We start from the raw sequence: 101,861 nt of genomic DNA on the forward strand, positions 1-101,861 counted from the left end.
GACGATCTTCGCGGAGGTGGTGGCGCGGGTGGGGGCGGCCGCGTTAGAGCTTGCGAAGTCCACTGAGGACCCTTTCGAGCAGCGTGACGTCGGGCGTTCCGCCCGACTCGCCCGCGGCGGCGGGCTGGTGGATGGCGACGAGGCCGGCTTCGGCGAGGTCGGCGACGAGGATGCGGGCGACACCGAGCGGGACGCCGGCGAGTGCGGAGATCTCCGCGATGGACTTGACCTCACGGCAGAGGTTCACGATCCGGGCGTGCTCGGGCAGCAGGCCACCGGTCCGCTCGGCGGAGCTCGTGGTCGAGATCAGCGCCTCGATGGCGAGCTGGTACCGGGGCCGGGTACGGCCTCCGGTCATCGCGTACGGGCGGACCAGCGGCTGCTGCTCGTAGCCGTCGGACTGCTGCCCGCCGTAGCCGCTGCCGTACCCGCTGCCGTACGAGCCGGCGGGTGTCGAAGGCGGGGTCATGGGTCCTCCTTGTGCTGCAGCCTTGGGCAGCCGGTTCCAGCTGGGGCGATGCCAGCTGAGGCGAAATCAGCTGCCTGAGGGTAGCTGAGGGTGAGGCGCCGGGCCTGGTCGGGTCAGGCCCGGCGGCGAGGTGGGACGGGTGAGGTCGCCGCTCAGGGCACTCAGTGCAGGAGACTGCCCTGGAGTTCTGCGCGGAGTGCGGGGGTGAGGACGGCGCCGGCGCGGTCGACGAGCAGTGCCATCTCGTAGCCGACGAGACCGATGTCGGAGTCGGGGGAGGCGAGGACGGCGAGGGAGGAGCCGTCGCTGACGGCCATCAGGAACAGGAAGCCGCGCTCCATTTCGACGACGGTCTGGTTGACCTCGCCGCCCTCGAAGATCCGGCTGGCGCCGGAGGTGAGGGAGGTGAGGCCGGAGGCGACGGCGGCGAGCTGGTCGGCGCGGTCGCGGGGGAAACCTTCGGACATGCACAGCAGGAGGCCGTCCGCGGAGACCACCACCGTGTGCGACACCCCGGGGGTGTTGTCCACGAAATTGGTGATCAGCCAGTTCAGGTTCTGTGCGGCCTGGCTCATCTGATTCAACTCAACGCTCCTGATGATCTGCGCCGTTGCCGTCGGTCCGGCCCCCGAAACTATCGAATCCGGGCGGCTGGGCACCATGCTGCACGCCCGGCTGGTTGCCCTGGCCCGCCGCCTGCTCGGCGCCGACCCGGCGGCCCTGCTGGATGCCGCGGCGCAGGTTGGTGAGCCGGCCGCGCACCTCCTCGGGGGCACGGGACACCTGAGGACCGGTCAGCGGGGACGCCTCGGCGGTGCCGGAGACCAGGTTGGCCTGCGGGGTCCGCCGGGGGAGCCCGGACATGGTGACGCCACTGGTCGAGGGCTCCCGGACCTGCTCGGCCCGGCGCCAGCGCTCGTCGTTCGCGGACGGGCGCCACGGGGCGTCACCCGGCCCGCCGGGGCCGCCGCCCGGGCCACCCTGCGGGGCCTGCTGCGGCTGGCCCTGCTGGGGCTGGCCCTGCTGAGGAGCCTGCTGCTGGGGAGCCTGCTGGGGCCGGCCCTCCTGCTGCTGGAGGCCGGGGGCGCTGGTCCCGGGCCGGCGGGGCTGGTACCCCCGGGCCCGGGCCGCCTCGGCCTGCCGGCCGTCCTCCTGGGGCCAGGTCTGGTCGACCGGCTCGAAGACCGGCGCACCGCCCTGCGGGCCACCGTCGGACGGACCGGTCGGCAGCGCCATCGGCTCCTGGCGGACCGGCTCCGGTCGGAGCTGTTCCTGGCGGACCGGCTCCGGACGCGGCGGGGTCGGCACGTTCGGCAGCACCGGCTCGACCAGACCGAGGCCGAGCGGGTCACGCGGGTCGATCTCGCTCGCCTCGAAGCGTGGCCGGGCGAACTGCGCGGTGCTCTCCATCGACGAGGGCTCGGCCGACGGCAGCGGCTGGGCCTGCTGCGGCGGGAGCTGCGGCTGGCGCTCGCGCTGCGGTGCGTCCGGGCCGGGACGCTGCGGACGGCGCGGACCCTGCGGACCCTGGCCGCCGGGGCCGCCCTGGCCCTGCGGACCCTGGCCACCAGGGCCGCCGGGGCCCTGCGGAGCCTGCTGGCCCGGCTGGCGGCGCTGCGGCAGCCCCTCCTGCGGGCGGTTGCCCGGGCGGGCGCCCTGCGGCGCGCCCGGTCGGCCCGACTGGTCGGCCCAGCCGTGCTGCGGCTGCTCGCCGGTCCGGGCGCCCGGACCGCCGTCCGCGCCGGGGCGCGGCCGCTCCTGGGCGGGGCGCCGGCCGTCGCCGGGCCGGCCCTGGCCGGGCTGACCCGGACCGGGCTGGCCCTGGCCGGGCTGACCCGGACCGGGCTGGCCCTGGCCGGGCTGCGGGGCGCCGCCGGGCTGCTGGCCGCGGCGCGGGAGCGCACCGGGGCCGCCCTGCGGCGGGGCCTGCCGGCCCGGACCGCGCTGCGGAAGGCCGCCCTGCGGGTTCTGGCGGGGCTGCTGGCCCTGGGGGGCCTGCGGGGCCGGGGCGCCCTGCGGGGCCTGCTGGCCCGGCAGCGGGGTCTCGCGCATGGACTGGCCGACCTGGCGGGTCGGCAGAGCGCCTCCGGGTCCGGGGCGTCCGCCCGGCGCGCCGGGACCGCCCTGGCCGAGCTGCGGACGACCCTGCGGGGCACCGCCCGCCGGACCCTGGCCGAGCGCGGCCGGGCCGCCGTTCGGGCCGCTGTTCGGGCCGCCGTTCGGACCGCCGGGCACCTGGCGCTGCTGACGCGGCGTCGGGGCGACCCCGCGCTGCTGCTTGGCCTGCGCCGAACCGGGGCGGGCCGGGCCGCGGCGGTCGGCGGAGTTGGTGACGTCCACCGGGAGCATGACCAGCGCGGTGGTGCCACCGGAGTCGCTGGGGCGCAGCTGGATGCGGATGCCGTGGCGCAGGGACAGGCGGCCGACCACGAAGAGGCCCATGCGGCGGGAGACGGAGACGTCCACCGTCGGCGGGTTCGCCAGACGCTCGTTGATGTCGGCGAGGTCGTCGGGGCTGAGGCCGATGCCGGTGTCGTGGATCTCGACCAGCACCCGGCCGTCCGGCAGGGCGTGGCCGGTGACCCGGACGCGGGTCTGCGGGCTGGAGAACGAGGTGGCGTTCTCCAGCAGCTCGGCGAGCAGGTGGACGAGGTCGTTGACGACGCGGCCGGCGACCTCGGCCGACGGCACGGTGGCGAGCTCGATGCGCTCGTACTGCTCCACCTCGGAGGCGGCGGCGCGGAGCACGTCGACCAGCGGGACGGGGCGGGTCCAGCGGCGGCCCGGGTCCTCACCGGCGAGGACCAGCAGGTTTTCGCCGTTGCGGCGCATGCGGGTCGCGAGGTGGTCCAGCTTGAAGAGGTTGGCCAGCTGGTCCGGGTCCGCCTCGCGGCTCTCCAGCTCGGAGATGAGCGACAGCTGGCGCTGGATGAGGCCCTGGCTGCGGCGCGAGAGGTTGGTGAACATCGCGTTGATGTTGCCGCGCAGGAGGGCCTGCTCGGCGGCGAGGCGGACGGCCTCGCTGTGCACCATGTCGAACGCGTGCGCCACGTGGCCGATCTCGTCCGCGGAGTCGACGCCGACGGGTTCGACGGTGACGTCGACGTCGTGCGGGTCGCTCTCGGAGAGCGTCTTGACCAGCTCGGGCAGTCGCCGCTCGGCGACGTCCTCGGCCGCGGCCTGCAGACGGGTCAGCGAGCGCACCATCGAGCGGGCGATCAGACCGGCGCCACCGAGGGCGACGAGCAGCACCAGCGCGACGGCGGCACCGATGATCAGGGCCTCGGTGTCGGCGGCGGACTGCAGCTCCTGGGCCTTGCCGTCGAGGTCCTCGATCAGCTTCGCCTCGATCCGCCGCTCGGCGGTGATCTTGGCGGTGGCCTGCTCGTACCAGTCCTTGAAGCTGACCGGCTCGGTCTGGTGGATACCGCTCTGCTGGAGCACCGAGCGCGCGTACCGGTCGGCGGCGGCGACCACCGAGTTGTAGCTGAGCTGGCCGCGCAGGTTGTCCAGGTCGTGCGAGGTGTAGATGTTGTTGAAGCTGGTGAGCGCGTTGTCGTAGGAGGCGCGCAGCCGGATGCCGAAGGACTCGTCGCTCAGGCTGAGGTCGGGGGCCTTGGGGTTGGCGAGCGCGGCGCTGATCAGGGCGCGCTGCTGCGAGGTGGCGTTCTTGGCCAGCGAGAACTGCTGGAGGGCGCGGGTGGCGCGGACCAGGTCGCGGTTGTTGGACGCGAGCGCGATGTCCTGGGTGATCGACAGCAGGTCTCGGATGATCACGTCGTAGGCCGTGATCGTCGACTGGATGTTCTGGTTGTTCTGGTACGGGGTGTTGCGCGCGTCCGAGATCGAGTTCAGGTCCTTGCGGATCTGGAACAGCAGCGCCTTGCCGCCGGAGAGCTCCAGGTTCTCGAACTTGTCCGAGGACGCGGTGAAGGTCCGGCTCAGGTCGTCGGTGATCTTGCGGGCGTTGACGATGTCGTCGTCGAGCGGGGCGTTCGGTTTGTCGGTGATCGGGCCGGCGCTGATGTCCCGCTCGGTCTGCAGGGCGTCGGCGAGGTTGGTCGCCTTCTTGGCCAGGTCCGAGAGGTTGGCCATCTGGGCGAGCTGCTGCGAGGCCTCGAGCGAGGTCTGGATGCGCAGGCCACCGAGGACGAGGGCGACGAGCACCGGGAGCGCGAGGAGCGCGATCAGGCGGGTACGGATCCGCCAGTTGCGCATCGCGAGCCGACTCATGCCCTTGGCCCGCCGGCGGGTCAGTGTCTTGCGGAGTTTGTCCCGGGCCGACTTCCGGTCCTGGTCGGTGTCGTCGTCCGGGCGGCCGACCGTGTCCGGTGCCGGCTCGGCCGGGCCGCCGGGCACCGCCGCCTGCTGGGGTGGTGCCACGGGCTCACGCGACTCCGGGTCACCCGCGGCGCCGCTACCCCTTTTGAAACGTCCCTGCACTGGCGTCGCAACCTCTGGACCGGGCGTCCCGCCGCGTTGCCGCGGCCTGGACGGTGTGGAGTTTCCATCCGCACCCCGGCCGGTCCGGGAGAGCGGGCACCGGGGTGGACTGCTCCCTACCCACGGTCCGTGGCATTCCAGCACAGCCGGGGAATCCCAACAAGGGCCGCCAGGGCGAGTGCGGCGCCACTACCGACCGCGCGCGTGATTTCACTGACTGTGCGGTAACCGGACCGGAATACCGCCTTTTTCGGACACTCGCCGGATACATGCCAAGCAGACCGGAGATCAACTAGAAGCGCAGAGCTCCCCGAATGCCCGGTATACCCGATATGTCGGCCAAACTTGATGCAGCGATATGTCGGATATCGGAGAATTGCTCCTCAATTTGTGAGCAAAATCACAGCACAATGTGTAGCTTTGGTCACGGTGCCTATGGAAAGAGATCCGTAACCTTGCGGTATCCGGCGCACGGCCACGATCAGCCTGCCCAGAATCTCCCCGAACCACTCAGGCCGGCGCCGCTCCCTGTCGACGCGCCGGTCGCGACCCCGAGGTGCTGACGCGATGTCCCAGGCGAACAAGGCCGCCACCAGTCCCACGTCCTCCGGCTCCACGGCGAACCCCCGCCGGACGACGCTGGCCTCGGTCGAGGACTTCAGCACGATCCCGGGCGCCCGCAGGTCCGAGGACGTGGTGACCTACGCCACCGAGCTGCCCGCCAACACGGCCAACCCGCGCCGCACCAAGCTGATGGTGGCCCCGACTGTCGCGGTCCCGCGGGACTGACCCGCCCGCGCTCCGCGAAGGGCGTCGTGGCCGCACCCCTCGGGGGCGGCCACGACGCCCTTCGCCGTTCTCCGCCCGCCCTGCGGCGGGGGCCCCGGGGCGGGGGTCCGCCGGCCCGCCCGCGCGGGCGGCGGTGGGCCGTTCGGCCGAGTCGGGCGCAACCGCGCTGAACAGGGGCAAAGCGGTCGGCTCGGGCCCCACGCGATAGCCTGGTCGACGATTGAGCGGGGCCGGGCCCATCGGGCGCGGCGCCCACCAGCGCCCGGGCGCGCCCCGGGCGGCCGACGAAGCGAGGGGTAGCCCAGCCGTGCGCATTGCCAGGTTTTCCGTCCGGGAAGGGAACCCTGCCGCCGGCAGCGTCTCCTTCGGCGTGGTCGAGGGCGACCCGGCCCAGCCCGAGTCTCTGGTCGTCCACGCCCTGGCCGGCCACCCGTTCGGGCAGCCCCAACCCACCGGCGAGAGCTACCGCTTCCAGGACGTGCGGCTGCTCAGCCCGATGCTGCCGAACAAGATCGTCGCGGTCGGCCGCAACTACGCCGCCCACGCGGCCGAGCTCGGCAACGACGTCCCGGACGTCCCGCTGACCTTCTTCAAGCCGTCGACCTCGGTGATCGGCCCGACCGAGTCCATCGCGTACCCGCCGTTCTCCTCCGACGTCCACCACGAGGCCGAACTGGCCGTGGTCATCGGCCGGATGTGCCGCGAGGTGCCGCTGGACCGGGTGCCCGAGGTGATCCTCGGCTACACCTGCGCCAACGACCTCACGGCGCGCGACGTCCAGCAGCGCGAGGGCCAGTGGGCCCGCGCCAAGGGCTTCGACACCGCCTGCCCGCTCGGCCCGTGGATCGAGACCGACCTCGACCCGGCCGACCTGGCGATCACCTGCACGGTCAACGGCGAGCTGCGGCAGACCGGCCGCACCTCCCTGATGGTCCGCTCGGTCGCCGAGCTGATCGTCCACATCTCCGAGGCCATGACGCTGCTGCCCGGCGACGTCATCCTCACCGGCACACCCGCTGGGGTGGGCCCGCTCAACGTCGGCGACGAGGTCGCCGTCTCCATCGAAGGCATCGGCACTCTCACCAACAAGGTGATCAAGCGTGGCTAACACTGACCCGAGCGTTCGGGTTCGCTTCTGTCCGTCCCCGACCGGCAACCCGCACGTGGGCCTGGTCCGTACGGCGCTCTTCAACTGGGCCTTCGCCCGCCACAACGGCGGCACGATGGTCTTCCGGATCGAGGACACCGACTCCGCCCGCGACTCCGAGGAGTCGTACCGGCAGCTGCTCGACGCCATGCGCTGGCTCGGCTTCGACTGGGACGAGGGCCCGGAGGTCGGCGGCCCGCACGAGCCGTACCGCCAGTCGCAGCGGATGGACATCTACGCCGACGTCGCCCGCCGGCTGCGGGAGGCGGGCCACGCCTACCACTGCTACTGCTCCACCGAGGAGCTCGACGCCCGGCGCGAGGCGGCCCGCGCGGCCGGCCGGCCCTCCGGCTACGACGGCCACTGCCGTGAGCTGACGGACGACCAGGTCGCCGTCTACAAGCTGGAGAAGCGCGAGCCGATCCTGCGGTTCCGGATGCCGGACCGCACCATCACCTTCGACGACCTGGTGCGCGGCACGCTCACCTTCGAGCCGGAGAACGTGCCCGACTACGGCATCGTGCGGGCCAACGGCGCGCCGCTCTACACCCTGGTCAACCCGGTGGACGACGCCCTCATGGGCATCACCCACGTGCTGCGCGGCGAGGACCTGCTGTCCTCGACCCCGCGCCAGGTCGCGCTGTACGCCGCGCTCGCCGAGATCGGTGTCGGCGACGGCGGCACCCCGCGCTTCGGTCACCTGCCGTACGTGATGGGCGAGGGCAACAAGAAGCTCTCGAAGCGCGACCCGCAGGCCTCGCTCAACCTGTACCGCGAGCGCGGCTTCATCCCCGAGGGTCTGCTCAACTACCTGTCGCTGCTGGGCTGGTCGCTCTCCGCGGACGACGACATCTTCTCGGTGGAGCAACTGGTCGCGGCCTTCGACATCGCCGATGTCAACGCCAACCCGGCCCGCTTCGACCTGAAGAAGTGCGAGCACATCAACGCCGAGCACCTGCGCCGGCTGACCCCGGAGGACTTCGTCCGCCGTCTGGTGCCGTACCTGCAGGCGCCCGGACTGCTGCCGGCCGAGCCGTCCGCCGAGCAGCTGGAGCTGCTGGCCAAGGTGGCACCGCTCACCCAGGAGCGGATGGTCGTGCTGAGCGAGATCGTCACCATGGCGGGCTTCCTCTTCGTCGACCCGGCCGACTTCACGCTGGACCCGGACGACGCCGCCAAGGTGCTCACCGCCGATTCCCGTCCGGTGCTGGAGGCCAGCGTCAAGGCGCTGGAGGAGCTGGCGGACTTCTCGCCCGAGCCGATCCAGGCGGCGCTGCGCGAGGCGCTGGTGGACGGACTGGGCATCAAGCCCAAGTTCGCCTTCACGCCGCTGCGGGTGGCCGTCACCGGCCGCCGGGTCTCGCCGCCGCTCTTCGAGTCGATGGAGCTGCTCGGGCGCCCCGAGACGCTGCGCCGGCTGAACGCCGCGCTGGCCGCCGCCCCGGCTGCCTGAGCGCCGGCACGGGGGCTGCGGGCCGGGTGCTGACCTGGCCCGCAGCCGTCCCGGCCGCTGCCTGGGGTTATCGATTTTGGACCGGGGCCGGACGTCGGGTAATGTTCTTTCTGCGCCGCCCGGGAGGGAACGGACGAGGGAGCGAAACCCCGTTCGGACCGAGCGAGGGGCGCAACGCCTGAGAAGGGCCCGCAGGGGTTCAACTCTGGTGGGGTATGGTGTAATTGGCAGCACGAGTGATTCTGGTTCATTTAGTCTAGGTTCGAGTCCTGGTACCCCAGCGCAGTACAAGCAGTGCACGCAGTACCGTAGTACAAACAAAGATCAAGCCCCCGTTGTGTAGCGGCCTAGCACGCTGCCCTCTCACGGCAGTAGCGCCGGTTCGAATCCGGTCGGGGGTACTGATCCCGCAAGGGATCACCTGGAAAGCCCCCGTTGTGTAGCGGCCTAGCACGCTGCCCTCTCACGGCAGTAGCGCCGGTTCGAATCCGGTCGGGGGTACTGATTCCGCAAGGGATCGTCAGGAAGCCCCCGTTGTGTAGCGGCCTAGCACGCTGCCCTCTCACGGCAGTAGCGCCGGTTCGAATCCGGTCGGGGGTACCAGAGTATGAGGCCGGTGGGCTTGACCCATCGGCTGATTGCTTTGTTGGGGTATGGTGTAATTGGCAGCACGAGTGATTCTGGTTCATTTAGTCTAGGTTCGAGTCCTGGTACCCCAGCCAGAAATTAGCAGGGCCCTGGTTCGCCAGGGCCTTTTGTGTTTTCCGGCCGCATTTCCGGCCGTGTCTTTCCGGGTGATTCCTCGGGAAAAGGCCCGCTCACCTCGGTGAGCGGGCCTTTTCCGACGGGGCCGGACGGTCAGCCGCGGCGCAGGGCCTCGGTGAGCCGGTTGGCGGCCTCGATGATGGCCTGGGCGTGCAGTCGGCCCGGGTGGCGGGTCAGGCGCTCGATCGGGCCGGAGACGGAGACCGCGGCCACGACCCGGTTGGAGGGGCCGCGCACGGGTGCGGAGACGGACGCCACGCCCGGCTCGCGCTCGCCGATCGACTGGGCCCAGCCGCGGCGTCGGACGCCGCTCAGCGCGGTCGCGGTGAACCGGGCGCCCTGGAGGCCGCGGTGGAGCCGCTCGGGCTCCTCCCAGGCCAGCAGGACCTGGGCGGCCGAGCCGGCCTTCATCGGCAGGGTGCTGCCGACCGGGACGGTGTCCCGCAGGCCGGAGAGCCGCTCGGCGGCGGCGACGCAGATCCGCATCTCGCCCTGCCGGCGGTAGAGCTGTGCGCTCTCGCCGGTGACGTCGCGCAGGTGGGTCAGGACCGGGCCCGCGGTGGCGAGCAGCCGGTCCTCGCCCGCCGCGGCGGAGAGTTCGGAGAGACGGGGGCCGAGGATGAACCGGCCCTGCATGTCCCTGGTGACCAGTCGGTGATGTTCGAGTGCGACGGCGAGCCGGTGGGCCGTGGGCCGCGCCAGACCGGTGGCGGCGACCAGCCCCGCCAACGTGGCGGGGCCCGACTCCAGTGCGCTCAGCACCAGAGCGGCCTTGTCGAGAACGCCGACGCCGCTAGAGTTGTCCATGCCCTAAGACTGCAGTCTCATTCCGCGAGACGCAAGTTCAATCTTCCGCGAAAAGCGCCACTCTGGATGCAGCAGCCCGGGAGACATCCAGAATGCGGCCTCAACAGAGTGTCCGCATGGTGGACACCGATCCGGCGTGCAGGTCACGCGGCGCGCCTCACAGGGCGGCGAAAGCACTGACCCCGATGAACACGAGAAGGCCGGCAACGCGGCCGGCTGGAGGGAATCCGATGGGACGGACACTCGCAGAGAAGGTCTGGGACGACCACGTCGTCCGGCGCGCGGAGGGCGAGCCCGACCTGCTCTTCATCGACCTGCACCTGCTCCACGAGGTGACCAGCCCGCAGGCCTTCGACGGCCTCCGGCTGGCCGGGCGTACGGTCCGCCGGACCGATCTGACGATCGCCACCGAGGACCACAACACCCCCACCCTGGACATCGACAAGCCGATCGCCGACCCGGTCTCCCGGGTCCAGCTGGAGACGCTGCGCCGCAACGCCGCCGAGTTCGGGGTCCGGATCCACTCCCTGGGCGACATCGAGCAGGGCGTCGTGCACGTCGTCGGCCCGCAGCTCGGTCTGACCCAGCCGGGCACCACCGTGGTCTGCGGTGACTCCCACACCTCCACCCACGGCGCCTTCGGTGCCCTCGCGTTCGGCATCGGCACCAGCCAGGTCGAGCACGTCCTGGCCACCCAGACCCTGCCGCTGGCGCCGTTCAGGACGATGGCGATCACCGTCGAGGGCGAGCTGCCCGAGGGTGTCACCGCCAAGGACCTGATCCTGGCGATCATCACCAAGATCGGTACCGGCGGCGGCCAGGGCTATGTCCTGGAGTACCGCGGCTCGGCCATCCGCAGCCTCTCCATGGAGGCCCGGATGACCGTCTGCAACATGTCCATCGAGGCGGGCGCCCGGGCCGGCATGATCGCCCCGGACCAGACCACCTTCGACTACCTGCAGGGCCGCCCGCACGCGCCCCAGGGCGAGGACTGGGACGCCGCGGTCGAGTACTGGAAGACCCTGGGCACCGACGAGGACGCGGTCTTCGACCACGAGATCCTCATCGACGCGACCCAGCTGACGCCGTTCGTCACCTGGGGCACCAACCCGGGCCAGGGCGCCCCGCTCAGCGCCAACGTGCCGGACCCGGCGTCCTTCGCCGACCCGCAGGAGCGGACCGCCGCCGAGAACGCCCTGACGTACATGGGCCTGGAGGCCGGCACCCCGCTGCGCGAGGTCAAGGTCGACGCCGTCTTCGTCGGCTCCTGCACCAACGGCCGGATCGAGGACCTCCGGGCCGCCGCGGCCATCGTGGAGGGCCGGAGGATCGCCGACGGCGTGCGGATGCTCGTCGTCCCCGGCTCGGTGCGGGTCGCCCTGCAGGCCGTCGAGGAGGGCCTGGACAAGGTGTTCACCGCGGCCGGGGCCGAATGGCGCCACGCGGGCTGCTCGATGTGCCTGGGCATGAACCCCGACCAGCTGGCCCCCGGCGAGCGCTGCGCCTCCACCTCGAACCGCAACTTCGAGGGCCGCCAGGGCAAGGGCGGCCGCACCCACCTGGTGTCGCCGCAGGTCGCCGCCGCGACCGCGCTGCTCGGCCGACTGGCCGCACCCGCCGATCTCTCGTCCAACGTCGCTGTGGAGGCCTGAGCAGCATGGAGAAGTTCACCACCCACACCGGCCGGGCCGTCCCGCTGCGCCGCAGCAACGTCGACACCGACCAGATCATCCCGGCCCACTGGCTCAAGAAGGTCACTCGTTCCGGTTTCGAGGACGGCCTGTTCGAGGCCTGGCGCAAGGACGAGTCGTTCATCCTGAACCGGCCCGAGCGGCAGGGCGCGAGCGTCCTGCTGGCGGGCCCCGAGTTCGGCACCGGCTCCTCCCGTGAGCACGCCGTCTGGGCGCTGCAGAACTACGGGTTCCACGCGGTCGTCTCGTCCCGCTTCGCCGACATCTTCCGCGGCAACTCGCTGAAGAACGGCCTGCTCACGGTCGTGCTGCCGCAGGAGACGGTGGAGCGGCTCTGGGCGCTCGTGGAGGCCGACCCGACCGCCGAGATCACCGTCGACCTGGAGGCCCGCGAGGTGCGCGCCGAGGGCGTCACGGCCGCGTTCGAGCTGGACGACAATGTCCGTTGGCGGCTGCTCAACGGCCTGGACGACATCAGCATCACCCTGCAGAACGAGGCCGACATCTCGGCCTTCGAACAGACCCGGCCCGCCTTCAAGCCGCGTACTCTGCCGGTTGCCTGAGCCCGTCGAGAGAACAAGCATTCTGACGTTCCACCGGATGGTCCGCCTCCCCTCGGGGGGGCGGACCATCCGCCGTTCCGGGCCCCGAGTTACCGCCCGGAGCCGGCCCCCGATTGCCGATTTGGCATTGCCGCAGAGGCCCCGCGCAAGCACAACTGCGGGTAGATGGCACAATCAGTACATGCACCGGCACCATGAACCTCCGTACGCGGGCGGCGAACCCGCGTCACCGGAGTCCACGGGCCGGGGATCCGAACGCCGAATTGACGATCGGCCGGACGCTGCCACCTCACCTGCTGAGGGGCCGGACGACCCGGAAGTCGCAGCGCTCTACGCGCTTGTGGCCGAGCGGTTGAAGCAAGCTCACGCCCGCGTGCATGCGCTGAACGTGTCTGCCGATGCAAAGACCGCTCTCACCCGTCAACTCCTCATCGTCACCGAGGCCGCCAAGCGCGATCTTCCGGAGGCGGCAAGGCGGTTGAGTCGCTTTGTGCATGACCTCGACGAGGGGCGCCCGCCCGTCGCCTGAGGTCGCCGACGCGCAAATCCATTGCGACACTAGGGTGATTCGCGCGTTTGGTAATTGAAAGTCCGCAGATACATACCTAACGTGCGAAATGAACGGATGGAATCATCCGGCGCCCGTTTCCGAAGGGGAAGACGTGAACAAGGCTCAGCTTGTCGAAGCGGTGGCCGAGCAGCTGGGCGGTCGCAAGGCTGCCGCAGAGGCCGTCGACGCAGTGCTCGACACCATGGTCCGCGCCGTTGTGGCCGGTGACCGGGTGTCGGTCACCGGTTTTGGCACCTTTGAGAAGGTGGAGCGCTCCGCGCGCTTCGCCCGCAACCCGCAGACCGGCGAGAAGGTCAAGGTCAAGAAGACCTCGGTGCCCCGCTTCCGTCCCGGCCAGGGTTTCAAGGACCTGGTCAGCGGCAGCAAGAAGCTGCCGAAGGAAGGCCCCTCGGTGAAGAAGGCCCCCAAGGGCTCCCTCACCCCGGGCAAGAGCGGTGTCGCCGCGACCCCGGCCGCCAAGCGCGCCGCCACCAAGCGTGCCGCCGCGGCCGCCGCCGCGGCCCCGGCCGCGACCAAGAAGGCCGCCGCCAAGAAGACGGCCACCACGGCCGCCGCGAAGAAGACCACGGCCACGGCCGCCAAGAAGACGGCCACCACGGCCGCCACCAAGAAGACCACGGCCGCCGCCGCCAAGAAGACCACGGCGACCGCGACCAAGAAGACGGCCGCCGCCGCGAAGAAGACGGCCACCACGGCCGCCGCGAAGAAGACCACGGCCACGGCCGCCAAGAAGGCGACCGCCACCGCCAAGAAGACGGCTCCGGCGAAGAAGACCGCCACCCGCAAGACCACCGCGCGCAAGACCAGCGCGAAGTAGTCGTCGGACGGCTTTCCAGGGCCGTGGCGCACCCCTCCCGGAATTCCGGGTGGCGGGGCCGCCACGGCTCTTCCGTTTTCCGGATCCGGCCGTTCTTCCCGCGTCGTACTCCGGGACCGGCCGGTGCGGACGGGAGGACCTGCGGGACGGCCGCGGGGGCGCCCGGACCGGGCTCGGTCAGGCCTCGGCCGGGTCGGGGAAGGTCTGCAGCGTCAGGAAGACCACCCGGCGCGCGTCGCCGGCGCCCTCGGTGCGGATCCGCACCCGCTGGCCGGGGCGCAGCAGCCGCAGGCCGCCGGCGTCGAAGGCGGCCGCGTCGAACGGCACCGGGCTCCCGTCGTCGAGCAGCACGGAGCCGGCCCGGGTGGCGGGGTCGAAGGTGAACGCGGTGGCCTGCATGGAAGCAGCATAGCGAGCACCACCGACAGGCCCGGGAGGCAGTTCAGCGCTGCCCGCGCGGGCCTCCGGGGCGGTGGGCGGCGGGGAGTCCGAGGGCGTCCGCGAGCCGGGCGGACAGGGCTCCGGTGTGCGGTCCCACACCGAGCGCGAGCGCCTCGCCGAGGTCGGCGCCGGTGTCCACGTCCCGGCGTACCGACTCCACGCCGTCCAGGCGCAGTTCGCGGGCGCCGCCGGCCGTGTGCCGGGCCCGGGAGCCGTCGCCGAAGGCGGGGGCGAGCGGACCGCCGGGGGCGGGGGCGAGCAGCGTGGTGCCCACGCCCGGGGCGTCGGCCAGGAAGGACCGGCCGGCCTGCTCCGCCGCGGCCAGGACGCGGGCCAGTTCGGCCGGGCGCAGGGCCGGCAGGTCGGCGGAGAGCGCGGCCAGCGGGGCGCGCGGGGCGAGGACCAGCGCGGCCGCCGCGCCGTGCGCCAGTGCGCTGTTGAGGCCGCCGTCCGGTTCGTCACCGACCACGACCGCGCCCAGTGCGGACAGTCGTTCGGCCGCCGCGGTGTCCCGGGTGACCACCAGGACCCGGGACACGCCCGGGGTGGCCAGTGCGGCGGTCACGGTGTCCAGCGCGAAGGAGAGCGCCAGGTCGGCGCGGTGCGGTCCGGCGAACGGCGCCAGGCGGGTCTTCGCCAGGGCGAGCCGTTTGAGCGGCAGCACCAGCGACCAGCCGGCGGCGGGTGCGGGGGGCGCGACGGGCCCGGTGGGGCGTACGGTGTCCTGGGTCATCGGCGTCATTGTGACGCCGGTCCCGGAACCCTCGCCAGGCCGTCCCAACTGTGCGGACGTGCGTTTGGTCACGCCCGCCCGACGTGCTGGCGGGGTTGCTCGACAGGCGGTTCGCGGTCGGGTGAGACTGTTCCGCGCCCGGACCCCGTCCGACGGGGGTCGTGGGAGGCGAGAGACTGCGGCACCCCACGTGCCGCACCGGATGAGGAGGACCTGGGGTGGCCCGCCGCTCGTACGCCAGCTTCGGCAACGCCGATTACGGCATCTGGTACCGCTTCGCGGCCGTGCTGGTGAAGCCGGTGACGACCGCGCTGGTCAAGCCCGACTGGCGGGGCTGGGAGCACCTGCCGAAGGACCGCGGCTTCATCGCCGCGGTCAACCACAACTCGATCATCGACCCGGTGGTCTACGCGCACTGGCAGTACAACAGCGGGCGGCCGCCGCGCATCCTCGGCAAGTCCTCGCTGTTCTCGGTCCCGTTCATCGGCTTCATGCTGCGCAAGACCGGGCAGATCCCGGTGTTCCGCGAGTCGACCGACGCCGCGCAGGCGTTCCGGGCGGCCATCGACGCGGTGAACAGCGGCCAGTGCGTCCAGTTCTACCCGGAGGGCACGCTCACCCGGGACCCGGACCTGTGGCCGATGACCGGCAAGAGCGGCGTGGCCCGGGTCGCGCTGATGACCGGCGCGCCGGTGATCCCGGTGGCGCACTGGGGCGCGCACGAGATCATCCCGCCGTACGGCCGGGGCGCTTCCGGCAAGGGCCGGTTCAACCTCTTCCCGCGCCACCGGGTGACGGTGGCGGCCGGGCCGGCGGTGGACCTGAGCAAGTACCAGGGCCAGGAGCTGACCGCCCAGGTGCTCCGGGACGCCACCGAGGACATCATGCAGGCGATCACCGCCGTGCTGGCCGGGATCCGCGGCGAGGAGCCGCCGGCCGAGCGTTACGACATGCGCGCGGCGGCCCGGGACCGGGCGGCGGCGGCCGCGGCCGAGCGGCAGCGGGCCGCCGGCACGCGCCGGAACGGTACCGAGGAGGCCGGCAAGTGACCCGATGCGCTGTGTTCGGAACGGGGTCGTGGGGGACCGCGTTCGCGATGGTGCTGGCCGACGCCGGCTGCGAGGTGACGCTCTGGGGGCGCCGTCGGGAGCTGGTGGACGCGATCCACACCACCCACGTCAACCCGGACTACCTGCCCGGCGTCCCGCTGCCCGAGTCGATCCGGGCGACCGTGGACCCGGCACTGGCGCTGGCCGGCGCGGACTTCGCGGTGCTCGCGGTGCCCTCCCAGACGCTGCGCGAGAACCTGGCGGCCTGGGCCCCGCTGATCGAGCCGCAGACCGTGCTGGTCAGCCTGATGAAGGGCATCGAACTCGGCACCGCCAAGCGGATGAGCGAGGTCATCGCCGAGGTCGCCGGGGTCGTGGCGGACCGGGTGGCGGTCGTCAGCGGCCCCAACCTGGCCCGGGAGATCGCCAACCGGCAGCCCGCCGCGAGTGTGGTGGCCTGCACCGACGAGGCGGTCGCCAAGCGGTTCCAGGCGGCCTGCCACACCCCGTACTTCCGCCCGTACACCAACACCGACGTGATCGGCTGCGAGCTGGGCGGCGCGGTCAAGAACGTGATCGGCCTGGCGGTCGGCATGGCCAACGGCATGGGGCTCGGCGACAACACCAAGGCGACGCTGATCACCCGCGGGCTGGCCGAGACCACCCGGCTGGGGCTGGCGCTCGGCGCGGACGCCCACACCTTCGCCGGACTCGCCGGGATGGGCGACCTGGTGGCGACCTGCTCCTCGCCGCTCTCCCGCAACAACACCTTCGGCACCAACCTGGGCCGCGGGATGTCGCTCGCCGAGACCATCGCGGCCACCCGGCAGACCGCGGAGGGCGTCAAGTCCTGCGAGTCGGTGCTCGACCTGGCCCGGCGCAGCGGTGTCGACATGCCGATCGTCGAGGCCGTGGTGGACGTGGTGCACAACGGGCGTCCCACCCAGGAGGCGCTGCAGACGCTGATGTCGCGCTCGGCCAAGGCCGAGCGGCACTGACGCCCGGGGCGCGCGGGCCGGGTGGCTGACTTTCCGGAAACACCTCGCACGGTAGTCTCAAACCCGATATGAGCATCGAACAGACCTCCCCGAATCCGTCCGCGAAGCCGCGCGTAGCGCTCGTCTTCGGTGGTCGCAGCTCCGAGCACGCCATCTCGGTGACCACCGCGGGCAGCGTGCTCAGGGCGATCGACCGCGAGAAGTACGACGTGCTGCCGATCGGCATCACCCACGAGGGCCGCTGGGCGCTGGTCAGCGACGATCCGGCCCGGATGGCCATCGTCGACGGCCGGCTGCCGGACGTCGCCCAGGTCGCCGAGGCCGTCGACGGCCAGGTCGCGCTGCCGGTCAGCCCGGACAGCCGCGAGGTCGTCCTGAGCGAGCCGGGGGCGGCACCCAAGGTGCTCGGCGAGGTGGACGTGGTCTTCCCGCTGCTGCACGGTCCCTGGGGCGAGGACGGCACCCTGCAGGGCCTGCTGGAGCTGTCCGGGGTGCCGTACGTCGGCAACGGCGTGCTCGCCAGCGCGGTGGGCATGGACAAGGAGTTCACCAAGCGGGTGCTGGCCTCGCACGGTCTGGGCGTCGGCTCGTACACCATCGTCCGGCCGCGGGAGTGGGAGAGCGAGGCCGGACGCGCGGCCGTCCGCGAGCGGGTCGGGCAGCTCGGCCTGCCGCTGTTCGTCAAGCCCTGCCGGGCCGGCTCCAGCATCGGCATCACCAAGGTCAAGGACCTCGCCGACCTGGACGCCGCGATCGAGGAGGCCCGCCGGCACGATCCCAAGCTGATCATCGAGGCCGGGGTCTCCGGTCGCGAGATCGAGTGCGGGGTGCTGGAGTTCGAGGACGGCCCGCGGGCCAGCGTGCCGGCCGAGGTCCTGGTCGGCGGCGACTACGAGTTCTACGACTTCGAGGCCAAGTACATCGACTCCTCCGAGGTGCGCATCCCGGCCGAGCTCGGTGGGGCCGAGACGGCCGAGATCCGCCGTCAGGCGGTCGCCGCCTTCGAGGCGCTCGGCTGCGAGGGCCTGGCCCGGGTGGACTTCTTCCTGCTGGACGACGGCAGCTGGGTGATCAACGAGGTCAACACCATGCCCGGCTTCACCCCGATCTCGGCCTACCCGAAGATGTGGGAGGCCAGCGGCCTGTCGTACCCGGAGCTGATCGACCGGCTGCTGGGGGCGGCACTGCGCCGCTCGACCGGTCTGCGCTAGACGCGCCCCGGGCGCACGCACGGCGGCAGGGCGGTCCGGGAGCTCCCGGACCGCCCTGCCGCCGTCGCGGCCGCTACGGGATGTTGGCCTTCACCAAGCCGTTGAGGGCGGCGACCGGGTCGAGCGGATTGGCGAAGGACCCGCCGGGGACGGTCACCTCGACGTTCGCCCGGCGCAGCGTGGTGGTGAGGCGGTAGCCGCCGTCGTCGAGCTTCTCGGACCACCAGGTGACGCCGTCGATGGTGGGGGAGATGTCCTCGGCGTGCTCGCCGTTCAGCTCCTCCGGCCGCTCCACGCCGCAGCGCAGCACGACGCGCGGCGAGCTGGCCCAGGCGGCCACGTACGGGGACGCGGGCGACGGGTCCTCGCGGGCGTGGCCGAGCAGGTCCTGGGGCAGGGCCGCGGCCAGCGCCTGGCAGTAGGTGGCGGCCCTGCCGGTGGGCGTCGGCACCTCGATCTTCGCGGGCGCGCCCCAGCTGCCGAGCAGCACCACGACGGTGCAGCTCAGCGCCAGGGGCAGGGCGAGCCACCGGACGGGGGCCGGCAGAGCTGCCAGGAAACGGGGGACGCGGGGTTCTCGGGCCACCCGGCGATGGTAGCCGGGGCTTACAGGTGGACCACCGGACAGGTGAGGGTGCGGGTGATGCCCTCGACCTGCTGGACCTTGGCCACCACCAGGCGACCGAGGTCGTCCACGGTCTCGGCCTCGGCCCGCACGATCACGTCGTACGGGCCGGTGACGTCCTCGGCCTGGAGGACACCGGGGATCCCGGCGATGGACCGGGCCACGGAGGTGGCCTTGCCGACCTCGGTCTGGATCAGGATGTATGCCTGTACCACGGGGGGACCTCCCGGCGGCTGGGTACGGGGGACGGCGCCGTGATCGCCCGATCGGGCGTCGGGGGTGGGGAACGGGCTCACCGGCATTCCGATCACCACGCTACCGCGCAGCGGGCCGGGGAGGGGAGACTTCCGCACCTCCGGAGGGCGTACGCTGCGCGCGGGGGAGCGGGGGCGCACGAGTTCTGATTCCGATGGAAACGCGAGAGGACGGCAGATGCAGGGGACCGTGGGCGAGCTCGGCGAGTTCGGACTCATCAGGGAGCTGACGGCCCGGGTACCGCTCACCGACGCGGTCGACCTCGGTCCGGGTGACGACGCCGCGGTGGTGAAGGCGCCGGACGGCCGGGTGGTCGCCACCACGGACGTCCTGATCGAGAACCGGCACTTCCGCCGGGACTGGTCGACCGCCTACGACGTGGGCCGCAAGGCCGCCGCCCAGAACCTCGCCGACGTGGCCGCGATGGGCGCGGTGCCCACCGCGATCCTGCTCGGCCTGGTCGCCCCCGCCGATCTGCCCACCACCTGGGCCACCGAGCTGATGGACGGGCTGCGCGACGAGTGCCAGGTGGCCGGCGCGACGGTGGTCGGCGGCGACGTGGTGCGCGGTGATGTCATCACCCTCGCCGTCACGGCGCTCGGCGACCTCCAGGGGCGCGCGCCCGTGACGCGCGCCGGGGCCCAGGTGGGCGACGTGGTCGCGGTCACCGGCTGGCTCGGCTGGTCCGCCGCCGGGCTGACCGTGCTGCAGCGCGGCTTCCGCTCGCCGCGGGCCTTCGTCGAGGCGCACCGCCGGCCCGAGCCGCCGTACCACGCGGGCCCGGCCGGGGCCGAGTTGGGCGCCACCGCGATGGTCGACGTCAGCGACGGGCTGGTGGCCGACCTCGGCCACGTCGCCCGGGCCAGCGCGGTGGACATCGACCTGCGGGCCGCGGACTTCGACGTCCCGGCGCAGATGGCCGACATCGGGCAGGCGGTCGGGGTGGACCCGCTGGTCTGGGTGCTCTCCGGCGGAGAGGACCACGCGATCGTGGCGACCTTCCCGCGCGGTGTCCAACTCCCCGCCCGCTGGCGCGTGGTGGGTGAGGTGACCGGCCGGGCCCGGCCGTCGCGCGGCGGCCGGGTGACGGTGGACGGCGAGCCCTGGGACCGGGTCGGCGGCTGGGACCACTTCGCCGAGTGACCGGCGCTCCGGTCGCCGCGACGAGTGGGTGACGGGAGGCGGCGGTCACTCGGGGGCGCGGGTGACGCTCCGCGCGAGCGGCGCACCGGTCCGGGCGGGCGGACCGCGTAGGCTTGCGCTCGATCGGGCCCACCCGCCCTCAGGCGCGGGTGGTCTGAACCACTGCGGAGCGGGAGAGCACAGCCACCATGCGCATCGGTGTCCTGACCAGCGGCGGCGACTGCCCCGGACTCAACGCGGTGATCCGCTCCGTGGTGCACCGGGGGACCGATGTGCACGGCGACGAGATCGTCGGCATCGAGGACGGCTTCCTCGGCCTGATCGAGGGCCGTACCCGGCCGATCTCGCACGACGACGTCACCGGTCTGCTGACCCTCGGCGGCACCATCCTGGGCTCGGCCCGGGTGCAGCGCGACCGGATCGCCTGGGCGGTGGAGAACGCGCAGACCCTCGCCCGGGACATCGGCATCGAGGCGCTGATCGCGATCGGCGGCGAGGGCACGCTGACCGCCGCCAAGATGTTCAGCGACGCCGGGCTGCCGGTGGTCGGTGTGCCGAAGACCATCGACAACGACATCGACGCGACCGACGTCACCTTCGGGTTCGACACCGCGGTGCATGTCGCGACCGACGCGATCGACCGGCTGAAGACCACCGCCGAATCGCACCAGCGGGTGATGGTGGTGGAGCTGATGGGCCGGCACACCGGCTGGATCACCCTCACCGCCGGGATGGCGGGCGGCGCCCACGGCATCCTGATCCCGGAGAAGCCCTTCGACATCGAGGCGGTGGCCCGGATGGTCGAGGACCGCTTCTCCCGGGGCAAGAAGTTCGCCATCATCGCCGTCGCCGAGGGCGCGGCTCCGCTGCCCGGCACGATGCGCTTCGACCACGGCGACGTCGACCAGTTCGGCCACCGGACCTTCGGCGGGATCGGCAACCGGCTCGCCAACGAGTTGGAGAACCTGCTCGGCAAGGAGGCCCGGCCGGTCATCCTCGGTCACACCCAGCGCGGCGGCACCCCCACCGCCCGGGACCGGGTGCTCGCCACCCGCTTCGGCTGGCACGCGGTGGAGGCCGTCCACAAGGGTGCCTTCGGTCACTTCACCGCGCTGCGCGGCAACGACATCGAGCTGGTGCCGGTCGCGGAGGCGGTCACCCACCTCAAGACCGTGCCGCAGGACCGCTGGGCGGAATCCGAAGCCGTGCTCTGAGGCGGCGCGGGTAGGTTGGGTCCCATGCCCCTCCCGTCCTCCGCCCCCGCTCCCGGCGGCCGCCCCCCGGCCGGCCCCTCCTCCGCACCCCCGCGGGTGCTCACCGTCGCCGGATCCGACTCCGGCGGCGGCGCCGGCATCCAGGCCGACCTCAAGGCGATGCTGGCCCTCGGCGTGCACGGCATGAGCGTGATCACCGCCGTCACCGCGCAGAACTCGCTCGGCGTCCAGGGCTACTGGGAGCTGCCGGCCGAGGCCGTCCGGGCCCAGTTCCGCAGTGTGGTGGACGACATCGGGGTCCAGGCCGTGAAGACCGGCATGCTCGCCTCGATCGAGCTGGTCGAGACCGTCTCCGAGCTGCTGGCCGGGGTCGACGCCCCGGTGGTGGTCGACCCCGTCGGCGTCTCCAAGCACGGCGACGCGCTGCTGGCCGCCGAGGCCGTCGCCACCGTCCGGGAGAAGCTGCTGCCGGTCGCCACCCTCGCCACGCCCAACCTGCACGAGGTGACGCAGCTCACCGGGCGCACCGTCGAGGACGAGGCCCAGATGCTCGACGCGGCGAAGGCCCTGCTCGACCTCGGGCCGCGCTGGGTCCTGGTGAAGGGCGGGCACCTGGAGGGCGAGGCCGCCGACCTGCTGTACGGCGGGCCGGGGGAGGAGCACTGGTACCGCGCGCCCCGCTACGACAACCGGCACACCCACGGCACCGGCTGCACGCTGGCCAGCGCCATCGCCGCCGGACTGGCCAAGGGCGAGCCGCTGCCCGCGGCGGTGGCCTCGGCGAAGGCCTACATCACCGGCGCGATCGCCGGCGGGTTCGCGCTCGGGGCCGGCATCGGTCCGGTCGACCACGCCTGGCGCTGGCGCTGAGCGGACCGGCCGGAAACGACCACGGGCGGGCCCGAGGGCCCGCCCGTGGAGGCTCCGAGCATGCTCGGAGGAACCGGCCGGTACTGAGAAACAGGAAGCCGGTCCACCCGAGGATGGACCGGCTTCCTGGAGGACCGGCTTACCGGTCTGCGCGTCAGCGCGAGACCTTACCGGCCTTGATGCACGAGGTGCAGACGTTGAGCCGCTTCGGCGTCCGCCCAATCACAGCGCGCACCGTCTGAATGTTGGGGTTCCAACGACGGGGGGTACGGCGGTGAGAGTGGGAGATGCTGTTGCCGAAGCCCGGCCCCTTGCCGCAGACGTCGCAGTTGGCAGCCACAGGAGTCACTCCAAGACTTCAGATCATTTACGTTCGAAACCCCGCCAACCCACCGGAGCACTCACGTGAACCAGATCAGATCAATGGGGTGAGCCTGGACTGTTCCAGGCAACCGGAAGAGCATACAACGCTTGCTTCCGTTCAACGAAACTACCACGTCTGCGCAGGTGATCGCTGCCCTCGCCGCTTCCGGCGGCCGCCCCCGGCCCCCGATAACCTGCCGGTACCACCCCTCGCCGCTGCCCTGACCGTGTCGCCGCCCGTCAGGCCATCACGGCGTCCCACCCGGAGGAGACCTGGTGCTGACCACGCTCGACGCCCCGGCCGTGCGCAGCTGGTGCCAGCTGGCCCTGCGCGCGCTCGGCCAGGCCCGCGAGGAGATCGACGCACTCAACGTCTACCCCGTCCCGGACGGCGACACCGGCACCAACCTCTATCTGACCGTGGAGTCGGCCGCCGCCGCCGTGGAGAGCCGCTTCACGGACCCGGCGGGCGGCCCGGCCCCCGGGCTGGCCGAGGCCGCCCGGGCGATGGCCAGGGGCGCGCTGGTCGGCGCCCGGGGCAACTCCGGCGTGATCCTCGCCCAGTGGCTGCGCGGCACCGCCGAGCAGCTGGCCCGGGGCGGCGGCGCCGACCAGCTGCGCGCCGCCCTCCAGCAGGCCGCCGACTCCGCCTACCAGGCGGTCGCCGAACCCGTCGAGGGCACCCTGCTGACCGTCGCCCGGGTGGCCGCCCGGGAGGCGACCCGGGCCGGTGACGGGCTCGCCCAGGTCGCCGACACCGCCTACCGGGCGGCCCGGGACGCGCTGCGGCACACCCCCGAACAGCTCGCCGTCCTGGCCGAGGCCGGTGTGGTGGACGCCGGCGGACGCGGCCTGGTCGCCGTCCTCGGGGCGCTCGCCGACGCCGTGGCCGGCCACCAGCCGATGGGCCCGGTCGCGCTGCGCGGCGACGTCCGGCCGGCCGAGAGCTTCGAGGGCCCGCCCGTCGGCCGCCGCCGCCCTCCCTCCGGCGCGCGGTGCGAGACCCCCCATCTGCGGCCGGCCGGTCCGGGACACCCCGCCTTCGAGGTGATCTACCTGCTGGACGCCCCCGACGAGGCGCTGCCCGCCCTGCGCGAGCGGCTCGCCGCGCTGGGCGACTCGCTGGTGGTCGGGGGCGGCGACGGCCTCTGGAACGTCCATGTGCACGTGGACGACGCGGGGGCCGCGGTGGAGGCCGGGCTCGGCGCCGGGCGACCGCACCAGATCCGGATCACGCACTTCGCCGAGGCCGCCGCCCGGTCCGGCACCGCCGACGACCGGGGCGAGCGCGAGGAGCGCACCCGGGTGGTGCTCTCGGTGGTCTCCGGCCCGGGCCTGGCCGAGCTCTGCGAGCAGGCCGGCGCCGTCGTCCTGCACGCCGACCCGGACCGCCCGCCGGCCAGCGCCGAACTCGCCGCCGCCGTCCGCCGGTCGGCCGCCCGTGAGGTCGTCCTGCTGCTCAACGACCCCGAGCTGCGGGCCGCGGCGGGGGCCGCCGCCGATCAGCTGCGCGAGGAGGGGGTGCGGATCGCCGTCCTGCCCACCCGCTCGCCGGTCCAGGGCCTGGCCGCGCTCGCCGTGCACGAGGCCGGCCGGCGCTTCGACGAGGACGTGGTCGCCATGACCTCCGCGGCCGGCGCCACCCGGTACGCCGAACTCGCCGTCGCCGAGGGGGAGTCCTGGACGATGGCCGGGGTCTGCCAGGCCGGGGACGTGCTCGGCCTGATCGACGGGGACGTGGTGGTGATCGGCACGGGCCCGGCCGAGGTCGGGGCGGGCGTGCTCGACCGGATGCTCGGCGGCGGCGGCGAACTCGTCACCCTGATCCTCGGCGAGGGCGTGGACGAGGAGCTGGCCGAGCGGCTGGTCGCGCACGCCCGGCACCGGCGGCCGGAGGTCGACGCGGTGGTCTTCCACGGTGGCCAGGAGTCCGCGCCGCTGCTCATCGGCGTGGAGTAGCGGGCGGGCGGCGTTCCGCCGCGGGCCGGGCGCGGCGGGCGGCGCCGGGCAGCGGGTGGCGCCCGGAATGTCGGTCCGGTGGTGTAAACAAGGGCCTGATGGGCGCTCTCGATGAACCACTGACCAAGCTCGTCGGCGACCGTACCGCCAAGGTGCTCGCCGACAGCCTCAAGCTGCGCACGGTCGGGGACCTGCTGCACCACTATCCGCGCCGCTACGTCGAGCGCGGCCAGCTCACCAGCCTGGACGAGCTGGAGATCGACGAGCACGTCACCGTGCTGGCCCGGATCGAGAAGGTCACCCTGATCCCGTTCCGCGGCCGCAAGGGGGACCGCCTGGAGGTGGTCGTCACCGACGGCCGCAGCCGGCTGTCGCTGGTCTTCTTCAACCAGGGCTGGCGGCAGAAGGAGCTCCGGACGGGCGCCCAGGGCCTGTTCGCCGGCAAGGTCGGTGTCTTCAACCGCAGCCGTCAGCTGGTCTCGCCGGACTACCAACTGCTCGACGAGGACGCCGGATCGGACGCCGCCCGGCAGTTCGCCGGCCGGCTGATCCCGGTCTACGGCGCCAGCGCCCAGATGCCCAGCTGGAAGCTGTCCATCTGCGTCGAGACGGCGCTCACCAAGCACCTGGGCGACGTCGGCGAACCGCTGCCCGCGGAGCTGCGCGACCGGCACGCGCTGATCCCGCTGCCCGAGGCGCTGGAGCTGATCCACCGCCCGCGCGGCCAGGCCGACCGCGAGCGCGCCCAGAGCCGGCTCCGCTGGGACGAGGCCTTCGTCCTCCAGGTCGCGCTCGCGCAGCGCCGGGCCGCCGACTCGGCGCTGCCGGCCAAGCCGCGCCGGGCCCGCGAGGGCGGACTGCTGGACGCCTTCGACGCCCGGCTCCCGTTCACCCTCACCGACGGCCAGCTCAAGGTCGCCGCCGAGATCTTCGCCGACCTGGCCACCGAGCACCCGATGCACCGGCTGCTCCAGGGCGAGGTCGGCTCCGGCAAGACGCTCGTCGCGCTGCGCGCGATGCTCGCCGTGGTCGACGCGGGCGGCCAGGCGGCCCTGCTGGCGCCCACCGAGGTCCTGGCGCAGCAGCACCACCGGTCGATCGTCGAGATGATGGGGGACCTGGCCGAGGGCGGCCTGCTGGGCGGCTCGGACCTCGGTACCCGGGTGGTGCTGCTGACCGGCTCGATGGGCGTCCCGGCCCGCCGTCAGGCGATGCTGGACATGGCCTGCGGGGACGCGGGCATCGCGATCGGCACCCACGCGCTGATCGAGGACAAGGTGCAGTTCCAGGACCTCGGCCTGGTCGTGGTGGACGAGCAGCACCGCTTCGGCGTCGAGCAGCGGGACGCGCTGCGGGCCAAGGGCGAGCAGCCGCCGCACCTGCTGGTGATGACGGCCACCCCGATCCCGCGCACCGTCGCGATGACCGTCTTCGGGGATCTGGAGACCTCGGTGCTGGACCAGCTGCCGGCCGGTCGCTCGCCGATCTCCACCCATGTCGTCCCGGCCCTGGAGAAGCCCAACTTCCTGGCGCGGGCCTGGGAGCGGGTCCGCGAGGAGGTGGCCAAGGGCCACCAGGCCTACGTGGTCTGCCCCCGGATCGGGGACGAGGACCCCGCCGACGCCAAGAAGAAGCGCAGGTCCGCGCCGGCCGGGGACCTGGAGGACCTCACCGGCGCGGAGCCGGACGCGGGCGCCGGGAGCGACGAGCGGCGCCCCCCGCTGTCGGTCGTCGAGACCGCCGAGAAGCTGGCGAAGGGCCCGCTGGCCGGGCTGCGGGTGGAGATCCTGCACGGCCGGCTCGCGCCCGACGCCAAGGACGAGGTGATGCGCCGGTTCGCGGCCGGCGGGGTGGACGTCCTGGTGGCGACCACGGTGATCGAGGTGGGTGTCAACGTCCCCAACTCCACCGCGATGGTGATCATGGACGCCGACCGCTTCGGCGTCTCCCAGCTGCACCAGCTGCGCGGCCGGGTCGGGCGCGGCAGCGCGGCCGGCCTCTGCCTGCTGGTCAGCGACATGCCGGCGGGCAGCGCCGCCCGGGCCCGGCTGGAGGCGGTGGCCGGCACCCTGGACGGCTTCGAGCTGTCCCGGATCGACCTCGAACAGCGGCGCGAGGGCGATGTGCTGGGCCAGGCGCAGTCCGGGGTGAAGTCCTCGCTGAAGGTGCTCTCCGTCCTGGAGGACGAGGAGGTCATCGTGACGGCCCGCGCCGAGGCCACCCGGCTGGTCGCCGAGGACCCGGGGCTGACCGCCCACCCGGACCTGCGCACCGCGTTGGAGAGCCTGCTCGACGCCGACCGCGCGGAGTACCTGGAGAAGGGCTGAGCCCTTCGGGAGCCCGGGCGGCCGGGTCGTCGGCCGGTCGATTGTCAGACCCCCGCGAGAGAATGTAGTTGTTCAGGGCGCACCCCCAAGGTGCGTACCTGGCACGACACTTGGGGGTCCTGCCATGGCATTCCGTCATCTCAACGAGCTCCCGCTGGGCGACAAGGTCTTCCGGATCGAACTCGCCAGCGACGACGACCGCGAGGTCACCCTCACCCTCACCGGCTGGCGTGAGGGGGCGGCCGCCGCGCCGCTCGCCTCGGGCAAGCTCCGCCTGCCGGTCGAGGACGTCGCCTCGCTGCGGATCGCGCTCAACCGCGCGCTCCGGGCGCTGGCGATCGTCGCCGATGTCTCCGAGCCCATCCCCGACCGCGACGTGCTGCGTGAGCTCTACCCCGGGCACGGCGCCCCCTGGGTGCCGCAGCACGAGGAGGAGCTGGTCCGGCGGTTCCACGACAGCGAGACCGTCGCCCGGATCGCCGCCCGCTTCGGCCGCACCCCCGACTCCGTCCGCACCAAGCTGCGCGAGCTCGGGCACGACCCGCGCCGCCCCGAGTACTGCCCGCCCGACGGCTGCCTCTCGTGGTCCCGCTACGCCTCGCCGGCGCTGCTCGGCGCGGCCGTCCCGGCCCGGCCGGCGGCGGACGCGGGCTGATCCGGTGCCCGCGGCCCCCGTGGTGGGGCCGCGGGTCCGGGGCGCGTCCGCGCACCGGTCGGACGGTCGGCGCTCCGGGGTGTTCGCGGCCTCGGGGCGCCCCCGTCCGCCGGGGCCGTATAGCGTGGTCGGGCAGCGACGAAAGGACCTCCCACCACCATGACCCGCGTCATCGCCGGGGCGGCCGGCGGCCGCCGGCTGGCCGTACCGCCCGGCCGGAGCACCCGCCCGACCTCCGACAAGGCCCGCGAGGCGATGTTCTCCACCCTGGAGGCGCTGCGCGGCACCCTGCACGGGGCCCGGATGCTGGACCTGTTCGGCGGATCGGGCGCGGTCGGCCTGGAGGCGCTCTCCCGCGGCGCCGAGCACGTCCTGCTGGTCGAGGCCGACGGCCAGGCGGCCCGGGTGATCCGGGACAACGTCCGGACGGTCGACCTGCCCGGCGCGGTGGTGGTGGCCTCCCGGGCCGAGAAGGTGATCGCCGGCCCGCCCCCGGAGACCGGGTACGACCTGGTCTTTCTCGATCCGCCCTACGTCGTCACCGACGACGAGGTCCGCGAGATGCTGATCACACTCCTGGCCGGGGGCTGGCTCGCGGCCGACGCACTCGTCACCGTGGAGCGCAGCACCCGAGGCGGCGAGTTCGGCTGGCCCGAGGGCTTCGAGGTGCTGCGCTCGCGCCGCTACGGCGAGGGCACGCTCTGGTACGGTCGCGCCGCCGCCGAGGCCCGCCCACACTCGTAGCGGGCCGAGGCCCGCAGGACCCGTCACCCCACGAGGGAGCATCCACGCCATGCGCCGCGCCGTCTGCCCCGGATCGTTCGACCCGATCACCAACGGTCATCTCGACATCATCGAGCGGGCCTCGAAGCTCTACGACGTGGTGCATGTCGCGGTCGCGATCAACCGGAACAAGCAGGGCATGTTCACCATCGACGAGCGGATCGCGCTGATCGAGGAGACCACCGCCAAGTACGGGAACATCGTGGTCGAGTCGCACCTCGGTCTGCTGGTGGACTTCTGCCGGGAGCGCGGCATCCCGGCGATCGTCAAGGGCCTGCGCGCCGTCAGTGACTTCGACTACGAGCTGCAGATGGCCCAGATGAACCACGGGCTGACCGGCGTCGAGACGCTCTTCCTGCCGACCTCGCCGACGTACAGCTTCCTGTCGTCCACGCTGGTCAAGGAGGTCGCCTCGTACGGCGGCGACGTCTCGCACCTGCTGCCGGAGACGGTGCACCGCCGGCTGGTCGAGCGGATCGCCCAGCGGAAGGCCGAGGCCCGGTAGCGGCCCGGCCGGCCCCGAACCGGTCCGTTTCTGCCGATTCGTCACCACTTGTCCCGGGCCCGGTTCGATGGCCCGGTCCGGGCGTTGTGACCTCGCCCCGCAGTGGCCGTAAAGTCTGAGTTCCTGCCCTGCGGTGAGGTCCACCGCGCCGGGCCTGCCTCCGCCGGACCGTCGGCGGCACACGGAAAGACGAAGCCCCGTGGACGTGCAGAACAAGGTCGACGAGATCGTCGCGGCCGTCGAGAACGCCCGCTCGATGCCGATGTCGGCCTCCTGTGTGGTGAACCGGGCCGAGCTGGTCGGTCTGCTCCAGGACCTCCGGGCCGCGCTGCCCGCCGAGCTGGCCCAGGCCCAGTCGGTGATGGCCGACCACGAGCAGGTGGTCGCCGGCGCCGAGGCCGAGGCCGAGCGGATCATCCAGGGCGCGCACGCCGAGCGGGGCTCGCTGATCTCCGACACCGAGGTGGTCCGCCGGGCCCAGGCCGAGGCGGACCGGATCCTCTCCGAGGCGCGGGCCGAGGTCGAGACCAAGCGCGCCGAGGCCGACGACTACGTGGACAGCAAGCTCGCCAACTTCGAGGTCGTGCTCACCAAGACGCTCGGCGCGGTCGGCCGCGGCCGGACCAAGCTGCGCGGTGACGCCGGCGTCTTCGAGACCGGGTACGAGGGCGAGGGCGACGGCGAGGAGTTCCGGCCGCAGCCGCGGATCACCCCGAGCCCCGAGGTCGACGAGTACGTCGATGTGAAGCTCGCCACCCTGGAGAACGTCCTCAGCGCGACCCTGGAAGCGGTCGGCAAGGGCCGTGACAAGTTGCTCGGCAAGGCCCCGATCGACGAGCTGGGTGCCTACCTGGCCGCCGCCGACCAGGCCCAGCAGGCCAAGAACCGCGCCGAGGCGGTCGCGGCGGGCTTCGCCGCCGACCCCGACGGCGAGGAGGTGCCGTGGTACCGCGAGGAGGTGCCGCAGCAGCAGACCTGGCCGGAGCAGACCCCGGCCGCGGCCGGCTGGCAGGCCCCCGGCGCGGACCAGTACGCCGCCGCGCAGCAGCCGGGCGGGCAGTACGCCGAGGTCTACGGCGGCGGCTTCGACCCGGCGGGCCAGGGCGATCCGTACGGCGGCCAGTACGGGTACGGACAGCAGCAGCAGTCGCAGCAGCCGCAGGGCTACCCGGTCGCGCAGGAGCAGAGCGGCTACGGCTATCCGCAACCGCAGCAGGGCTACACGGCGCAGCAGTACGACGCCTACGGCTACCCGCAGCAGCCCGCCAACCCGCCGGCCGTCGCGCAGCAGCACCAGCACCAGCAGCCCCAACAGCAGCAGCAGCAGCCCGGCCTGGACGAGACCAGCTTCTTCGACACCAGCATGATCGACATGACCAGGCTCCGGGAGCTCGGCGGCCGCTGAGCCCGGTCAGCGGCCGGGACCGAAGTTGGGCCTGGCCGAAGACTCCGGTAGTCTGACCACTCCGGCCTCTCCGTGCCGGACCCGTCGGTCTGCCCGCGCATCGTCCGGTGAGCAGCACCGCGCATCAGTTTTCTCAGGAAGTCAGGACACCTTGAACCGCCTCGACCACCGCGACCCCCTCGTGTTCGACACGCACGAGCTCGGTCGTCGCCCGGGCTCGCTGCGCAAGGTGTCCCGCACCCTGGAGGCCCCGGAGGGCCTCGGGATCATTGATGTGATCGGCGTCCCGGAGAAGAGCGAGCTGCGGTTGGAGCTCCGCCTGGAGTCGGTGGTCGAGGGTGTGCTGGTGACCGGCACCGCCGAGGCCCTGATCGAGGGCGAGTGCGTGCGGTGCCTGGAGCCCGTCGAGGATGACATCGACGTGGACTTCCAGGAGCTGTACTACTACCCGGAGTCCGACGAGCGCCACCGCGCCCGGACCGCCGGGACCGAGGACCTCGACGAGGACTCGGAAGAAGAGACTTACCGTCTGGAGGGCGATTTCTTCGACCTCCAGCCGGTGCTGCGTGACGCGGTGGTGCTCGCACTGCCGCTGCAGCCGGTGTGCCAGGAAGACTGCCTGGGCCTGTGCTCCGAATGCGGAGCGCGCCTGAGCGACGACCCGACGCACCACCACGACGCCGCCGACCCCAGGTGGGCGGCACTGCAGGGACTCTCCGCCACCCCCGGCGACGAGGCCCGCGGCGAAGTCGCTGATCGGCGGCGGGGAATCAAGCACAGCGACACCCGTGAGGGTGCCGCCGAGAACCAGGAGAAGTAGCCGTGGCTGTTCCGAAGCGGAAGATGTCGCGCAGCAACACGCGCCACCGCCGTTCCAACTGGAAGGCCGTCGTTCCGGCCCTCGTGGCGTGCGACAGCTGCCACGAGCCGAAGCTCGGCCACATCGCGTGCCCGAGCTGCGGCACGTACAACCGTCGCCAGGTCCTCTCGGTCTGATCGGCGGGGTGTACGGATCGATGTCGGACAGTAACTCTTCCCGCAAGGCGACCATCGCCCCGAAGGCCACTTCGGGCGGCGGAAAGGCCGGCGGGCCGGCTTCGACCGAATACGACGTCCTGGAAGGGCGCCTCGGGTACACGCTCGAGCGCGCCCTTCTGGTGCGTGCCCTGACCCACCGCTCGTTCGCGTACGAGAACGGTGGGCTGCCCACCAACGAGCGCCTGGAGTTCCTCGGCGACTCGGTGCTGGGCCTGGTGGTGACCGACACCCTCTACCGCGTCCACCCGGACGTCCCGGAGGGCACGCTCGCCAAGCTGCGCGCCGCGGTGGTCAACTCCCGCGCGCTCGCGGACGTCGGCCGGGGCCTGGAGCTCGGGACGTTCATCCGCCTCGGCAAGGGCGAGGAGGGTACCGGCGGTCGCGACAAGTCGTCGATCCTCGCCGACACCGTCGAGGCCGTGATCGGCGCCGTCTACCTCGACCAGGGTCTGGACGCGGCCACCGAGTTCGTCCACCGCCTGTTCGACCCGCTGATCGAGGAGTCCTCGCAGCTGGGCGCCGGCCTGGACTGGAAGACCAGCCTCCAGGAGCTCACCGCCTCGGTGGGCATCGGAGTGCCGGAGTACGTGGTCGAGGAGTCCGGCCCGGACCACGAGAAGACCTTCACCGCCGCGGCCCGGGTGGCCGGCGAGGACTTCGGAAGCGGCGTCGGCCGCTCGAAGAAGGAAGCCGAGCAGAAGGCCGCGGAGAGCGCCTGGCGGGCGATCAAGGAGAAGTACGCCGACCGCCTGCCCGCCGGGACCTGAGCACGCAGTAGCCTTCCTCCTGCAGATCACCGTCGCAGGAGGCTTGTTCCCGTGCCCGAACTCCCCGAGGTAGAAGTCGTCCGCCGAGGTCTGGCGAACTGGGTCGCCGGGCGGACCGTCGCCGGCGTCGACGTGCTGCACCCGCGCGCCGTGCGCCGCCAGGCGGCCGGGGCGGCCGACTTCGCCGCCCGGCTGACCGGCAGCACGCTCGGCTCCGCGCAGCGCCGCGGCAAGTACCTCTGGGTGCCGCTCTCCGGCGCCGCCGCCGGGGCGCCGGCCGGCGGGTTCTCGCTGATCGGCCACCTCGGGATGAGCGGCCAACTCCTCGTCCAGGACCCGTCGGTGCCCGACGAGAAGCATCTGCGGGTGCGGCTGCGGTTCACCGACGGCGGCCGCGAGCTGCGCTTCGTCGACCAGCGGACCTTCGGCGGGCTGGCCGTCGAGGAGGCCGAGGACGGCGACCCGGAGGGCACGCCGCTCTCCATCGCGCACATCGCCCGGGACCCGCTCGATCCGCGCTTCGACGACGCCGCGTTCGTGGCCTCGCTGCGGGCCCGGCGCACCACGGTCAAGCGGGCGCTGCTGGACCAGACCCTGATCAGCGGGGTCGGCAACATCTACGCGGACGAGGCGCTCTGGCGCTCCAGGCTGCACTACGACCGCCCGACCGGCTCGCTCACCCGCCCGCAGGCCGCCGTGCTGCTGGCCCACGCGCGGGACGTGATGACGGCCGCCCTCGCCGTCGGCGGCACCAGCTTCGACAGCCTCTACGTCAACGTGAACGGCGAGAGCGGCTACTTCTCCCGGGACCTCGACGCCTACGGCCGCGAGGACGAGCCCTGCCGTCGCTGCGGCACCCCGATCCGCCGCGCCGCCTGGATGAACCGCTCCAGCTACTTCTGCCCCCGCTGCCAGCGCGTGCCGCAGGCGCGCAACGGGCGCTGAGGCCCGCCGGATCCGGTCCGGCGGGCCCGTCCGGGGGCTAGCGCTTGGTGAGTTCGGGCTGCGGGTGGTCCGACCCGGCCGGGCCGTGGGTGTCCTGGCCGAAGTAGGCGACGCCGACCGCCGCGACCACGGCGAGCAGGAATCCCACCACGCCGAGCCAGGCCAGGCCGTCCTTGGAGGAGTCGCCGAGCCAGATGACGCCGACGGCCCCGGGCAGCACCGTCTCACCGACCACCAGGGCGGCGGTCGCGCCGTTCACCGAGCCGATCTGCAGGGCGACGGTGTGCACGTACATCCCGCCGATGCCGCCGACCAGGATCGCGTACAGGGCCGGGTCGGAGAGCAGCGCGCCGAGCTCGAAGGGCTGGACGCCGTTGAGGATCCGCACGCCGACGCCGAGCGCGCCGAAGCCGAGGCCGGAGAGCAGACCGGCGACGATCGCGCCGTTGGCGCCCATCCGCCGCACCAGCAGGCCGCCGCCGACCAGCAGCACGGTGGTGATCAGCAGCAGCCACCAGTGGAAGGCCATCGGCGCGTGGTGGCCGCCCTCCGGTCCGGCGGAGACGGCCAGCAGCACCAGCGCCGAGCAGAGCACGCCGATCGACGCCCACTCCAACTGCTTGAGCCGGATGCCGAGCAGCTTGATGCTCAGCACCGCGGTGATCACCAGGTTGGCGCTGATGATGGTCTGGGAGAGGAACAGCGGCAGCAGCCGCGCGGCCAGCGCGCCCAGGCCGAAACCGATGAAGTCGAGGACCGTGCCCAGGATGAACTCCCAGGTGACGGCGGCCTTCGCGGTGGAGGCGAGGCTGGGCCCGCCGTGCGCGGTGACCCCGGCCGAGTTGCCCCCGGCGGCGGCCTCCTCCCGGGCGGAGCGACGTGATCCGACGGCCTGCAGGACCGAACCGGTGCCGTAGCAGGCGGAGGCCGCCACGGCGGTGACGAGGCCGATGAACACCCAGTTGCTCCGATCGGGAGAAGTGGTCAGGAGGAGGTGGGCGGACCCAGGTACGGCCACCACTATGCCTGGTCGCGGGACGGGGTCCGATCGCCCGGCGGGCTGCCCGGCGACTGCTCGGCGGACGGCCGTGGGCCTGCCGTGGGCCTGCCGTGGGCCTGCCGGGACGGACGACCGGGCCGGCGGCCGGGTTCCCGCGGCGGCCGGTCTCGGGGGTGGCCCGGGGAAACATCATCCCCGAGGAGGGCGGCGACCCCGGCGGACGGTGGGGGTGCGCGGGCCCGCCCGTACGCGAAGGGGATGCCCCTCCGGCGGGCCCGGCGGGGTAGCGTCGATGACATGAGAACCCTTGCTCGACGACGTTCCCGGAGCGCCGGGGCATCGGCCCTGGTGGCGATGGTGCTCGGGCTGCTGCTCGTGCTGGCCCCGGCGGCCTCCGCGGCCGGCGGGCTGGACGACGCCACCGCCGCGCTCAAGCAGGGCCAGGTGTACGTCGACCCGGCGATGGCCGGCCGGTTCAGCCAGAGCCAGGCCGACGCCCTGACCGAGAAGATCCGCAGGACGGACAAGCCGATCTTCATCGCGGTGGTCCCGGCGACCGACGCGTACGGCGCGAACACGGTGATCCCGGACCTGCGCACCAAGGTCGGCATCACCGGCGTCTACGGCATCTGGCGGGGTGACCAGTTCCAGGCCCGCTCCGACAAGGCCGCGCTGCCGACCGCGAGCGCCGAGCGGATCGCGGGCGCGTCCCTGCGCTCGCACCCGGGCGACATCGACGCGACCCTGAACGACTTCGTCGGCACTGCCGCCCCCCAGGTCAAGGGCCACGGGGTGAACAGCGACTCCGGCGGCATGTCGACGGCGGCGGTGGTCGTCCCGCTGGCCCTGCTGGCGCTGGCCGGCACCGGCGTCTTCCTGCTCTTCCGCCGCTCGAAGAACCGCAAGGAGGAGCGGCGCCGGGCCGAACTGGCCCAGCTGCGCCGGGTGGTGGACGAGGACATCACCGCCTTCGGCGAGGAGCTGGACCGGCTCGACTTCAGCCCGGGCGCCCCGGACGCCGACGACGTCCAGCGCGCCGACTACACGCACGCCCTCGACTCCTACGAGCGGGCCAAGCGCAGCATGGACGAGGCCAAGGGCCCGGAGGACGTCAAGCCGGTCACCGAGGCACTGGAGGACGGCCGGTTCGCCCTGGCCACGCTGGACGCCCGGCGCGCGAAGCGGCCGGTGCCGGAGCGGCGTCCGCCGTGCTTCTTCGACCCGCGGCACGGCCCGTCCGTCCAGGACGCGGACTGGGCCCCGGCGGGTGGCGCGGCGCGCACCGTCCCGGTCTGCCGGGCGGACGCCGACCGGCTGGCCACCGGGCAGGACCCGGAGGTCCGGACGGTGCCGACCGAGCACGGTCCGCAGCCGTACTGGAACGCCGGCCCGGCGTACGGTCCGTGGGCGGGCGGCTACTTCGGGGGCTTCGGCGGCGGCGGTCTGCTGCCGGGTCTGCTGGTCGGCACGATGCTCGGCTCGATGATGAGCTCCCCGGCCTACGGGTACGACGGTGGCGCCGGCTATGACGGCGGCTCCGGGTACGAGGGCGGCGACTTCTCCGGCGGTGACTTCAACTCCGGTGACTTCGGCGGTGGCTTCGACGGCGGCGGTGGCTTCGACGGCGGCGGCGGCTTCGACGGGGGCGGTGGCGACTTCGGGGGCGGGGGCTTCTGACCCCGTCGTCGCGAGGACCGGGCCCGCGGCCCCGCCGGTGAACGGCGGGGCCGCGGTGCTGTGCGCGGGGCCGCGCCGCGCGGCCCTCCGTGGGTGGGCCCGCACCGATTGGGTTTGAGAATGCAACCCTGTGTGGCAGGCTGGTGGTGTGACCTCCCCCACGCCTTCGGCCCCGCCCGCCCTCCCCGGCCGGCCCTGCTCGATCGCCGCCGCGCTGCACGTGGTCGGTGAGAAGTGGGCCCTGCTCGCCGTCCGCGAGCTGTTCTACGGCAACCACCGCTTCGACCGGATCGCCCGCAACACCGGCGCCCCGCGCGACCGCCTCACCGCCCGGCTGCGCGCGCTGGAGGAGGCCGGCGTGGTCGAGCGCCGCGCCTACAGCGAGCGGCCGCCGCGCTACGAGTACCACCTGACCGAGGCCGGCCGCGATCTCGCCCCGCTCACCCAGGCACTGCTCGGCTGGGGCGACCGCTGGCTGCTCCCCGAGCCGCCGGTGAGCTTCGAGCACGCCCCCGGCGGGCACGAACCGCACCCCTACGACCCGGCCTGGGTCTGCCGCACCTGCGGCCAGGAGGGCCGGCGCGCGGACCTCCAGGTGGAGATCCACAGTCCGGGCTGGACCGTGGACGGCCCGACGGCGCCGTAGCGCGGGCCGTGACCCGGCCGGATAGGGTCGGGCCCATGCACGGTCGCGACGCACACAGTGATGAACCGGTCCGGGTGACCGCCTGGGTGCGGGGCAAGGTCCAGCAGGTCGGCTTCCGCTGGTGGACCAGGGCCAGGGCGCTGGAGATCGGCCTGACCGGCTATGCGAGCAACCTCGGCGACGGCCGGGTCCAGGTGGTGGCCGAGGGGTTCGCCGCGGACTGCGAGCACCTCCTGGCCCTGCTGCGCGGCCCGGACACGCCCGGCGGCGTCACCGGTGTGACCGAGATCTGGACGGCCGTCGGCACCGGCTACCCGGGGTTCGAGATCCGCTGAGCGGGGTGCCGCCGGTGGTGGCCCTCCGGCCGGGGTCCGGTCCCGTGAAATGATCGGCGGCCTTCGGTGTCATACGGTTGCCATCTGGGCAGACTCGTGGTTGACTCCGCATCGAACGATGATCCACGAGCAGATGGTGGACCGGCCCGAGGCCGCCCGGTGTGACCACACCGCCAGGCAGGTGACAGGGGCGCGGTAGCGTGCGGTGATCGTGTTGACCCTTTCCGTCTTTGGTGAGACGCTGGAAACCCGCGCACACGACCGCGTTTACCCGGTAGGCGCACGCCCTCGTGAGCCCAGCTCACGGTGGTTGTGCCGTAGTGCCCAGCCAGCACTGCCGGTGGCGCGCCGCGCGTGCGTCCCCCTTCCCCCTAGACCTGTACCGTTCCGGTTCGGTCACTCAGCGTGGAGGACCATTCATCATGGCAAAGGCGCTTCTCGGGTACGTCGGCGGCCCCGACCCGCGAATGCTCTCCGAGATGCGACGGCTTCAGCAGCGCGTCCAGGACCTGGAGTCCGAGCTCCTTCGGATGCAGGCTGAGAACGACGCGCTCACCGCTGTCGCTGACGAGCACTCGCTGCTCAACAGCATCGATCTGGATCAGCGGGAGCCGGCTCTCACCTGAGTCCCGCCCGGTCCTCGCAGATCGACGCCGTTGTGCACTGAGCCGCCCCGATAAGGGACGCAGCTTGCAAGGGACGCCCTGTGTGGCGTCCCTTCGTCGTGTCCGGACGCCGTTGCCGCCGGTCCGGCCGGATACAGTCGCCGCTGGGGCCCTGGCGAGCGACGAGGAGACCGGCGCGTGCACCTGAAGAGTCTGACGCTGCGCGGGTTCAAGTCGTTCGCCTCCGCCACCACGCTGCGGTTCGAACCCGGGATCACCTGCGTGGTCGGCCCCAACGGCTCCGGCAAGTCCAACGTCGTCGACGCGCTCTCCTGGGTGATGGGCGAGCAGGGCGCCAAGTCGCTGCGCGGCGGCAAGATGGAGGACGTCATCTTCGCCGGCACCAGCGGGCGCGCCCCGCTCGGCCGCGCCGAGGTCAGTCTCACCATCGACAACTCCGACGGCGCCCTGCCGATCGAGTACGCCGAGGTGACCATCACCCGGACGATGTTCCGCAACGGTGGCAGCGAGTACGCGCTCAACGGCGACACCTGCCGGCTGCTGGACATCCAGGAGCTGCTCTCCGACTCCGGCATCGGCCGGGAGATGCACGTCATCGTCGGACAGGGACAGCTCGACTCCGTGCTGCACGCCGACCCGATGGGCCGCCGCGCCTTCATCGAGGAGGCGGCCGGCGTGCTCAAGCACCGCAAGCGCAAGGAGAAGGCGCTGCGGAAGCTGGACGCGATGCAGGTCAACCTCAACCGGGTGCAGGACCTCGTCGCCGAACTGCGCCGCCAGCTCGGACCGCTGGGCCGGCAGGCCAGGATCGCCCGCCGCGCCGCCGGCATCCAGGCCGAGCTGCGCGACGCCCGGCTCCGGCTGCTCGCCGACGACCTGCTCACCCTGCGCGAGGCCGTCGAGGCCGAGGTCGCCGACGAGTTGGCGCTGAAGCTGCGCCGCTCCACCGTCGAGCAGGAGCTGGCCCGGGCGATCCAGCGGGAGGCCGTCCTGGAGGCGCAGGTCCAGCAGCTCGGCCCGAGCCTGGAGGCGGCCCGGCAGACCTGGTACCACCTCTCCGCGCTGGCCGAGCGCACCCGCGGCACCGCCGGGCTGGCCGAGGCCGGGGCCCGGCACGCGGCCGCCGGGGGAGCCGTCGAGGAGCGGCGCGGCCGGGAGCCGGAGGAGCTGGAGCGGGAGGCCGAGCACGTCCGGGAGGAGGAGGCCGCGCTGGCCGAGGCGCTGGAGGAGGCCCGGTACGCGCTCGCCGAGGCGGTCGAGACCCGGGGCGCGCTGGAGCGTGCGCTCGCCGCGGAGGAGCGGCGGCTCAAGGACGCCGCCCGGGCCATCGCGGACCGCCGCGAGGGGCTGGCCCGGCTGCAGGGGCAGGCCGCGGCCGCCCGGTCCGGGGCGGCCGCCGCCGAGGCGGAGATCGGCCGGCTCGCCGAGGCCCGGGACGAAGCGCTGCTGCGCGCCGAGGCCGCCCGGGTCGCGTACGAGGAACTGCGCGAGCGGGTCGACGCCTCGGCGGGGGACGACGAACGGGCCGACACCGCGCACGAGTCCGCCCGGGCGCGGCTCGCCGCCGTCGAACGCGACCTGGCCGCCGCCCGTGAGCGTGCCGGCGCCGCCGAGCGTGAGCGGGCCGGGCTGACCGCGCGGCGCGAGGCACTGGAGCTCGGGCTGCGCCGCAAGGACGGCAGCGGGGCCCTGCTGGCGGCCGGCGACCGGCTGACCGGGCTGCTCGGCCCGGCGGCCGCGCTGCTGCGGATCGCACCCGGGCACGAGAGCGCCGTCGCGGCGGCGTTCGGCGCCGCGGCGGACGCGGTGGCGGTCGACTCGCCCGGCACGGCGGCCGAGGCCCTGCGGCTGCTGCGCGCCGAGGACGCCGGCCGGGCCGCGCTGCTCATCGCCGGCGCGCCCGAACCGTCCGGGCAGCCGCGGGAGTTGCCGCCCGGCGCCCGCTGGGCCGCCGAACTGGTCGACGGCCCGGCCCCGTTGCTGCCGGCCGTGCGGTCCCTGCTGGCCGGGGTCGCGGTGGTCGGCTCACTCGACGAGGCGGTGCGGCTGGTGGCCGGGCAGCCGTCGCTGGTCGCGGTCACCGCCGAGGGGGACCGGCTCGGCGCGGGCTTCGCGTACGGCGGCGCGGGTGGTGTGCCGAGCCTGCTGGAGACTCAGGCGGCGGTCGACGAGGCGGCCCGGGCGATCGGCGAACTGGACGTCCGCTGCGCCGACTCGGCCGGACGGCTGGCCGAACTCGCCGAGCTGCGCACGGAGTCGGCCGCCGAGCTGGACCAACTGGCCACCACCCGGAGGAAGGCGGAACGGGAGCGGGCCGAGGTGGCGGGCGCGCTCGGCCGGCTCGGCGGGCAGTCCCGGGCCGCCGCCGGCGAGGCCGAACGGCTCGCGGCCGCCGCCGCCCGGGCCGAGCGGGGGCTTGCCGAGCTGCTCGCCACCGCCGAGGAACTGGCCGAACGGCTCGCGGCCGCCGAGGAGTCGGCCGACCCGGGGGAGGACGAGCCCGACCCGGCCGAGCAGCGGCGGCTGGCCGAGGCCGCCGTCGGCGCCCGGCAGGCCGAGCTGGAGGCCCGGCTCGCGGTACGGACGCACGAGGAGCGGGTCCGCGCACTCGCCGGCCGGGCGGACCAGCTGGACCGGGCCGCCCGCACCGAGCGCGAGGCGCGCGCCCGCGCGGCCGAGCGCCGGCTGCGCGCCGAGCACGACGCCCGGGTGGCGAACGCCGTCACGGCGGGCGCCCGGCAGCTGCTCGCCTGCCTGGAGGTGTCACTGGCCCGCGCGGACGCCGGGCGGGCCGCCGTCGAGCGGGCGCGCGCCGAGCGCGAGACCGAGCTGCGGGACCACCGCGAACACGGCCGGGAGCTCAAGGCCGAGCTGGACAAGCTGGTCGACGCCGGCCACCGGGACGAGGTGCTGCGCGCCGAGAAGCGGCTGCGGATCGAGCAGCTGGAAGCCCGGGCGCTGGAGGAGTTCGGCATCGAGGGCGGCGAGCTGCTCGCTTCGTACGGGCCGGACCGGCTCGTCCCGCCGCCCGCGCCCGACGGCGACGAGGCGCCCGGTGAGCCGCGCCCGTACGACCGGGCCGAGCAGGAGAAGCGGCTCCGGGCGGCGGAGAAGGCCTACCAGCAGCTCGGCAAGGTCAACCCGCTGGCGCTGGAGGAGTTCGCGGCGCTGGAGGAGCGGCACACCTTCCTCGGCGAGCAGCTGGACGACCTCAAGCGGAGCCGGCGCGACCTGCTCGACATCGTCAAGGACGTGGACGAGCGGGTCGAGCAGCTCTTCGCCTCGGCCTACCACGACACCGCCGCCCACTTCGAGGGTGTCTTCGCGCGGCTCTTCCCCGGCGGGGAGGGGCGGCTGGTGCTCACCGACCCGGCCGACATGCTGACCACCGGGGTCGAGGTGGAGGCCCGGCCGCCGGGCAAGAAGGTCAAGCGGCTCTCGCTGCTCTCCGGCGGGGAGCGCTCGCTGACCGCGGTGGCGCTGCTGGTGTCGATCTTCAAGGCCCGGCCCAGCCCGTTCTACGTGATGGACGAGGTCGAGGCGGCGCTCGACGAGACCAACCTGCGCCGGCTGGTGGGGATCATGGAGGAGCTGAGGGAGAGCTCCCAGCTGATCGTGATCACCCACCAGAAGCTGACCATGGAGTCCGCCGACGCCCTCTACGGCGTGACCATGAAGGGCGACGGCATCTCCCAGGTGATCAGCCAGCGGCTGCGGCCGGAGGTACCGCCCCGGCGGCGGGCCGGCGGGGAGCGCCCGGAGCCGTCCCGGGAGAGCCGTACCGTTTCCGCGTAGTCCGCCTGCGGTCCGTCCGCGCCGCCGTCACGGATACTGGACGGGTTATGGAATACGTGATCCTTGCCGTAGTCATCGCCGTGGTCGCCATCGGCGCGATCGCGGGCCTCGTCGTTTCCGGCAGACGACGCCAGCAGCTCCCCCCGAAGTCGCAGGCGCCGGTCATCACGGCGCCCAAGACCCCGCAAGAGCCCCAGGTCGGCGAGGAGGCCGCGCCGCCGACCGAGGAGCCCCGACGCACCGTCGAGGAGGTCGAGCTCCCCGAGGCCGAGGCCGTCCCCGAGGCGGCCGAGGCCGAGCCGGCCCCGGCGATCGAGGTGCCCGAGCCCACCGCCGGCCGGCTGGTCCGGCTGCGCTCCCGGCTCTCCCGCTCGCAGAACTCGCTCGGCAAGGGGCTGCTCTCGCTGCTCTCCCGCGAGCACCTCGACGAGGACACCTGGGAGGAGATCGAGGACACCCTGCTCACCGCCGATGTCGGCGTGACCCCCACCCAGGAGCTGGTCGAGCGGCTGCGCACCCGGGTCAAGGTGCTCGGCACCCGCACCCCGGACGAGCTGCGCACCCTGCTGCGCGAGGAGCTCGTCGAGCTGATCGGCACGGACGCCGACCGCACGGTGCACTCCACCAAGCACGAGGACGGCCCGGCCGTCGTCCTGGTGGTCGGCGTCAACGGCGTCGGCAAGACCACCACCACCGGCAAGCTGGCCCGGGTGCTGGTCGCCGACGGCCGTACGGTGGTGCTCGGCGCGGCCGACACCTTCCGGGCCGCCGCCGCCGACCAGCTGCAGACCTGGGGCGAGCGGGTCGGCGCGCGGACCGTCCGCGGCCCCGAGGGCGGGGACCCGGCCTCGGTCGCGTTCGACGCGGTCAAGGAGGGCATCGCCGAGGGCGCCGACACCGTGCTGGTGGACACCGCCGGCCGGCTGCACACCAAGACCGGCCTGATGGACGAGCTGGGCAAGGTCAAGCGGGTCGTGGAGAAGCACGGCCCGGTGGACGAGGTGCTGCTGGTGCTGGACGCCACCACCGGCCAGAACGGTCTGATCCAGGCCCGGGTCTTCGCCGAGGTGGTCGACATCACCGGCATCGTGCTGACCAAGCTGGACGGCACCGCCAAGGGCGGCATCGTGGTCGCGGTGCAGCGCGAGCTGGGTGTGCCGGTCAAGCTGATCGGGCTCGGCGAGGGCGCCGACGACCTGGCGCCGTTCGAACCCGGCGCGTTCGTGGACGCGCTGATCGGGGACTGAACCCCGCCCTCCCGGTGAAGGGTCCGCTCCGCGAGGGGCGGGCCCTTCGGCATGTCGAGGGGCGGCGGGCGCGGGGGCCCGACGGGGTTCGCGCGGGAGGGGGAGGGGCGGACGGCTAGGACGCGAGCCAGGCGGGCTCGGCGGTGCGCTCACGGCCGCGGTGGCAGGCGTAGGCGAGGGTGCCGAGCAGCAGCCGGGCCTCGGGCGGGCAGCCGGCGTTGTCGCGGGTGGGCCGGCGCAGCCAGCGGACCGGGCCCAGGCCGCCGAGCACGGTGGGCGGTGCGGCGACGTAGCTGCCCTCGCCGTGGCAGGTGAGGTCGAGCGCGGCGTCGTCCCAGCCCATCCGGTACAGCAGGTCGGGCAGTCGGCGCGCGGTGCCGGCGGCGACCAGGAACTGCAGCCGGCCGGTGGGCGAGGCCAGTACCGGGCCCACCTGGGTGCCCATGCGCTCCAGCCGGACCAGCGCCTGGAGGCCGGCCTGCTCGGGGACGTCCAGGACGTCGAAGGCGCGGCCGGTGGGGAACAGGACGGAGACGTCCGAGGCGGGGCGGGCCGCGGGTGCGCCGCCGGGGGCGGGGTGCAGGCCGGGCGCGGCACAGCGGGCGGCGCCGCAGTGGCAGCGGTCCGCGGCGGTGGCCGGGCCGGCCGGGTTGCCGACGGTGACCGCCCAGCCCCAGCGACCGGTGTACTCCGCGGCCGCCCGGGAGACCGTCACCCGGGTGCGGCGGCGTGCGCTCAGCGGGGCCAACCGCAGGTGCCCCAGTCGAAGTTCGCCGAACAGGTTGTCCATGCCTCCCCCAACAGGATCTCGTTGCCGATGGTTACGGGATGGTGACTTTGTGTTGTTTGTCCGTTGCGTGGCGCGTGGTGCGGTGGCGGCGCGCAGCGCGTGGCGTGCGCCTGTTGCCGTGCTGTGCCTCGGGCGCCGCCTTGTGGGGGTCGGTGCCGATGCCGGATCGTCGACTGCGCGAGGCGGCCGTCGATCAGGGTGGGCGGCAAACTCGCCTGGGGCTGCTGTGGTTTGAGGGTGACGGGCCGTGGTGCCGGTGGGGACCTGGCGGCCCGCATATGCCGGACCGCCGGGACTACCCAGTGAAGCGTGTGCGGAGTTGGATCGGTTCACTCCTGGGGGTGGCGAAAGGTGGCGTTTCGCCAGGGCCGCTCCCCCGGACCGTGTGCGGGGCATTACGTTCAGCACGCAGACATCGTCGGGGAGTCCGCTTCCGGCCCGGTGGGGGCGGGAGTTGGGGAATCTGACGCCTCGTCCGCGAGGATGGGCACACCAGTGCGACAAGTGGTCCGGCAAGCGGTCTCGGCAGCACCTCGGGTACGGAAGAGCAGCACGTCTGGCAAGAGCCCGCAACCGTCGGGCGGTCACGATCGGGGGCCCCGCAGCAGGGGCCGGGCGGGATGGGGACGTTCCCATGGCAGAGAAGCAACCCAATGAGAAGCTGACCACGTGGTTCGCCCGCAGCGGCTGGTCCAAGGGTGAACTGGCCCGCCAGGTCAACCGCCGGGCCCGTCAGATCGGCGCCCACCACGTGTCCACCGACACCTCGCGGGTGCGGCGCTGGCTCGACGGGGAGCAGCCCCGGGAGCCGATCCCGAAGATCATGTCGGAGCTGTTCTCCGAGCGCTTCGGTTCGGTGGTCTCCATCGAGGACCTCGGGCTGCGGGCCGCCGTCCCGGTCTCCACCGTGGGCGGCGGCGTCGACCTGCCCTGGAGCGCGCCGCAGACCGTTCAGCTGATCAGCGACTACTCGCGCAGCGATCTGATGCTCAACCGGCGCGGTTTCCTGGGCACTTCACTCGCCATGACGGCCGGTGCCGCGCTGATCGAGCCGATGCAGCGCTGGCTCACCCCCGGCCCGAACGGCACCCCCACCCCGATCCTGACCGCGGCCAACGGCGGTGAGCCGTTCACCGGCCGGCTCTCCGAGCCCGAGCTGGAACTGCTGGAGCAGACCACCGTCATGTTCCGGCAGTGGGACGCCCAGAACGGCGGCGGGCTGCGCCGCAAGGCCGTCGTCGGCCAGCTCCACGAGGTCACCGACCTGCTCCAGGAGACCTACCCCGAGCAGACCACCCGGCGGCTGTTCCGGCTCACCGCCGAGCTGGCCCACCTGGCCGGCTGGATGTCCTACGACGTGGGCATGCACCCCAGCGCGCAGAAGTACTACGTGCTGGCGCTGCACGCCGCGAAGGAGGCCGGCGACCGCCCGTTCGGTGCGCTGATCCTCACCGACATGAGCCGCCAGATGATCCACCTCAACCGCGGCGAGGACGCCCTGGAGCTGATCCACCTCGCCCAGTACGGCAGCCGTGACACCGCCACCCCGCGCCAGCAGTCCCTGCTGTACGCGATGGAGGCGCGTGCCTACGCCACCATCGGCGAGGTGAACCGCTGCGCCCGGGCGGTCCGGCTGGCCGAGGACACCTTCACCGACATCCGCGACGGCGACGGCGACCCGGACTGGCTGAAGTTCTTCTCGCCGGCCGAGCTGAACGCCGAGAACGCGCACTCCTTCCGCGATCTCGCCTACCACTCCGACCGGGCCGAGCTGTACGCCTCGATGTCCGCCCCGGTCATGGAGCGGGCGGTCGACCTCTTCCGCCAGGACGGCGACCACGTCCGCTCCTACGCCTTCAACCTGATCGGCATGGCCAGCGTGCACCTGCTGCAGCGGGAGCCGGAGCAGGCCGTGGTGATGGCCGAGCAGGCGGTGGACATCGCCACCAAGGTGCGCTCGGAGCGACTCAACTCCCGGGTCCGCAAGACCACCGAGGCCGCCGCCGCCCGGTACGGCGGCGTGGACGCGATCAGCCGGCTCAAGGAGCGGGTGGTCCAGGACATCCCGGAGTACGTCTCGGTGGTCTGACCCGCGCCGACGTACCCTCCCAGCCCCCACCGACCGTGACGGCCGCCGCCGCCACGGTCGGTGGCGTTTCCGGTACTCCTCGTGCCGCGCGGCGGCACGGTAACCCATCGGCTCCGGCGCCACGGCCGTGGTTCACGTAGGCGTAACCCGCGCGTCGCCGTCGTCACGGTCGCGAAACACCGGGCCGCATCGGCGGAAACCAGCCTTCGGCACGCTCCTTCCCATCGCCGACACCCCGGGTGGCACGGGACAGGTATCCCGGGTGTGGAGCGGCTTCCATTCATGAGGAGACGCCGATGCCGGACGGCTTCAGCGCGGGCGATACCGCCTTCGTGCTCATTTGCGCGGCCCTGGTCATGCTGATGACCCCGGGCCTGGCCTTCTTCTACGGGGGCATGGTCAGGGCCAAGAGCACGCTCAACATGCTGGCGATGAGCTTCCTCTCGCTGGGCATCGTCAGCGTGCTCTGGGTCCTCTACGGGTACTCGCTCAGCTTCGGTCCCGACGCCGGCGCCGGGCTGATCGGCAACCTGGACTTCCTCGGGATGCACGGCATCGGGCTGAACGACCTGACCGGCACGATCCCGGTCACCGCGTTCTCCGCCTTCCAGCTGATGTTCGCGATCATCACCCCGGCGCTGATCAGCGGGGCCGTCGCGGACCGGGCCAAGTTCACCGCCTGGGGTCTGTTCATCGCACTCTGGGTGACTGTCGTCTACTTCCCGGTCGCGCACTGGGTCTTCTTCTTCGACGGCGGCAACGGCGGCTGGCTCGGCGACCGCAACGGCGTGATCGACTTCGCCGGCGGCACCGCCGTGCACATCAACGCGGGTGTCGCGGGCCTGGCGCTCTGCCTGGTGCTCGGCAAGCGGGTCGGCTTCCGGAAGGACCCGATGCGCCCGCACAGCCTGCCGCTGGTGATGCTCGGGTCCGGGCTGCTGTGGTTCGGCTGGTTCGGCTTCAACGCCGGCTCGGCGCTGGCGGCCAACGGCGTCGCCGCGATGGCCCTGGTCAACACCCAGGTGGCCACGGCGGCCGCGCTGATCGGCTGGCTGGTCTACGAGAAGCTGCGGCACGGCGCGTTCACCACGCTGGGCGCCGCCTCCGGCGCGGTGGCCGGTCTGGTCGCCATCACCCCCGCCTGCGGCTCGGTGAGCCCGCTCGGCGCGGTCGCGATCGGGCTGATCGCCGGTGCCGTCTGCGCCGCGGCGATCAGCCTCAAGTACCGGTTCGGCTTCGACGACTCGCTCGACGTGGTCGGTGTGCACGCGGTCGGCGGCGCCGTCGGCTCGCTGCTGGTCGGGCTCTTCGCCACCGGCACCGTCGGCCAGACCGCCAAGGGCCTGTTCTACGGCGGCGGCCTGGAGCAGCTCGGCAAGCAGGCGATGGGCGTGGCCGTGGTCGGCGCCTACTCCTTCGTCCTCTCCTGGCTGCTGGCCAAGGGGATCGACCGCACGGTCGGCTTCCGGGTCGCCGAGGAGGTCGAGGTCGCCGGCATCGACCAGGCCGAGCACGCCGAGTCCGCGTACGACTTCAGCGCGCTGGGCGCCGGTCCGGCCCGGACCGCCCACGCTCCGGCCGCGGCGGTGGTCGCCGGGGCCGCCCCCGGGAACGCCGGGAAGAACACCGAGAAGACCGAGGTCGACGCCTGATGAAGCTCATCACCGCAGTCATCAAGCCGCACCGCCTGGACGATGTGAAGGCCGCCCTGCAGGCCTTCGGCGTGCACGGCCTGACCGTCACCGAGGCCAGTGGCTACGGCCGGCAGCGCGGCCACACCGAGGTCTACCGCGGCGCCGAGTACACCGTGGACCTGGTGCCCAAGGTCAGGATCGAGGTCCTGGTCGAGGACGACGACGCCGACCAGCTGATCGACGTCCTGGTGAAGGCCGCCAGGACCGGCAAGATCGGCGACGGCAAGGTCTGGAGCGTCCCGGTCGAGACCGCGGTGCGGGTCCGGACCGGTGAGCGCGGCCCCGACGCCCTCTGAGCAGGACCCCCTCCCTCTAGCATCAGCACGATCCCGCAGGCGGGCCCGAGACCACCCCGTGGTCACGGGTCCGCTGACGGCGTATCAGCGCTCTTCGCCCGAATCGGCGTTCCACGCCCGAATCGGCGCGCTTCGCTCAACCGGACGACGACGGACGGGGACCCCGTATGACCACGCAGCCCGACCCGCTCTCCCGGCCTGCCGCCGGGCCCGGGACTCCCCCCGCTCACCCGTCCGGCGGCGACGGCCCGCCCGACCACGGCACCGCCCGCGCCCGGCTGCTGGACACGCCCGGCCTGGTCGGGACCGCCCGGCGCACCGCACTGGCCACGCTCACCGACGACTGGCTGGCCGGCCTGTTCGCGGCGGCCGGCGCCCCCGCCGGGGTCGCCCTGGTCGCGGTCGGCGGTTACGGGCGCGGCGAACTCTCCCCGCGCAGCGACCTCGACGTCCTGCTGCTGCACGACGGCCCGCTCGACCCGGCGCTGCCCGAACGCGTCTGGTACCCGGTCTGGGACGCCGGCGCCTCCCTCGACCACTCCGTCCGCACCCCCGCCGAGGCCCGGAGCGTCGCCGCCGCCGACCTCAAGGCCCAGCTCGGCCTGCTCGACGCCCGGCACGTCGCCGGGGACCGGGCACTCACCGCGGGGCTGCGCTCCGCCGTGCTCGCCGACTGGCGCACCGGCGCCCCGAACCGCCTCCCCGAGCTGCGCGAACTCGGCCGCGAGCGGGCCGAGCGCCACGGCGAGCTCTCCTTCCTGCTGGAGCCGGACCTCAAGGAGGCCCGCGGCGGCCTGCGCGACGTGGTCGCGCTCAACGCGATCGCCGCCACCTGGCTGGCCGACGCCCCGCGCGACGGCCTGGACGCCGCCGCGGCGCGGCTGGCCGACGTCCGGGACGCCCTGCACCTGGCCACCGGCCGGGCCACCGAGCGGCTCAGCCTGCAGGACCAGGACCAGGTCGCCGAGCGGCTCGGCGTGCTGGACGCCGACACCCTGCTGCGGCAGGTGTACGAGGCCGCGCGGACCGTCGCCTACGCGAGTGACGTCACCTGGCGGGCGGTCGACCGGGTGCTGGCCGCCCGCACCACCCGGGGGCGGCGCTCCTCGCGGCTCTCCTTCCCGTTCACCGGCACCGGGCGGGGCGCCGGCGCGGTGGCGCGCGGCGCCGTCCAGCGCCGCCCGCTCGCCGAGGGCGTGGTCGAACAGGACGGCGAGGCGGTGCTCGCCCAGGGCGCCCGGCCGGCCGCCGACCCGGTGCTACCGCTGCGCGCGGCGGCCGCGGCGGCGCAGAACGGCCTCACCATCAGCTACGCGACGGTGCGCCGGCTGGCCGCCGAGTGCCGCCCGCTGCCGGTGCCCTGGCCGGACGAGGCGCGCGAGCAACTGGTCACCCTGCTCGGCGCCGGCGAGGCCTGCCTGCCGGTCTGGGAGGCGCTGGAGGCGGAGGGACTGATCACCCGGCTGCTGCCGGACTGGGAGCGTGTCCGCTGCCGGCCGCAGCGCAACGCGGTGCACCGCTGGACGGTCGACCGCCACCTGGTGGAGACAGCCGTGCGGGCGGCCGCGATGACCCGTCGGGTGGCCCGGCCGGACCTCCTGCTGGTCGCGGCCCTGCTGCACGACATCGGCAAGGGCTGGCCCGGTGACCACAGTGAGGCGGGTGAGGTGATCGTCCGCGACGTGGCGGTCCGGATGGGCTTCGACCACGAGTCCGTCGAGACGCTGGCGGTGCTGGTCCGCCACCATCTGACCCTGGTGGAGACCGCGACCCGGCGGGATCCGGACGACCCCGCCACGGTGGAGGCGATCACCAAGGTGGTCGCCACCCTGCCCCAGCTGGAGCTGCTGCACGCACTGACCGAGGCCGACGCGACCGCCACCGGTCCGGCCGCCTGGAGCCGCTGGCGGGCCTCGCTGGTGGACGGCCTGGCGGCCCGGGCCGCCGACCGGCTGGCCGGCGCGTACCCGTCGCCGGCCCCCGGCCGGTGGGGCTCCCACGCGGGGGAGGCGGCGCCGACCGCCGAACAGGAGCGGCTCGCCGTCGAGGCCGCCCGGACGGCCGGCCCGGCGCTCTCCCTGCTGGCCCAGGCCGACGTGGACGAACCCGGCACCGAGCCGATGGGCGTGCGGCTGACCCTGGCCGTGCCCGACCGGCCGGGCCTGCTCGGCACCGTCGCCGGGGTGCTGGCCCTGCACCGGCTGACCGTCCGCTCGGCGGGCCTGCGCGAGCTGGACCCGATCGGCGCCGGCCCGGTGCTGCTGCTCTCCTGGACGGTGGCCGCCGAGTTCGGCGAGCTGCCCGAGGCGGCCCGGCTCCGGGCCGACCTGCGCCGGGCGCTGGACGGTTCGCTGGACGTCTCGCGCCGGCTCGCCGAGCGCGACGCGGCCGCTCCGCGCCGGCGCGGCATCCCCACCCCGCCGCCGCTGGTCGCGGTGGCGCCGGCGATGGCCTCGGCCACCGCGACCGTGCTGGAGGTGCGGGCCCACGACGCCCCCGGCCTGCTGCACCGGATCGGGCGGGCCCTGGACGGGGCCGGTGTGCGGGTCCGGACGGCGCACGTCAGCACGCTCGGCGCGGAGGCCGTGGACTCCTTCTACCTGACCGACCAGGCGGGCCGGCCGCTCTCCGCCCAGCGGGCCGGGGAGGTGGCGGCGGCCGTCCGGGCCTCGCTGGGCTGACCGCGGGTCGCCGGGGCGGGCCGTTCCGGCGGGCCGCCCGGGCCGGAGCCGGCGCGCCGGAGGGGGTCCGTCGGACCGCCCCCGGACCGGTTCGCCCGGGGGTGGAGACCGTTGCCGGGGTGGCCGGATACCCTTGGGGGCGACGACCGTACTGATACCGATGCCGCAGAGGACCCGCGACGACGTGTTCGACACCCTTTCCGATCGCCTCGCAGCGACGTTCAAGAACCTCCGGGGCAAGGGCCGCCTCAGCGAGGCGGACATCGACGCCACCACCCGCGAGATCCGCATCGCGCTGCTGGAGGCGGACGTCGCGCTGCCGGTCGTGCGGGCCTTCATCAAGCAGGTCAAGGAGCGGGCCCTCGGCGCGGAGGTCTCCGGCGCGCTGAACCCCGCCCAGCAGATCATCAAGATCGTCAACGAGGAGCTCATCGCCATCCTCGGCGGCGAGACCCGCCGGGTGAGGTTCGCCAAGAACGGCCCGACGGTGATCATGCTCGCCGGCCTCCAGGGTGCCGGTAAGACCACCCTCGCGGGCAAGCTCGGGCACTGGCTGAAGAGCCAGAAGCACACCCCGCTGCTGGTCGCCTGCGACCTCCAGCGCCCCAACGCCGTCAACCAGCTCCAGGTGGTCGCGGAGCGCGCCGGCGTCGCCTTCTACGGGCCGCAGCCGGGCAACGGCGTCGGCGACCCGGTGCAGGTCGCCCGCGACTCGATCGAGTACGCCAAGCAGAAGCAGTACGACGTCGTCGTCGTCGACACCGCCGGCCGTCTGGGCATCGACGCCGAGCTGATGCAGCAGGCCGCCGACATCCGGGCCGCGGTCGACCCGGACGAGGTCCTGTTCGTCGTCGACGCGATGGTCGGCCAGGACGCGGTCATCACCGCGCAGGCCTTCCTCGACGGTGTCGACTTCACCGGTGTGGTGCTGTCCAAGCTCGACGGCGACGCCCGCGGCGGTGCCGCCCTGTCGGTCGCGCACGTCACCGGCCGGCAGATCATGTTCGCGTCCAACGGGGAGAAGGTCGAGGACTTCGACGCCTTCCACCCGGACCGGATGGCCTCGCGCATCCTCGGCATGGGCGACATGCTCTCGCTGATCGAGAAGGCCGAGCAGACCTTCTCGCAGGCCGAGGCCGAGAAGATCGCCTCCAAGCTGCAGGGCGGCGGCAAGGACTTCACGCTCGACGACTTCCTGGACCAGCTGGAGCAGGTCCGCAAGATGGGCTCGATCTCCAAGCTGCTGGGCATGCTGCCCGGGATGGGCCAGATCCGCGAGCAGATCAACAACATCGACGACAAGGACGTCGACCGGGTCGGCGCCATCATCAAGTCGATGACCCCGGCCGAGCGGACCGACCCGAAGCTCATCAACGGCTCGCGCCGGCTGCGCATCGCCAAGGGCTCCGGTGTCCAGGTCGGCGAGGTCAACAACCTGGTCGAGCGGTTCTTCGAGGCCCGCAAGATGATGTCGGCGATGGCTTCCGGCAAGGGCATCCCCGGTATGCCGGGCATCCCGGGCATGGGCGGCGGCTCCAAGAAGTCCGCCAAGAAGGCCCCGGCCGCCAAGGGGAAGCGCAAGAGCGGCAACCCGCTGAAGCGCGCGCAGGAGGAGGCCGCGGCCGCCGAGCGCCGCGCGCTCGGCCCGGGAGCCGGCCAGGCGCCGGCCCAGGGCGGCGCGTTCGGCCTCGGCGCGGGCAAGGGCCCGTCCGACTTCGAGCTGCCCAAGGAGTTCAAGGACCTGCTGTAGGTCCGCCCGCCCCGGGTGCCCGGCCTCGCGGCCGGAGCGCGCCCGTCGGGCAGGTGTACGGCCCGTCGCCCCGGTGCATCCCGGGCGGCGGGCCGTTCGCATGTCCGATGATGGTGGGGTGAGAGTGACGATCAGGGCCCCGCGGGCCGAGGACGAGGTTGTGTACGCCGAAGCGGTCCGCCGGTCCGCCGAGCACATCGGGCGGTGGAACCCGGTCGAGCCGAACGGGCTTCCGGACCTCCTGGAGCGGCAGGGTGCCGGTCTGCGCACCTTCCTGATCATCGATCAGGCCACCGGCGGGCTGGTGGGCAAGGTCAACATCGCGAACATCGTGATGGGCCGGTTCTGCAACGGCGCGCTCGGCTACGACTCGTACCTGCCGTTCGCCGGGACGGGGCGGATGACCGAGGGCATGCGGCTGGTGGTGGACCGCTGCTTCGGTCCGCAGGCGGCCGGCGGCCTCGGTCTGCACCGCCTGGAGATCAATGTGCAGCCGGACAACGGCCGTTCGATCGGGTTGGCCAAGCGGCTCGGCTTCCGGCACGAGGGCTACACGCCCCGGATGCTCTTCCTGGGCGGTGCCTGGCGGGACCACGAGCGCTTCGCGCTGACCGCCGAGGAGTGGTCCGGGCCGGGGGAGTAGCCGGTACCCGGGGTGTAGCCGGTACCGGGGACGGGGCGGGGGCGGGGGCGGGCGGGGAGGGGCGCGGCGTTGCGGCTGTATCACCTGGGTGAATGTCCGTATTGTCCGACGGGTGACCGATCCCGTGCCGCCGCGCCAGACCCCTGACCAGCCCTGGCGCTCCGAGGGCGCCCCACCCCCGACGCCTCCGCGCCGCAAGATGCCCGGCGGCTGGGCGGGGCTCGTGCTCACCGCCCTCGCGGTGTTCCTGATCACCGACCTGCTGCTGTCCTTCTTCGGCACGGCCGGCGCGACCACGATCTCCTACACCGAGTTCAACAACCAGCTGAACAACGGCAACGTCACCAAGATCTACTCCAAGGGCGACTCCATCGAGGGCACCCTCAAGAGCGCGGCGCCCAAACCGGACGGCGGCAAGGGCGACTACACCGAGTTCGACACCCAGCGCCCCTCCTTCGCCGGCGACAGCCTCTGGACCACCCTCCAGCAGCAGGGCGTCGAGGTCACCGCCAAGCCGGTGGTCCAGCAGCGCAGCTTCCTCGCCAACCTGCTGCTGTCACTCGCTCCGATGCTGTTGCTGATCCTGATCTGGGTGCTGCTCGCCCGCCGGATGGCCGGCGGCATGGGCGCCGGCGCGCTCGGCCGCAAGGCCCCGCCCAAGCCGGTCGCCGCCGAGCAGGGCAAGCGCACCACCTTCGCCGATGTGGCCGGCATCGACGAGGTCGAGGCCGAACTCGCCGAGGTGGTCGACTTCCTGAAGAACCCGCAGCACTACCGCAGGCTCGGCGCCAAGATGCCGCGCGGCGTGCTGCTCGCCGGCCCGCCCGGCACCGGGAAGACCCTGCTCGCCCGGGCCGTCGCCGGCGAGGCCGACGTACCGTTCTTCTCCGCCTCCGCCTCGGAGTTCATCGAGATGATCGTCGGGGTCGGCGCCGGCCGGGTCCGGGAGCTGTTCGCCGAGGCCCGCAAGGTCGCCCCCGCGATCATCTTCATCGACGAGATCGACACCATCGGCCGCCAGCGCGGCGGCGGTGGCGGCATGGGCGGTCACGACGAACGCGAGCAGACGCTCAACCAGATCCTCACCGAGATGGACGGCTTCTCCGGCTCCGAGGGCGTCATCGTCATCGCCGCCACCAACCGGGCGGACGTCCTCGACCCGGCCCTGCTGCGCCCCGGGCGCTTCGACCGGCGGGTCACCGTCAGTCCGCCGGACCGCGACGGCCGAGCGGCCATCCTGCGCATCCACACCCGCACCGTCCCGCTCGCCGCGGACACCGATCTCCACCAGCTGGCCAAGGTCACCCCCGGGATGACCGGTGCCGAACTGGCGAACCTGGTCAACGAGGCCGCGCTGCTGGCCGTCAAGCGCAAGCAGGACGCGGTGGGGGAGCGGGACCTCTCGGACGCGCTGGAGAAGGTCCAGCTGGGCGCCGTCCGGCCGCTGGTCATGCCGCAGGCCGAACGGGAGCGCACGGCGTACCACGAGAGCGGGCACGCCCTGCTCGGCATGCTCCAGCCGGGCGCCGACCCGGTCCGCAAGATCACCATCGTGCCGCGCGGCCGCGCCCTCGGCGTCACCCTGTCCACCCCCGAGACCGACCGCTACTCGTACACCGAGCCCTACCTGCGCGGCCGGATCATCGGCGCGCTCGGCGGGATGGCCGCCGAGCAGGTGGTCTACGGCGTGATCACCACGGGTGCGGAGAGCGACCTGGAGCAGGTCACCAACATCGCCCGTGGGATGGCCGGCCGCTGGGGCATGAGCGAGCGGGTCGGCCGGCTCACCGCCGTCCCCTCCGATCCGCAGGGCGCGTACGGGCTCTCCGCCGCGCCGACCACGCTGGACGCGGTCGACGAGGAGGCCCGGCGGATCGTCGCCGAGTGCTACGAGGAGGCGGTGCGGCTGCTGACCGAGCAGCGGGCCCGGCTGGACGCGCTGGCGGCGGCGCTGCTGGAGGCCGAGACGCTGGACGAGGAGGCGGCCTACCGGGCCGCCGGGATGCCGCGGAAGGCGCTCGACCAGGCGTGAGCCGGCCGAACGGGGGCGTCCGCGGTGGTCGCGGGCGCCCCCGTTCACGGTGTGGCGGTGCCGCGGTCCCGTTCGCGGTGCGGCGGTCCCGTGGCCCGTCGGGTGGCTTCCTGTCGCCAGGGGATGCCCGGGTGCCCGGGGCGCCGCGGCCGCCCGGTGCCGCCGGGGTGCGGGGCCACGGCCGTCCGGGCTACCGCGGCTGGTCGGCGACCAGGTACCGGAAGACGTTCTCCATCCGGACCGAGCCGTCCTGGCGCAGATACGGATGCAGTGCCTCCTCCAGCTCCTTCGCCACCAGGGACAGCCCGGAGAACTCCGCCGCCGCGTCGTACAGGCCGGTGGAGAGCAGGCCGCGCACCGAGCTGTCCAGGTCCGGATAGGCGAACGGGCAGCTCACCCGGCCACTGCCGGCCGGGCGCAGGCGGGCCGGCGCGAGCAGGTCCTCCAAGGCGCCGGGCGTGCTCAGCCCGAACGGGTCGCGTGCGGTGGTGCGCCCCGCCATCCGCCGGGCCACGTCCAGGACGGTCGCGCTCTCGCACCGCTCCGGCGGACCCCAGGCGGCCAGCACCACGTGCCCGCCGCGCAGCGTCAGCCGGGCGGCCTCGGCCACCACGCGCCGCGGATCGGCGGCCCCCGGCAGCTGCTCGAAGACCGTGACCAGCGAATGGGCCGAGCGGGGGACGCTCGCCGACGGCCGGGCACCCGCGCCCACCCGCAGCCGACGGTCTCTCGCCAGCTCGCGCAGCTCGTCGTGCGGCTCCAGGCCGGCGACCTGGGCACCCCGTTCGGCGGCCAGCAGCAGGGCCAGGCCGGAGCGGCAGCCCAGGCCCAGCACACTGGTCGCCGGGCCGACCTCCAGCCGGTCGTAGACCGCCTCGTAGAGCGGTACCAGCATGCGTTCCTGGATCTCCGCCCAGTCGCGCGCCCGCGCGGGCCACGCGCTCGCGGACTGCCGGTCGTGCGGTGGTGCGCCTGCGGGTCGTACGGTCGTGCCGGTCGTTCCAGCTGAAGCCATCGCGGCCTCCCATCCGGTCCTTCGGTGTGCTGCTACGGCTCCCCCAAAGTCCCGCCCCACTCCAGCGAACAGCGGCTCGGGCGCGGCGTCCAGAGGGGTGCAGGGTGGTGCGCGCGTGTCGCGGTCGTGCGCCCCCTGGCGGAACCGGGGCGCCCTTCGGCCGCCGCGGCGGCCGGGCGCCGTCGCGACCCGGCCGGCACGGGGACGGCTCGGGGGCGAACGGGTTCCGCGGAACGGATTCGAAGTCAGGCCCCTTGTCCCCGTACCATTCGCCCCATGGCAAAGGCACCCGTTCTCACCCCCCAGGCGGACGACTTCCCGCGCTGGTACCAGGACCTCATCAACAAGGCCGAGCTGGCCGACAACGGTCCGGTGCGCGGCACCATGGTCATCCGACCGTACGGCTACGGCCTGTGGGAGCGGATGCAGCAGGAGATGGACGCCCGCATCAAGAAGGCAGGCGCGCAGAACGCCTACTTCCCGATGTTCATCCCGCAGTCGTACCTGACCAAGGAAGCCGAGCACGTCGAGGGCTTCGCCCCCGAGCTCGCGGTGGTCACCCACGGCGGCGGCAAGCAGCTGGACGAGCCGGTCGTCGTCCGGCCCACCTCCGAGACCATCATCAACGAGTACTTCTCGAAGTGGGTGCAGAGTCACCGCGACCTGCCCCTGCTGATCAACCAGTGGGCCAACGTGGTCCGCTGGGAGCTGCGCCCGCGGGTCTTCCTGCGCACCACCGAGTTCCTCTGGCAGGAGGGCCACACCGCCCACGCCACGTACGAGGACGCCCGCGAGTACGCCTCGATGATCCACACCCAGGTCTACGGCGACTTCATGACCAATGTGCTCGGCATCGACGTCGTGCTCGGCCGCAAGACCGCCAAGGAGCGCTTCGCCGGCGCGATCAACACCCTCACCCTCGAGGGCATGATGGGCGACGGCAAGGCGCTGCAGATGGGCACCAGCCACGAGCTGGGCCAGAACTTCGCCAAGGCGTTCAACACCACCTACCAGCTCCAGGGTGCCGAGCGCGAGTACGTCTGGCAGACCTCCTGGGGCGTCTCGACCCGTATGGTCGGCGGCCTGATCATGTCCCACGGCGACGACAACGGCCTGCGGGTTCCCCCGCGTCTGGCCGCCGTCCAGGCCGTCGTCCTCGCCATCAAGGGCGACGACGCGGTGATCGCCAAGGTGCGCGAGATCGGTGCCCGGCTGGAGGCCGTCGGCATCCGGGTGGTCGTCGACGACCGCACCGACACCCCGTTCGGCCGCCGCGCCGTGGACTGGGAGCTCAAGGGCGTACCGCTGCGCATCGAGGTCGGCCCGCGCGACCTGGAGAACGGCACCGCGATGCTGGCCCGCCGCATCCCCGGCGGCAAGGAGCCGGTCACGATCGACGCGCTGGCCGAGCTGCTGCCGGGCATCCTGGAGGAGGACCAGGCGCTGCTGCTGCGCCAGTCCCGCGAGCGCCGCGAGTCCCGCACGGTCGACGTGACGAACCTCGACGAGGCCGTCGAGGCCGCCGCCACCGGCTGGGGCCGCATCTCCTGGGCCGAGCTGGGCCCGGAGGGCGAGGCCAAGCTGGCCGAGCAGGGCGTCTCGGTGCGCTGCATCGTCGCCGCCGACGGCTCGGTGCCGCAGACGGACGACCAGGACGGCAACATCGCGATCGTCGCGCGCGCCTACTGACCGGCGCGCGCTCGCGCCGGCACGCCGACAGCGGCGTGCCGGCGCAGGCGCACCGTGCGTGGTGCCTGCGGCGTGCGGTGCGTGATGTCTGCGGCGTGCCGGTGGGCGGCGCGCTGACGGGTGGTGCCGGGCAGGGCGCCGGAAACGTCGACGGCGCGGTGGCGGACGCCCCACGCACATCGATGGATGCCGGTGGTCGTGATGCCGGAAACCGACAGGTACTGGCGATTACTGGCGGCCGGTGGCAATGGTCCGGTGGCTGCCCGACAACGGTTGGACATCCGTCGGACATCCGGCCGACAACCGCCGTCGGGAATTCCTGCGGTAACCATCCAGGGTCCGTCTCACCTGTCGACATCCCTACTGGCCGGTCAACTGCCGGTATTAACGGAATAGCGGTACGGTGTACGGCCCGTGGCCCTGTCAACTCGACAGGACCGCGGGCCGTACGTCCTGGGGGCGACAGCCCGTCCCCGGACGGAAAAGACGAGGCCCGCCGAGCTGCGACGGGCCCAAACCGGCAGGGGGTTGGTCTTGCGTCAGATCCGGAACGCGCATTTCGCGCGGGCTCGTACATTCCTGAGAGTTTCCTGGGAATTCCAGGAGATCGGGAACACGCGGAACATCGGCTCGCACTCCATCGTTGGTCTAGCGTGAGCACGACACAGCCCCTCGTTCTCGCGGCCGAACTGGCCGCCGCCTGGAGTGACATCCAGGCCTTCCATCAGGATCTCCCCGACCTCGCCTCGCCCGAGGCGTTGATCGGCGAATCCTCCTCGGCCTGTGGCACGCGGCTCGGTTTCGAGCGGCTCCTCCACGAGGCTGCCCACGGTCTGGCCGCGGCCCGGGACATCCGGGACACCTCGCGGGCCGGCCGCTACCACAACCGGCGCTTCCTGCTCCTGGCTTCCGAGCTGGGCCTGGCGCACCCGGTCGAGCCGCACGCGAGTAGCGGCTTCTCCCAGGTGACCATGCTCAAGGAGACGCAGGAGCGGTACGCCGAGACCATCGAACGCCTGGACCGCGCCCTCGGCGCGCACCAGGAGGCGGTGGCCGGCGACGGTGTGTCGCGCGCGTTCCGCGGCCCGGCCGCCCGGCACGGTTCCTCCGGGGGCGGAGTCCGGGTCAAGGCGGTCTGCGGGTGCGGGCGGAACGTCCGCGTGGTGCCGTCGGTGCTCGCGCAGGCGTCCATCGTCTGCGGTGCCTGCCAGCAGCCGTTCAAGATCGCGTAGCGTGGGGAGCCGGCCGGCGACTGTGCGGGCAGTGTGTCCGGCCGGAGCGATCGACGGCCTGTGGTCGGCAGAGCCGATCGGTACGACCGATCGGCTGTCCTGACCGACATCTGTGAGGTGTTGGGCTGACCGGGAGCGGGGGCTCCCGGTCGGACCGGTTTGCTTCGGAGCGCTTCGGCGCTTCCCTGCCTCCGCCCATCTGCTTCCCCCTTCCTGCTCCCTCTTCCCCTTCTTCGGCCCTGGGTGGCCGGGGGTGGCCCGGTCTTGGGCGGCCCTGGGGGCTCTGCCCGGGCCCGGGGGCGGCCCTGCTCCGCTCGGTTCCGGTGTTCCGTTCCTGCGCTCCGTTCCTCCGCTCGGGTCCTGTGCTCCGTGGCGATGCCTCCGGGCCGAAGCCCGCCAGGGGTGAGCCGACCGGGCCTACGCCGTTCGGGCCTGCGCGGTTCGCGCCCGCCCGGTCGGGGCGGGCCGAGCGGGCGGCGGCGAGGCGGTTCGCGCCGGTATGGCAGAATGGACAGCTGAGTACTCGGCAGCCGAGCAGGACCCCTCTCTCCTACGGCTGGCGTGTCCCTTGAACGGCCAGCCTCGCAACCCCACGCGACGGTGCGGCCGCTCACCCACGTCAACACCAGGAGAACCCACTCCCGTGGCAGTCAAGATCAAGCTCAAGCGTCTCGGCAAGATTCGCTCCCCGCACTACCGCATCGTCGTCGCCGACGCCCGCACCAAGCGTGACGGTCGCGCGATCGAGGAGATCGGCATCTACCAGCCGACCTACAACCCCTCGAAGATCGAGGTCGACGGCGAGCGCGCCCAGTACTGGCTGTCCGTCGGCGCCCAGCCGACCGAGCCCGTGCTCGCCATCCTCAAGCTGACCGGCGACTGGCAGAAGTTCAAGGGTCTGCCGGCTCCGGCGCCCCTGCTCGTCGCCGAGCCCAAGGTCGAGGACTTCTCGCACCTGTTCGCGAAGGCCGTCGCCGGCTTCGAGGACGCCACCACCGGTGTTGCCATCACCCCGAAGGCCAAGAAGTCGGACAAGGCCGAGGCTGACGCCGACGCCGCCGCCGAGGCCTGATCGTGATCGAGGACGCCCTCGACCACCTGGTGAAGGGCATCGTCGAGCACCCCGACGAGGTGCAGGTGCGTTCGCGCAACCTGCGTCGGGGTAACACCATCGAGGTGCGTGTGCACCCCGATGACCTCGGCAAGGTGATCGGCCGGGGTGGCCGCACGGCGCGCGCACTGCGCACCGTGGTCGGCGCCCTCGGCGGTCGCAACGTCCGGGTCGACCTGGTCGACGTGGACAGCATTCGCTGACGCTGCTGCTCGTTCAGCCGTCAGGCTTGAGGCCGACCGGGACGCATGTCGTCCTGGTCGGCCTTTCTCTGTTTCCGGCCGTCTCTCGCGGGGCCTTCGCCTTCGCGGCCCTGCTTCGCGGCTCTGCTTCCCGGCATCAGCACCAGCACCGGACGGCAGCACCGATTACCAGCACCCAGCACCCATCCAGGAGAACGATCACCGTGCAGCTCGTCGTCGGCAAGATCGGCCGCGCCCACGGCATCAGGGGAGACGTCAGCGTCGAGGTCCGCACCGACGAGCCGGAGCTCCGGCTCGGTCCCGGTGCCGTCCTGCTCACCGACCCCGCGTCGGCCGGACCGCTGACCGTCGAGTCCGGCAAGGTTCACAGCGGCCGGCTGCTGCTGCGTTTCGCCGGCGTCAAGGACCGCAACGACGCGGAGGCGCTGCGCGGCACCATCCTGATCGCCGAGGTCGACCCGGAGGAGAGCCCCGACGACCCGGAGGAGTACTACGACCACCAGCTGATCGGCCTGGACGTGGTCCTGCTCGACGGCACCCCGGTCGGTGAGCTCACCGAGGTCGTCCACCTCCCGTACCAGGACCTGCTCACGGTGGAGAAGCCCGACGGGACCGAGGTGCTGGTGCCGTTCGTCACGCGCATCGTGCCGACCATCGACCTGGAGAACCAGCGCATCGTGATCGACCCGCCGGGCGGTCTGATCGACCCGGAGCAGGCCGAGGCCGTCCAGGGTGAGTCGGACGAGCCGGGCGCGTCGGAGGATTCGGGCTCGGAGGATTCGGCGGAGTCGGAGGACTCGGAGTGACCGCCGAGGAGCTGTCGCCGCAGGAGCCGCCCGCCTCGTCGGAGCCGGCTGTGGTGCCGGAGCAGACCGTTGTGCCGGAGCCGGATGCCGTGTCCGGGCTGCCCGCGGCGCAGGGCGTTCAGGACGGGATGCGGATCGATGTGGTCACGATCTTCCCCGAGTACCTGGAGCCGCTGAACGTCTCCCTGGTCGGCAAGGCCCGTGCCCGCGGCCAGCTCGATGTGCACGTCCACGACCTGCGGACGTGGACCCACGACATCCACCGGACGGTCGACGACAGCCCGTACGGCGGCGGCCCCGGCATGGTCATGAAGCCCGAGCCGTGGGGCGAGGCGCTGGACGGCGTGCTGAGCCGTGGCCCCGAGGGAGAGGTCCCCACCCTGGTGGTGCCCACCCCGAGCGGGCGCCCGTTCACCCAGGAGCTCGCCCAGGAGCTGGCCGGGCGTCCGTGGCTCGCCTTCACCCCCGCCCGGTACGAGGGTATCGACCGGCGGGTGATCGAGGAGGCGGCCACCCGGATGCCGGTGGTCGAGGTGTCGATCGGCGACTACGTCCTGGCCGGCGGCGAGGTCGCCGTCCTGGTGATGGTCGAGGCGATCGCCCGGTTGTTGCCGGGGGTGCTGGGAAACGCCGAGTCCCACCGGGACGACTCCTTCGCGCCCGGCGCCATGGCCGATCTGCTGGAGGGCCCGGTCTACACCAAGCCCGCCGAGTGGCGTGGCCGGACCGTCCCGGACGTGCTGCTCAGCGGCAACCACGGTCGGATCGCCCGCTGGCGGCGTGAGCAGGCCTTCGCCCGGACCCTGGCGAACCGGCCCGACCTGGTCCAGCGCTGGCAGAACGGGAGCTTCGACAAGAAGGACCGTGAGGCACTGAGCGTTCTCGGCCTGGCCTGGGACGAGCGGCTCGGCCGATTTCGGTCTGTGGTCGATGATGTGGAAGAATAGGTCGCTGCTGTCTGTCGCTGGGCCCTTCTCGTAGGGGTCACGTGGTCCGGTGCCCCCGCCACGGGGGGATCATCGCCAACCGATGCGGCCCGCAGCGAACCCCATTGTGACGAACTTCCGTGGGCGGCCCGTGGCGCCTGCGATGGAGAGCAACATGAGCAACAAGCTCGCTGCTGTCGACGCGGCCTCGCTGCGTAGCGACATTCCGGCCTTCCGCGCCGGTGACACCCTGAAGGTCCACGTCCGGGTCATCGAGGGCAACCGCTCTCGTGTCCAGGTCTTCCAGGGCGTCGTCATCCGCCGCCACGGCGCCGGTGTCGGCGAGACCTTCACCGTTCGCAAGGTCAGCTTCAACGTCGGCGTGGAGCGTACCTTCCCGGTGCACACCCCGGTCGTCGAGAAGATCGAGGTCGTGACCCGCGGTGCGGTTCGCCGCGCCAAGCTGTACTACCTGCGTGACCTCCGCGGCAAGGCCGCGAAGATCAAGGAGAAGCGCGACCGCTGATCCACCGGCCCCCGGTACTGCCGGGGGATCGGAGCGCTCTAGGGGGCGCGGCTGCCGCACGGTAAGCTCAGCCCCCGATGAGCACGCACGAACCATCCGCGGACCGCGACGGCTGTCCCGCACCCACCGGTGCGGACTCGCCGTCGCGGTCCGCGGTCGTTTCCGCGGTCGCCGCTGCGGCCGCGCCCGCTGAGGAGCCGGCGGTTGGGCCGGCGGCCGGGCCGGGTTCCGGGGCGGACACCGGGGCGGAGCGGGAGGCAGCCCGGCACGCCGAGGGGGACGCGGCCGGCGACCCGGCGGAGGAGACCGGGGCGTCGCCCCGTTCGCGCTCGCGCGACGTCCTGCTGCTCGTGGGTATCTGCCTGCTCGCGCTGCTTCTGGTGAACGCCTTCGTGGCTCGGCCGTTCTCGGTGCCTTCCGGCTCGATGGAGAACAGCCTGCGCCCGGGCGACCGCCTGGTCGCGAACCAACTGGCCTACTCCTTCGGGGGGCACCCGCAGCGCGGTGACGTCGTGGTCTTCGACGGGACGGGCTCCTTCCGGCGCGGATCGGCCGAGCCGTCCGGGTTCCGGGGCGCGCTGCGCTCGCTCGGCCAGGACCTCGGACTGGCCCCGGCGGGCGACTCGATCTACGTGAAGCGTGTCATCGGCGTTGCCGGGGACCGGGTGACCAGTACCGGGCCGGGCGCGCGGATCACCGTCAACGGTGTGCCGGTCGACGAGTCCTCCTACCTCGCACCGGGCGACGAGCCGTCCGACGTGGCTTTCGACGTGGTGGTGCCGGCCGGCAAGTTGTGGGTCATGGGTGACCACCGCAGTGCCTCCCGTGATTCGCGGGACCACCTGGGTGAGCCCGGCGGCGGCTTCGTGCCCGAGGGCAAGGTGATCGGACGCGCGGAGTGGGTGGTCTACCCGGTCGGCCACTGGGCCGGCCTGGACCGGTCGGCGGCGTTCGCCGCGGTAGGGGGGACCGGTGGCCATGGGGACCAGAGGTAGAGGCCGACTGGCCGACCGGCCGGCTGCCGCACCCGTGGACCAACCGGCCGGAGCACCGGCGCCGGAGGCGTCGGGGCCCGCCCGCGGCCGGGCCGCTCGCCGTCGCACCGCCCGCCGCGCTGCCCGTCGCCGCAAACGCTCCCTCCTGCACGAGATCCCGTTGATCGTCCTGGTGGCGCTGCTGGTGGCACTGGTGATGAAGACCTTCATGGTGCAGGTCTTCGTCATTCCCTCCGGCTCGATGGAGCAGACCATCCAGGTCGGTGACCGCGTGCTGGTGGACAAGCTCACCCCCTGGTTCGGCGCCGAGCCGGAGCGCGGTGACGTGGTCGTGTTCAAGGACCCGGGCGGGTGGCTGGAGGCCGACCACAAGCCGTCCACGGACGGACCGGTGCTGCGCGGGGCCAAGCAGGTCCTCACGTACGTCGGGCTGCTGCCGTCCGACAGCGAGCAGGATCTGATCAAGCGGGTGATCGGTGTCGGCGGTGACACGGTGGAGTGCTGCGACGAGCGCGGCCGGGTCAGCGTGAACGGCACGGCGGTCGACGAGCCGTACCTGTCGCCGGGCAACCCGCCGTCCCGCCAGCCGTTCAAGGTGAAGGTGCCGCAGGGGCGACTCTGGGTGATGGGAGACCACCGGGACGTGTCCGCCGACTCCCGTTTCCACATGGGGAATCCGGGACAGGGCACCATCCCGCTGAGCGGTGTGGTGGGTCGGGCGTTCGTCATCGCGTGGCCGGTCGGCCGGGTTCATCAACTTGATGCGCCGGGTTCACTCTCCTCGCTGGCACGGGCCGTGGACGCCCGGGGAACTGGGCCGGATTCAATGGATGTTGGGCCGCTTCCGAAGGAACCTCCGCTCGTTATGGGTGTGTTGGGCATCCTTCCGTTCGTCGGCCGAAGGCGTGGGCGGCCTCCGGAGTAGGCCCACCCCGTCCGGCCGCCGGTCGGGCGGAGCGCGTGGGAGCGCGAGCCGGATGCCCGGGAGTGATAGAGAAGTGCTGGTACGGCCGGTGTGTGACAACGGCCGTGTCCGGAGGCCGTGCCGGTGTCAGGTGTGCCCGAGGAGGGCGGCCCTGCGACCGTGTCGTGGTCGATGGTGGAGGTAGTGCCCGCTGTGCGGCACTGTGAGCGCGGACGCGCAGGCGTCCGCACAGCTGGGAGGAGACGTTGTGGGGGATTTGGTGATCGGCGCCCGCTCAGGCGCCGGAGAGCCCGAGGGCTCCGGACATCGGTCGGAACGGTCGACGGAGTCCGCAGTGTCGTCGACCGCCGCTGAGGACGCGGCGGTCCAGTCCGCCGACGACCAGGGCGGCGGCGCGGACGGCGCCTCCGACGACTCTCGGGACGAGGTGAGTTCTGAGGGCGGGTCGGAGACGAAGGCGGCCGGCAAGGAGCACAAGCAGCGCTCGTTCTGGAAAGAGCTGCCGATTCTGATCGGTATCGCGCTGGTCCTGGCGCTGGTGATCAAGACTTTCTTCGTCCAGGCGTTCTCCATTCCGTCGGAGTCGATGCAGAACACGCTTCAGGTCGGCGACCGCGTCCTCGTGGACAAGCTGACTCCGTGGTTCGGGGCCGAGCCCGAGCGTGGCGAGGTCGTGGTGTTCCACGACCCGGGCGGCTGGCTCGCGGACGAGCCCACCAAGCAGAGCAGCAACTCCTTCGTCCGGGGAGTTCAGGACGTCCTCAGTTTTGTCGGCCTGATGCCCTCCGAGAACGAGAAGGACCTGATCAAGCGGGTCATCGCGATCGGCGGGGACACCGTCGAGTGCGAGGGCGAAGGTCCGGTCAAGGTCAACGGGATCGCCCTCGACGAGCCCTACGTCTTCCCCGGCAACACCCCCTGCGGGACGAAGCCCTTCGGTCCGGTGAAGGTGCCGGACGGTCGGATCTGGGTGATGGGTGACCACCGCGCGGACTCGCTGGACTCCCGGTTCCACATGGACCAGCCGGGTGGCGGCACCGTTCCCGTGGACGAGGTCATCGGTCGTGCCTTCGTGGTGGCCTGGCCGATCAACCACTGGGCGACGCTGCCGGTGCCGAAGACCTTCGACCAGAAGGGGCTGGCGGCGGCCGTGCCGTTCGTGCCGCCCGTGGCCGGGGCGGTCGGCGCGGTCGGCCTGCTCCCGCTGGTGCGCCGGATGAGGGACCGGTCGGAGCGCGAGAAGCAGTCCTGACCACCACCTGTTCGCCCCCGGGTCTTGCGCGGGCCGTGGTACCGACGAGTAATCTGCTCGGACGTGCCACGGCCCGCCGGGTTTTCCGCCTGTGGCCCCGGCGTGCCATGAGCGTTTCCGGGTCGGGCAGGGGTGGATGGTTTCGATGAGCGGTGTCGTGACGGAGACGGCAGGCCGCCCGCCTGCGACCGCGCGGTCCCGGCGCAAGCCGTCCGCCGTGCTGCAGGGCGTCTTGATCGGGCTCGGCCTGGCCCTCCTGGTCGGTGGCTTCGTGGTGATGGCCCTGGACTACCGGCCGTACGGCATTCCGACGGGCTCGATGTCTCCGACGCTCAAGGCCGGGGACACCGTCGTGGCCCGACAGATCGACGGCAAGGCCGTCGGCCGGGGTGATGTCGTGGTCTTCCGCGACCAGGCCTGGGGCGGTGAGCTCATGGTCAAGCGGGTGGTGGCGGTCGGCGGCGACACCGTGGCGACCACCGGGGACGACCCGCGGCTGACCGTCAACGGCAAGCCGGTGGACGAGCCGTACCTGGCGGCGCAGGGACTGCAGGGGAGCGCGTTCAGCGTGGAGGTCCCTCCTGGCCGGCTCTTCCTGCTGGGGGACAACCGGCAGGGGTCGCTCGACTCCCGCCTCCACCTGGAGATCGACGGCGGCACGATCTCCGCCACCGAGGTGGAGGCCCGGGTGGAGGCCACCGTGCTGCCGTTCGGCCGGACGGGCATGTTCACCCGTACCGCGGCCTTCGACGGACTCGGCGGGTCGAAGGCCGGCGATCCGGGGCCGTTGGAGCCGGCCTTCTACGCCACTGTGGCCGGCGCGGCGCTGATCGTGGTGACCTGCGCGGTGGGTGGGGTGGCCGGCGCGGTCCGCCGGCTGGGACGCCGCTGAGCAGGCTGACCGCCGCTGCGGGTGCGGCCGCACCCGACGTCGCAGCCTCAGCTCGAACCGGAGCCGGCGCCGCCGTGACCCCCGCTGTCCGCGGCCCGGTCGCTCTGCCGAACATCGCCCCGGACGGTCGTGCCGGGTGGCAGGATCGGGGGAGTCGGCCGGACGAACGAGGAGAGGGGGGAAGGCAGCGATGACGACCGAGCACCGCAAGGCCTCGCGGATCCTGCTGCTGGACGGGCAGGACCGCCTGCTCCTCTTCCAGGGTTCGGACCCGGCGGTGCCGGGCGTCACCTGGTGGTTCACCCCCGGGGGAGGCCTGGAGCCGGGGGAGGGCACTCGCGAGGCCGCGGTGCGTGAGCTCGGCGAGGAGACCGGGCTTCGGGGAGTGGAACTGGGGCCCGTGGTGGCGTACGGCACGGCTTCGTTCTCCTATCGGGAGCAGCACTACGAGCAGGAGCAGTGGTTTCACCTGGCCCGGACCGTGCAGACGGTGCTCGATCATTCGGGAATGGGCGGGGACGAACACGCCCAACTGCTCGCGGCACGCTGGTGGACGGTCGAGGAGCTGAGGGCGACCGCCGAAACGATCTATCCGGTCGGGCTGGCGGACTTCCTGGGGCGACTGTTGGCCGAGGGGCCGCCAGTCACCCCGGTAAGGCTCTGAGGGTGAGTGCGGTGGTCCACAATGGGTGGACGTGACAAGTTGAGGGGACGCCTGGATGAGTGCCGAAGATCTCGAGAAGTACGAGACCGAGATGGAGCTCAAGCTCTACCGGGAGTACCGGGACGTCGTCGGCCTGTTCAAGTACGTGATTGAAACCGAGCGACGGTTCTACCTCACCAACGACTACGAGCTGCAGGTGCACTCGGTCCAGGGCGAGGTCTTCTTCGAGGTGTCGATGGCGGACGCGTGGGTCTGGGACATGTACCGGCCGGCCCGGTTCGTCCGCAAGGTCCGGGTGCTGACCTTCAAGGACGTGAACATCGAGGAGCTCGCGAAGAGCGATCTGGAGCTGCCCTCGGACGACTCCGGGTTCGGGAACTGACGTTGGACCGCTCGGTCCTGCGGTGTCCAGGGGAATTTCGACTTTCCCTGGATTCTCACTCCTGCGGGTGACGGAAGTTATCCACAGGGCCGGGTTATCCACAGGAAAGAGCAATCCTCTGGCCCGGCCCCGGGCCGCACGGCAACCTCCGCAGCGGAGGTGGTCACCGTGCAGGACACCAGGCGCACCACGCGCAAGCAGAGCGAGACGGCGAAGTCCCGACCGGGTGGGCAGGCCCGGCGCAAGGCGTCGAGGCCGCCGGAGGAGCGTCCGGCGGAGCTGCCCGGTCTCGACGAGGGGCCGGCTCCGCCGCGCCCGGAGCGGGCCGCTCCGCCGAAGACTCCGCCGGGGCGCGGCACGAACAACGGCCTCGGCCGCTACGGGGAGCGGGTCGCCGCCCGGCGGCTCGCCGAGAGCGGGCTCCGGATCCTGGACCGCAATTGGCGCTGCGTCGAGGGCGAGCTGGACATCGTCGCCCTCGACGGCGACACCCTGGCGGTCTGCGAGGTGAAGACCCGCTCCGAGCGGGGCTTCCAGCAGCCGAGCGAGGCCATCGACCGGACCAAGGCCGCCCGGCTCCAGCGCCTGGCGGAACGCTGGGTGGCCGAGCGCTGGCCCGGCCACTTCGCCCGGCTGGCCGGCCCGGGGTACCAGCCCGCTCCGGCGGATCCGCAGTGGCCGCCCGTCCCGCCCGGTGGGGTCCGGATCGACCTCGTGGCGGTCATCAACCGCGCCCGGGGCGCCGCCTCGGTGGACCATCTGCGGGGGGTGGTCTGAGATGGCCTTCGCCCGTACCTGCTCGGTGGCCCTGGTCGGCGTCGACGGTGTGATCGTCGAGGTCCAGGCAGACCTGGAGCCCGGAGTCGCCGCGTTCACCCTGGTCGGTCTGCCCGACAAAGCCCTGTCCGAGGCCCGCGACCGGGTACGCGCGGCCCTGGTGAACAGCGGAGAGGTCTGGCCCCAGCGAAAGCTCACCGTCGGGCTCAGCCCCGCCTCGGTGCCCAAGAGCGGCAGCGGCTTCGACCTCGCGGTGGCCTGCGCCGTCCTCGCCGCCGCCGAACGGCTGGAGCCGTCGTCCATCGCCGACCTGTTGATCATCGGCGAGCTGGGGCTCGACGGGCGGGTGCGCCCGGTACGCGGCATCCTGCCGTCGGTGCTCGCCGCCGCCGACGCCGGCTACCGGCGGGTCGTGGTGGCCGAGCAGACCGCTGCCGAGGCCTCGCTGGTCCCGGGCGTCACCGTCATCGGCGTGCGCAGCCTGCGCCAACTCGTCGCGATCCTCACCGGCGCCCCCGAGCCGGACGAGCCGCCCGACCCGGTCATCGGCCGTCCGGACCCTCTGATGGCCGGGCTGATGCTCCCCACCGCAGGGGTGCGCGGTCTGCCCGACGACGGAGCCGCTCGACTCGACCTGGCGGACGTGGCCGGCCAGTACGAGGCCCGACGCGCTCTGGAGATCGCCGCCGCAGGCGGTCATCACCTGTATCTGAAGGGCCCGCCGGGCGCGGGAAAGACGATGCTGGCGGAGCGATTGCCCGCGCTGCTGCCGCCGCTCACCCAGAAGGAGGCTCTGGAGGTCACCGCCGTGCACTCCGTGGCCGGACTGCTTCCGGCCGGCCGGCCGCTGATCAACTGCGCGCCGTACTGCGCCCCGCACCACTCGACCACCATGCCGGCGATCGTCGGCGGCGGGAGCGGGCTGCCCAGACCGGGTGCGGTCTCGTTGGCCCACCGGGGCGTGCTGTTCCTGGACGAGGCTCCGGAGTTCCCGGTCCGGGTGCTCGACGCGCTGCGCCAGCCGCTCGAATCGGGGGAGGTGGTGATCGCCCGATCGGCCGGATCGCTCAGGCTGCCGGCCAGGTTCCTGCTCTGTCTGGCCGCGAATCCCTGCCCCTGCGGGCGGTACTCACGCAGGGGCGAGGGGTGCGAATGCACTCCGGCGATGGTCAGTCGGTACCAAGGCCGTCTGTCCGGGCCGTTGCTCGACCGGGTCGACCTCCAGGTCCAGGTCGCCCCGGTGACCAGGGTCGAGCTGATGGAGCGGGACACCACGGCGGAGACCACCGCGACCGTCGCGGCCCGGGTGCTGGCCGCGCGGGAGCGTGCGGCGGCCCGGCTGGAGCACACGCCGTGGCGGACCAACGCCGAGGTGCCCGGCCATGAGTTGCGTACGCGTTGGCAGCTGGGGCCCAACGCGCTGAACGACGCCGCGCGACAACTGGAGCGGGGCCTGCTGACCGCCCGCGGCCTGGACCGGGTGCTCCGGGTCGCCTGGACGGTCGCCGATCTCGCCGGCCGGGACCGTCCGGACCAGCGGGACGTACGGACGGCGCTCGTGCTCCGCACCGGCGTGGAGCAGGGGCTGCCGCTCCGGGCCGGTCCACCCGCCGCGACCCCCGATCAGTGGCCGAGTGACAAGGAGACGCGAGTATGAACCAGACGGTGAACCACCCTCAGCACTCCCCCGAAGCCGGCCGGGGCACCGAGTCCGAGCGCTTCGCCAGGGCAGCGCTGAGCCGACTCGGTGAACCGGGGGACGCGGTCCTGGGCCGCTGGCTCACCCGGCTCGACGCCACCGACGTCGTCCGGGCGATCCGGGACGGCACCGTCCCCGACCATCCGGGCCCGGACGCGGACCGGCTCGCCGGCTACCGGGCCAGGCTCGTCGACGTCGATCCCGTGGCCGATCTGGAACGTGTGAGAACCGTCGGTGGGCGCTTCATCATTCCGGGCGACACGGAATGGCCGAGCCAACTGGACGACCTGGGGGACAGCAGACCGCTCGGGCTCTGGGTGGCCGGGACGGGGTCGCTGCGGCTGCTGGCCCTTCGCTCGGTCGCGGTCGTCGGGGCGCGGGCCTGCACGGCCTACGGCGCCCACGTCGCGGGGGAGCTGTCGGCGCAACTGGCCGAGCGGGGGTGGGTCGTGGTCTCCGGGGCGGCGTACGGGATCGATGCCTCCGCCCACCGGGGCGCGCTGGCCGTCGGGGGGATGAGCATCGCGGTCCTCGCCTGCGGTGTCGACGTGGCCTATCCGAGGGGCAACGCCCAGCTGATTCGCCGGATCGCCTCCCAGGGGTTGCTGTTGAGCGAGCTCCCGCCGGGGGAGCACCCGAACCGGTTCCGGTTCGTGCTGCGCAATCGCGTGATCGCGGCACTCACCCGAGGCACGGTGGTGGTCGAGGCGGCGGTGCGCAGCGGGGCGCTGAGCACCGCGAGACGGGCCCGCGACCTCAACCGGCACACGATGGGCGTCGCCGGCCCGGTGACGTCGGAGCTCTCGGCCGGGGTGCACGCCCTGATCCGCGCCGGCGCCACGCTGGTCACCGACGCGGCCGAGGTGGCCGAGTTGATCGGGGCGATCGGTGACGATCTCGCACCGCGACGCAGCGGGCCGGTGCTGCCGAGGGATCTGCTGGAGCCGGCCGTGGCGAGAGTGCTGGAGGCCGTGCCGGCCACGGCGGAGGGTGCTCCGGTGGAGCGCCTGGCCCGGCAGTCGGGGCTCCCGCCGGACGAAGTGCTCCAGCGGCTCTACGAGTTGGGGTCACTCGGGTTCGTGGAGCGGCACGGTGCCCACTGGCGGCTGGTGCGGGGGAGGTGAGCGACCGGGGCGGATCGGGACCAATCGGGGCGTGGCCGGAGGTGTGGTGGTCGGCAGGCGGCAGAGAGACGGCTCGTCGGTCGAGGTTTCACCCCCGGCGCGGGACCGCGGCAACACGAATGCCACCGGATCGGGGGACGACCGAGTGGCGGTAGCACATTGCAGTGAGTCGGTCACGCTACGCTCGCACTGCCTTCCCTATCAGCACATGACTCGGCAGAACGGCGCAGACCAACGCATGCCCACACACATTCCCGGACACAGAGTGACCGGTGGCGCCCGGTCCTCGGGAGGGCCGCGGACCGAGCGGCGCCCCGTGACCGAGTTCCCGCCCAAGGCGACGGGTGCGATGGGGGCCCTGGCCCGGCAGGGTGGCCGCCCGGCGCACGCCGGCGCGTACGCCGGTCGGCCGGACGAGCCCGGCACGCCTGACGCCTCCGAAGCAGCCGCTACGCCCGACGCGTCCGTCAGGTCCGAGACACCCGGGGTCCCCGGGCCGGGGCAGAGTCAGGACCCGCCGCCCGCCCCCACCGAGACGCCGGCGCCCCGACGGCAGCCCGGCGGCCCGGAACGCACCGCGCTGGAGGAGCTCTGGCGCTCCTACAAGGAGACGGGCGATCAGCGGTTGCGGGAGCAGCTGATCCTGCACTACTCACCGCTCGTCAAATACGTGGCGGGCCGGGTCGGGGTCGGGCTGCCTTCCAACGTCGAGCAGGCCGACTTCGTCTCCTCGGGCGTCTTCGGGCTGATCGACGCGATCGAGAAGTTCGACATCGACCGGGCCATCAAGTTCGAGACCTACGCGATCAGCCGGATCCGCGGCGCGATCATCGACGAACTCCGGGCGCTGGACTGGATCCCGCGTTCGGTGCGGCAGAAGGCCAAGGCGGTCGAGCGGACGTACGCGACGCTGGAGGCCCGGCTGCGTCGCACTCCGCACGAGCCGGAGGTCGCGGCCGAGATGGGCATCGCGATCGAGGACCTGCACGCCATCTTCAGTCAGCTCTCCCTCGCCAACGTGGTGGCGCTGGACGAACTGCTCCACCCGGTGGGCGAGGGCGGGGACCGGCCGAGCCTGGGCGACACCCTGGAGGACCGCGGCGCGGACAACCCGGTGGAGGTGGCCGAGGACCGGGAGCTGCGCAGGCTGCTGGCACAGGCGATCAACACCCTGCCCGAGCGGGAGAAGACCGTCGTGACCCTCTACTACTACGAGGGCCTCACCCTCGCGGAGATCGGCCAAGTGCTGGGGGTGACGGAGAGCCGGGTCAGCCAGATCCACACCAAGTCGGTGCTGCAGTTGCGGGCCAAACTGTCGGACATCCGGTAGGCCTGCCGTCCGCGCCTCCCCGTTCCCGGTCCGCCGCCCTCGGGTGTCCGGTCGCGGTGCGGAGCGGGAGCGACAGCGGCTCCTCCGAGCCCCCGCGTCTCCCTGTCATGCGCGGCGCCGTATCGGTGGGGTGTAGGGCTCCGTACAGTGGGACAGTGCCGAAGATCCGAGCGGCCACTCTGGCCGAGCACCGACAGCTGCAGCGAGCGGCGCTCCTCGATGCTGCCCGCAGCCTGCTCACCGAGGGGGGAATGGATGCCCTGACCTTCCCCGCTCTCGCGGCGCGCACCGGGCTGGCGCGCTCCTCGGTCTACGAGTACTTCCGTTCCCGCGCAGCCGTGGTCGAGCTGCTCTGCGAGGTCGACTTTCCGCTCTGGGCGGCCGAGATCGAGGCCGGGATGGAGAGCTGCGACACGGCGGCGGCCCGGATCGAGGCGTATGTCCGGGGTCAGCTCGCGCTGGCCGGGGATCCTCGGCACCGGGCGGTGGCGGCGATCTCGGCGCTGGAGCTCGACGAAGCGGCGCGGGAGCGGATCCGGGCCGCTCACGGCAAGCTCGTCGGACTGGTGGTCCAGGCTCTCCAGGATCTCGGTCACGAGCAGCCGAGGCTGGCGGCGGGCCTGCTCCAGGGGATCGTGGAAGCCGCCGTGCGGCAGGCCGAGCAGCGTGCCGTCGGCGGTCCGGCCGAGAGCCCGGACGTGATCGCCGACGCCGCTGTCACGCTCGCCCTGCACGGCCTGGGCGGGAGCTGACCCGAGCCGGCCTCACCGGCCGCGCCCGAGCGGGAGCAGTCGGGCGGCACCCGCGCCGAACAGCGCCAGGGGGTCGAGATACCGGTCGCCGCGCAGCAGTCCCCAGTGCAGGCAGTCGTGGCCGCCGCAGTGAGCGGCGCCTGGGGCGAGCTGCCCGAGCACCTGACCGGCCGTGACGGTGGTGCCGGCGGCGAGGGTACCGGTGACGGGCAGATAGGTGGTCCGCAGCGGCGGGGTGCCGGAGGCCGGGTGCGTGACGGTGACCACCGGTCGGCCCGCCACCAGGCCGGAGAACGAGACCACTCCGGGGGCCGCCGACCGGATGTCCGCACCGACGCCGGCGGCGAGATCCACGCCCCGATGCCCGGCGGCCCACGGCGTCGCCGGTGCCTCGAACCGCCTGAGCGGCCCACCCGGACGGCCCACCGGCCACTCCCGTTCGGCACCGGCACCGGCACCCATACCCGCACCACCGACACCAGTGCCGACCCCGGCGGCATGACCCACCGACCCCGGCAGGACGGTCAGCAGGACAGCCGTGATCACCAGCAGCGCGAGCAGCAGCAGCCGATGATCGTGCTCGGGCCCGGGCCCGAGCGGCGGGGGTAGTGCCGACACCACGCCTCTGCCGCCGACAGTGCGTGACGCAGGGGCCCCCGCGTCACGCACTGTCGTGAAGGCACGGAAGGCGCGGACGGTGCCGGTGAAGCCGGAGAACGCGGACGGAGCGGCGGCGCTGGGGGCAGTTGTCATGCCGTCGAGGCTGTCCGCCGAGAGCCGGCCCGGCCACCCCCGCCCCGATTCCTGTGGATAACCGGCCCCTGTGGACAGTCGCCGTCCCCCCGACGGGTGGGACGCCCCCGAGCGCGGCCCAGCCGTAGCCCCCGACCGTGAGACCCCGACCCACGAGCCCCCGAGCAGGTCGCCCCACCACCTCGCGCACCACCCCGCCTCACCACTCCACGCACCACCCCACCGGCCCTCCCACCTGTCCCCCCACCGACCTCCGGTCCCCGTGGAGTCGCCCGCTGCTCGGCGCTTCCCGTACACTTCACACGCGACCCGGTCCGCCGGGTCGACTTCGCACGCCCCGCCACCGGTGGACGGATGCGGCTCAGCCGCCGCCCCCGCCTGGTGCGAGTGCCGCTCGGTCCGCCGAGCCCGATCCGGTCTTCGGACCGCTCGGGCGGAAGCGGCTCGGCACGTTCGGGGCGTCAGGCGTGGCTGTCACCTGGCTGCCACGGACAAAACCGAGCCTGACCCGGCCGCACGCAGACGCCGAGCGGGGAGCGCCACCGCGCGACCCACGTCGTCGACTGCGCGGGAGCCGGGCGCAACACCTTAGGAGTACGGCTATGGCCGTCGTCACGATGCGGGAGCTGCTGGAGAGCGGCGTCCACTTCGGTCACCAGACCCGCCGCTGGAACCCGAAGATGAAGCGCTTCATCATCACGGAGCGCAACGGCATCTACATCATCGACCTCCTGCAGTCGCTGAACTACATCGACCGCGCCTTCGAGTTCATCAAGGAGACCGTTGCCCACGGCGGCAGCGTCCTCTTCGTCGGCACGAAGAAGCAGGCCCAGGAGGCCATCGCCGAGCAGGCCACCCGCGTGGGCATGCCCTACGTGAACCAGCGCTGGCTCGGCGGCATGCTGACCAACTTCTCGACCGTCTACAAGCGTCTGCAGCGCCTCAAGGAGCTCGGCGAGCTGGACTTCTCGGACGTGGCCGGCTCCGGCCTCACCAAGAAGGAGCTCCTGGTCCTCCAGCGCGAGCACGACAAGCTGGAGAAGACCCTCGGCGGTATCCGCGACATGCAGCGCGTTCCCAGCGCTGTCTGGATCGTGGACACCAAGAAGGAGCACATCGCGGTCGGCGAGGCCCGGAAGCTCAACATCCCGGTCGTCGCCATCCTCGACACCAACTGCGACCCCGACGAGGTCGACTACAAGATCCCGGGCAACGACGACGCGATCCGCTCCGTCACCCTGCTGACCCGTGTGATCGCCGACGCCGTCGCCGAGGGCCTCAAGTCCCGCGCGGGTGTCGCCAAGGGCGACGCCAAGGTTGAGCCGGGTGCCGACCAGCCGCTGGCCGACTGGGAGAAGGACATCCTGGAGGGCGAGAAGAAGGCTGAGGACGCTCCCGCCGCCGACGCTGCCGCCGAGGTCGAGGCCCCCGCGGCCGAGGTCGAGGCCGAGGTTGAGGTCGAGGCCCCCGCCGCCGAGGCTCCGGTTGCCGAGGCTCCGGCCGCTGACGAGGCTCCGGCCGAGCAGGCCTGACGTACCAAGGGTGAGGGGCACTCGCCGGTACGACACCGGTAGGTGCCCCTCTCTCCCGTGCCGGGACCGAACCGACGGTCCCGGCACAACTCCACGCAGACACGCGAGACGCGAGAAGAGATTCACACCATGGCGAACTTCACCGCCGCGGACGTCAAGAAGCTCCGTGAGCTCACCGGCGCCGGCATGATGGACTGCAAGAAGGCCCTGGACGAGGCCGAGGGCAACGTCGACAAGGCCGTCGAGCTGCTGCGCATCAAGGGCCAGAAGGGCGTCGCCAAGCGCGAGGGCCGTGACGCCTCCAACGGCGCCGTCGCCGCGCTGATCGCCGAGGACAAGAAGTCCGGCGTTCTGGTCGAGCTGAACTGCGAGACCGACTTCGTCGCCAAGGGTGACAACTTCGTCAAGGTCGCCGACGCGATCGCCGCCCACGTCGCCGCCACCGCCCCGGCCGACCTGGACGCCGCGCTGGCCTCCGAGATCGAGCCCGGCAAGACCGTCCAGCAGTTCGTGGACGAGGCCAACGCCGCGCTGGGCGAGAAGATCGTCTTCCGTCGCTTCGCCCAGTTCTCGGGTGACGGCTTCGTCGCGGTCTACCTCCACAAGACCAGCCCCGACCTGCCGCCGGCCGTCGGCGTCCTGGTCGAGCTGGACAAGGAGAACGCCGAGGTCGCCAAGGACGTCGCGCAGCACATCGCCGCCTTCGCGCCGAAGTACCTCTCCCGCGAGGAGATCCCGGCCGAGGAGATCGAGAACGAGCGCCGCGTCGCCGAGGCCACCGCTCGCGAGGAGGGCAAGCCGGAGGCTGCCCTGCCGAAGATCGTCGAGGGTCGCGTCACCGGCTTCGTCAAGGAGAACTCCGTCCTGGAGCAGGCCTTCGCGAAGGACAACAAGAAGAGCGTCGCCAAGGTCCTCGAGGAGAACGGCGTCGCCCTCAAGCGCTTCGCCCGCTTCCGCGTCGGCGCCTGACCCACGTTCCACCGGACTCCCGGCACGCTTAGGCTGGGAACCGCCCCCGTCCGATGACCAGGGCGGGAGGGACGCGCCGAACGGGCTCACCCAGCGTCATCCGTCTATGGGCGGGCCGCGTCGGCACCATGAACGACGAGGAGGCCATTGCCGTGCAGGACACCGTACCGGTTCCCGCGGCAGTGGCCTCCTCGCGTGTACGCGCAGGTCGGGGATCCGCACACCCGCGCCTGTGAACCAGTAGGTGTAGAAGGAGAAGTCCATGCAGGAGACGCAGGAGACCGCGCAGGACCCCCAGGCCGGCTCGCCCCGCCGGGTGCTGCTGAAGCTGTCCGGTGAGGCCTTCGCCGGTGGCGGCGGGCTCGGCGTGGACCCGGATGTCGTGCACGCGATCGCCCGTGAGATCGCCACGGTCGTCCGCGCCGGTACCGAGGTCGCGGTGGTGATCGGTGGTGGCAACTTCTTCCGCGGCGCCGAGCTCCAGGTGCGCGGCATGGACCGGGCCCGTTCCGACTACATGGGCATGCTCGGCACCGTGATGAACTGCCTGGCGCTGCAGGACTTCCTGGTCAAGGAAGGCATCGAGACCCGGGTCCAGACCGCGATCACCATGGGCCAGGTCGCCGAGCCGTACCTGCCGCTGCGCGCCGTCCGGCACCTGGAGAAGGGCCGTGTGGTGATCTTCGGTGCGGGTATGGGCATGCCCTACTTCTCCACCGACACCACGGCCGTCCAGCGCGCGCTGGAGATCCACGCGGACGTCCTGCTGATGGGCAAGAACGGCGTGGACGGCGTCTACGACTCCGACCCCCGGACCAACCCGGACGCGGTCAAGTTCGACGCGCTGGAGTACTCCGAGGTCATCGCGCGTGATCTCAAGGTCGCCGACCTCACCGCGATCACGCTGTGCAAGGACAACAACCTCCCGATGCTCGTCTTCGAGCTGCTGGCGGAGGGCAATATCGCGCGTGCGGTGAAGAGTGAGAAGATCGGCACACTCATCAGCCAGGATTCTGTCCGGGCCTGAGCAGCAATCAGCCGTACGGGACGGCGCCGGCACCACGTGCGGCGGCCTCCACACCGCGACCGGCTTCGACACCGACACCGGTCGGGACAACAGCAGATGAACCGGACAGGGAGTACACAGTGATCGAAGAGACCCTCCTCGAGGCCGAGGAGAAGATGGAGAAGGCCGTCGAGGTCGCCAAGAACGACTTCGCCGCCATCCGGACCGGCCGTGCGCACCCGGCGATGTTCGCCAAGATCGTGGCCGAGTACTACGGTGCCGTGACGCCGATCAACCAGCTGGCCTCCTTCTCCGTGCCGGAGCCGCGGATGGCCGTCGTCGCGCCGTTCGACAAGACCGCGCTGAAGGCCATCGAGCAGGCGATCCGCGACTCCGACCTCGGCGTCAACCCCTCGAACGACGGGTCCATCATCCGGGTGGTGCTTCCCGAGCTCACCGAGGAGCGCCGCCGCGAGTACATCAAGGTCGCCCGCGGCAAGGGCGAGGACGCCAAGGTCTCGATCCGTTCGGTGCGCCGCAAGGCCAAGGACGGCATCGACAAGCTGGTCAAGGACGGCGAGATCGGCGAGGACGACGGCCGTCGCGCGGAGAAGGAGCTCGACGACACCACGGCCAAGTACGTGGCCGCCGTCGACGAGCTGCTGAAGCACAAGGAAGCCGAGCTGCTCGAAGTCTGATGAACGACGCCCCTGACGCCCCTGGCTACTGGGGCCCATCCGACCAGCAGCACCAGCAGTACCAGCCGCACCCCCCGTACCGGCCCGCGCACGCGCCGCAGCCGGCCGCACCGGGCGCTGCGGGTGACCCCGGCCACCGAACGGGTCACTCGCAGCAGCCTCCGGTGTACTGGGGCGGTGACGCGGAGGAGACTCAGCTCATGCCCCCCGTACCGGCCGACCCAGGGCCCGACCCCGCCGAGGGGCCGACCCGGGAGGCCGGGCGGCTGAGTGGACCGCTGTTCCGGGACGAGCAGCCCCGGACGGCGGTGCCGGGCGCGGCGGAGACGGTCGTGCTGCGCGCGATCACCGACGATGTCGCCCCCACCCCCGGCCGCGGCGGTCCGCCGTACCCGGGGGTCCCGGCGTATCCCGCGCCGCCGCAGAGCCACCCGGCGGCCGGGCAGCCCCACCCTGTGCCGTTGTCCCACCCAGGGCAGGAGACACCCGTGGCCCAGCCCGACCAGCAGCCGCAGCCGCGCAAGCAGCGCGGCGGTCGCAACCTCCAGGCCGCGATAGGCGTGGGCGTCGGCCTCGGCGCGGTGATCATCGCCTCGCTGTTCGTGGTGAAGGCGCTGTTCCTGTTCGTGGTGATGGCGGCCGTGTCGGTCGGGATCTGGGAGCTGACCAGCCGACTGGCCGAGCGCAAGCAGATCAAGGCGCCGCTGGTCCCGCTGGTCGCGGGCGGCATCGCGATGATCGCCACCGGTTACTGGGCGGGGGTCCAGTGGGCGGCGGCCTCGCTGGCGCTGACCGGTCTGGCGGTGATGGTCTGGCGGATGGCCGAGCCGCCGGAGAACTACCTGCGGGACATAACGGCGGGTATCTTCACCGCCTTCTACGTGCCGTTCCTGGCCACCTTCGTGGCGATGATGCTGGCGGCGGACGACGGCCCGCAGCGGATCGTGCTGTTCCTGATCGTCACCGTCTGCAGCGACACCGGCGCCTACGCGGTGGGCTACAAGTTCGGGAAGAACAAGCTGGCCCCGACGATCAGCCCGGGCAAGACGCGCGAGGGCCTGGCCGGCGGCATCGGTCTGTCGATGCTGGCGGGCGCGCTGCTGATGCAGCTGATCATCGATGACGGCAGCTGGTGGCAGGGTCTGATCCTGGGTGGCTGCGCGGCGGTCGTCGCGACCCTGGGTGACCTGGGCGAGTCGATGATCAAGCGTGACCTCGGCATCAAGGACATGGGCACGCTGCTGCCCGGCCACGGCGGCATCATGGACCGCTTGGACTCGCTCCTGCCGACCGCCCCGGTGGTCTGGCTGCTGCTGGCGGCCTTCGTCGGCAGCTGAGTCCGGCCGCGCGTCCGGGCCGCGAGTCCGGGCCGGCTCAGGGCCGTGAAACCGGGCCGGGCGACCCGGCCAAGCCACGACGACGAGCGAGGGCTCCGGACGCAGGCGTCCGGAGCCCTTCGCCGTCTGCCGAGGTCCGAACGTCTGCGACACTGGATGAACCATGCCTAAGCCCGGAGAACTCACCTTTGTCGCGCCGCGTGGCGCCAAGCCCCCGCGACACCTCGCCGACCTGAGCCCCGCCGAACGCAAGGAGGCCGTCGCCGAGCTGGGCGAGCAGCCGTTCCGCGCGAAGCAGCTCTCCAACCACTACTTCGGTCGGATGTCCAACGACCCGGCGAGCTGGACGGACATCCCCGCCGCCAGCCGGGAGAAGCTCACCGAGAGCCTGCTCCCCGAGCTGATGTCGGTGGTGCGGCACGTCTCGTGCGACGACGACAACACCCGCAAGACGCTCTGGAAGCTGTTCGACGGCACGCTCGTCGAGTCCGTGCTGATGCGCTACCCGGACCGGGTCACCATGTGCATCAGCTCGCAGGCCGGCTGTGGTATGAACTGCCCGTTCTGCGCGACCGGCCAGGCCGGGCTGACCCGCAACCTCTCCACCGCCGAGATCGTCGAGCAGATCGCGGCCGGGATGCGCGCGCTCAAGACGGGCGAGATCCCGGGCGGCGAGGCCCGGCTGTCCAACGTGGTCTTCATGGGCATGGGCGAGCCGCTGGCGAACTACAACCGGGTGCTGGCCTCGATCCGCCGGCTCACCGACCCGGCGCCGGAGGGCTTCGGCCTCTCCCAGCGCGGCATCACCGTCTCCACCGTGGGTCTCGTGCCGGCGATGAACCGGCTCGCGGACGAGGGTCTCTCCTGTCGCCTCGCGCTGTCGCTGCACGCCCCGGACGACGAGCTGCGCGACGAGCTGGTGCCGGTGAACACCCGGTGGAAGGTCGCCGAGGTGCTCGACGCGGCGTGGAACTACGCGGAGAAGTCCGGCCGCCGGATCTCCATCGAGTACGCGCTGATCAAGGACATCAACGACCAGGCGTGGCGGGCGGACCTGCTCGGCCGGTTGATCAAGAACCACCGGGTGCACGTCAACCTGATCCCGCTGAACCCGACGCCGGGCTCCAAGTGGACGGCTTCCCGGCCCGAGGACGAGCGCGAGTTCGTTCGCCGGCTGCAGTCGCACGGTGTGCCCACCACCGTCCGTGACACCCGGGGCCAGGAGATCGACGGCGCCTGCGGCCAGCTCGCCGCGGCGGGCTGAGACACCGGACAGGCCGAAGGGCCGGACCGGCGGAGGAAGCGGACCGCCGCCGTGCCGGGGAGGCTCAGCGCAGGCCGGCCGCCGCCAGGGCGGCGGTCAGCCCGCCGGTGACCAGCAGGACGGTGCCGACCGCGAGGGTCCGCAGGGCCACCGCGCCGAACAGCAGCCGGGGCGGGGTGCCGATCCGCAGCAGCGCGCCGGCGACGTCCCGGCGGGCGGTGCGGAGTTCGGCCAGCCGGGAGACCACGGCGGCCACCGCGCAGCCCAGCACCAGGCAGACCTCGACGGCGGGCAGGGTGTCCGCGCTGCCCGGTTCCCCGATCCAGTAGCGGACGGTGGTGAGCGCCACCGCGACCGCCAGGGTCAGGACGGCCAGGGGCGGTCCGAGCCGGCGGGCCTGCGCGGTCAGGCCCCGCCCGGCGAGCAGCCGTAGCGGCGTCGGCCGGCCGACGGCGAGCAGCAGCCCGGTCCAGGACAACAGCGGGCCGGTCAGCAGGGCGAGGCCGACGGCGCTCGCGGCCCAGCCGCCGAGGGCGGCGGTGCTGGTGCTGCCGAGCCCGGCCGGCAGGTGGATCGGGCGGCCGTCGGCGGCGGCGCCCGGGCGCAGCGCGATGAGTTCGAGGGCGAGGCCGAGCACGGCCAGCCCGATCGGCAGGGCGATCCGCAGCGGGCCGAAGCCGGTCGGTAGGTGCTGCCGCCCGCCGGGCAGGGTCTCGGCGATCGGCACCGCGCCGGCCGCCGCGATGCCGGCGGTCAGCGGGACCAGGGCGATCAGGGTGACCGGCGCGGCGGCCGGCAGCGGCAGGCCCATGCCGACCTCGGGGGCGAGCGAGGGCCCGGCGATGTCGTTGCGCAGGACCAGGAAGAGCAGCAGGGTCAGCGCGGAGCCGAGGGTGCAGGCGAGCGCGACCTCGCCGGCGATCAGGGCCCGGATCCGGGCGGAGCCGGCGCCCGCCGCGGTGAGGCCGGTGATCCGTTCGGGGCGCCGGGCGGGCACCGCGCGGGCGGCCACGGCGGCGAACCAGGCGACCGCGGCCAGCGGCGGCAGGCACCAGAGCAGCCGGGCGACGGTATCGGCGCCGCCCGCCGGGTCGCTCATCGCCCGGCCGAGGGCCCGCAGCAGGAAGGCGGCGACGACCGCGCCGGCCAGTGCGGTGAGCAGCCAGCGGCCGAGGTCGGGCACCCGGTAGCCCCGGGCCAGACGGAGATAGAACACGTCGACTCTTTCAGCGGCGGGGCGGCGTCATCGGCGCGTGGCCGACACGGCGGACGCTCCGGTGGCTCCCGGCGCGGCGGCGGTCCCGGTGCTTCCGGACGTGCCGCGCGGGACGGGGGCGGCGGGGGCGGCCAGCCGTCCGTCGACGAGGGCGACGGCGCGGTCCGCGTACCGGACGAGCTCGGGGTCGTGGGTGGCCAGGACGAGGGTGAGCTGGTGCGAGCGGGCCGCGCTGGTCAGTATCCGCAGGACCTGTTCGGCGGCCTCGCGGTGCAGCGGGGCGGTGGGGTCGTCGGCGAAGACGACCGGTGGCAGCGGGGCGAGCGCGCGGGCGACGGCGATCCGCTGGCGCTGGCTCTGGATCAGCCGGTCGGGTCGCAGCCGGGCGATGTCGCCGATGTCGAGCCGCTCCAGCCACTCGGCGGCGGCGGTGTACGCGGCCTTGTTGCCGGCGCCGGCCAGCAGCAGGGGCAGGGCGACGTTCTCCCGGGCGGTCAGCTCGGGCACCAGGTGCGGTTCGGAGCCGACGAAGCCGAAGCGGTCGCGTCGCAGTCGTTCGCGGCCGGCCCGGCCGAGGGTGTGGACGGGAGCGCTGTTGAACCAGACCTCGCCGTCGTCGACCGGGATGAGGGCGGAGAGACAGCCGAGCAGGGTGCTCTTCCCGGAGCCGCGCGGGCCGGTGACCGCGAGCACCTCGCCGTCCCGGACGCCGAGCGAGATACCGCGCAGGGCGGGGGTGCCGTGATGGGACTTGACGATCCCCCGGGCCCACAGCACGTCGTTGTCAGGCGGGGCCGCTGACATGAGGTTCCATCCTGGGTGGCCGCAGGGATATGACAGTCGTCAGATTAGAACGATCGGGACCGGGCGCGGTTGCGGCGCACTGGCCCATCAGGGGCAAATCACCCGTAATCAGGCGTGTTTGGTCGGGAAGATCGCGCGGAGAACACCGAAGGGCGGCCCCGCGGGAAGCGGGACCGCCCTTCGGCGGAGGGTGGGGAGGAAAGATCAGGCGATCAGATCTTGGCCCACGCGTCGGTGAGGCTGGTCCGCAGGATCTGCTCGATCTCGTCGAAGGTCGACTGGTCGGAGATCAGCGGCGGGGCCAGCTGGACGACCGGGTCGCCACGGTCGTCGGCGCGGCAGTACAGGCCGTTGTCGAAGAGGGCCTTCGACAGGAAGCCGTAGAGCACGCGCTCGACCTCGTCGTCGTTGAACGACTCCTTGGTGACCTTGTCCTTCACGAGCTCGATGCCGTAGAAGTACCCGTTGCCGCGGACGTCGCCGACGATCGGCAGGTCGCGCAGCTTGTTCAGGGTGCCGAGGAAGTTCGCCTCGTTGTCCAGCACGTGCTGGTTCAGGCCCTCGCGCTCGAAGATGTCGAGGTTGGCCAGCGCCACCGCGGAGGAGACCGGGTGGCCACCGAAGGTGTAGCCGTGCAGGAAGGTGTTGTCACCCTTGTAGAACGGCTCGGCCAGGCGGTCCGAGATGATCGTGGCGCCGATCGGGGAGTAGCCCGAGGTCATGCCCTTGGCGCAGGTGATCATGTCGGGCTGGTAGCCGAACTTGTCGGCGCCGAACATGGTGCCCAGGCGGCCGAAGGCGCAGATGACCTCGTCCGAGACCAGCAGCACGTCGTGGCGGTCGCAGATCTCGCGCAGGCGCTGGAAGTACCCGGGCGGCGGCGGGAAGCAGCCACCGGCGTTCTGCACCGGCTCGACGAAGACGGCGGCGACGGTCTCGGCGCCCTCGTTGAGGATCGCGACCTCGATCTCGTCGGCGCACCAGCGGCCGTAGGCCTCGGGGTCGACCGTGCCGTCCGGGCCCTCGAGGAAGGCCGGCGCGCGGTAGATGTTGGTGTTCGGGGCCTTGTGGGTGCCCGGCACCAGCGGCTCGAACGGGGCCTTCAGGCCCGGCAGGCCGGTGATGGACAGCGCGCCCTGCGGGGTGCCGTGGTAGGCGACCGCACGCGAGATGACCTTGTACTTGGTGGGCTTGCCGGTCAGCTTGAAGTACTGCTTGGCCAGCTTCCACGCGGTCTCGACGGCCTCGCCGCCACCGGTGGAGAAGAACACCTTGTTCAGGTCGCCCGGGGCGTAGTTCGCCAGGCGCTCGGCCAGCTCGACGGCCTTCGGGTGGGCGTAGCTCCACACCGGGAAGAAGGCGAGCTCCTTGGCCTGCTTGGCAGCGGCCTCGGCGAGCTCGACGCGGCCGTGACCGGCCTGCACCACGAACAGGCCGGAGAGGCCGTCGATGTACTTCCGGCCCTTGGTGTCCCAGATGTAGGTGCCCTCGCCCCTGGCGATCGTCGGCACGGGGGAGTTCTCGTACGACGACATGCGGGTGAAGTGCATCCACAGGTGGTCGTAGGCGGTCTTGGAAAGGTCCTTCTGCGCCGGGTCGGCTGTCATCGGGTGCCCCAGGTGTAGGTCTGTTTCCGGAGCTTCAGGTAAACGAAGCTCTCGGTGCTCCGCACGCCGGGAAGCGCGCGGATGCGCTTGTTGATCATTTCGAGCAGGTGCTCGTCGTCCTCGCAGACCAGTTCGGCCAGGAGATCGAACGAGCCTGCGGTGCAGACGACGTAGTCGACCTCGTCGAGGGCGGCCAACGCGTCGGCGACGGGCTCGATGTCGCCCTCGACCCGGATCCCGACCATCGCCTGGCGGGTGAAGCCGACGGTGAGCGGGTCCGTGACGGCGACGATCTGCATCACGCCTTGGTCGAGCAGTTTCTGGACGCGCTGTCGTACGGCCGCCTCGGACAGGCCGACGGCCTTGCCGATGGCGGCGTACGGGCGGCGCCCGTCCTCCTGGAGTTGCTCGATGATCGCCTTGGAGGCGGCGTCGAGGGGAACGCTGGCGTTCCGGTCGCGGTTGGCCACGCCGCAACTGTGCCTGATCGTTCCGCTGTTCGCAAGCGCGGGATCTGCTGATTTCGTCGTGATCTTGGAAATCGGATACGGATTTCATCGCTGTGCCGAAGTTGTGCTGTCGATACCAGCAGTCCTACGGCTACCCTGGTCCGGTACGCGCGCGGCTTCGCAGCGCAGCGCGCGTTCCCCCGAACAGTGGACCGCGCCGCGTCCGGCCCGGCCACTCGGCGCCCTTCGTCCGTCGGACCCGCCGACGTACCATGGCGCCGGAATCTGCAATGCCGCAGGCCCAGACCGAGGAGAGACCCGTGAGCGACCTTCGCACGCTGCGCAACTACATCAACGGTGAGTTCGTCGACGCGGCTGACGGCCGCACGCTCGACATCGTGGACCCCACCACCGGCGAGGTCTACGCGACGTCTCCGCTGTCCGGCGCCTCCGACGTGGACGCCGCCATGGCCTCCGCCGCCGCCGCCTTCCCGGTCTGGCGCGACTCCACCCCGAGCACCCGCCAGAAGCTGCTGCTCAAGATCGCCGACGCGGTCGAGGCGCGTGCCGACGAGATCGTGGACGCCGAGGTCCGCAACACCGGCAAGCCCCGCGCGCTGACCCTCTCCGAGGAGATCGGCCCGATGGTGGACCAGATCCGCTTCTTCGCCGGCGCCGCCCGACTCCTGGAGGGCAAGGCCGCCGGTGAGTACATGGACGGCATGACCTCGATCGTCCGTCGCGAGCCGGTCGGCGTCTGCGCCCAGGTCGCGCCGTGGAACTACCCGATGATGATGGCCGTCTGGAAGTTCGCCCCGGCCATCGCCGCGGGCAACACCGTCGTGCTGAAGCCGTCGGACACCACCCCGGCCTCCACCGTGCTGCTGGCCGAGATCATCGGCGGCATCCTGAAGGACCTGGAGCTGCCGGCCGGCGTCTTCAACGTGATCTGCGGCGACCGTGAGACCGGCCGGGCCATGGTCGAGCACTCCACCCCGGCGATGGCCTCCATCACCGGCTCGGTGCGCGCCGGCATCTCGGTCGCCGAGTCGGCGGCCAAGGACGTCAAGCGCGTCCACCTGGAGCTGGGTGGCAAGGCCCCGGTCGTGGTCTTCGAGGACGCGGACATCGCCGAGGCCGTCGAGGGCATCTCGGTGGCCGGCTTCTTCAACGCGGGCCAGGACTGTACCGCCGCCACCCGCGTGCTGGTGCACGAGTCGATCCACGACGCCTTCGTCGAGGCGCTGGCCAAGGCCGCGGCCGAGACCAAGACCGGTGGCGTGGACGACGAGGACGTGCTCTACGGCCCGCTGAACAACGCCAACCAGCTGAAGCAGGTCACCGGCTTCATCGACCGCCTGCCGGCGCACGCCAAGGTCGAGGCCGGCGGCCACCGGGTCGGCGACAAGGGCTACTTCTACGCCCCGACCGTCGTCTCCGGGCTGAACCAGGACGACGAGATCATCCAGAACGAGGTCTTCGGCCCGGTCATCACCGTGCAGAAGTTCTCGGACGAGGACCAGGCCGTCGGCTACGCCAACGGTGTCGAGTACGCGCTGGCCTCCTCGGTGTGGACCAAGGACCACGCCCGCGCCATGCGGATGTCGCGCCGTCTGGACTTCGGCTGCGTCTGGATCAACACCCACATCCCGCTGGTCGCCGAGATGCCGCACGGCGGCTTCAAGAAGTCCGGCTACGGCAAGGACCTCTCCTCCTACGGGTTCGAGGACTACACCCGGGTGAAGCACGTCATGACCGCGCTCTAGAGCGTCGGGACCGTCGGGGCGCGGCAGGACCGCGGCCCCGACGGCGCGTGACCGATCGTCCGGCAGGACAGTGGGCCCGGGTCGGGAACGATCCGGGCCCACTGCCTTGCCACCCTGTCGGCCGTTCGTGTGACCGCCTGACAGGATGAACCTGCACTTCGGGACCGGGACTCCCTAGCCTTGCCGCATGAGCATCCCCACCGCTGACTCAGCTGCCGGCCAGGCCGTCAAGGCCGCCGACCGCGCGCACGTCTTCCACTCGTGGTCCGCCCAGGCGCTGATCGACCCCCTCGCGGTGGCCGGCGCCGAGGGCTCGTACTTCTGGGACTACGACGGCAACCGCTACCTCGACTTCTCCTCGCAGCTGGTGAACACCAACATCGGGCACCAGCACCCGAAGGTGGTCGCCGCGATCCAGGAGCAGGCCGCGAAGCTCTGCACCATCGCCCCCGGCTTCGCCGTCGAGTCCCGCAGCGAGGCCGCGCGGCTGATCGCCGAGCGCACCCCCGGGGACCTCGACAAGATCTTCTTCACCAACGGCGGCGCCGAGGCCAACGAGAACGCCATCCGGCTGGCCCGGCTGCACACCGGGCGGCAGAAGGTCATGGCGACCTACCGCTCGTACCACGGCGCCACCGCCAACGCGATCGCCCTCACCGGCGACCCGCGCCGCTGGGCCAACGAGACCGGGGTCTCCGGTGTCGTGCACTTCTGGGGCCCGTACGCCTACCGCTCCAACTTCCACGCCGAGAACGAGGCGCAGGAGTGCGAGCGCGCGCTGCGGCACCTGGAGCAGGTGATCGCGTTCGAGGGTCCGGGCACCGTCGCGGCGATCATCCTGGAGACGGTGGTCGGCACCGCGGGCATCCTGGTCCCGCCGCCGGGCTACCTGGCCGGGGTGCGCGAGATCTGCGACCGCTACGGCATCGTGTTCATCCTGGACGAGGTGATGGCCGGCTTCGGCCGCACCGGCGCGTGGTTCGCCGCCGACCACTGGGGCGTCACCCCGGACCTGCTGACCTTCGCCAAGGGCGTCAACTCCGGTTACGTCCCGCTGGGCGGGGTGGCGATCAACGCCGAGATCGCCGCGACCTTCGCCGAGCGGCCGTTCCCCGGCGGGCTCACCTACTCGGGCCACCCGCTGGCCTGCGCCTCGGCCGTCGCCACGATCAACACCATGGCGCAGGAGGGCATCGTCGAGAACGCCGCGCACATCGGCGAGAACGTGATCGGTCCGGCCCTGCGCGAGCTGGCCGAGCGCCACCCCTCGATCGGCGAGGTGCGCGGGCTCGGGGTGTTCTGGGCACTGGACCTGGTCAAGGACCGCACCACCCGCGAGCCGCTGGTGCCGTACAACGCGGCGGGCCCCGCCAACGCGCCGATGGCCGAGCTGGCCGCCGCCTGCAAGCAGCGCGGGCTCTGGCCGTTCGTCAACATGAACCGCTTCCACGTCGTTCCGCCGTGCACCGTCACGGAGGAGGAGGCCAAGGCCGGTATCGCGGTGCTCGACGAGGTGCTGTCGCTGACCGACGCGCACACCGTCTGACGGACAGCCCGCCGACCGACGACGCACCAGACCCGACAGGACGGCCCCGGGTGCCCGCGCGCCCGGGGCCGTCCCACGCTCCGGAGGACCACTTTGCCCCGCACCACCCTCACCCGCCGCGGCGTGCTCGGCACCGCCGGGCTGATCGGCGTCGGAACCCTGACCGGCTGCGGCATCCCGTCCGCCTACGTGGCCGAGGACCGTCGCTCCGCCCCCGACCGCTCGGGGGAGGAGAAGCGGCTGGGCTTCTCCAACTGGACGCAGTACATCGACGTCGACGACGACGGCGGCCGCCCCACCCTGGACGCCTTCACCGAGCGGACCGGGATCAAGGTCACCTACACCGAGGACATCAACGACAACGACGAGTTCTTCGGGAAGATCGGCCCGGTGCTGACCCAGGGCACCGACCCCGGCCGGGACCTCATGGTGGTCAGCGACTGGATGGCCGGACGGTACGTCTCGCTCGGCTGGGTGCAGACCATGGACCGGGCCAACCTGCCGAACGTCACCGCCCAGCTGGATCCGCAGCTGGCGAACCCGGCCTTCGACCCCGGGCGCCGGCGCAGTGTGCCGTGGCAGTCCGGGATCACCGGCATCGCCTACAACCGCAAGGAGCTGGGCCGCGAGATCAGGTCCACCGCCGATCTCTGGGCCCCCGACCTCAAGGGCCGGGTCACCCTGTTCGCCGGGCTGGACGAGGCGCTCGGCCTGCTGATGCTCGGGTACGGCGCCGACATCTCGGCCTTCACCGAGGACGACGCGCACCGGGCGATGGACCTGGTGCAGAAGATGGTCGACAGCCGGCACATCCGCCGCTTCACCGGCAACGACTACACCAGCGACCTGGCCTCCGGGGCCGCGCTGGCCTGCCAGGCCTACTCGGGTGACGCCGTCCAGCTCACCGCCGAGAACCCGGACATCGCGTTCGTGGTGCCCGAGGAGGGCGGCGAACTCTGGGCGGAGAGCCTGCTGATCCCCAACCGGGCCGCGCACAAGCAGAACGCCGAGCTGCTGATCGACCACTACTACCGGCCCGAGGTGGCCGCCGAACTGGCCGCCGCCGTGCAGTACATCTGCCCGGTGCCGGCCGCCCGCGAGGTGCTGGCGGCCAGCGGGGACAAGGAGAAGGCCGAGCTGGCGGAGCACCCGCTGGTCTTCCCGACCGACGAGATGCGGGCCCGGCTGCACACCATGCGCGATGTCACCTCCGCCGAGCGCCCCGGTCTGCACAAGGTCTGGGGCCGCATCACCGGGGTGTGACGCGGCGGGACCGGCGCCTCAGCGCCGCACCGCGTCCAGCGCGAGCAGGGCGACGTGCAGCGAGAGGCAGGACTCGACCTGGTCGAGGTCGACGCCGAGGATCCGTTCGACCTTGTGCAGCCGGTCGTAGAAGGACGGCCGGGACAGGTGCGCGGCATCGGCCGCCGCGGACTTGTTCCGGCCCTGTTCCAGGTAGATCCGCAGCATCTGCACCAGCTGGGCGTTGTGCTCGGCGTCGTAGGCGAGCAGCGGGCCCAGCTCGCGCTCGACGTAGGTCTGCAGCCGGGCGTCGTCGCGCAGCAGGTGCAGCAGGCCGCGCAGCCGGACGTCGGGCAGCCGGTAGTACGCGGCCGCCCGCCCGCCGGGGGCGTCGTGCAGGGCGGCGTCGGCGACCTGGGTGGCCTCCAGCAGGGTGCGACGGGCGTCGCGGACGGAGCCGACCGAGGAGCCGGCGGCGACCACCGGTGCCGGTGCGGGGGCGGCGTCCCGATTGGCCTCCGCCGTCAGCCGGCGCAGCGCCGCGGCGAAGGCGTCCAGCGCGGCGTGCTCGTCCTGCTGGGCGCCGAGCGCGATCAGCACGCCCACGCCCTCGTCGTCGAGCGCGCCGACGAGGGCGGAGAGCCGGCAGCTCCGGATCGCGGTGGCCGCCAGCTCGGTGAAGTCGCGCAGCCGGGCCTGGGCCTCCAGGGCGGCCGGGATCGGTCCGCGCCGCTGCCGCAGCACCACGCCGACCAGCCGGCGGCCCTCCAGCGGCACACCGAGGGCCTGGGCGCGCAGCGCCACCTCGGAGACGGTCAGGGCATGGGTGAGGATGCCGGACAGCAGGGTGCGGTGGGTCTGCCGCTCCAGGCTCTCGCGGTCCCGGACCACCAGCCGGTTGAGGGCGAGCGCGGAGGCGCCGCGTTCCAGCAGCATGGTGTGCGGATGCGCGGTGCCCTCGGGCAGCGGCCCCGGGTCGGCGACCAGGACGAGCCGGCCCCAGTCCTGGCCCCGGGCGCCGACCGTGGTGACCAGCCAGCCGCTGCGCGGGTCGTGTCCGGTGCGGCCGGGTGGGTGGACCCCGCGCGAGCGGCGCTCCCAGTCCTCCAGCAGCTCGGTCTCCGGCCGGCCGGCGGTGTCGTGCGCCAGCACCTGGTGGGCGAGGTTCTCCAGGACGACCGGTCCGCCCGCCATCCGGGCCACCTGGCGGACCACCTCGGCCGGCTCGGCGCCCTCCACCACCAGTTCGTTGAAGACCTGGTGGACCGTCTCCGAGGTGCGCAGCTGCTCCAGCTGGGCGTTGACCACCAGGGCGTGCACGGCCTCGGTGACGGCGACGAAGCGCAGCTCGCGCCGGAGCGCGATCAGCGGCAGGCCGCGCTGCTCGGCGGCGTGCACCAGGGCGCGCGGCAGCGAGTCGAAGTAGCGCCGGCCGAACTCGATGACCAGGCCGGCCACGCCGACCTCGTCCAGCTCGCGCACGTACCGGGCGAGTCCCTCGCGGTCCTCGGGCAGCGCGATGCCGGTGGTCAGCACCAGCTCGCCGCCCTGGAGCACACCGGCGACATCGGGCAGTTCGCTGACATGGACCCAGCGGACCGGGCGCTCCAGACGGTCGGTGCCGGCGACGACCTGGGGGAGGCCGCGCCGCATCACCTCCAGGTCGAGTACACGGGCGACGGTGGGGAGCATCGCGGGGCCTCCAGGGTTCAGAGGGTTCAGAGTGTCAGGTAAATCATCGCTCCCGGCGACGACCTGTTGCCTTCGGAGAACCCTTGCACCCTGTAAGGCCCTGCGGGCCTAGCTTTCCGGGGTGAGCCTTGTCACGCCCGGGCGGCAAAGGGCATGGTCAGCGGGTCGGCTGTGGCGAAAGACGACACAACCGTGGGAACCCGTCGCGTAACCGGAAAGCAACAGCAGAATCCCTTGCCGGGGAAACGCGAGGCTGTCAGGATCGCGCATCCCGGTGACCGACCGGACGGATTCCCCTGTACCGCAGACGCGGCGACTCGACCAGTCGTACGACGCCGGTGCGGTCCCCTGCCCGCCGACCCGTGCAGCATGACGGGATCAGGCGGTCTTCACGCCTTGCGGGCAGACGAACCACCGGCACTTGGAGGAACAGATGGACCTGACCGACTTCGGCGCGGGCGCGCAGTACATCGCCGGCCGGCAGAGCCGGGGGAGCGGCGACCCCTTCCAGGTCGTCAACCCGGCGGACGGCAGTGTGGTCGAGCAGATCTCCCTCGCCTCCACCGAGCAGGTCGACGCCGCGGTCGCCGCCGCCCGCGCCGCGCTGCCCGAGTGGGCCGGCGCCACCCCCGCGGCCCGTTCGGAGGCGCTGACCAGGCTGGCCGCCGTCCTCGCCGAGGCCGGCGCCGACCTCGCCCGGGTGGAGACCTCGCAGACCGGCAAGCCGGTGAAGCTCTCCAGCGAGTTCGACGTCCCCGGCACCATCGACAACACCGCGTTCTTCGCGGGAGCCGCCCGCAACCTGGAGGGCAAGGCGGCCGGCGAGTACTCCGGGGACCACACCTCGTACGTGCGGCGGGAGCCGATCGGCGTGGTCGGCTCGATCTCGCCGTGGAACTACCCGCTGCAGATGGCCGCCTGGAAGATCCTCCCGGCCATCGCGGCGGGCAACACCATCGTCCTCAAGCCGGCCGAGCTGACCCCGCTGACCTCGGTGATGTTCGCCCGGGCCTGCACCGCGGCCGGCATCCCGGACGGTGTGGTCAACGTGGTCACCGGGGCCGGGCGCACCGCGGGCGAGCGCCTCGTCGCGCACCCGGACGTCGCGATGGTCTCCTTCACCGGCTCCACCCCGGTCGGCCGGCGGGTCGCCGAACTCGCCACCGCGACCGTCAAGCGCACCCACCTGGAGCTCGGCGGCAAGGCGCCGTTCGTGGTCTTCGACGACGCCGACCTGGACGCCGCCGTGCACGGCGCGGTCGCCGCGTCGTTGATCAACAGCGGCCAGGACTGCACCGCCGCCACCCGCGCCTACGTCCAGCGCCCGCTCTACGACGCCTTCGTGGCCGGTGTCGCCGAGCTCTACGGCGCGATCCGGCTCGGCGACCCGCTGAACCCGCGCACCGACCTCGGCCCGCTGGTCTCCCACACCCACCGCGACCGGGTGGCCGGCTTCGTCGAGCGCGCCCGCGGGTACGGCGCCACCGTCGTCACCGGCGGCCGCGCCCCCGAGAAGGGCCACGACGGCACCGACCTCACCCGCGGCGCCTACTACCTGCCCACCCTCGTCACCGACGCGGCGCAGGACAGCGAGATCGTCCAGGGCGAGATCTTCGGCCCGGTCCTGGTCGTGCTGCCCTTCGACGGCGACGACGAGGGGCTGCGGCTGGCCAACGACACCCCGTACGGCCTGGCCGCCTCGGCGTGGACGAGCAATGTGCACCGCTCGCTGCGCGCCACCCGGGAGATCGCGGCCGGCTGCGTCTGGGTCAACGACCACATCCCGATCATCAGCGAGATGCCGCACGGCGGCTACAAGTCCTCCGGCTACGGCAAGGACATGTCGCAGTACTCGCTGGACGAGTACACCCAGGTCAAGCACGTCATGTTCGACACCACGGCGGTGGCCCGCAAGGACTGGCACCGCACCGTCTTCGGAGACAGATAACCCCTTCCAGGGGCGTTCCCCCCAGCGCCCCGTCCCGACCTCTCGCCCCCAGGAGGCCCGTTCCATGGCGTTCAACGAGCTCACCGACGGTCTGCCCGAACCGGTCCGCAAGGCCTGGGAACGCAGTCTGACCAGTGGCCGGGCCGCCGTCGGCAGGCGGACCCTGCTGCGTGCCGCCGCCCTCACCGCGGGTGCGGGCACGCTGGCCGCCTGCGGCATCCCGGCGGCCGGCACCGCCGGTACCGGGGACTCCACCGCGAACGCCGCCCCGGACCTCTCGGAGAGCGAGCGCGAGGTGAACTTCTCCAACTGGCCGCTCTACGTCGACACCGACGAGAACGACAAGGAGAAGCACGGCTCACTGGAGGCCTTCACCGCGGACACCGGGATCAAGGTCAAGTACACCGAGGACGTCAACGACAACGTCGAGTTCTTCGGCAAGGTCAAACCCCAGCTCGCGGCCGGCCAGGACACCGGCCGCGACCTGGTGGTGCTCACCGACTGGATGGCCGCGCGGCTGATCCGCCTCGGCTGGGCGCAGAAGCTCACCCCGGCCAACGTCACCACCGCGATCACCACCGTGGACGCGCGCTTCCGCGCCCCCGACTGGGACCCGGGCCGGCTCTACTCCTACCCGTGGGCCGGCATCCAGACGGTGGTCGCCTACAACAAGAAGGCCACCAAGGGGAGGGAGATCACCAGCGTCGCCCAGCTGCTGGAGGACCCCGACCTCAAGGGCCGGGTCACCTTCCTCTCCGAGATGCGCGACACCGTCGGGATGACCCTGCTGGACATGGGCAAGGACCCGGCGAAGTTCACCGCCGACGACTACGACGCGGCGATCGCCCGGCTGCAGAAGGCCGTGGACAGCAAGCAGATCCGCCGCTTCACCGGCAACGACTACGGCCAGGAACTCTCCTCCGGCGACATCGCGGCCTGTGTCGCCTGGGGCGGCGACCTGATCCAACTGAGGGCCGACAACCCGGACATCGAGTTCGCGATCCCGGAGAAGGGCTTTGTCACCGCGACGGACAACATGCTCGTTCCGGCCAGGGCCCGGCACAAGGCCAACGCCGAGAAGCTGATCGACTTCTACTATCAGCCCAAGATCGCGGCGCAGCTGGCCGCGGGCATCGGCTACGTCTCCGCCGTCACCGGGATGGAGAAGGAGCTCGCGATCCTCGCCCCGGACACCGCGGCCAACCCGCTGGTCGTCCCCACCCCCGAGATGGCGGCGAAGGCACACGTGTTCCGCAGCCTGACCGAGGCCGAGGAGAGCTCCTTCGAGGAGAAGTTCTCCAAGCTCATCGGCGCCTGACCCCCACTGACGGCAGAGAATCCAGAGAGACACCACCCATGACAGAGCAGCTGCGCTCCGCGGCCACCGGCGGCGATGTCCGCCTCACCGGCATCGGCAAGACCTACGGGTCCTTCACCGCCGTCCACCCGCTCGACCTGACCGTCCCCCAGGGCTCCTTCTTCGCCCTGCTCGGCGCGTCCGGCTGCGGCAAGACCACCACGCTGCGCATGATCGCCGGACTGGAGGAGCCCACCACCGGGACCGTCCTGATCGGTGGCCAGGACGTCACCGCCCTGCCCCCCTACAAGCGGCCGGCGAACACCGTCTTCCAGAGCTACGCGCTCTTCCCGCACCTCGACATCTTCGAGAACATCGCCTTCGGCCTGCGCCGGCGCGGCAAGAAGGACGTCAAGAAGCAGGTCGACGACATGCTGGAGCTGGTGGAGCTCGGCCAGTTCGCCCGCCGCAAGCCGCACCAGCTCTCCGGCGGCCAGCAGCAGCGCGTCGCCGTGGCCCGCGCCCTGATCAACCACCCGCAGGTGCTGCTCCTGGACGAGCCGCTCGGCGCCCTCGACCTCAAGCTCCGCCGGCAGATGCAGCTGGAGCTCAAGCGGATCCAGACCGAGGTCGGCATCACCTTCGTCCACGTCACCCACGACCAGGAGGAGGCCATGACCATGGCCGACACCATCGCGGTGATGAACGGCGGCCGGGTGGAGCAGCTCGGCGCCCCCGCCGACCTCTACGAGAACCCCGCCACCACCTTCGTGGCCAACTTCCTCGGCCAGTCCAACCTGCTGCCCGCCGATGTGACCGGCCAGGAGGGCGGTGACCTGCTGCTCAGCGCCGCCGGTACCCGGCTCACGGTGCCCAGGGCCCGATGCGCCGCCGACGCCCGGAAGGTCCACCTCGGCGTCCGGCCGGAGAAGATCACCATCGAGCATTCCTCCGCCGAGGTCGCCGCCGGCCGCAACCGCCTGGGTGGCACCGTCGTCGACTCCAGCTTCATCGGCGTCTCCACCCAGTACCTGGTGCGCACCGACGGCGGCCAGGAGGTCACCGTCTTCGAGCAGAACATGGAGCGCGACAGCCGGATCGTCCCCGGCGCGCCGGTCGTCCTGCACTGGAACCCGGCACACTCCTTCGCCCTGGACGCCGCGCAGGCGATCGACGCGGGCACCGGGGAGGAGGCGGCATGACCACCACCACCGCGGCGGCGCCGCCGCAGGCCATACCCCCCGACGGCAGCGCGCTGCCCGAACCGGCCGCGCGGCCCAGGCGCAAGCTCACCCCGTACTGGCTGCTGCTGCCCGGCATCGCCTGGCTGGTGGTCTTCTTCGCGGTGCCGATGGTCTACCAGGCCTCCACCTCGCTGCAGACCGGCTCGCTGGAGGACGGCTTCAGCGTCACCTGGCACGTCGCCACCTACTGGGACGCCCTGGTCGAGTACCGCTGGCACTTCGTCCGCTCGTTCGGCTACGCCGCGACCGCCACGCTGTTCTGCCTGGCCATCGGCTACCCGCTCGCGTACACGATCGCCTTCAAGGCCGGCAAGCGCTGGCGCAACGTCATCCTGATCCTGGTGATCGCGCCGTTCTTCACCAGCTTCCTGATCCGCACGCTGGCCTGGAAGACCATCCTCTCGGACGGCGGCCCGGTGGTGGGCGCGCTCAACGCGCTGCACGTCCTGGACCTCACCAGCGCGGTCGGGCTCACCTCCGGCGACCGGGTGCTGGCCACGCCGCTCGCGGTGGTCTGCGGTCTGACCTACAACTTCCTGCCGTTCATGATCCTGCCGCTGTACACCTCGCTGGAGCGGATCGACCCGCGTCTGCACGAGGCGGCCGGCGACCTGTACGCCCGCCCGTTCACCACCTTCCGCAAGGTGACCTTCCCGATCTCGCTCCCCGGCGTGGTCGCGGGCACGCTGCTCACCTTCATCCCGGCCTCCGGCGACTACATCAACGCCCAGCTGCTGGGCTCGCCGAGCGAGCAGATGGTCGGCAACGGCATCCAGAAGCAGTTCCTGAACGTGCTCGACTACCCCACGGCCGCCGCGCTGAGCTTCATCCTGATGGCCCTGATCCTGGGCATGGTGACGGTCTACATGCGCAAGGCCGGGACGGAGGAACTGGTCTGATGTCCCGAGTGATCAAGTGGCTCCGGGCCCACCTGGTGGTGCTGGCCGGCGTGCTGGCCCTGGCCTACCTGGTGCTGCCCAACCTGGTGGTGCTCGCCTTCTCGTTCAACAAGCCGGTCGGCAAGTTCAACTACGAGTGGTCCGAGTTCTCCACCGACGCCTGGACCGATCCCTGCGGTGTGGCCGACATGTGCCAGTCGCTGTCGCTGAGCCTGGAGATCGCGGTGCTCGCGACCGTCGGCGCCACCGTGCTCGGCACCATGGTCGCCTTCGCGCTGGCCCGCTACCGCTTCCGCGGCCGCTCCGCCACCACCGCGATGATCTTCCTGCCGATGGCCATGCCCGAGGTGGTGATGGCCGCCTCGCTCGGCACGCTCTTCCTCAACATGCGCATCCCGTTCGGCTTCACCACGATCCTCATCGCGCACATCATGTTCTGCCTGAGCTTCGTGGTGACGGCGGTCAAGGCACGCGTGATGAGCATGGACCCGAGGCTCGAACAGGCCGCCCAGGACCTCTACGCGACCCCGACCCAGACCTTCCTGCGGGTCACCCTGCCGCTGGCCGCCCCCGGCATCGCCGCCGGCGCGCTGCTCAGCTTCGCGCTCTCCTTCGACGACTTCATCATCACCCAGTTCAACTCGGGCCCGACCACGGTCACCTTCCCGATGTTCGTCTGGGGCGCCTCCCAGCGCGGTATCCCGGTGCAGGTGAACGTCATCGGCACCGCGATGTTCATCGCCGCGGTGGTCCTGACCGTCGCCGGTCAGTGGCTCGGAAACCGCCGGAAGGCCACCGCCTGACCGGCCGGGCCGCCTCCTGGGCATACCGTCGGGAGGCGGCCCCACCATCACCATCAATGTGCAGAAAGTGGCTGATAATGCATGGACTCCGCCCGCGCGCTCAGTGACGCCAGGCCCACCCCCTTCTGGCTGGAGGACCCGGGCCGGCCGGCGGCGCTGCCCGCTCTGGTCGGCGACACCACCTGCGACCTGCTGGTCGTCGGCGGCGGGTACTCCGGCCTCTGGACCGCCCTCGTCGCCAAGGAGCGGGACCCCTCCCTGGACGTCGTCCTGGTCGAGGGCAACGAGGTGGGGTGGGCCGCGTCCGGGCGCAACGGCGGATTCTGCGCGGCCAGCCTGACCCACGGATTCGGCAACGGGCTGCAGCGCTGGCCCGCCGAACTCGCCCAGCTGGAGCGCCTCGGCGCCGCCAACCTGGACGGCATCGAGGCGACCCTCAAGCGCTACGACATCGACGCCGAGTGGGAGCGCACCGGCGAGATCGACGTCGCCACCCAGCCCCACCAGCTCGCCGAGCTGCACGAGGTCGCCGAGGCCGTCGCCGAGTACGGGCTCGACATCACCGTGCTCGACCGTGACGAGCTGCGGGCCCAGGTCGACTCGCCGACCTTCCTCGGCGGGCTCTGGGACAAGGAGGGCGTGGCGATGGTCCACCCCGCCAAGCTGGCCTGGGGTCTCAAGGCCGCCTGCCTCTCCTTGGGCGTGCGGATCTTCGAGCACACCCGGGCGACGGACCTCAACGAGTACGGCAGCGGCATGGCCGTCCGCACCCCGTACGGGCGGGTCTTCGCCCGGCGGGTCGCCCTCGGCACCAACGTCTTCCCGTCGCTGGTCAAGCGGGTCCGCCCGTTCATCGTCCCGGTGTACGACTACGCGCTGATGACCGAGCCGCTCAGCGCGGAACAGCTCGCCGCGATCGGCTGGCAGGGGCGGCAGGGGCTCGGCGACAGCGCCAACAAGTTCCACTACTTCCGGCTCTCCGCCGACAACCGGATCCTCTGGGGCGGCTACGACGCCGTCTACCACTACGGCGGGCGGGTCCGGCACGAGTACGACCAGCGGCCGGAGACCTTCCGCACCCTGGCGAACCACTTCTTCCGCTGCTTCCCGCAGCTGGAGGGGCTGCGCTTCACCAACGCCTGGGGCGGCGCGATCGACACCTGCAGCCGGTTCTCGGCGTTCTTCGACACCGCCTACCGCGGCCGGGTCGCCTACGCCGCCGGGTACACCGGGCTGGGCGTCGGCGCCAGCCGCTTCGGCGCCGAGGTGATGCTCGACCTGCTGGCCGGGGAGCGGACCGAGCGCACCTCGCTGGAGATGGTGCGCTCCAAGCCGCTGCCGTTCCCGCCCGAGCCGGTGCGCTGGGCGGGCATCGAGATCACCACGCGCTCGCTGGAGCGGGCGGACCGGACCGGCGGCCACCGCAACCTCTGGCTGCGCACCCTCGACCGGATGGGGCTGGGTTTCGACAGCTGAGGGGTGGAGCGGTCGGGCGAGGGCCCGAGGAGGGGCCGACCGGCCGCCCTCATGATCCGATGACCGGTCGATCCGGTGATCGGTGCGGTGCTCCGCCGATGACGCCGTTCGGCCGGGCGATCGCGCTACCCGTGTAAGAGAGACCCGCCGTCCGCCTCTCGTTGGTGACGGCGGGTCTCGGTTCCCGTCGCGCCACGATCAGCAGCAGCGCTGAGAAACGGGGACAGGACCATGGAGAGCACCGGACTGCACTGGCTCGCCCAGGCGGCACCGGACCCGGACGCCTTCCGGGAACAGTGGGAACGCAGCGGGCTGGGCCTGATGCTGTTGCCCGCCGGACGTCTGTGGGACGTCCTCTCGGTACCCGGCCGGCTCGGCCGGCCGGTCCTCGACATCCTCGACTCCCGCTCCTGCGGGCCGGTCCTCAGCGACTTCGCGGGCGAGAGCGTCGGCTTCCTCGTCCCCGTCGGCACGGCCGCGCGCTGGATCGGCACCGGCGTCCGGTGCGCCGGCGACGGCACCTGGATCGTCGTGCCGCACCCCGGACGCCGCAGCCGGGGCGTGCGCTGGCTCGTCCCGCCCGACGGCTCCGGACGGCTCAACGACCCGGTCGTGCTGGAGCTCGCCCTGCACGAGTCCGCCGCCCGGCTCAGCGACTGGTGAGGCCGCGGAGCCCCCGGCGGCTCCGGGCGTTCCGGAGCCCCGGGTGCCCGGGCGCGGTCCGGGACCCCCGGGCGTCCGGGCCGGCCCGGACGCACGGCGCGGACGGTCGCGCCAGACTGGGAGGGTGACCACCGCCCCGGACACCGTCGACGCGCCTCTCCGACCGGGCCCGGCCCAGCTGCGGCTCGCCGAGCTGGCCCGCCCCGTCTGCGACCGGCTCGGGTTCGCGCTCGCCGGTGGGCACGCGCTGCGGGCCCAAGGCGTGCCGGCCTGCGCCCAGGACGGGCTGACCCTGGTGACCAGCGGCGGAACCGACCTGCCGCAGGCCGCGGCCGAGCTGGCCGCCGCCTACCGGGCGGCCGGCGGCGGGGTCGCCGAGCGTCCGGGCACACCGCGTCTGGAACAGCTGTCCGTCCGGCTGACGCTCGGCGGGCGGACGCACACGGTGGAGCTGCGCAAGGAGCCGCTGGGCCACCGCCCGGTCCGCCTCGACCTCGGCGCACCGGCGCCCGGTGAACCCCCGCTGACGATGACGGTCGTCGCCCTGGAGGACGCGGCCGGGCTGGCCACCGCGCTGCTCGCCGACCGGGGCCTGCCGCGGGACCTGCTCGACGTGCACGCCCTGACCGCCTGGTACCGGGAGGGGGAGCTGCTCGCGCTGGCCACCGCGCTGGACCCGGACTTCCAGCCCGCCGTTCTCGCCGACCGGCTGGAGACGCTGGCCGAAGCCGCCGACGGGCGCTTCCGGGTCCGGCGGTCGGTGGCCGGCACACCGAGCGGCACGGTGGGCGGGCTCAAGCGGTGGGCGCTGGCGTGGTCGCAGGACCTCCGGCTCGACCTGCTGGAGACCCGGGAGGCCGCGGACGGACTGCACGATCCGTATCTGGAGGACGTCGAGGCGAGGGAGACCGGGGCGGACGCCGAGGAAGAGCTGCCCGTCGGGGACACGGCGGGTGGCGAGGGGGCGGTGGGCGCCGACGGGCCGGCCGCGGACGGGACGGGCCCGGACGGGACCGCGGGGCCGTCCGAGGCCTGAGCTTCGCCCGTTCGGCCGATACCGCCGACGACCTGTAAGGCTGAATCCCCGATCCCCGTCAGCCTGTTCGTTGAGGCCGGCCGTGGTGGCCAGCAGACTGGGTGATGAGCGCGGTAGCCCCGTGATCCCGTCGCCCGGCCCACTCGCGGGCGGCGCCACACAAGGGACCGGCGGCAGGACGCCGCCCGGGACTTCGGAGGCAGACGGACCATGAGCAAGCACATCATTCACTGGATCGGTGGCCGGCCGGTCGCCACCGCCGGCGCCGCGCCCCGCCGCGGTGACATCTTCGACCCGGCCACAGGCCAGGTCTCGGGCCACGTCGACTTCGCCGGGATCGCCGAGGTCGACCAGGCGGTGGCTGCCGCCGCCTCGGCCTTCGCCGAGTGGCGCAACGCCTCGATCGCCAAGCGCACGACGGTGCTCTTCAACTTCCGCGAACTGCTCAACGCCCGCCGGGACGAGCTGGCCGCGATCATCGTCGCCGAGCACGGCAAGGTGCACTCCGACGCGCTCGGCGAGATCGCCCGCGGCGTGGAGGTCGTCGAGTACGCCTGCGGCATCCCGCAGCTCGTCAAGGGCGGCTTCACCGAGCAGGCGTCCACCGGCATCGACGTCTACTCGATCCGCCAGCCGCTCGGCCCGGTCGCCATCATCTCTCCGTTCAACTTCCCGGCCATGGTGCCGATGTGGTTCTTCCCGATCGCCATCGCGGCCGGCAACACGGTCGTGCTGAAGCCCTCGGAGAAGGACCCGTCCGCCGCCAACTTCCTCGCCGAGCTGTGGAAGGAGGCCGGGCTGCCGGACGGCGTGTTCAACGTCGTGCACGGTGACAAGGTCTCCGTCGACCGCCTGCTGGAGCACCCCGACATCAAGTCGGTCAGCTTCGTCGGCTCCACCCCGATCGCCCGCTACGTCTACGAGACCGGCACCCGCTACGGCAAGCGCGTGCAGGCCCTCGGCGGCGCCAAGAACCACATGCTGGTCCTGCCGGACGCCGACCTCGACCTCAGCGCCGACGCCGCCATCAACGCCGGCTTCGGCGCGGCCGGCGAGCGCTGCATGGCCATCTCGGTGCTGGTCGCCGTCGACCCGATCGGTGACGAGCTGGTCGAGAAGATCAAGCAGCGGATCGCCAACCTCAAGGTCGGGCCCGGCTGCAACGGCGACTCGGAGATGGGCCCGCTGGTCACCGGCCAGCACCGGGACAAGGTCACCTCCTACGTCGAGTCCGGTGTCGCCGACGGCGCCGAGCTGGCGGTCGACGGCCGGAAGCACCCGATCACCGCCGAGGACCGGAACGGCGCCCCGACCTCGGACGGCTTCTGGCTCGGCCCCACGCTGTTCGACCACGTCAAGCCCGGAATGTCCGTCTACAACGACGAGATCTTCGGCCCGGTGCTGTCGGTGGTGCGCGTCGCCTCCTACGAGGAGGGCCTGGAGCTCATCAACGCCAACCCCTACGGCAACGGCACGGCCATCTTCACCAACGACGGCGGCGCGGCCCGGCGCTTCCAGTACGAGGTCGAGGTCGGCATGGTCGGTATCAACGTGCCGATCCCGGTGCCGGTCGCCTACTACTCCTTCGGCGGCTGGAAGGCGTCCCTGTTCGGCGACGCCCACGCGTACGGTCCGGACGGCGTGCAGTTCTTCACCCGCGGCAAGGCCGTCACCCAGCGCTGGCTGGACCCCTCGCACGGCGGCATCAACCTCGGCTTCCCGACCAACAGCTGAGCCCCCGCTCCACCGCGGCCGCCGGCCGGACCCCTCCCCCCGGGGGTCCGGCCGGCGGCCGTTCGTCGTTGGCCCGGCCGCGAGCGCTCAGGAGTGTTTGCATCGCCAGGCTGGGCAGCGTAGTGTTCCCTAGTCGCTCGGCTGGGAGCACCGGACACGCATCTGCGCGGACGGTCCCGGGGCGGCCAATCCTTGGAAACACATCACTTCCCGGTTCGGGCTGGGTTGCGCTTTGTCATTTCGACGGTGCGGCTCAGGTCTTATTCGGTGTGTCTGTTTATATGGGTTGCGGTCGGATTCGCCTTTCGGGGCGGGGATCGGCTAGAGTTTGAAACGTCGGACGGGGCATCAAGCCGCAGAAGACATCAGCGAGTTGGATGAAGGAAGCGCCGGAAACGGTGCGGAAAGCATCTGGTAAGCTGGGAACACGAAAGAACGAAGCGCCCGGAGGGCCCGCTGGAAGGCGGTCCGAAGGAAG

Annotated in this window: 89 protein-coding genes, 5 tRNA genes and 1 pseudogene; 77 read left to right on the forward strand and 18 right to left on the reverse strand. The window is 72.5% G+C overall.

Features of this window, described 5'->3' with window-relative positions:
* Positions 1-43 precede the first annotated feature (43 nt).
* The 3 genes from ACIQTO_RS32965 to ACIQTO_RS32975 all read right to left on the reverse strand — a co-directional run bounded on the left by ACIQTO_RS32965 (position 44) and on the right by ACIQTO_RS32975 (position 4,852).
* The gene (locus ACIQTO_RS32965) at positions 44-469 is read right to left on the reverse strand and encodes a DUF742 domain-containing protein (RefSeq protein WP_329489726.1); all 426 of its coding nucleotides are present in this window, start codon (positions 467-469) and stop codon (positions 44-46) included.
* Between the two features lie 161 nt (positions 470-630).
* Positions 631-1,044, reverse strand: coding sequence for a roadblock/LC7 domain-containing protein (locus ACIQTO_RS32970; protein WP_360642581.1), 414 nt, complete (start codon positions 1,042-1,044; stop codon positions 631-633).
* 10 nt (positions 1,045-1,054) lie between these two features.
* Positions 1,055-4,852: a nitrate- and nitrite sensing domain-containing protein gene (locus tag ACIQTO_RS32975; protein WP_402395949.1), complete on the reverse strand. Its 3,798-nt coding sequence runs from the start codon at positions 4,850-4,852 to the stop codon at positions 1,055-1,057.
* Between the two features lie 627 nt (positions 4,853-5,479).
* On the opposite strand from ACIQTO_RS32975, the gene ACIQTO_RS32980 reads away from it, so the two are divergent.
* From ACIQTO_RS32980 to ACIQTO_RS33015, 8 genes are all read left to right on the forward strand, one after another.
* Entirely contained in the window at positions 5,480-5,701 is a 222-nt protein-coding gene (locus ACIQTO_RS32980; RefSeq protein WP_402395952.1) for a hypothetical protein, read from the forward strand.
* A gap of 307 nt (positions 5,702-6,008) precedes the next feature.
* Positions 6,009-6,809 (forward strand): fumarylacetoacetate hydrolase family protein, encoded by an 801-nt coding sequence (locus tag ACIQTO_RS32985; protein WP_402395955.1) that lies wholly within the window; start codon positions 6,009-6,011, stop codon positions 6,807-6,809.
* Complete coding sequence (gene gltX / locus ACIQTO_RS32990) at positions 6,802-8,301, forward strand: glutamate--tRNA ligase (protein ID WP_402395957.1); 1,500 nt, start codon at positions 6,802-6,804, stop codon at positions 8,299-8,301. The genes ACIQTO_RS32985 and gltX overlap by 8 nt, the downstream gene beginning before the upstream one ends.
* A gap of 209 nt (positions 8,302-8,510) precedes the next feature.
* Positions 8,511-8,582, forward strand: a tRNA-Gln gene (locus tag ACIQTO_RS32995).
* Between the two features lie 47 nt (positions 8,583-8,629).
* Positions 8,630-8,702, forward strand: a tRNA-Glu gene (locus tag ACIQTO_RS33000).
* Positions 8,703-8,729: 27 nt separating this feature from the next.
* Positions 8,730-8,802: transfer RNA gene (locus ACIQTO_RS33005), tRNA-Glu, on the forward strand.
* Between the two features lie 26 nt (positions 8,803-8,828).
* A tRNA-Glu gene (locus tag ACIQTO_RS33010) sits at positions 8,829-8,904 on the forward strand.
* A gap of 44 nt (positions 8,905-8,948) precedes the next feature.
* A tRNA-Gln gene (locus ACIQTO_RS33015) sits at positions 8,949-9,023 on the forward strand.
* Between the two features lie 136 nt (positions 9,024-9,159).
* Here the strand turns inward: ACIQTO_RS33015 and ndgR are convergent.
* Positions 9,160-9,873 (reverse strand): IclR family transcriptional regulator NdgR, encoded by a 714-nt coding sequence (ndgR, locus tag ACIQTO_RS33020; RefSeq protein WP_148642806.1) that lies wholly within the window; start codon positions 9,871-9,873, stop codon positions 9,160-9,162.
* Between the two features lie 230 nt (positions 9,874-10,103).
* Between ndgR and leuC the strand changes: the two genes are divergently transcribed.
* From leuC to ACIQTO_RS33040, 4 genes are all read left to right on the forward strand, one after another.
* The gene (gene leuC / locus ACIQTO_RS33025) at positions 10,104-11,525 is read left to right on the forward strand and encodes a 3-isopropylmalate dehydratase large subunit (RefSeq protein ID WP_402395959.1); all 1,422 of its coding nucleotides are present in this window, start codon (positions 10,104-10,106) and stop codon (positions 11,523-11,525) included.
* A gap of 5 nt (positions 11,526-11,530) precedes the next feature.
* Positions 11,531-12,127 (forward strand): 3-isopropylmalate dehydratase small subunit, encoded by a 597-nt coding sequence (gene leuD, locus ACIQTO_RS33030; protein WP_402395962.1) that lies wholly within the window; start codon positions 11,531-11,533, stop codon positions 12,125-12,127.
* Positions 12,128-12,308: 181 nt separating this feature from the next.
* Positions 12,309-12,656, forward strand: coding sequence for a hypothetical protein (locus ACIQTO_RS33035; RefSeq protein WP_380388343.1), 348 nt, complete (start codon positions 12,309-12,311; stop codon positions 12,654-12,656).
* A 133-nt stretch (positions 12,657-12,789) separates the two neighbouring features.
* A complete protein-coding gene (locus ACIQTO_RS33040; RefSeq protein WP_402395965.1) occupies positions 12,790-13,515 on the forward strand; it encodes an HU family DNA-binding protein in 726 nt (241 codons plus the stop codon).
* A 177-nt stretch (positions 13,516-13,692) separates the two neighbouring features.
* Here the strand turns inward: ACIQTO_RS33040 and ACIQTO_RS33045 are convergent, their stop codons facing one another.
* On the reverse strand, positions 13,693-13,914 hold the full coding sequence (locus ACIQTO_RS33045) for a hypothetical protein (RefSeq protein WP_402395968.1): 222 nt from the start codon (positions 13,912-13,914) through the stop codon (positions 13,693-13,695).
* A 43-nt stretch (positions 13,915-13,957) separates the two neighbouring features.
* Positions 13,958-14,689 (reverse strand): 2-phospho-L-lactate guanylyltransferase, encoded by a 732-nt coding sequence (cofC, locus tag ACIQTO_RS33050; RefSeq protein ID WP_402395971.1) that lies wholly within the window; start codon positions 14,687-14,689, stop codon positions 13,958-13,960.
* A 218-nt stretch (positions 14,690-14,907) separates the two neighbouring features.
* Between cofC and ACIQTO_RS33055 the strand changes: the two genes are divergently transcribed.
* The 3 genes from ACIQTO_RS33055 to ACIQTO_RS33065 all read left to right on the forward strand — a co-directional run bounded on the left by ACIQTO_RS33055 (position 14,908) and on the right by ACIQTO_RS33065 (position 17,947).
* Entirely contained in the window at positions 14,908-15,738 is an 831-nt protein-coding gene (locus ACIQTO_RS33055; RefSeq protein WP_402395973.1) for a lysophospholipid acyltransferase family protein, read from the forward strand.
* On the forward strand, positions 15,735-16,736 hold the full coding sequence (locus ACIQTO_RS33060; RefSeq protein ID WP_402395976.1) for an NAD(P)H-dependent glycerol-3-phosphate dehydrogenase: 1,002 nt from the start codon (positions 15,735-15,737) through the stop codon (positions 16,734-16,736). Before ACIQTO_RS33055 ends, ACIQTO_RS33060 begins: the two co-directional genes overlap by 4 nt.
* Positions 16,737-16,804: 68 nt before the next feature.
* Entirely contained in the window at positions 16,805-17,947 is a 1,143-nt protein-coding gene (locus tag ACIQTO_RS33065) for a D-alanine--D-alanine ligase family protein (protein WP_402395977.1), read from the forward strand.
* A gap of 73 nt (positions 17,948-18,020) precedes the next feature.
* Here the strand turns inward: ACIQTO_RS33065 and ACIQTO_RS33070 are convergent, their stop codons facing one another.
* Together ACIQTO_RS33070 and ACIQTO_RS33075 are read right to left on the reverse strand one after the other, a co-directional pair.
* Positions 18,021-18,533 carry a DUF3515 domain-containing protein gene (locus ACIQTO_RS33070; RefSeq protein ID WP_402395978.1) on the reverse strand — a complete coding sequence of 171 codons (513 nt, stop codon included), beginning with the start codon at positions 18,531-18,533 and terminating at the stop codon, positions 18,021-18,023.
* 20 nt (positions 18,534-18,553) lie between these two features.
* Complete coding sequence (locus ACIQTO_RS33075; RefSeq protein ID WP_380576452.1) at positions 18,554-18,787, reverse strand: Lrp/AsnC family transcriptional regulator; 234 nt, start codon at positions 18,785-18,787, stop codon at positions 18,554-18,556.
* 217 nt (positions 18,788-19,004) lie between these two features.
* Between ACIQTO_RS33075 and ACIQTO_RS33080 the strand changes: the two genes are divergently transcribed.
* The 3 genes from ACIQTO_RS33080 (at position 19,005) to thiD (ending at position 22,054) form a co-directional block, all read left to right on the forward strand.
* Complete coding sequence (locus ACIQTO_RS33080; protein ID WP_402395981.1) at positions 19,005-19,970, forward strand: thiamine-phosphate kinase; 966 nt, start codon at positions 19,005-19,007, stop codon at positions 19,968-19,970.
* A 188-nt stretch (positions 19,971-20,158) separates the two neighbouring features.
* Complete coding sequence (locus ACIQTO_RS33085; protein ID WP_402395983.1) at positions 20,159-21,184, forward strand: 6-phosphofructokinase; 1,026 nt, start codon at positions 20,159-20,161, stop codon at positions 21,182-21,184.
* A 24-nt stretch (positions 21,185-21,208) separates the two neighbouring features.
* Positions 21,209-22,054, forward strand: a complete 846-nt coding sequence (gene thiD, locus ACIQTO_RS33090) for a bifunctional hydroxymethylpyrimidine kinase/phosphomethylpyrimidine kinase (RefSeq protein WP_402395986.1) — start codon at positions 21,209-21,211, stop codon at positions 22,052-22,054.
* Positions 22,055-22,208: 154 nt separating this feature from the next.
* Here the strand turns inward: thiD and rpmB are convergent, their stop codons facing one another.
* Entirely contained in the window at positions 22,209-22,394 is a 186-nt protein-coding gene (gene rpmB / locus ACIQTO_RS33095; RefSeq protein ID WP_014138233.1) for a 50S ribosomal protein L28, read from the reverse strand.
* A gap of 299 nt (positions 22,395-22,693) precedes the next feature.
* Here rpmB and ACIQTO_RS33100 point away from each other — a divergent pair, with 299 nt between their 5' ends.
* From ACIQTO_RS33100 to mutM, 10 genes are all read left to right on the forward strand, one after another.
* Positions 22,694-24,376, forward strand: coding sequence for a DAK2 domain-containing protein (locus ACIQTO_RS33100; protein ID WP_402395989.1), 1,683 nt, complete (start codon positions 22,694-22,696; stop codon positions 24,374-24,376).
* A gap of 98 nt (positions 24,377-24,474) precedes the next feature.
* Complete coding sequence (gene recG, locus ACIQTO_RS33105) at positions 24,475-26,703, forward strand: ATP-dependent DNA helicase RecG (protein ID WP_402395991.1); 2,229 nt, start codon at positions 24,475-24,477, stop codon at positions 26,701-26,703.
* Positions 26,704-26,827: 124 nt separating this feature from the next.
* Positions 26,828-27,358, forward strand: coding sequence for a hypothetical protein (locus ACIQTO_RS33110; RefSeq protein ID WP_402395993.1), 531 nt, complete (start codon positions 26,828-26,830; stop codon positions 27,356-27,358).
* Between the two features lie 159 nt (positions 27,359-27,517).
* On the forward strand, positions 27,518-28,102 hold the full coding sequence (rsmD, locus tag ACIQTO_RS33115; protein ID WP_402395995.1) for a 16S rRNA (guanine(966)-N(2))-methyltransferase RsmD: 585 nt from the start codon (positions 27,518-27,520) through the stop codon (positions 28,100-28,102).
* A 49-nt stretch (positions 28,103-28,151) separates the two neighbouring features.
* On the forward strand, positions 28,152-28,646 hold the full coding sequence (gene coaD, locus ACIQTO_RS33120; protein WP_380576403.1) for a pantetheine-phosphate adenylyltransferase: 495 nt from the start codon (positions 28,152-28,154) through the stop codon (positions 28,644-28,646).
* A gap of 199 nt (positions 28,647-28,845) precedes the next feature.
* The gene (locus ACIQTO_RS33125; RefSeq protein WP_402395998.1) at positions 28,846-30,051 is read left to right on the forward strand and encodes an ATP synthase F0 subunit B; all 1,206 of its coding nucleotides are present in this window, start codon (positions 28,846-28,848) and stop codon (positions 30,049-30,051) included.
* Between the two features lie 151 nt (positions 30,052-30,202).
* Positions 30,203-30,871, forward strand: a complete 669-nt coding sequence (locus tag ACIQTO_RS33130; RefSeq protein ID WP_380576405.1) for a YceD family protein — start codon at positions 30,203-30,205, stop codon at positions 30,869-30,871.
* A 2-nt stretch (positions 30,872-30,873) separates the two neighbouring features.
* Positions 30,874-31,047, forward strand: a complete 174-nt coding sequence (gene rpmF, locus ACIQTO_RS33135; RefSeq protein WP_188303282.1) for a 50S ribosomal protein L32 — start codon at positions 30,874-30,876, stop codon at positions 31,045-31,047.
* A 20-nt stretch (positions 31,048-31,067) separates the two neighbouring features.
* Positions 31,068-31,856 (forward strand): ribonuclease III, encoded by a 789-nt coding sequence (rnc, locus tag ACIQTO_RS33140; RefSeq protein WP_380576406.1) that lies wholly within the window; start codon positions 31,068-31,070, stop codon positions 31,854-31,856.
* 51 nt (positions 31,857-31,907) lie between these two features.
* Positions 31,908-32,801 (forward strand): bifunctional DNA-formamidopyrimidine glycosylase/DNA-(apurinic or apyrimidinic site) lyase, encoded by an 894-nt coding sequence (gene mutM / locus ACIQTO_RS33145; RefSeq protein ID WP_402396002.1) that lies wholly within the window; start codon positions 31,908-31,910, stop codon positions 32,799-32,801.
* 37 nt (positions 32,802-32,838) lie between these two features.
* Here the strand turns inward: mutM and ACIQTO_RS33150 are convergent, their stop codons facing one another.
* Entirely contained in the window at positions 32,839-33,759 is a 921-nt protein-coding gene (locus ACIQTO_RS33150) for a hypothetical protein (protein WP_402396005.1), read from the reverse strand.
* Positions 33,760-34,098: 339 nt separating this feature from the next.
* Here ACIQTO_RS33150 and ACIQTO_RS33155 point away from each other — a divergent pair, with 339 nt between their 5' ends.
* The 6 genes from ACIQTO_RS33155 (at position 34,099) to ftsY (ending at position 42,127) form a co-directional block, all read left to right on the forward strand.
* Positions 34,099-35,478, forward strand: coding sequence for a hypothetical protein (locus tag ACIQTO_RS33155; RefSeq protein ID WP_402396008.1), 1,380 nt, complete (start codon positions 34,099-34,101; stop codon positions 35,476-35,478).
* 148 nt (positions 35,479-35,626) lie between these two features.
* Positions 35,627-36,124, forward strand: coding sequence for a winged helix-turn-helix transcriptional regulator (locus ACIQTO_RS33160; RefSeq protein ID WP_402396010.1), 498 nt, complete (start codon positions 35,627-35,629; stop codon positions 36,122-36,124).
* A gap of 35 nt (positions 36,125-36,159) precedes the next feature.
* Complete coding sequence (locus tag ACIQTO_RS33165) at positions 36,160-36,459, forward strand: acylphosphatase (protein WP_402396013.1); 300 nt, start codon at positions 36,160-36,162, stop codon at positions 36,457-36,459.
* A gap of 422 nt (positions 36,460-36,881) precedes the next feature.
* A complete protein-coding gene (locus ACIQTO_RS33170; RefSeq protein WP_030243474.1) occupies positions 36,882-37,085 on the forward strand; it encodes a hypothetical protein in 204 nt (67 codons plus the stop codon).
* Between the two features lie 177 nt (positions 37,086-37,262).
* Complete coding sequence (smc, locus tag ACIQTO_RS33175) at positions 37,263-40,880, forward strand: chromosome segregation protein SMC (RefSeq protein WP_402396017.1); 3,618 nt, start codon at positions 37,263-37,265, stop codon at positions 40,878-40,880.
* A 47-nt stretch (positions 40,881-40,927) separates the two neighbouring features.
* Positions 40,928-42,127 (forward strand): signal recognition particle-docking protein FtsY, encoded by a 1,200-nt coding sequence (gene ftsY / locus ACIQTO_RS33180; protein WP_402396020.1) that lies wholly within the window; start codon positions 40,928-40,930, stop codon positions 42,125-42,127.
* A gap of 115 nt (positions 42,128-42,242) precedes the next feature.
* Here ftsY and ACIQTO_RS33185 read toward each other — a convergent pair whose 3' ends face one another.
* Positions 42,243-42,917 (reverse strand): bifunctional DNA primase/polymerase, encoded by a 675-nt coding sequence (locus tag ACIQTO_RS33185; RefSeq protein ID WP_402396022.1) that lies wholly within the window; start codon positions 42,915-42,917, stop codon positions 42,243-42,245.
* A 634-nt stretch (positions 42,918-43,551) separates the two neighbouring features.
* Here ACIQTO_RS33185 and ACIQTO_RS33190 point away from each other — a divergent pair.
* The 7 genes from ACIQTO_RS33190 (at position 43,552) to ftsH (ending at position 54,102) form a co-directional block, all read left to right on the forward strand.
* Positions 43,552-45,006: a hypothetical protein gene (locus ACIQTO_RS33190; protein ID WP_402396023.1), complete on the forward strand. Its 1,455-nt coding sequence runs from the start codon at positions 43,552-43,554 to the stop codon at positions 45,004-45,006.
* A 296-nt stretch (positions 45,007-45,302) separates the two neighbouring features.
* Positions 45,303-46,658 (forward strand): ammonium transporter, encoded by a 1,356-nt coding sequence (locus ACIQTO_RS33195; RefSeq protein ID WP_402396025.1) that lies wholly within the window; start codon positions 45,303-45,305, stop codon positions 46,656-46,658.
* Entirely contained in the window at positions 46,658-46,996 is a 339-nt protein-coding gene (locus ACIQTO_RS33200; protein WP_329489763.1) for a P-II family nitrogen regulator, read from the forward strand. Before ACIQTO_RS33195 ends, ACIQTO_RS33200 begins: the two co-directional genes overlap by 1 nt.
* 167 nt (positions 46,997-47,163) lie before the next feature.
* Positions 47,164-49,677, forward strand: a complete 2,514-nt coding sequence (locus ACIQTO_RS33205; RefSeq protein WP_402396028.1) for a [protein-PII] uridylyltransferase — start codon at positions 47,164-47,166, stop codon at positions 49,675-49,677.
* Between the two features lie 184 nt (positions 49,678-49,861).
* The gene (gene ffh, locus ACIQTO_RS33210) at positions 49,862-51,427 is read left to right on the forward strand and encodes a signal recognition particle protein (RefSeq protein ID WP_402396114.1); all 1,566 of its coding nucleotides are present in this window, start codon (positions 49,862-49,864) and stop codon (positions 51,425-51,427) included.
* A gap of 100 nt (positions 51,428-51,527) precedes the next feature.
* On the forward strand, positions 51,528-52,070 hold the full coding sequence (locus ACIQTO_RS33215; protein ID WP_380576418.1) for a GNAT family N-acetyltransferase: 543 nt from the start codon (positions 51,528-51,530) through the stop codon (positions 52,068-52,070).
* A gap of 112 nt (positions 52,071-52,182) precedes the next feature.
* A complete protein-coding gene (gene ftsH / locus ACIQTO_RS33220) occupies positions 52,183-54,102 on the forward strand; it encodes an ATP-dependent zinc metalloprotease FtsH (RefSeq protein WP_402396030.1) in 1,920 nt (639 codons plus the stop codon).
* Positions 54,103-54,292: 190 nt separating this feature from the next.
* Here the strand turns inward: ftsH and ACIQTO_RS33225 are convergent, their stop codons facing one another.
* The gene (locus ACIQTO_RS33225) at positions 54,293-55,117 is read right to left on the reverse strand and encodes a class I SAM-dependent methyltransferase (protein WP_402396032.1); all 825 of its coding nucleotides are present in this window, start codon (positions 55,115-55,117) and stop codon (positions 54,293-54,295) included.
* Between the two features lie 276 nt (positions 55,118-55,393).
* On the opposite strand from ACIQTO_RS33225, the gene proS reads away from it, so the two are divergent.
* The 18 genes and pseudogenes from proS (at position 55,394) to ACIQTO_RS33315 (ending at position 72,402) form a co-directional block, all read left to right on the forward strand.
* The gene (proS, locus tag ACIQTO_RS33230; protein ID WP_402396035.1) at positions 55,394-56,806 is read left to right on the forward strand and encodes a proline--tRNA ligase; all 1,413 of its coding nucleotides are present in this window, start codon (positions 55,394-55,396) and stop codon (positions 56,804-56,806) included.
* 653 nt (positions 56,807-57,459) lie between these two features.
* On the forward strand, positions 57,460-58,038 hold the full coding sequence (locus tag ACIQTO_RS33235; RefSeq protein WP_329489769.1) for a hypothetical protein: 579 nt from the start codon (positions 57,460-57,462) through the stop codon (positions 58,036-58,038).
* Between the two features lie 643 nt (positions 58,039-58,681).
* The gene (gene rpsP / locus ACIQTO_RS33240) at positions 58,682-59,110 is read left to right on the forward strand and encodes a 30S ribosomal protein S16 (protein WP_360641223.1); all 429 of its coding nucleotides are present in this window, start codon (positions 58,682-58,684) and stop codon (positions 59,108-59,110) included.
* Between the two features lie 2 nt (positions 59,111-59,112).
* Entirely contained in the window at positions 59,113-59,352 is a 240-nt protein-coding gene (locus ACIQTO_RS33245; RefSeq protein WP_030306741.1) for an RNA-binding protein, read from the forward strand.
* A 203-nt stretch (positions 59,353-59,555) separates the two neighbouring features.
* Positions 59,556-60,158 (forward strand): ribosome maturation factor RimM, encoded by a 603-nt coding sequence (gene rimM, locus ACIQTO_RS33250; RefSeq protein WP_402396038.1) that lies wholly within the window; start codon positions 59,556-59,558, stop codon positions 60,156-60,158.
* 128 nt (positions 60,159-60,286) lie between these two features.
* On the forward strand, positions 60,287-61,105 hold the full coding sequence (gene trmD, locus ACIQTO_RS33255) for a tRNA (guanosine(37)-N1)-methyltransferase TrmD (protein WP_402396116.1): 819 nt from the start codon (positions 60,287-60,289) through the stop codon (positions 61,103-61,105).
* A 154-nt stretch (positions 61,106-61,259) separates the two neighbouring features.
* On the forward strand, positions 61,260-61,610 hold the full coding sequence (gene rplS, locus ACIQTO_RS33260) for a 50S ribosomal protein L19 (protein WP_063347674.1): 351 nt from the start codon (positions 61,260-61,262) through the stop codon (positions 61,608-61,610).
* Between the two features lie 77 nt (positions 61,611-61,687).
* Complete coding sequence (lepB, locus tag ACIQTO_RS33265; RefSeq protein WP_402396041.1) at positions 61,688-62,605, forward strand: signal peptidase I; 918 nt, start codon at positions 61,688-61,690, stop codon at positions 62,603-62,605.
* Between the two features lie 160 nt (positions 62,606-62,765).
* Positions 62,766-63,530, forward strand: coding sequence for a signal peptidase I (lepB, locus tag ACIQTO_RS33270; protein WP_402396044.1), 765 nt, complete (start codon positions 62,766-62,768; stop codon positions 63,528-63,530).
* A 247-nt stretch (positions 63,531-63,777) separates the two neighbouring features.
* Positions 63,778-64,782, forward strand: coding sequence for a signal peptidase I (lepB, locus tag ACIQTO_RS33275; protein WP_402396046.1), 1,005 nt, complete (start codon positions 63,778-63,780; stop codon positions 64,780-64,782).
* 157 nt (positions 64,783-64,939) lie between these two features.
* Positions 64,940-65,674: a signal peptidase I gene (gene lepB / locus ACIQTO_RS33280; RefSeq protein ID WP_402396049.1), complete on the forward strand. Its 735-nt coding sequence runs from the start codon at positions 64,940-64,942 to the stop codon at positions 65,672-65,674.
* Between the two features lie 190 nt (positions 65,675-65,864).
* Positions 65,865-66,338, forward strand: a complete 474-nt coding sequence (locus tag ACIQTO_RS33285; protein ID WP_402396051.1) for an NUDIX hydrolase — start codon at positions 65,865-65,867, stop codon at positions 66,336-66,338.
* Positions 66,339-66,393: 55 nt separating this feature from the next.
* A complete protein-coding gene (locus ACIQTO_RS33290) occupies positions 66,394-66,720 on the forward strand; it encodes a DUF2469 domain-containing protein (RefSeq protein ID WP_148642766.1) in 327 nt (108 codons plus the stop codon).
* A gap of 369 nt (positions 66,721-67,089) precedes the next feature.
* Positions 67,090-67,497 (forward strand): annotated as a pseudogene (locus ACIQTO_RS33295) (YraN family protein); the annotation flags it as partial.
* Position 67,498: 1 nt separating this feature from the next.
* Positions 67,499-69,154: a YifB family Mg chelatase-like AAA ATPase gene (locus ACIQTO_RS33300; protein WP_402396055.1), complete on the forward strand. Its 1,656-nt coding sequence runs from the start codon at positions 67,499-67,501 to the stop codon at positions 69,152-69,154.
* The gene (gene dprA / locus ACIQTO_RS33305) at positions 69,151-70,320 is read left to right on the forward strand and encodes a DNA-processing protein DprA (RefSeq protein ID WP_402396057.1); all 1,170 of its coding nucleotides are present in this window, start codon (positions 69,151-69,153) and stop codon (positions 70,318-70,320) included. The genes ACIQTO_RS33300 and dprA overlap by 4 nt, the downstream gene beginning before the upstream one ends.
* A gap of 316 nt (positions 70,321-70,636) precedes the next feature.
* On the forward strand, positions 70,637-71,650 hold the full coding sequence (gene whiG, locus ACIQTO_RS33310; RefSeq protein WP_402396059.1) for an RNA polymerase sigma factor WhiG: 1,014 nt from the start codon (positions 70,637-70,639) through the stop codon (positions 71,648-71,650).
* A gap of 179 nt (positions 71,651-71,829) precedes the next feature.
* Positions 71,830-72,402 (forward strand): TetR/AcrR family transcriptional regulator, encoded by a 573-nt coding sequence (locus ACIQTO_RS33315; protein WP_402396119.1) that lies wholly within the window; start codon positions 71,830-71,832, stop codon positions 72,400-72,402.
* A gap of 12 nt (positions 72,403-72,414) precedes the next feature.
* Here the strand turns inward: ACIQTO_RS33315 and ACIQTO_RS33320 are convergent, their stop codons facing one another.
* Complete coding sequence (locus ACIQTO_RS33320) at positions 72,415-73,155, reverse strand: M23 family metallopeptidase (protein WP_402396060.1); 741 nt, start codon at positions 73,153-73,155, stop codon at positions 72,415-72,417.
* Positions 73,156-73,757: 602 nt separating this feature from the next.
* Here ACIQTO_RS33320 and rpsB point away from each other — a divergent pair.
* The 6 genes from rpsB to rlmN all read left to right on the forward strand — a co-directional run bounded on the left by rpsB (position 73,758) and on the right by rlmN (position 79,961).
* Positions 73,758-74,687, forward strand: coding sequence for a 30S ribosomal protein S2 (rpsB, locus tag ACIQTO_RS33325; protein WP_402396063.1), 930 nt, complete (start codon positions 73,758-73,760; stop codon positions 74,685-74,687).
* A 129-nt stretch (positions 74,688-74,816) separates the two neighbouring features.
* Positions 74,817-75,656, forward strand: coding sequence for a translation elongation factor Ts (tsf, locus tag ACIQTO_RS33330; protein ID WP_402396066.1), 840 nt, complete (start codon positions 74,817-74,819; stop codon positions 75,654-75,656).
* 262 nt (positions 75,657-75,918) lie between these two features.
* Complete coding sequence (gene pyrH, locus ACIQTO_RS33335; protein ID WP_329489781.1) at positions 75,919-76,683, forward strand: UMP kinase; 765 nt, start codon at positions 75,919-75,921, stop codon at positions 76,681-76,683.
* 119 nt (positions 76,684-76,802) lie between these two features.
* Positions 76,803-77,360, forward strand: a complete 558-nt coding sequence (gene frr, locus ACIQTO_RS33340; protein ID WP_360642314.1) for a ribosome recycling factor — start codon at positions 76,803-76,805, stop codon at positions 77,358-77,360.
* A gap of 200 nt (positions 77,361-77,560) precedes the next feature.
* Positions 77,561-78,697: a phosphatidate cytidylyltransferase gene (locus ACIQTO_RS33345; RefSeq protein ID WP_380576435.1), complete on the forward strand. Its 1,137-nt coding sequence runs from the start codon at positions 77,561-77,563 to the stop codon at positions 78,695-78,697.
* Positions 78,698-78,860: 163 nt separating this feature from the next.
* Positions 78,861-79,961, forward strand: a complete 1,101-nt coding sequence (gene rlmN / locus ACIQTO_RS33350; RefSeq protein WP_402396070.1) for a 23S rRNA (adenine(2503)-C(2))-methyltransferase RlmN — start codon at positions 78,861-78,863, stop codon at positions 79,959-79,961.
* 64 nt (positions 79,962-80,025) lie between these two features.
* On the opposite strand, the gene ACIQTO_RS33355 is transcribed toward rlmN, so the two are convergent.
* The 4 genes from ACIQTO_RS33355 to ACIQTO_RS33370 all read right to left on the reverse strand — a co-directional run bounded on the left by ACIQTO_RS33355 (position 80,026) and on the right by ACIQTO_RS33370 (position 84,058).
* Positions 80,026-81,177, reverse strand: coding sequence for a hypothetical protein (locus ACIQTO_RS33355; RefSeq protein ID WP_402396073.1), 1,152 nt, complete (start codon positions 81,175-81,177; stop codon positions 80,026-80,028).
* A 27-nt stretch (positions 81,178-81,204) separates the two neighbouring features.
* On the reverse strand, positions 81,205-81,981 hold the full coding sequence (locus tag ACIQTO_RS33360) for an ABC transporter ATP-binding protein (protein ID WP_402396076.1): 777 nt from the start codon (positions 81,979-81,981) through the stop codon (positions 81,205-81,207).
* Between the two features lie 212 nt (positions 81,982-82,193).
* Positions 82,194-83,588: an aspartate aminotransferase family protein gene (locus tag ACIQTO_RS33365; RefSeq protein ID WP_402396078.1), complete on the reverse strand. Its 1,395-nt coding sequence runs from the start codon at positions 83,586-83,588 to the stop codon at positions 82,194-82,196.
* Positions 83,585-84,058: an Lrp/AsnC family transcriptional regulator gene (locus tag ACIQTO_RS33370; protein ID WP_030306695.1), complete on the reverse strand. Its 474-nt coding sequence runs from the start codon at positions 84,056-84,058 to the stop codon at positions 83,585-83,587. Before ACIQTO_RS33370 ends, ACIQTO_RS33365 begins: the two co-directional genes overlap by 4 nt.
* 269 nt (positions 84,059-84,327) lie before the next feature.
* Between ACIQTO_RS33370 and ACIQTO_RS33375 the strand changes: the two genes are divergently transcribed.
* The 3 genes from ACIQTO_RS33375 to ACIQTO_RS33385 all read left to right on the forward strand — a co-directional run bounded on the left by ACIQTO_RS33375 (position 84,328) and on the right by ACIQTO_RS33385 (position 88,612).
* A complete protein-coding gene (locus ACIQTO_RS33375) occupies positions 84,328-85,803 on the forward strand; it encodes a gamma-aminobutyraldehyde dehydrogenase (protein WP_402396081.1) in 1,476 nt (491 codons plus the stop codon).
* Between the two features lie 187 nt (positions 85,804-85,990).
* Positions 85,991-87,349 carry an aspartate aminotransferase family protein gene (locus tag ACIQTO_RS33380; RefSeq protein WP_402396084.1) on the forward strand — a complete coding sequence of 453 codons (1,359 nt, stop codon included), beginning with the start codon at positions 85,991-85,993 and terminating at the stop codon, positions 87,347-87,349.
* Between the two features lie 93 nt (positions 87,350-87,442).
* Positions 87,443-88,612, forward strand: coding sequence for a spermidine/putrescine ABC transporter substrate-binding protein (locus tag ACIQTO_RS33385; RefSeq protein ID WP_402396087.1), 1,170 nt, complete (start codon positions 87,443-87,445; stop codon positions 88,610-88,612).
* 18 nt (positions 88,613-88,630) lie between these two features.
* Here the strand turns inward: ACIQTO_RS33385 and ACIQTO_RS33390 are convergent, their stop codons facing one another.
* Entirely contained in the window at positions 88,631-90,283 is a 1,653-nt protein-coding gene (locus tag ACIQTO_RS33390; RefSeq protein WP_402396090.1) for a PucR family transcriptional regulator, read from the reverse strand.
* 433 nt (positions 90,284-90,716) lie between these two features.
* Here ACIQTO_RS33390 and ACIQTO_RS33395 point away from each other — a divergent pair, with 433 nt between their 5' ends.
* The 9 genes from ACIQTO_RS33395 (at position 90,717) to ACIQTO_RS33435 (ending at position 101,383) form a co-directional block, all read left to right on the forward strand.
* Positions 90,717-92,231 carry a gamma-aminobutyraldehyde dehydrogenase gene (locus ACIQTO_RS33395; RefSeq protein WP_402396092.1) on the forward strand — a complete coding sequence of 505 codons (1,515 nt, stop codon included), beginning with the start codon at positions 90,717-90,719 and terminating at the stop codon, positions 92,229-92,231.
* A 64-nt stretch (positions 92,232-92,295) separates the two neighbouring features.
* Entirely contained in the window at positions 92,296-93,549 is a 1,254-nt protein-coding gene (locus ACIQTO_RS33400) for a spermidine/putrescine ABC transporter substrate-binding protein (RefSeq protein ID WP_402396094.1), read from the forward strand.
* 38 nt (positions 93,550-93,587) lie between these two features.
* The gene (locus tag ACIQTO_RS33405) at positions 93,588-94,730 is read left to right on the forward strand and encodes an ABC transporter ATP-binding protein (protein ID WP_402396097.1); all 1,143 of its coding nucleotides are present in this window, start codon (positions 93,588-93,590) and stop codon (positions 94,728-94,730) included.
* Positions 94,727-95,671: an ABC transporter permease gene (locus tag ACIQTO_RS33410; protein WP_402396099.1), complete on the forward strand. Its 945-nt coding sequence runs from the start codon at positions 94,727-94,729 to the stop codon at positions 95,669-95,671. Before ACIQTO_RS33405 ends, ACIQTO_RS33410 begins: the two co-directional genes overlap by 4 nt.
* Positions 95,671-96,474, forward strand: a complete 804-nt coding sequence (locus ACIQTO_RS33415) for an ABC transporter permease (RefSeq protein ID WP_402396102.1) — start codon at positions 95,671-95,673, stop codon at positions 96,472-96,474. The genes ACIQTO_RS33410 and ACIQTO_RS33415 overlap by 1 nt, the downstream gene beginning before the upstream one ends.
* A gap of 81 nt (positions 96,475-96,555) precedes the next feature.
* The gene (locus ACIQTO_RS33420) at positions 96,556-97,950 is read left to right on the forward strand and encodes an NAD(P)/FAD-dependent oxidoreductase (protein ID WP_402396104.1); all 1,395 of its coding nucleotides are present in this window, start codon (positions 96,556-96,558) and stop codon (positions 97,948-97,950) included.
* A 231-nt stretch (positions 97,951-98,181) separates the two neighbouring features.
* The gene (locus tag ACIQTO_RS33425) at positions 98,182-98,613 is read left to right on the forward strand and encodes a hypothetical protein (protein ID WP_402396106.1); all 432 of its coding nucleotides are present in this window, start codon (positions 98,182-98,184) and stop codon (positions 98,611-98,613) included.
* Positions 98,614-98,737: 124 nt separating this feature from the next.
* The gene (locus ACIQTO_RS33430) at positions 98,738-99,649 is read left to right on the forward strand and encodes a hypothetical protein (protein WP_402396108.1); all 912 of its coding nucleotides are present in this window, start codon (positions 98,738-98,740) and stop codon (positions 99,647-99,649) included.
* A gap of 210 nt (positions 99,650-99,859) precedes the next feature.
* The gene (locus ACIQTO_RS33435) at positions 99,860-101,383 is read left to right on the forward strand and encodes a CoA-acylating methylmalonate-semialdehyde dehydrogenase (RefSeq protein ID WP_402396111.1); all 1,524 of its coding nucleotides are present in this window, start codon (positions 99,860-99,862) and stop codon (positions 101,381-101,383) included.
* Positions 101,384-101,861 lie beyond the last annotated feature (478 nt).

The sequence above is a fragment of the Kitasatospora sp. NPDC091207 genome, from assembly GCF_044768625.1.
GTDB lineage: Bacteria > Actinomycetota > Actinomycetes > Streptomycetales > Streptomycetaceae > Kitasatospora.

Bases quoted from the DNA above. Each gene is read 5' to 3' on its own strand.
- pyrH (WP_329489781.1), top strand. From the start codon at position 75,919: ATGCAGGAGACGCAGGAGACCGCGCAGGACCCCCAGGCCGGCTCGCCC.
- ACIQTO_RS33375 (WP_402396081.1), top strand. From the start codon at position 84,328: ATGCCGCAGGCCCAGACCGAGGAGAGACCCGTGAGCGACCTTCGCACG.
- coaD (WP_380576403.1), top strand. From the start codon at position 28,152: ATGCGCCGCGCCGTCTGCCCCGGATCGTTCGACCCGATCACCAACGGT.
- ACIQTO_RS33420 (WP_402396104.1), top strand. From the start codon at position 96,556: ATGGACTCCGCCCGCGCGCTCAGTGACGCCAGGCCCACCCCCTTCTGG.
- ACIQTO_RS33400 (WP_402396094.1), top strand. From the start codon at position 92,296: ATGGCGTTCAACGAGCTCACCGACGGTCTGCCCGAACCGGTCCGCAAG.
- ACIQTO_RS32965 (WP_329489726.1), bottom strand. From the start codon at position 469: ATGACCCCGCCTTCGACACCCGCCGGCTCGTACGGCAGCGGGTACGGC.
- ACIQTO_RS33185 (WP_402396022.1), bottom strand. From the start codon at position 42,917: ATGGACAACCTGTTCGGCGAACTTCGACTGGGGCACCTGCGGTTGGCC.
- ACIQTO_RS33410 (WP_402396099.1), top strand. From the start codon at position 94,727: ATGACCACCACCACCGCGGCGGCGCCGCCGCAGGCCATACCCCCCGAC.
- dprA (WP_402396057.1), top strand. From the start codon at position 69,151: ATGAACCAGACGGTGAACCACCCTCAGCACTCCCCCGAAGCCGGCCGG.
- ACIQTO_RS33200 (WP_329489763.1), top strand. From the start codon at position 46,658: ATGAAGCTCATCACCGCAGTCATCAAGCCGCACCGCCTGGACGATGTG.
- recG (WP_402395991.1), top strand. From the start codon at position 24,475: ATGGGCGCTCTCGATGAACCACTGACCAAGCTCGTCGGCGACCGTACC.
- rpsB (WP_402396063.1), top strand. From the start codon at position 73,758: ATGGCCGTCGTCACGATGCGGGAGCTGCTGGAGAGCGGCGTCCACTTC.
- ftsY (WP_402396020.1), top strand. From the start codon at position 40,928: ATGGAATACGTGATCCTTGCCGTAGTCATCGCCGTGGTCGCCATCGGC.
- ACIQTO_RS33205 (WP_402396028.1), top strand. From the start codon at position 47,164: ATGACCACGCAGCCCGACCCGCTCTCCCGGCCTGCCGCCGGGCCCGGG.
- ACIQTO_RS33045 (WP_402395968.1), bottom strand. From the start codon at position 13,914: ATGCAGGCCACCGCGTTCACCTTCGACCCCGCCACCCGGGCCGGCTCC.
- ACIQTO_RS33285 (WP_402396051.1), top strand. From the start codon at position 65,865: ATGACGACCGAGCACCGCAAGGCCTCGCGGATCCTGCTGCTGGACGGG.
- rnc (WP_380576406.1), top strand. From the start codon at position 31,068: ATGTCGGACAGTAACTCTTCCCGCAAGGCGACCATCGCCCCGAAGGCC.
- ACIQTO_RS33300 (WP_402396055.1), top strand. From the start codon at position 67,499: ATGGCCTTCGCCCGTACCTGCTCGGTGGCCCTGGTCGGCGTCGACGGT.
- ACIQTO_RS33065 (WP_402395977.1), top strand. From the start codon at position 16,805: ATGAGCATCGAACAGACCTCCCCGAATCCGTCCGCGAAGCCGCGCGTA.
- ACIQTO_RS33035 (WP_380388343.1), top strand. From the start codon at position 12,309: ATGCACCGGCACCATGAACCTCCGTACGCGGGCGGCGAACCCGCGTCA.
- ACIQTO_RS33110 (WP_402395993.1), top strand. From the start codon at position 26,828: ATGGCATTCCGTCATCTCAACGAGCTCCCGCTGGGCGACAAGGTCTTC.
- rplS (WP_063347674.1), top strand. From the start codon at position 61,260: ATGAGCAACAAGCTCGCTGCTGTCGACGCGGCCTCGCTGCGTAGCGAC.
- ndgR (WP_148642806.1), bottom strand. From the start codon at position 9,873: ATGGACAACTCTAGCGGCGTCGGCGTTCTCGACAAGGCCGCTCTGGTG.
- tsf (WP_402396066.1), top strand. From the start codon at position 74,817: ATGGCGAACTTCACCGCCGCGGACGTCAAGAAGCTCCGTGAGCTCACC.
- ACIQTO_RS32980 (WP_402395952.1), top strand. From the start codon at position 5,480: ATGTCCCAGGCGAACAAGGCCGCCACCAGTCCCACGTCCTCCGGCTCC.
- rlmN (WP_402396070.1), top strand. From the start codon at position 78,861: ATGCCTAAGCCCGGAGAACTCACCTTTGTCGCGCCGCGTGGCGCCAAG.
- ACIQTO_RS33435 (WP_402396111.1), top strand. From the start codon at position 99,860: ATGAGCAAGCACATCATTCACTGGATCGGTGGCCGGCCGGTCGCCACC.
- lepB (WP_402396041.1), top strand. From the start codon at position 61,688: ATGAGCACGCACGAACCATCCGCGGACCGCGACGGCTGTCCCGCACCC.
- trmD (WP_402396116.1), top strand. From the start codon at position 60,287: ATGCGGATCGATGTGGTCACGATCTTCCCCGAGTACCTGGAGCCGCTG.
- ACIQTO_RS33080 (WP_402395981.1), top strand. From the start codon at position 19,005: ATGCAGGGGACCGTGGGCGAGCTCGGCGAGTTCGGACTCATCAGGGAG.
- cofC (WP_402395971.1), bottom strand. From the start codon at position 14,689: ATGACCCAGGACACCGTACGCCCCACCGGGCCCGTCGCGCCCCCCGCA.
- ACIQTO_RS33390 (WP_402396090.1), bottom strand. From the start codon at position 90,283: ATGCTCCCCACCGTCGCCCGTGTACTCGACCTGGAGGTGATGCGGCGC.
- ACIQTO_RS33225 (WP_402396032.1), bottom strand. From the start codon at position 55,117: ATGGCTTCAGCTGGAACGACCGGCACGACCGTACGACCCGCAGGCGCA.
- ACIQTO_RS33320 (WP_402396060.1), bottom strand. From the start codon at position 73,155: ATGACAACTGCCCCCAGCGCCGCCGCTCCGTCCGCGTTCTCCGGCTTC.
- ACIQTO_RS33165 (WP_402396013.1), top strand. From the start codon at position 36,160: ATGCACGGTCGCGACGCACACAGTGATGAACCGGTCCGGGTGACCGCC.
- leuD (WP_402395962.1), top strand. From the start codon at position 11,531: ATGGAGAAGTTCACCACCCACACCGGCCGGGCCGTCCCGCTGCGCCGC.
- ACIQTO_RS33395 (WP_402396092.1), top strand. From the start codon at position 90,717: ATGGACCTGACCGACTTCGGCGCGGGCGCGCAGTACATCGCCGGCCGG.
- ACIQTO_RS33365 (WP_402396078.1), bottom strand. From the start codon at position 83,588: ATGACAGCCGACCCGGCGCAGAAGGACCTTTCCAAGACCGCCTACGAC.
- ACIQTO_RS33415 (WP_402396102.1), top strand. From the start codon at position 95,671: ATGTCCCGAGTGATCAAGTGGCTCCGGGCCCACCTGGTGGTGCTGGCC.
- ACIQTO_RS33195 (WP_402396025.1), top strand. From the start codon at position 45,303: ATGCCGGACGGCTTCAGCGCGGGCGATACCGCCTTCGTGCTCATTTGC.
- ACIQTO_RS33360 (WP_402396076.1), bottom strand. From the start codon at position 81,981: ATGTCAGCGGCCCCGCCTGACAACGACGTGCTGTGGGCCCGGGGGATC.
- ACIQTO_RS33290 (WP_148642766.1), top strand. From the start codon at position 66,394: ATGAGTGCCGAAGATCTCGAGAAGTACGAGACCGAGATGGAGCTCAAG.
- ACIQTO_RS33425 (WP_402396106.1), top strand. From the start codon at position 98,182: ATGGAGAGCACCGGACTGCACTGGCTCGCCCAGGCGGCACCGGACCCG.
- ACIQTO_RS33190 (WP_402396023.1), top strand. From the start codon at position 43,552: ATGGCAGAGAAGCAACCCAATGAGAAGCTGACCACGTGGTTCGCCCGC.
- proS (WP_402396035.1), top strand. From the start codon at position 55,394: ATGGCAAAGGCACCCGTTCTCACCCCCCAGGCGGACGACTTCCCGCGC.
- rsmD (WP_402395995.1), top strand. From the start codon at position 27,518: ATGACCCGCGTCATCGCCGGGGCGGCCGGCGGCCGCCGGCTGGCCGTA.
- ACIQTO_RS33215 (WP_380576418.1), top strand. From the start codon at position 51,528: ATGTCCGATGATGGTGGGGTGAGAGTGACGATCAGGGCCCCGCGGGCC.
- leuC (WP_402395959.1), top strand. From the start codon at position 10,104: ATGGGACGGACACTCGCAGAGAAGGTCTGGGACGACCACGTCGTCCGG.
- ACIQTO_RS33405 (WP_402396097.1), top strand. From the start codon at position 93,588: ATGACAGAGCAGCTGCGCTCCGCGGCCACCGGCGGCGATGTCCGCCTC.
- thiD (WP_402395986.1), top strand. From the start codon at position 21,209: ATGCCCCTCCCGTCCTCCGCCCCCGCTCCCGGCGGCCGCCCCCCGGCC.
- ACIQTO_RS33170 (WP_030243474.1), top strand. From the start codon at position 36,882: ATGGCAAAGGCGCTTCTCGGGTACGTCGGCGGCCCCGACCCGCGAATG.
- ACIQTO_RS32970 (WP_360642581.1), bottom strand. From the start codon at position 1,044: ATGAGCCAGGCCGCACAGAACCTGAACTGGCTGATCACCAATTTCGTG.
- ACIQTO_RS33380 (WP_402396084.1), top strand. From the start codon at position 85,991: ATGAGCATCCCCACCGCTGACTCAGCTGCCGGCCAGGCCGTCAAGGCC.
- ACIQTO_RS33345 (WP_380576435.1), top strand. From the start codon at position 77,561: ATGCCCCCCGTACCGGCCGACCCAGGGCCCGACCCCGCCGAGGGGCCG.
- ACIQTO_RS33155 (WP_402396008.1), top strand. From the start codon at position 34,099: ATGAGAACCCTTGCTCGACGACGTTCCCGGAGCGCCGGGGCATCGGCC.
- ACIQTO_RS33085 (WP_402395983.1), top strand. From the start codon at position 20,159: ATGCGCATCGGTGTCCTGACCAGCGGCGGCGACTGCCCCGGACTCAAC.